This window comes from Streptomyces sp. R-74717, from assembly GCF_047305335.1.
Lineage (GTDB): Bacteria > Actinomycetota > Actinomycetes > Streptomycetales > Streptomycetaceae > Streptomyces > Streptomyces atratus.
This window is the reverse complement of sequence record NZ_CP102361.1, coordinates 8,067,672-8,183,014: the sequence shown is the minus strand read 5'-3', so window position 1 is coordinate 8,183,014 and position 115,343 is coordinate 8,067,672. Positions and strand designations below refer to the sequence as shown.

Sequence of the window (115,343 nt, the reverse complement as noted above, 5' to 3'; positions counted from 1 at the left end):
TCTTCAGGTCTTTGCTGTCGGCCGCGTCGCCGAAAGCGAGGGCCTGACGGAGGCAGGAGCGGGCTTCCTCGGTTTCTCCCAGTTCGATCAGGGCCTCTCCCAGATGCAGTAGCGTGCTGCCCTCTATGTGGGGAATGCCGATGCGGTTGGACTGGACCACAGCATTGCGATAGTGGTCGGCGGCCTCGCGCCACCGCCGCAGGACGGCGTGGCCGCGACCAAGTGCGCGGGTCGTGTTGGCACGGTAGATATCGGCGAGGTGCCCGCTCACCGGACAGTCGGGCGCATCCAGGAAGGCGATGATGCGCTTGTGCTGGATCAGGGCTTCCTCGGCACGGCCGAGCAGGCGCAGGGAGGATCCGTGGGTGAACATGGCACCCAGCCAGCCCTCGCGGTCGTCGGCCTCTTCGTACAGGTCTATGGAGGCGAGCGACTTGTCGGCGGCCTCCTGGACCTCGCCGAGCTCCGCTTGGGCCCATGCTGCTTGCGCCAGTGCCGAGGCTTGCTGGGAAGCGTCCTGGGCGCGGCGGGCGCAGTCCAGCGCTTCACCGGCCCGTTCGATGGCCTCCCGGTACCGGGACTCGCAGGAGAGGGCCCAGGAGTACATGTTGAGGTGGAAGGCCTGCATGTACGGGTCGTCAAGTGCGGTAGCGGCCTCGCTGGCCAAGCGGAAGACTTCGGGCCAGTGTCCCCAGTGGACCCACAGGTCGCAGAACCATTCCATGGCATAGGCGGTCTCCACGACCCGGGTGTGCTCACCCCTGTGGGCGGCGCTGCGCAGCGCGGCGAGCCAGGCGGGGGCTTCGCTCTGGAGCCAGGCACGGGCCTGCTCGGCACTCTCCAGCGGGACCAGGCCCTGCCAGGAGGACGACGGCGCCCCGTACTTGGGCTTGTACCAGCGGCCAGCGATCACAGCCGTCTCCAGCAGCCAGGTGCGCAGCCGGTCGTCGGCCGCTTCCTGCTCGCCGGGTTCCGCCTCGCGGGACAGCCGGGCGCGAGCGAAGAGCCGCAGCAGGTCGTGCAGCTGGTAGCGGCCGGTGAAGGTGGCTTGGAGCAGCCCGGCCTCGACCAGCTCCTCCATCACATCCTCGGCCTCGAAGACGCCGGTCGAGGTCAAAGCGGCTCCGTAGGCGGCGGTCATGTCCGGCCCCGGAACCAGGCTCAGCAGCCGCAGCATGCGTCCGGCCTGGCCGGTCAGCTGCCGGTAGGACAGTTCGAATGCCGCCTCCACCCGCACATCGCCGGCAGCGAGCGCGCCCAGTCTGCGTTCTTCGTCGGCCAGGCGGCGGACCAGGTGGTCAACGCTCCATCCAGAACGGACCGTCAGCCAGTTTCCCGCCACCCGCAAGGCCAACGGCAGTCGCCCGCAAAGCTCCGCCACCTGCGCCACAGCCTCAGCTTCCGCGCCCGCCCGCTCCTCGCCCAGGATCCGGCGCAGCAGCTCGACCGCCTCGTCCTGTGCCATCTCCGACAGCGCCAGGCGGTCGACATCCTCCAGCCCGGTCAACGGCCGCCGGCTGGTGACCAGCACCAGACTCCGCCCGCCCGCGGGCAGCAGCGCACGGACCTGCCCCTCGTCGCGGGCGTTGTCCAACACCACCAGGCACCGGCGCTCACCCAACAGCGCCCTCAGCAGCCCCGCGCGGCCCTGCGGATCCTCCTGCGCCAGCCGCCGGTCCGACACCCCAAGGGCCTTCAGCAGCTTCAGCAGCGCCTCGCCCGGGTCCACGGGGCCTTCCACCCCGTGCAGGTCCACCACGAAGCACCCGTCAGGGAACTCCTCCGCCAGATCCGCTGCCGCCTTCAGCACCAGCGTCGTCTTCCCGCACCCCGGAGGACCCGAGACGACCGACACCGACACCCCCACGCCGGCGCAGGCCCGTTCCGCCGCCTCCCTCAGCCGGGCCAACTCCGGGCCGCGCCCCGTGAAGTCCCCCACCGATCGCGGCGGCACAGCCGTCCCCGTCACCGCACGCGTCGGACGCGCCGCCCGCGCCGCCCGCGCCGCAGCCAACAACGCCTCCCGCTCCGCATCCGCAAGCCCCAGCCCCTCCGCCAGCGCCACCACCGTACGCCGCTGCGGAACCCGACTGCGCCCCCGCTCCATATCGCCGATCGCCCGGACACTCACACCCGACGCCTCAGCCAACTCCTCCATCGTCAAACGGCACTGCTGCCGCAGACCACGCAGAGCAACCCCGAACGGCTTCTCCCCGGCCACAAAATCCTCCCTTTCCTCCCCCGGCGGAAGAATACGGCGTGCTTCTCCGGGCCCAGCCTCAGGGCGGCGGCAACAGCCGCCCCGCCTGTGGACGCCGCGATGTCGACCAGTGCCGCGCCGGCGGTCGACTTCAGCACGGTGCGCACGGAGTCCGGAAGGCAACGGTGCCGGGGAATCACCATCACAGCGCAGCTCCGCGGGCAGCGGGGCCGGCGGCCCGTCCGGGACGCTGACGTGCACTGTCGCCATGCACGTGACCGAGGAAAGAGGCTGGATCATTTCATTCCCCAACAATGACTGCAGAAGCGAATTTCCTGCGAACAGCCCTAAAACCCCACAGCGCGTACATGTTGTCGCGGAATGCATGGAATATGGCATGAGAAAGAACCGAGCACCGGCTTCAGGTATCGGTGATCCCCGTGGGGGGACGGGGTGTACGGTGTCACGCCTTGGGAGTCGCGCCATTTACGGGGGGACATCCCGTAGGCGGCCCGGAACACCCGGCTGAAATGGGTGGCACTGGTGAAACCCCATCGGTGCGCCACCGCGGCGATCGTGGAGCCGTTGGCGCGGCGCGCCAGATCGCGCCCGCACTCCTCCAGACGACGCCTTTGGATCCACCTGCCGACAGTGGCGTCTTCGCTCTCGAACAGCTTGTGCAGGTAGCGCAGGGATATGTGGTGGGCTTGGGCGACGGCCTGCGGGGTCAGATCGGGGTCCGAGAGGTGACGGTCGATGAACTCCTGAATTCGCAACAGCAGTGCCCGGTTCCCGCTGGGCGTGTCCATGGTCGTCCGGCCGAGCCGCTCGTCGGCCAGCACGCCGAGCAGGTCCACGACGTTACGGGCCATCAGCTCGCCGATGCGTGGCGGGTAGGTTCCCGCGCCGTCCACGAGCCCGGCCAGGAAGGGCGAGAGCAGACCGCCGAGGGGCGTGTCGGGGCCGAGCGGGGCTGCCGTGACGTGAGCCACATCGGACTCGCTCGGGCCCAGAACGTCTCTCGGCAGGACGAGGGACTTCGTCCGGAAGGGCTGGGGAAAGTTCAGCCGTAGGGGACGCGCCATGTCGTAGACGAAAATGTCCCCTGGCCCAATGAGCGCTTCACGGCCGTCCTGCTCGATTCGGGCGACTCCTCTGTCCAGCAGTGTGATCACAACGTACCCGTCTTCGTGGTCCTGCGCGACGAGTTGGCGAGTTCGCAGGGCGGACAGGCAGTCGCCGTCCACGGTGACTGCCTGGAGCCGGCCGAGCGGTGTCATACGGATCGTGCCGGAACACACCTCATCGGGAGCGGTCATGTCCACGGCGCCGAACGTCCGGGACAAGGCTTCGCGCCAGTACGCCCGTCTGCGGTGGACGGGCGGCGAGTCGATGGTGTGGAGGCTGCCGGGGATGCTCACGTCGTCTTGGACAAGTGCGGCAGGCGTCATCAGATCCGTCCCTCCTCTTTGAGGCAGGGCTTCACGCGAATACGTCCGTCTTTGGTGGGCTGGTGCCGAATCCGTGGTGTGGAGGTGCCCGAGAGCTGCCCGGGCTCCGGTCTCGATGAATCCCACGACATGATCTCCGCCCTTCAGCCGGTGTGCTTTCTGAAACACCGTGCCAGCGGGCCTGGGGCAGCACATCGCGTGAATCCGCTAGATCCGGGATGCAGGACTGAGACAAAGAGGTCTGTTCTCGCGGCCAGGGGCGATGTCCAGCTCAGTCCCTCGACGGTGGGTTCAACAGCTGAAACCTGCGATGACCGTCCGCAGGTCGACTACGGACCGGACGGAGACGGGACCGCCCCTCACTACTTGATGGCTCCGCTGCTGGCACAGGCGGCAACGTAGCGCTGAGCGACGACGAGTAGTGCGGCGGCGGGGATGGACGCCATGACTGCGGTGGCCATGATGGCGTTCCACTGGTTCGTGTGAGCACCGATGTATTGGTAGATGCCCAGGGTGATCGGCCGTACGGTCTCCGTGGTGGTCAGCGTGAGAGCGAAGAGGAAGTCGCTCCAGGTGAAGAGGAAGGCGAAGACGGCCGCAGTGATCAATGCGTTCCTGCTCACCGGGAGCACCACGGAGCGGAAGGTACGCAGCTTCCCGGCGCCGTCCACTCGCGCGGCATCGATGATCTCCCTGGGAATGCTCTGCATGAACGAACGCATGATGATGATCGCGAAGGGGACCCCGGCGGTGGAGTCGGCGAGGATCAGCCCGAGGTAGGAGTTCAGGAGTCCCAGGTCGTTGTAGGCGCTGTAGAGCGCGTTGGCCACGACGATGCTCGGCACCATCTGTGTGATCAGGATGCCGAAGAGCACGAGGTTGGTTCCTCGGATGGGGAAGCGGGCCAGCGCGTAGGCCGCTGGGGCGGCTAGCCCGAGGCTGAGGGCGACGCTGCCGAGGGCTACGACAAGGCTGGTGACGAGGTTGCGTCCCTGATCGCGCAGTGCGGTGGCGTAACCACTGAAATCCGGATGGAAGGGGAACCAGCCTCCCTGCAGTGTGTTGCCGGCCGGCTGGAGGGAGGCATTCACCATCCAGTAGCAGGGAAACAGCATCAGCGCGAGCAGGACGATCCCGACGATGGTGGCCGGCCAGCCACGGTTGGATGCGCGCTTCACGGGATCGCCTCTCAGACGTTCCGGGCGCGACGGTTGGCGCGCAGGTAGACGACGGCGAAGGCGAGCGAGATGACGATAAGTACGTTGCTCATTGCGGCACCGCGCCCGAACTCGAAATGCTGAAAGGACAGTTCGTAGGATTGGGTGGCGATGGTCTCTGTGGCGTTGGCCGGTCCTCCGCCCGTCACTACGAGGATGATGTCCAGCACCTTGACCGTGTAGACCACGCCAAGCACCAGCACGACGCTCACCACGGGCCGCAGCAGTGGCCAGGTGACATAGCGGAACGACGTCACTGGGCCGGCGCCGTCCAGCCTCGCCGACTCGTACAGGTGCGTCGGGATGTCCTGCAGGCCGCCGTACAGGATCGCGGTGTTGAAAGGGATTCCGACCCAGATGTTGATGAGGATCACCGACACGAGCGCCTGTGAGGTGCCGGTGAGCCAGGGGATCCCGGACGACGAGAGATGGAGGTGGCGCAATGCGTCGTTGACGACTCCCGTGTCGGGGGCGAGCATCCACCTCCACGTGGTTCCGGAGACGACCAGCGGCAACAGCCACGGCAGCAACAGGAGCGATCGCAGAACGCGGCCGAGCGGGAAGCGCCGCTGGAAGAACAGGGCGAAGGCCAGACCGAGCACGAACTGCCCCAGTATCGAACCAGCGGTGAACAGGGCCGTGTTCAACAGGGCCTTGGAAAACAGGTCCGACGACAGGATCTTTGCGTAGTTCTGCGGCCCCACGAACGGCGCGGCACCGGTGTAGAAAGTCGTGGTCGTGTACTGCTGAAAGCTCATCGCGATGTTCTTGACGATCGGGTAGCCGAAGAACAGCAGCAGGTATGCAGCGGCGGGCACGATGAACATCCACTGGGTCAGCGGCTCCCAGAAGCGTGCCCGGGCCACGGCCCGGTCCCTGCTGTGCGCGTCCTCGACCTCCTCCGCCGCACCGGTGGCGGGCGCCCCCGCGGCGACGGCGCCGTCGTCCTGCCAGGTACTCATCCGGAGGGTCGGGGACGCGTCAGTCAGCGGTCGCGATCTGCTGCGCATGCCTGAGGGCTTCCTCCGGTGTCTGCTCGCCCGTCAGCGCGGACTGGATCGCGGTGTATATCCCGGTCGCTGCCTTGGGCCACTTGACGCCGAGCTCGCTGGTACGGGCCCGGGCCGCTTCAACACTCTTGATGAAGGCAGCCATCGAAGGGACCTGCTCTGCATACTGGGCGGCCACCGCGGAGCGGGAGGGCACGGTGAAGTGCTGCTTGGCCAGGGCGAGCATGTTCGGGGAGTTGTTCAGGCAGGCGAGGACCTGGGCGGCCTTCTCCTGCCGGGCCTTGGAAGCGCTCTGCGGGACCGTCCACACCTCACCGCCGAGCGGTGTGACAGGGGTCTGCCCCGTCCGGGGGACGGGGACGGGGGCCACCCCCCAGTGCAGGTTCTTGTCCTTGTTCAGGGCAGGGATCCGCCAGGGGCCGTTGATCATCATGGCTGTCTTGCCGGCGACGAACTGATCGTGGACGTCGGCCTGTGTCCAGTTCAATACCGACTTCGACATGGATCCGTTCTTCACCAGGTCGACCCACAGCTGAAGTGCCTGCGCGGCCTGCGGGGTGTCCAACTGCTTCTCGTCCCCGCCGTTGGACCACAGAAAGGGCAGGAACTGCCAGCTGCCCTCAAAAGTGGCGTTTGCGTCGACCGCCATGCCGTAGCGCCCCGGGCGGGTCAGCTTGGCCGCCGCTGCCTTCAGCTCGTCCCAGGTCCTCGGCACGGAGACACCGGCCTTGGAGAGCATGTCCTTGTTGTAGAAGAGAGCGACCGTGCTGACGTCAGGCGCCAGTCCGTACACCTTTCCCTTGTAGGTGCCCGCCGACAGGATGCCCTTGGCGAAGCCGCTGGAGTCGATGCCGTACTGGTCCAGCGGGGTCAGCGCGCCGGTCTGTGCGATCTGCTGCATGTCGGGGTTGTCCAGCATCAACAGGTCGGGGAGGGTCCGCGACGAAGCCTGCTGCAGGACCTTGGGGATGAGTGACGCCCCCGGAACGCTTGTGTGCTCGACCCTTACGCCGGCGGTCTTGCCGCAGGCGGTGAGCACCTCGCCCCATTGGGTGTGTTCGGGTTCGTCGGTGTAATAGTCGAGTGCCGTGATGGAGACGACCTTGCCGGTGGCGGACCCACCACCGGTTCCGGCACCGCACCCGGTGGCAGCCAGTACCAGGACGAGGGTTGCGGTCAAGAGGGCGGCGATCCGCCGCGCCGGCGGTCTGGCCGGTGAGATCATGCTGGCGCCTTTACCGAGTGATGTCTGTGGCCGGGGCCGATGTCGGGAGGGTGAGCGGACTCCGGGGTGCCGTCAAGACGGCCCATACCGGCATCTTCCGTTCGAACGCATGTTATAGGGTCCTGGGCGGCCGACTGCGTGGAGCATTCGGAAGATCGGCTTCCCTAGGACGTGGCGGCGGCCCCGGGGACACGAAGACGTGTGATCACCTCTTTCACCTGCTCAGAAGGCTTGTCGCAGCCCGTCGCCGTGACCATTGCCCTGTTCGGCGGCTTCCCGGATCATCGCCACGACGGCGGCGGGCTGCGACAGCACAACGGCGTGCGAACCGTCCAGCACGTATTCGATGGCCGCCATGCGTTGTGCCATGAAGCGCTGAGCGGTGGGGTTGAGCATCCGGTCGGCGGTCGCGATGGCGTACCAGGACGGCGTGGAGGCCCATGCCGGCGGGCCCGATCTACTGGTCAGCGCGTTGCAGGCGATCGGGCGTTGCGCCACGGACAGCACATCGTTGACGCTGGGCGGCAGGTCGGCGGCGTACACCTGCGGGAACCGTTCCTTACGGATGTAGAGCTCGCTTTCCGGGCCGCAGGGAATCTGCGTGGGGAGGGCCGCGGTGAAGGTCGCGTCGGCCACCAGCACGGGGGCAAAGCGGTTCGTGATGTCCAGGACGCACTCGCCCGCGTCGAGGCCGAACGCCGCGACGTAGCATAAGGCCACGACGTTGTCGGCGTCGGTAGCGGCGTGTGTGATGACCGCGCCACCGTAGTCGTGGCCGACCAGCACGACGGGAACGTCGATGTCGCGCACCACACTCCTGATGTAGGCGGCGTCCTGCGCCAGGCCGCGCAGCGGGTTCGCCGGAGCGCGCACGGTGAATCCGGCGGCGTGAAGAAGGCTGATGACCCCCGCCCAGGACGAGGCATCGGTGAACGCCCCATGCACAAGCACGATGGTCGGCGGTACGGGGGTGCGTTTGTGCATGCCGGTGACCTCCGACTGAGTGTGGGGTGCCCCCAGCCAAGCGCATTCAGGTGTGGCAGGACATAGCGTGAACGTACCAACCGGTCCGCTCAGCTGTCGGGCAAGGCCATGACCAGGTTCGCAAGTTGAACCCGGGAGTTGACCGACAACTTGCGGAAGACAGAGGTCAGATGAGTGTTGACCGTGTGCGGGGAGACGACGAGCAGGTCGGCGGCCGACCGGTTGGTGTGGCCCTCGGCGACAAGGCGCGCGATCTTCTTCTCCGAGGCTGTGAGGGCCCCCCATCCCCGGACGGGGCGCTGCGTGGTTGCTGCCCTGCGGCTGCCGCCCCCTGCGCCATCAAGGTCGCGCTGTGCGCGTGCCGCTGCGGCGTGGGCGCCCGACTCGGCGAACATGCCACGGGCCTGAGTCAGCGCGGCCGCTGCCTGAGGTTTCCGGCCTGCTGCCAGGAGTGCTTGTCCGAGATCGGCGTAGGCGGCGGCCCGGACCAGCGGGCGAGGGCTTGCCTTGAGCAGTGCTACGGAGCGTTCCAGCAGGGCGAGATCGTATTTCACGAGCCCGAGGGCCTGCGCCGCGATGCCCGTGGCGGTGGGTACGGTTGGGTTGCGTTCGGCGTGGGCTTCGGCCTGTGCGGCCAGGTCCCCGGCGAGCTCGTGGTCCGCGCCTCGCAGGGCCATGCGTATCGCGGAATCGACCCAGTTGCGCAACAGCCGCCAGCGCATGAAGGAACCTTCCTGCTGTACTTGCCGAATCTTGTCGATGGCAAGGCCGATGTCCCCGTCGGCCTCGGCATGGACCGCTTCCAGGAAGCGCACCGCGGCCGTGTTGCCCGGGTTCGGTTTGACCGCCAGTCTTTCCTGCGCTGCGGCCAGGTGCCCCCGCGCCGCTTCCCGATCGCCGCGCAGAAGGGCGATCCGGGAGCGGATCACGCGAGCGTTCACCTGCTGGACGGATACCTGTACGTCGTCTTCCAGGCGCTCCATTGTCACGAATTCGGCGTCGGCGTCGTCGAGCCGTCCGAGCCCCAGATCGTGCTGTCCCTGCGCCCACAGCATCATCGCCTGACGCATCGACCCGGCATTGTCCGCTGCTTGCAAGAGCAGTCGTTCGCTGGACTCGAAGTCGTCCATGTGCAGGTGCGCGACGATCTCTTCGGGCAGAAAAGCAGAATCGACGGCGCTGAGCGCGGCGAAGCGCTCCAGCGCGACGGCGCTCTCACCCGCATTCTGCGCAATCTCGCCGAGCCCGGACAGGGCCAGGACGTGCGCCTCCCGGTCACCGATCGCGGTGGCGGCACGCAGCGCGGTCTCGCCGGCCTCACGCGCCGCGGCGAGATCATGGTCCCGGGACAAGGCCAGTGCGCGCAGGGAGGCCAGCCTCGCCCCGATCTCCGGGGCGGCGCCCTCCATGGCGAGGGCAGTTTCGGCCCGGCGGCGCAATTCGCCGGCGAGATCCATGTTCCACAGCGTCCCGCCGAGGGCAGCCTGCAGCCGACTGAACACCTCCAGCGGTGGTCGGCCTGCCAGTAGCCGGTCGCCGGCCGACAGCGCCTCTCGGTTCCTGCCGGCCCGTGTCAAGCACAGGATCGTCTGCTCACCCACTACGAACCTCAACGGCCGTGCTGATGGCACCAGTTCCAGGGCGCGCGTCATCAGGTCGGCCGCGAGGCCCGGCGTGACCGGCAGTACGTCGTCAGCGGCTCGCCGCAACAGCGCTACGGCTTCCTCGTCTCCGCGCAGGGCTCCCCTGAGGATGTGCGGCACCGCGTCGATCGGCTGGTGGCCCGCGGAGACAAGGCGGTGGGCAGCCTCTCGGTGCAGAGCCTTCCTGGCTGACGGCGGGATGTCGACGTAGACCGCCTGGCGCAGCAGATCATGCCGGAAGGCCAGATGATCACCGTCGTCGTCCAGGAGCCCGGCGCGTACGGCTTCCTCGAGCGCCGCGATCAACGTGGTGGTCGGTTGGCCACAGAGCGCGGCGGCGTCGTGGAAGACGAACCTGCGTCCCAGCACCGCTCCCATCTGAAGGAAGCGCAGTGTGCTGGGCTGCAGGGATCTGATTCTGCCGCGCACACCCACCACGAGCCCTGGGGGCACCAGTTCACCCGAGGCCTCGGCGGTCCGCAGTCCCGCGAGCATCTCGACCGCCAGAAACGGGTTCCCGCCAGCCCCGTCGAGCAAGTCCCGTACCTGCTCGTCAACCGCTGCGCCCAGTGCGTCGCCGGCCAGTTGGCCGATGGCCGCGCCGGACAGTGGCCCCAACGGCACCGTGACCACCGGGAGGTTGCCGGCCGCGGCTGCAACGACCTCATCCGCTGGGCCGGCGGGCTCCTGCCGCCCGGTCAGCATCCACAGAACCGGCGATGTCCGCAAGCGTGTCGGAAGCTGCTTGAGGGCAAACCGGCTCAGCGGATCGGCCCACTGCACATCGTCCAGGGCGATCAGCACCGGCTCGCTGCCGGCTCTGGCTTCGATCGCCTCCGCCAGGCGCTCCACCAGCCAGATCCGCTGATCGTGATTGCGCGCGAGATCGACAAAGGCATCGCCGGACAGCAGCGGCTGATCGCCGTGCAGGATGCAGGCCGCCAACGAGGAGAGCGGCACGATGTGATGCAGCTCATCGGCCCTGCCGAGGCCGGCCGAGAATCCCGCTGCCCTGGCCCTGGCGACGGCCTCGGCGAGCAGCGTGGATTTGCCGATGCCCGGTTCCCCCTGGATCAGCGCCAACCCGCCGCTTCCGGCGCGGGCCACCGAGGCGATCAGTGCCTGAAGCTCTTCGAGCTCGACCTCCCGGCCGCGTAGACCGCTACGGGACAGCGAACCGCCTGACCCCGCCACTTATGCCCCTTCCTGTCCGCACTCGCCTGCCGAAGCCGGGTTCGGCCCATGCCGACCGGTGACTCCGCCCTTCGGTGTCGCCTGCCGGTGCCGGAAGGTCTCATCGTCGGAAGGGTCGGCGAACACGTCGGGCAGCAGATCGATCACGGACTCAGGCTCTCTGCCGGCATGCAATCGCACGAGGGCGGGCGGGAGGTCCAGGAGGTCGCGGCTCTCCGTGGACACGCCATGCGTGGCTGCCTCGCCGCAGGTCAGGCCCACCGTCTTCGAGTGCTTCGTCATCGACGGGTCTCCAATCGCGCTTCTCGTGACCAGTCGTAGCATGACGGAAATCGGGAAACGTCCGTCCACCACAACTGAGGGTTCGGACGGCGCAGCGCCGCCCCGAGTGTCGCGCCAACGACTCGGAGACATGTCGTAGGCAGTGCGGAAGAGTCGGCTGAAGCAGGCCGGATTGGTGAAGCCCCAACGCCGGGCCACGCCGGAGACCATCCTCTCACCGCAGTCGCCCCGGGCGAGATCCCTGGCACACTCCTGCAGCCGACGGCGCTGGATCAGGCGGCTGACGGTGATTCCTTCCGCTTCGAAGAGGTTGTGGAGGGACCGGACGGACATGTTGTGAGCAGCAGTGATGATATCCCGGTCCGAGCTCCGGACCCCCGGGGTGCCGGTCCACGTAGGCGCAGACTTCCCAGGCCTGGGTGTATCGGGAACCGACCGTGTCCGCCACATCACCGGCGGCCCGCTCGGCGATGAGGGTGGCCACCAAGTCAGTGAAGTTGCAGACCGGTCGACTGGCAACATGCTCGGCGAACTCCGGCGGAGGGTGGTGCCCTTCTTCACGAAGCCGGTGCCATCGACGATCAACACACCGTCGGCTTCGCCGAGTTGTTCGGCTGCGTATGCCTGCAGGTCGTCGCGGGGGCCGTCGGCGTCCCAGCGGCTCTTGGACAACAGGTGCTGCAGCCCGTCGGGGGTGGCGTGGCCGGCGTACTCGGCGAGCCACCAGCTGTTCTTGCGGTCTACCGGGCCGAGCAGTCCGCGCACGTGGTCCCGCATCCGGCGCCGAGCCTCCACCCGGGCGAAGCGGGATCCGGTCCGCAGGAAGAGTTCTTCAAGCGCAAAGTCCCATGAATCCCTCGGAATGTCGCTGATCACGCCTACGGACTGCTCGGGACGCTGAACGGGACGAGGTGACCTGTCGGAACGAACGTCGCGTGCACCGACTGCCGCACCCACCGCGCACAGCCGGCGTGACTGCCGCGGGACACACTGCGGTTCGTGTGTGCCTGCGGCAGTCAGCGCATGTCATGCCTGTCGATCGGTAAGTTTCGAATCCGTCTGCGGTTGGCGTTCGAAGGCCCAGTAGGCAAGAGCGGCCAGTGGGAGTACGGCGCCCAAGCCGGTCAGGCCGGCCCAGCCGGCAGCGTGGTAGACGATCGCCCCGAGCTGGGAGCCGATCGCACCGCCGACGAAGAACATGGCGATGAAGGCGCTGTTGAGGCGGGCGCGGGCGGTCGGGTCGAGCTGGTAAACGGTGTGCTGCCCCAGGATGAGTGTCGTCTGCACAGCCATGTCGATCAGGATCGCAGCCAGGGCGATCAGGACGATACTGCGCCCGCCCAGACCCGCGACAGCAAAAGCCAGCGCGGTCACAAGGAACGCAGCCCCGGTCATGGGACGTACCAGCCCTCGGTCGGCCCAGTGCCCGGCGAACGGAGCGATGGCTGCCCCGGCCGCGCCCACGAGGGCGAAGACGCCGACTCCGACCGGTGAGTAGTGGAAGCGGGGACCGGTCAGAACAAACGAGACAGTGGTCCAGAATGCGCTGAACGCGCTGAACATCGCCGCCTGGTACAGCCCTCGACGCAGCAGCGCGGGATGCGTGCGCACCAGCTGGACGGTGGAGCGCAGCACGTGGTGGTACGGGATGGATGTGGTGGGTGCGTGCTGTGGCAGGGCCGCACGCAGGGCCACCGTGAGCACGGCCATCAGAGCGGCGGAGCCGAGAAAGACGACGCGCCAGCCTGCGATGTCGGAGACCAGGCTGCTCAGGGTTCGGGAGAGCAGAATGCCGGTGAGCAGACCGCTCATGACCCGGCCGACGATGCGGCCCCTGGCATGGTCCGGGGCCAGGTTCGCCGCGAAGGGCACCAGGATCTGAGCCACGACGGAGGTGGCACCGCTGATCAGCGACGCGATCAGCAGCATGGGGAAGCTCGTGGCGAGGCCGGCTGCCACGAGGGCGAGGGTCGTGATCATCAGGAGGACGGTGACCAGATTGCGCTTCTCCAGCCGGTCGCCGAGCGGAACCAGGAAGATCATCCCGAAGACGTAGCCGACCTGGGTGAGCGTGATCAGTGTCCCGGCCGTGGCCGTGCTGATGTGGAAGACACCGCTCAGCGAGGACAGCAGAGGCTGGGCGTAGTAGAGATTGGCGACCGTCATCCCGGACGCGACGGCCAGGAGCGCGACCAGCCAGCCTGGCACGCCTTGCGAGGCCCCCATGGACCGGGGCGAAGTGCGGAGGTTACGTCGTGTGGGCATGTGCACCTTCTTTCGTCACGCAGGCACAACCACGGGAACGCCGCCTCCCCTTCCCCACCAGGAGCGATGATCCGGGATATCAGTCATCTCGCGCAGAGATGACCAGCGGCGGCCCGGTACCTGTCGGGCATGCAAGGGCGGAAACGATCAACGTGACAGCACGGCTGCCAGCCATTGCCGGATCTCGGGGGTCACGGGGTCGGTGATGTCGTCGAACTCGTCATGCCGTTTGAGGAACTTCGCGACGTAGGGGCAGACGGGCACGATGCGCTGCCCCGAGGCGCGGACGTCGGTCAGTGCCTGCTGCACGAGCTGTGAGGCCAGGCCCAGCCCGGCGTAGGAGTCGTCGATTTCGGTGTGGTAAAAGACTCGCTGGTCGGCGCTGTCACGGTAGGCGGTGAAGCCGGCGACCTTGCCGTCCACCAGGATCTCGTAACGGTGCTTGTCGGCCACTCGCTGAACGATCAGAGCGTCGGCAGGTCGTGTCATTGTGTGCCTCTCAGGGGCGTATCGGGATTGTGCGACCATGGCCTTGATGCGCTCACGCCCGGTCGGCGTACGGCCCGTGGCCGGGTCAGGGGTGGCATCACCGATGGTGAAGATGCCGAACTGTGTGGAAGTCGTTTCGCGCTTCTGGGTCACTCGGAATTCCTCTCGGATGGATACGAGCCGAGTGGACGGCTGTAGCGCAGTGCCCGTGCCTGGGCGTCCGTCAGGGTGCGACCGGGGCGGTCCGTCAGCCTCTTCTGCCTGTGAGCTCGCTGATGGCGCGGTCGAGGTCCATGTGGAGGCTTTCCGCTCCTTCGGGCACCAGTGCGAAGGTCTGCCGAAGGAACGCAGTAGCCTCCGAAACCGCCATTTCGACCAATGCTGTGCCGGCGAGGTTCCTCAAGACGACACGTAGGGAGTGCGGATGGCAGCGGTGCCGGGGAATGACCAGCACGTCACCGGAGCCGGTCGGCCGGCGCAGCCCCTCAGTCAGCAGCTCGCGAGCGAATACCCAGTCGACGGGTCTCTTCATCGGCGCGCCGAGGGAAAGGCGGATGGCGTAGGGGTCCGCCATGTCGTAGTGCAGCTCCGCGGACAACGGAGCGGGCATGCTCTTCGGGACGCTGACGTGCGCCGTCACTGTGCACGTGACCGTGCTGAGACGCTGATCCATGGTTGCCCCAAAGAATGATTGCAGAAGCGATTTTCTACGCCCGACCCTAAATTCCGGTGACCAGCACAGTTGTCGAGGAACGCACGGAGCATTGCCCGTAAAAGCACTACGGTCCGGCTCACGTCCCCATGAATGTCGCCGCCCCGACGGCAGCCGTTTTGGCAACGACGCAGTGCGTTGCCGGTGGACATCGGGCCGGGCCTCGCCGCACAGGCCGCCCGCGGACCGGGTGAGCCGTTGACCGGCGTCGCACCAAGCCCGATTCAACCGGCGGTTGCCCGGCGCCCCTGTGCCCGGAGCCGAGCGCGGCCGTGGTGCACTGCCGGGCCCCGCACGGTGCACGGAGGGACAACTGGTCCGCTCGGCGCCTCATTACCCTGGCCACCGCCCCGTGAGCGACCATCCCAGGAGCACCCATGCCCAAGCAGACCGTTGCCGAGCAGTACGTCGACCTCCTGGCCCGCGCCGGAGTGAGCCGCATGTACGGGGTGGTGGGCGATAGCCTGAACCCTGTTGTCGACGCGGTCAGACGGCACGACGCCCTGGAGTGGGTCCAGGTCCGACACGAGGAGGTCGCGGCCTTCGCCGCCGGCGCCGAAGCACAGCTCACAGGCAGACTGGCTGCGTGCGCGGGCTCCTGTGGGCCCGGAAACCTGCACTTGATCAACGGCCTGTTCGATGCCCACCGGTCGATGGCTCCCGTCCTCGCGCTGGCTGCGCAGATCCCCAGCGGTGAGATCGGAACCGGGTACTTCCAGGAGACGCATCCTGACCGGCTGTTCGAGGAGTGCAGTCACTACTCGGAACTGATTTCCTCGCCCCGGCAGATGCCCCGGGTGGTGCAGACGGCGATTCAGCACGCGGTCGGCCGGCGTGGAGTGTCCGTCGTAGCGCTGCCCGGAGACATCGCCGCCGAGGACTCTCCGGTCGGCGGGGCCGAACTCGCGATACCGCTGGACCGGCCCGCGGTCCGTCCGGCCGATCAGGAACTGACCCGGCTGACGGAGCTGGTGGACGCCGCCGAGACGGTGACGGTGTTCTGCGGCCGGGGTGTCGCCGGCGCCCACGCCGAGGTGATGGCGTTCGCCGAGAAGATCAAGGCCCCGGTAGGCCATGCGCTCCGCGGCAAGGAACACATCCAGTACGACAACCCGTACGACGTCGGCATGTCCGGACTGCTGGGATACGGCGCCGCGTACGAGGCCATGCACGAATGCGACCTGCTGCTGCTCCTCGGCACCGACTTCCCGTACACGGACTTCCTGCCCCGCAACGTCAGAACGGTCCAGATCGATGTTCAGCCCGAACGTCTGGGCCGACGCACCCAGTTGGACTTCGCCGTCTGGGGAGACGTCCGCGAGACGCTGCGGTGCCTGATCCCGGCCGTGCAGGAGAAGCCGTCCCGCCGGTTCCTCGACCGGATGCTGAACCGGCACGTCCACACTTTGGAGGGTGCCGTCGGCGCCTACACCCGAGACGTCGACAAGCACACTCCAATCCACCCCGAGTACGTGGCGGCGGTGCTCGACGAGGAGGCTGCCGACGACGCGGTGTTCACCGTGGACACCGGGATGTGCTGCGTGTGGGCCGCCCGCTACCTGACGCCGAACGGCCGCCGCCGCATCCTGGGCTCCTTTGTGCACGGTTCGATGGCCAACGCCCTGCCGCAGGCCATCGGTGCGCAGTTCCTCGACCGGACGCGTCAGGTGGTGTCACTCTCGGGCGACGGCGGCTTCTCCATGCTCATGGGCGACTTCCTGACGCTGGTCCAGTACGGGCTGCCTGTGAAGGTGGTCGTCTTCAACAACTCCTCGCTGGGCATGGTCGACTTGGAGATGATGGTGGACGGGCTGCCGCCCTACGGCACCGGGTACCCGCACACAGACTTCGCGGCCATCGCCACGGCCGCCGGTGCGCGGGGTATCCGGGTCGAGAAGCCCACGGAGGTGCGTGACGCCCTGCGTGCGGCCTTCGCCCACGACGGGCCGGCGCTGGTCGACGTGGTGACCGATCCCAACGCACTCGCGATCCCGCCGAAGATCACCTCCGAGCAGCTCACCGGCTTCGCCCTGTCGGCGAGCCGCACCGTCCTCACCGGAGGCGTCGGGCGCATGATCCAGCTCGCCCGGGCAAACATCCGAAACGTTCCGCGTCCATAAACAAGGCTCTGAGAGCCCAGGGCACCATCGACCACGTCCCCGAGGCTGCTCTATCGCGTCAAGCCGCTTGAGGAGGATCGTCGAGGTTCGTTCCGCTGGTGCGGTCGGAGCGTTCGAGGATCTTGAAGAACTCTCTGCAGACGGCTGCTCGAGGCAGCGTTGTGCGTCGCGTCGACGGCCGAACCGTCTTCCCGGCTGCGCCGAGGGCGACCTCGAAGCGCCTTCCTGGAGCACCACCTCGCCGCGTTGCGGCCCACCGAGTGAGAGGCCGGGCCCCGCCCGGCATACCCATCCCCCGACCCGAGCGGACACTCATGGCAGACCTGACAGGCATGACACATCACACCGCCGTACTCAACGGGATCAAGCAGCACTGGGTGAGCGCGGGACAGGGACCGCCGGTGTACCTGCTGCACGGTTTCCCCGAGACCTGGTACGGCTGGCGTAAGCAAATACCCGTGCTGGCCGAGCGGTTCACCGTGATCGCGCCGGATCTTCGCGGCTACGGAGACACGGAAAAGCCCGCCTCCGGTTACGACAAGCGGACCATGGCCAACGATGTGATCGCGTTGATGGACCATCTCGGCCATGAGCGGATCGCCCTGATCGGCCACGACCGCGGGGCACGCGTCGGCACCCGGTTCGCCAAGGACCACCCGGAACGCATCGACCGTTTCGTGGCCATGGACAACATTCCCACCAGGGTCATAGCCGAGACCTACGACGTGAACCTGGCCCGGCAGGGCTACTGGTTCTTCACCTTCCTCGGCGTACCCGACCTTCCCGAGGCGCTGATCGCCGGCCGCGAGGAGATCTGGCTCACCCACTTCTACCGCAGCTGGTCGTACAACCCCGACATGCTCACTCCCGAGGAGATCGCCGTCTATGTACGCGCCTACCAACAGCCGGGTGCGGTGCGGGGATCCTGCATGGACTACCGTGCGGCGCCCCAGGACGTCGCCCAGGACCAGGAGGACGCCGACCAGCTCATCGACTGCCCGGTGCTGACCATATGGGGCGAGGACTTCAGCGCCGTCGGACAGGCATACGACGTCCTGGACGTATGGAAGGGCATCGCCCGCGAAGTCCGCGGCGTGCCCATCGCCCAGTGCGGACACCTCTGCCAGGAGGAACGCCCCGACGTCGTCAACCGGGAACTCCTCGACTTCCTCGCGGACTGGAACGGCTGACCGGGGCGCCGCATCCCGCACTCGGGGAACAGCGCAGCGGAAGTGGGCCGGGGGCGATTGCGGCCCCGGCCCACTTCCGTGCCAGGGCAACGCCGCCCAGCCGGTGCCCGCGCGACGACGTGGGCACGCACAGGCCACAGCCAGGTCGCGGACAGACAAACACGCCGCCCGGAAGTCCCTAGAGTTACTCACGTGTCGGCGATCTCCCGCTCGGCAAGACTCCCACGCGGAGTCCGACGGGAACCCTCCGGCAGAGCCCATGGCCGCCCGGTCAGTGCACACCGCACACCAACCGATCCCGAGGCCGGCCCGCGCCATCTCACGGCAAAGGGGCCACCACGGCAGCCGACCACCCCATTGATGAGGGAGTTTCCCCATGCCCAGTTCCGACAAGCCGACCGTCGTCCTCGTGCACGGCGCCTTCGCCGACGCCTCCAGCTACGCCCAGGTCATCCCCCGGCTGATCGCCCGCGGCCTGGAGGTGGTCGCCCCGGCCGTGCCCAACCGCAGCCTGATAGGGGACGCCGCCTACGTCGCCTCCATCGTCCGGCAGATACCCGGTCCGGTCGTCCTGGTGGGCCACTCCTACGGTGGCGCGGTCATCACGGTCGCCGGCACCGAGGACAACGTCAAGGCACTGGTCTACCTGGCAGGTTACGCCTTGGAGAAGGGCGAGAGCCTCGGCGAACTGCAGGGCCGCTTCCCGGACAGCGACCTCGCCGCCGCACTCGTCTACACCCCCTTCCCGATCGAGGGTTCGGCCACGCCCGGCACCGACGTGTCGGTCCGGACCGACAAGTTCCCGGCCATCTTCGCCGCCGACGTCGACCCGCGGCTCGCCGCCGTCCTCGCCGTATCCCAGCGCCCGCTGGCCGCGCAGGCCTTCGCCGACGCGGCCCCGGCCGCGGCCTGGAAGACCAAGCCGTCCTGGGGCCTGGTCGCCTCGTCCGACCACACCATCAACCCCGACGTGGAGCGCTACGGCTACCAGCGGGCCGGCATGACCACCGTCGAGGTCGACTCCTCCCACCTGGTGATGCTCGCCCACCCCGAGCGCGTCGTCGACCTGATCGAGGAAGCCGTACGGGCCACCTCCGACTGACCCCACACGCACCCGCTCGCGCCCGTCCGACCGACCGGCCGTCACACCACGGCCGCCTCCACCCCTTCGCAGAGAGCGAACGATGAACCCACCGATCTCACGCCGTACCGTGACCGTGTCCCTCCTGGCCGGCGCAGCCGCCCTGGGGACCGCCGGTGTCGCGCATGCCACGCAGCCGGCGACGGCCGACCGTCCGGCCGAACGGCACGGGCGCCCGGCCGCGCCCACCATCGTCCTGATCCACGGCGCGTTCGCCGACGCCTCCAGCTGGAGCGCGGTCGTCGAACGCCTGCAGCGGCAGGGCCACCGTGTACTGGCACCGGCCCTGCCACTGCGCGGACTGGCAAGCGACTCCGCCTACATTCGCAGCGTTCTGGACAGCGTCACCGGACCGATTGTGCTGGTGGGGCACTCCTACGGCGGAGCGGTCATCAGCCAGGCCGCGGCCGACGCCCCGCAGGTCAAGGCACTGGTCTACATAGCCGCCTTCGTTCCCGACATCGGGGAGAACGCGCTCCAGCTCACCGACAAGTTCCCCGGCAGCACCCTGGGACAGGCCACCGCCACCCAGTACTACCCGTTGCCCGACGGCAGTCAGGGGGAGGAACTGGTCATCAAGAAGGACCTGTTCCGCAAGCAGTTCGCGGCCGGTGTCCCCCGACCGACCGCCCAGGTCATGGCCGCGGGACAGCGTCCGATCACCCTGGCAGCTCTCCAGGAGCCGGCCACCGCGGCCGCGTGGAAGAGGATCCCCAGCTGGTACCTCGTGGCCACCGAGGACCGCAACATCCCGCCGGCCGCCGAGCGCTGGATGGCCGAGCGCGCCCGCTCCCGCACGGTCACTGTCCGCGCCCCGCACGCAGCCGCCGTGAGCGACCCCGGTCCCGTCACCGGCCTGATCCTGCGGGCGGTCCGTTCCGTCCGCTCCGGCCACTGACCGGACGCATTCCTCGCCCACGCCCGCGACATTCCGCAAGAGGACATGGGGCCGCGACCTTGGCCGTCCGGCCGCGGTCCCCCTCCTCGATTCCTCGTGGCCGGGCTCACCTCGCGAAGTGCCGCACGCGTTGCCGACCGAACACCTTGCAATGGAACGGAGAGCCGTATGGCACTGCTCGATCCGGAACCGGGAAAGCTGCGCCCGCGGCAGACCCAGGGCCCAGCTACCGACCGGGTGCCCGACGAGCGGGCGTCGGGTACTCCCGATGCCCTGCGGGAGGACCTGGTCCGCCTGCTGGGCTCCCGAAAAGTGCTGCACACCCTGTCGGACCTGGTGAAGTACGCCTCGGACGCCAGCCCCTACCGCTTCGTGCCCCAAGTGGTCGTGATCGCCGAGAACGTCGAGGACGTGGCCGCGGTGCTGCGGTACGCCCATGAGCACCGGCGCGAGATCGTCTTCCGGGCGGCCGGGACCTCGCTGAACGGTCAGGCCCAGGGCAAGGACATCCTGGTCGACGTGCGCCGCCACTGGACCGGCGTCGAGGTGCTCGACGCCGGGAACGAGGCGAGGATCAGGCCCGGTACGACCGTGGGGCGCGCCAACATCACACTGTCCCGGTACGGCCGGCTGATGGGCCCCGACCCGGCGAGTTCCAGCGCCTGCACCGTCGGAGGCGTGGTCGCCAACAACGCCTCGGGCATGACCGCCGGAGTCACCCGCAACTCCTACCGTCTGCTTTCCTCCCTCACCCTTGTCCTCCCGTCCGGCACGGTGGTCGACACCGCGGCCCCGGACGCCGACAAGATGCTCCGGACCACCGAGCCCGAGCTGCACGCAGGGCTGCTGGCGCTGAAGGCCGATATCGAGAGCGACAGTGACCTCGTCGCCCGGATCCGCGCGAAGTACGAGCTGAAGAACACCAACGGCTACCGTCTCGACGCCTTCCTGGACGGTTCCACCGCGGTGGAGATCCTGCGCGGACTGATGGTCGCTTCCCAGGGCACCCTGGGGTTCGTCGCCGAGACGGTGTTCAGGACGGTCTCCCTGGACCGTCTCACCCACACGGCGCTGCTGTTCTTCCCCGACCTCACCGCCGCCGCGGCAGCGGTACCGCTGTTCAACGGCGCCGGGGCCCGCGCGGTCGAGCTGATGGACGGGAACACCCTCCGCGCCTGCGCGAGCGTCGACAAAGTTCCCTCGGACTGGGCCGGCCTGCCCCAGGAGACCGCCGCTCTGCTGGTGGAGTTCCGCGCCCCGGACGAATCGGCGCACCAGGCCAACCAGCAGGCCGCCGCCGCTGTCCTGGCGAAACTGGCACTGGTGGCCCCGGTGGCGTCCGTCACCAACCGCTTCGTCGAGGACCCGGCCACGATCAGAACGTACTGGCATGCCCGTGAGGCCTTCATGACGGCAGTGGGCAAGGCGCGGCCGGCCGGATCGACGTTGATCACCGAGGACTTCGCGGTGCCGCCGTCGCGGCTGGCGGAAGCTTGCGAGGCCCTGTCCGAACTGCAGCGTCGGCATGGTTTCGACGCCGCGGTCGCGGGTCACGCGGCGCACGGCAACCTGCACTTCCTGCTCGCTTTCGACGCCGCCCGCCCTGAGGAGGTCCAGCGCTACGCGGCCTTCATGGACGACTTCTGCGCCATGGTGGTGCGCCGTTTCGACGGCTCGCTCAAGGCGGAGCACGCCACCGGCCGGAACATGACACCGTTTCTCGAAGCCGAATGGGGCGCCCGCGCGACCGAGCTGATGTGGCGGGTCAAGCAGACCCTCGACCCCGCGGGGGTACTCGCCCCCGGGGTGGTCCTCAACCGTGATCCCGAAGCCCATCTGCAGGGGCTCAAGACCATACCCACCATCGAGGCGGTCGCCGATCCCTGCATCGAGTGCGGTTTCTGTGAGCCCGTCTGTCCGAGCCGCGACCTCACCACCACACCTCGTCAGCGGATCGTGTTGCGGCGCGAGATGATGCGCCAGCCCGTCGGTTCGGCTGTCATGGACAGCCTGCTGGAGTCCTACGGCTACGACGCGGTCGACACCTGTGCCGGCGACTCCACCTGCAAAATAGCCTGCCCGGTCGGCATCGACACCGGAGCCATGATGAAGCGCTTCCGCCACCAGCGGCACACCGAACGGGAGGAGCGGAACGCGGCCCGGGTCGCGGAGCGGTTCTCCCTCGTGGAGTCGTCGGTCCGGACCGCCCTCGGCATCGCAGACCATGTCAGCGACCGGGTCCTGGGGAGCGTCACCTCGGCAGCGCGGAAGGCTGTCTCGCCGGACCTGGTACCCGAATGGCTTCCCGCCATACCGTCCTCCGCGAGTCCGCGGCTGCCCGGAACGGACCGGCAGACCGCCGTCGCCGTCTACTACGTGGCCTGCGTCAACCGGATCTTCGCGGGACCCGACGGCGTGGACGGGCCGTCCCTGCCCGAGGCGATCGTCGAGGTCTCCCACCGGGCCGGGCGGCCGGTATGGATACCGCCGGACCTGTCCGGTTCCTGCTGCGCGACCATCTGGCACTCCAAGGGGTACGACGACGGCAACACGGTCATGGCGAACCGCTTCGTCGAGCGGGCCTGGGAGTGGACCGACGGCGGACGTCTGCCGCTCGTCGTCGACGCGTCGTCCTGCACGCTCGGCATCGGGCATGAGATCGCGCCGTATCTGACGCCCGAGAACGAGCGGAAGCACCGGGCTCTCACCGTCGTCGACTCGATCGTCTGGGCCGCCACCGAGCTGCTGCCCCACCTGAAGGTGACCGACCGGATCGACAGCGCGGTGATACACCCCACGTGTTCGATGCGGCACCTGGGCGATGCCGAACAGCTGCGTGCCGTAGCGCAGTTCGTCGCGCAGGACGTCCGCCTGCCCGTCTACGCGGAGTGCTGCGGCTTCGCCGGCGACCGGGGCCTGTTGCACAAGGAGCTGACCGAGGCGGCGACGGCGCACGAGGCCGCCGAGGTCACGTCGGGCACATTCGACGCGTACCTGTCGGCCAACCGCACGTGCGAGATCGGCATGGAACATGTCACGGGCCGTCCGTACCAATCGGCGCTGCTCGCACTCGAACGTGCCACTCGACCCACCAGCTGAGCACTGGCGCGGCCCGCCCGCTTCGGAGCGGAACCGCCGCCCGCAACTCTGCCCTCCAGCCTCCAGGGAGCCCGCCTTGCGCATCGCCAATCTCGCCGGCCGACTGGTCGTGATCACCCACGGCCGGGCGGCCGACGTCCACACAGCCAGTGGCGCACTGTTCTCCTCCGACCCGCAGGCGGTCTACTCCCGCTGGGACGAGTTCCGCGCCTGGGCCGCCCGGGCCGACCTCGGCGGCGGGGTCCCCTTCGACCCGGCGGACCTCGGTGCGCCCGCACCGGCCCCCCGCCAACTCTTCGCCATCGGCCTCAACTACCGGGAGCACGTCGTCGAGGCCGGATTCACCACGCCCGAGGGCATGCCGCCGGTCTTCACCAAGTACGCAACCGCCCTCACCGGCCCGGTGACCGAGGTGACGCTGCCACGGGGCGGCCACACCGACTGGGAGGTGGAGCTGGTGGTGGTTGTCGGCAGGGAGGCGCACCGGGTGTCCGAAACCGATGCCTGGAGCCACGTCGCGGGCCTGACGGTCGGCCAGGACATCTCCGAGCGCGTCCTGCAGATGGACGGTCCGGCCCCCCAGTTCAGCCTCGGCAAGTCCTACCCGGGCTTCGCCCCGACGGGCCCCTGGCTGGTGACCCCGGACGAGTTCGAGGACCCTGACGACCTGGAGCTGACCTGCACCGTCAACGGTGAGGAGATGCAGCGTGGCCGCACCCGGCAGCTCATCTTCTCCGTGCCGGCCCTCGTCGCCAAGCTGTCCGGGGTGCTCCCGCTGCTGCCGGGAGACGTCATCTTCACCGGCACTCCAGCCGGTGTCGGCCTCGGCCGCACACCTCAGCGCTGGCTGGCCGCCGGCGACGAGCTCGTCAGCTCCGTCCAGGGCATCGGCGAACTGCGACAACGGTTCGTCGGCTGACCCTCTACGAGGTCCGCGACGGGCGGCAGCTGACGTCTCAAGCGCCCGGCGCACCGGCCGCCCCAGCAGCGAGGCCCCGCCGACCCCCCACCCCCCTGCAATTCAGAGAGAAAGAGAAGAGATCCCACATGCCCAGATTCCTGACAGGGACGCGCACCGGCCTCCTGGCCTCGGCCGTGGCGGCGGCCCTCGCCATGACCGCGGCCGGCCCGACGACCGTGGCCACCGCCGCCCCGAAGCCGGACGTGAGCTTCGTGGCACACCTGGACATGGCCGCCGGGCAGCGGCCGGAGAACATCACCCTGGAGCCCGGCGGCAGCGCCGTCGTCACCTTCGCCTTCAGCCGCCAGGTGGCCCGCATCCACCCCGACGGCCGGGTGCACGTCCTCGCCACCCTGCCCCAGCCTCCGGCCGGCGCCGACACCCCTGCCCTCTCCTCGCCCTTCCTCGGCGGAATCGTCCGTGCCCACGACGGGACCCTGTACTTCCTGTACGCCACCGGCAGCAGCGACCTGACCGGCCTGTGGCGCCTGCGCCCCGGCGGCGCCCCGCAACGCATCGCCGCGCTCCCGGCCGACGGCCTGCCCAACGGCCTGGCCCTCGACCGGCACGAAGGCCGGCTGTACGTGGCCGACTCGGTCCTCGGCACGGTCTGGCGGGTGCCCGTCACCGGGGGCACGCCCACCCCGTGGGCCACCGCCCCCGAACTGGCCGCCGCCGGATTCCTCGGAGCCAACGGCATCAAAATCCACAACGGGGCGGTCTGGGTGTCCAACCTGGACAAGGGCGCCGTGCTGCGCATCCCGGTCACCCGGTACGGCACCGCCGGCCCCGTCGAGACCCGGGCCACCGGCCTGATCAACATCGACGACTTCGCGTTCACGGGCCGCGGCGACACCCTCCTGGCCGCGATCAACGCGGACAACGAGGTGGCCCTGGTCAGGCCGGACGGCAACCACACCGTCGTGCTGACCGGCGCCGACGGGCTGGAGAACCCGACCTCGCTCGCCGTACGCGGCAACACGGCCTACATCGCCAACGGCGCCTACTTCACCAACAACGACCCCAACCTCCTGGCCGCCCGGATCAACCCCGCCCAATAAGACCGACCGGCAAATGGGGGGTGGGAGAAGGAGCGGGGCTGGGTGCGTGCAGCTGCAAGGCGGAGGATTGAGCCAACGCGATGGGGTCTCCCCTGCTCGAGCGAAGCCGAGAGCTTGGGGAAGTTGGTGATTGACGACAACGCCGGAGGGGGTCCCCCCTGGCCCTTAAGGCCTTGGGGGAGTGCGTGCCCAGCCCCGCGACGCCGCCCCCCATTTGCCGGTCGGTCCAAGCCGGCCGCGCGCCCGTGCCGCCGCACCTGCCCGGTGCGGCGGCACGGGACCCCTAGGCCATCGGATCCGCCGCACGACGAGCGGGCGGCGCGGCCGCCGCACGCGGTAGCCCCCAACACCGGACGAGAGGACAGAGTTGATGGACCAGCAGGACACGCAGCAGGCGGCAGCCGCCGCACCGCCCGCGTTCGACCCCGATGCATTCCTGGTCGTCCCGCCCAGAACCTTCGAGGACCTACGCATCGGCGAAGTCTTCCGAGCCCCCAGCCGCACCCTGACAGACGCCCACGCCGCGGCCTTCCAGACAGTCTCCGCGGACAACCACCCGGTGCACTACGACGCCGAATGGGCACGCAGGCACGGCCACTCGGCACCGGTGGTACACGGCCTGCAGGTGCTCGCCTTCACCGCGCCGGGCGCCACCCTGTTCCCCCACTTCATCGGAGAGGTGTTCATCAGCTTCCTCGAACTGTCCTGCACCTTCCTGGCCGAAGTGCACTCCGGAGACACCCTGTACCCGGCGCTCACCATCACCGGCCTGGAGCCGCAGGGCGACAACGGTGTCGTAGTCACCGCGGCCACCATCCACAACCAACGCGGCGTACTTGTGCTGTCCGGCCAGCACAAGTACCTCCTGCGGCGTCAGTGAATCCTGAGGAAGCAACGTGACGCACCGTAGAACCCTCCTTGTCGCGCTCGCCTGTTGTGCCGCGCTGACCGGGTGCACGAGCCACACACCGGACGGGGGCCCGCCTGCGGTTGGCTCCACGTCCCCGACGTCGTCCGTAACCGGCCCGGGGTCCGTCGACAGCGGCACCTCCCGTCCCTCCAGCGAGCCGACACCGACCGCGTCCGGCGGCACGCGGACGGCGGCGCCATCGCCGATCGTACCGACGGTGAGACGCTGCCATACCTCTGAAGTGAGGGCGTCCCTCGGCCCCAACCGTCCCGGCGCCGGGCAGTCAGGCTTCGCTATCGTTTTGACCAACGGATCCCGCCGCACCTGCACGCTGTACGGCTTCCCGGGTGTGGCGTTCGTCAACGGCGCCGGTGAGGCCGTCACCCCGGACCCCGAGCGAGCCACCGATCAGCAGGAACAGGCTGTGACGCTCAGCCCGGGAGAAAGCGCTTGGTCGACGCTGGCCTACACCAATCCGGCGATTACTGGCGCCACCACTGTCACACCGGCCGCCCTGCTCGTCACCCCTCCCGACGAGACTGCTCCGATCTCGGTCCGCTGGACCGGGGGCAAGGTCTCCAACACGGGGAAGGCGTCGGTGCCCTGGGTGAGCCCCCTCATGCCAGGCAATGGCACCTGACTCCGCCGAGCGCGGGAGCGGGATGCGGCCAGTTGCCGCTGGCTGCCAGGGTTGACACACATACTCCAGGCCCTGGTTGCCGCGCCGGAGACTTCCGGCTGAATCTCTGACACCCGAGAGGCGGGATCGGTGCGCAGACGCTGTAGCTGTACCGGATGGCGTCTGCGGCTTCGGTCATGCAGGGCCGCCGAGTAACTCGACGACCACGCCGGGGCTGACGCAGGTGAAAGCCGGCGATTCTCTGCTGCCCCGCCGAGCGGCCGGCCGCATGGTCCACCGCGGATGCGCAGGCCCTGCATCGACGACTACTTCTGGGGCCACCACCGCGCAGGCCACCGCTAATACCAACCAACGGCCCCGGTGACCGACATCCCAGGCGCCGGTACCCGCCCTCTCCACACCCCAACGGCGCTTCCCCGTCAAACGAGCGGCGCTGTCCCGTAATCGGTGGTGCCGAAGCGTGACCAGGGGCGTCCACGCGAGAAGTCAACTCCCTTGTGGAGACCGTGTTTTCGGGGTTGTCAGCACTGGCCGTCGAGGATGTGGCAGACGAGGGCGAAGCGATCCGCTTATCGGCGCGAACCCGGGAGGAGTCGGCGCCGTGCCCGATGTGCGGGATGCCGACCGCGAGAGTGCACGGCTTCCGCTCTTCGACAATGGCGACCATCTGCACCCGAACGACAAGCGCATGCAGGCGAAGGCCGACGCGGTCGACCTTATGAGCGTCGACTGCGCATCCGCGCCGAACTGAACTGCGGCACCGGCCGTGGTCCGGTCACCGGCCGTGGCTTGAGCACATGAAACGGTCCTGTCCCCGGCAGCGCGTCCGACGGGGACAGGACCGGGACTGCCGGTGCCGGCGGTCCATGCCCATGCGGTACTCCCGCCTTGATGTCACCGATCCCGCTCCGCCTCCGACGCCGCCGGTCCGGACGTTCCGACGGCGGCGGGGCGCGATGCCCTCGGCCACAACCACCGGCTCCGTCTACGTCCGGGCCACCGGCAGGCAGCGCACCTGGCCGTCGGAGACGGCGCACTCGACGCCGAGGAGACGGCCGTGGTACCGGCCCGGCAGGGGCACTCACACGCCGAGTCAGTCCGGCCGCGAAACGTGGCCGAGGGCATCGCGCAGTTGGACGCGGCCCGTGATGCCGAGCTTGGGGAAGATCTTGTGCAGGTGGAAGCCGATGGTGCGGGGAGACAGGTAGAGCCGGGCACCGATGTCCCGGTTGGTCAGGCCCTCTGCGGCGAGTTGGGCGATCTGCAGTTCTTGCGGCGTCAGGTCGGCCACGGCTTCGGGCGCTGCCGAAGGCGCCACGACCACACCCGCCGCGCGGAGTTCGGCAGCGGTGCGCTCGATCCAGGGGCGTGCGTCCAGCCGCTCGAAGATCTCAAGGGCGGTGCCGAGCAGAGGGCGGGCCTCGGCGCTTCGCCGGCGGCGCCGCAGCCACTCGCCGAAGTCCAGGTGCGCGAGGGCGTGCTCGAAAGGCCATCGAGCACCGGCCGGGTCGGTCGCCGTCCGGAAATGGGTCTCCGCGTCGTCAGGATCGCTCAGCAGGGCCGCGGCACGGTGCACGATCGCCTCCAGGCGAGCGGAGCGGGACTCGCCAAGGGTCCCCTCGACGGCGCGGAGCACGGTGCGCGCGTCATCCGCCCGTCCGGCTCGGACGGCGGCGGCGGCAAGATCGGCGAGGCAGTAGGGGGAGGCATGGTAGTGCACGGGTGCAGGGTGGAAGTCCCGGGTGAAGGCCTGGCGGAACTGCTCGTACGCCGTCTTGTGGTCGCCCTCGGCGAGGGCTGCCATGCCGAGCGCGTGACGGTGACGCACGTACAGGCTCCGGGTCTTGCGCAGGTCGCGTCCGCGGACGGCCTCGTCCGCCTGCGCCCGCGCTCCTGCGTGGTCCCCGCGGGCGGCGCGCAGCGTGGCCTGGAGGAGCGGTGATCCCACGGTGACATTGTCCGCGCCTGCCTCTGTCGCCATCCAGAAGGCGTCCTCGGCGGCGGACTGCGACGCGGTCCAGTCCCCGCTCTCGAACAGCGCGAGGGCGAGGACTTGCGCGACGGTGCAGTTGGTACCGGCCGTCGCAGTCCGTCGCAGCTGGTCCATGGCCTGGCCGAGCAGACGCACGGCCTCGTCGGTTTCGTCCAGTATCCAGGCCGAGGCGCCGAGCGAGACGAGGGCGGTCAGAGAGCCGTCCGGCATGGCGTCCACTGCCTGGGGCAGGTTCTTCAGAACCCGCTCGCGGTCCGTGAACGGGCGGCTGACCGCATGGGGCCACACGCGGTCGGTCTCGTCCGGCTGCGGCGCTATGAGCTCGCTGATTCGGTGGATTTCGTTCCGGTAGCGGGCGTCGCCGGAGTTGTATGCCGGGGTCGCTGCCGTTCCCAGAGCGCTCAGCCCAAGGGCGGGGGCCTGTGTGGCCATGGACTCGGCCACGGGCAGCAGGAAGGCCAGGGAGTCGTCGTGCCGCAGGGTGACGGCCAGTGACCACCCGGCGCGGAGAGACGCCTCGGCGAGGAGCTGCGGATCGTCCGTCAGGGCATCGACCTGGGCCGCGATCTCACCGACCCACTGCGGGTGCCCTGCGAACATGGCCGACTTGGCTGCGGCGAGCAGGCGGCAGGCCCGCAGTTCCGGCTCCGGGGTGAGTTCGGCGGCGCGTTCCAGTGCGGCAGCCGCTGCCGCGTGCCCGCCGCGGTGCCGGGAGCGTTCCGCGCTCTCCGCCAGAGCGCCGGCGACCTGTTCGTCCGGGCCGGGTGCGGCTGCGGCGAGATGCCAGGCGCGGCGATCGGGTTCATGCGCGAGGGCGGCGGCGAGCGCCAGATGGGCCTCGCGGCGTTCGGCGAAGGAGGCGGCCTGGTAGACGGCGGAGCGGACCAGCGGGTGGCGCAGACGGACTTGCCCGCCCTCGACGCGCACGAGCCCGGCCTGTTCAGCAGGACGCCAGATCTGGGGCCCGTCCATGTCCGGGGCGGCGCGGAGAACGTCCGAGAGTTGCGTGGTGCCGGCGGCCGCTGCCAGGAGCAGGACCCGTTGTGTCGCGTGCGGCAGGGTGGGCAGGTCGGCGGCGAAGATCTGCTCCAGCCGGGCAGTGAGGGGCAGCGAGCCGCTCGAGCCGGTGTCGCGGCTGCCTGGATCCTTGGCAAACGCTCGCGTGAGCTCGATGAGAGCCAGCGGGTTCCCAGCGGCCTGCTGGAGGATCTGGGACCGGACCCGGCCCCGTGGCGGATGCGGCTGTGCGTCCAGCAGGAGCCCGGCCGCGGCTCGGCTCAGGGGGCCGGCCGTCAGATGCGGGAAGTCGCGGTCGAAGCGCACCGGTACCGCTTCGTCACGTGCGGCAAGCAGCATGGCGGCGGGTTCGTCTTCGAGGCGCCGGGCGACGAACGCGAGCACGTCCAGCGAGCCGACGTCCAGCCACTGGGCGTCGTCGACGATGATCAGCAACGGTTGTTCCGTCGCCGTGTCCGAGAGCAGCGTCAACACGCCGAGCCTGATCAGCAGCGGGTCCGGCACCTGCGATCCGTCGGCCTGATCCATGCCGAATACGCAGCGCAAGGCATCGCGCTGCCGTGAGGGGAGCCGCTCGACACCCGCGAGTACCGGGCGCAGCAGCTGGTGCACTCCCGCGAAACCAAGGTCCTTCTCGCCTTCGCAGCCTCGTACCCGGAGCACGCGTCGACCGTGAGCCACGGCCTGCGAAGCAGCCCAGTCCACCAGGGTGCTCTTGCCTGCCCCCGGCTCGCCGGTCAGCACGAGCACCTTCGGGCCACTCCCGTCCGCGGCGTCGACCAGCTGACTGATCCGGGACTTTTCGTGATCCCTGCCCAGGATCTCCAGCTCGGGTGCCGGCTCGGTGCCGAAGTCCATGCTCTCCACTTTCCTCCAACCGTCCGCCTGGCGGAGCGGGCGCACAGGCGACGAACGTGCTCATCGCTCTGGCTGCATCCTGCCAGGCCCACCGCATGGACCGGCCAGGAGTTCGTTCCCTCGGCAGGCGCACGTAACTGGTCACATGACAGAAGCGCGCATTCCCGCATCCCTGACAGCATCCGAATCGGCATGCCGACAGCGATCTCGTCCGTGGTTTCGGCTGATCGGAATGCGGCGGGGGATTCGAGGTGAGGAGGCGCAGTGGCCGCCGATGAGGGAGACGGCCCCGACCGCTCAGGGCTGAGTGACACGCTGCCGATCGGCCGAGAGACGGAGGTCGACCGGATTCTGCGGTCCATCGACGAGCCCTGTGACCCGCCACACGCTCTGCTCATGTTGGGGGAGGCCGGCACCGGCAAGACCCAGTTGCTCCGGGTTGCCGAGGAGAAGGCCAGAGGACGCCGAACCCGGGTCTTGTCGGCGCAGGGCTGGAGATCGGAGGGACCGCTGCCGTTCGCCTCCCTGCACCAGCTCCTCCTCCCGGTGCTCGGCGAGCTCGATGCACTGCCGGAGCACCAGCGGCTGGCGCTTCGCACCACCTTTGGGCCGGCTCCGGACGCCCGGCCGCCGGAGGGAAAGGTGCTGCGCGCCGCGGTCCTGACACTGCTGAGTCACCTGGCGCGGGCAAGGCCGGTCCTGCTGACCGTGGACGACATCCAGGACTGCGACCGTGACTCCATGGAGGTCCTCTTCTTCGTGACGCGACGCTTGACCGACCGGGCTGTGACCGTGCTGTTCACCGCACGCGGAGAGGCTCCCCCGGCCGGGGCTCCTGCGGATCTCGCCGTCTTGTGTCTCGGGCCGCTGTCGCGGCGGGCGGCGGCCCGGCTTCTGGATGCGCAGCCCGGTGCACCCACCGGAAGGGCCAGGCTGGACCTCCTCCGGCAAGCGGAGGGCCATCCGCTGTCGGTCATCGAGCTCAGCCGGGCCGCGCGCGGCGGCACCGGGCCGTCACTGGCAGGTGGGGAACCGCAGCAGACCTCGCGCATCCAGCAGATGTTCGCTGCACGGCTGGGCGCGCTGCCGGAAGGCACACAGCGCGCACTGCTCTACGCGGCGGCGGCCTCGCACCATGAGGAACTCACGACTGTCATGGCCGCTTTGGGCACGCAGGACCTGAAGGTGTGGGTCCCGGCGGAGGAATCCGGCCTGGTCACGATCGCGGACGGCCGTCTCGCCTTCCGCGACCCCCTGATCCGCACAGCGGCCTTCCACCGTCAGTACGCGAAACAGCGTCAGCAGGCCCATCGCGATCTTGCCGCCGTGCGCGGGCAGAACCCGTCACACCGAGCCTGGCATCTGGCCGCAGCGGCCATCGGTCCCGACGAGTCCGTGGCCGCGGCACTGGAGGGCGTCGCCACCGCCGCTGAGCAGGAGGGAGAGTACTTCACTGCGGCAAAGGCACTGGAACAGGCCGCGCGCCTCAGTCCCCTCGACCACGACCGGGCCCGCCGTCTCGCCGGAGCTCTGACCGCCGCGAGCGATTTCGGAGACCCGGCATGGGTGCGCGACCTGTACGCGCTACTCACCCGCGTGACCCGTGACCCGGACCTGATGTACGGCGCAGCCTGCGCGCTGAGTGGAGCGCTGTCGCTGCTCTCGTTCCAGCGGGAGGCCTTCGACCTCCTGCTCAGCGCGTCACAGCACACACCCCCGGGCAGCAGCACAACTGCATTCGCCCTGGCGGCACTCGCCACGGGAATCGCCTGCCAGTCCGGACTCCCCGAGCATCGGCAGCAGTTGCCACGACTGCTCGACCAGGCGGTACGGGCCGCAGGAACCGAGAAGGACCGGTGCGGACAGGAGGACCGGTTCTTTCCCGAGCTCGCCGGGCCTGACGTCCTCGCGGCCCTGGAGGCACTCGTGTCGACCGGAATCGAGCCGGCAGCCCCCGCCGACAGCGCGTTGCGAAGGTTGACGATCCCGCGTCTCAGCGCCCCCGGCGGTCGGGGCCGGCTGATCCGGCTGATGGCGACCGCCTCGGTCGCCTACTACGCCGACGTGCCGGACGTGTGCGCGGAGCAGTTCCGGCAGGCAGACGGGCTGCTTCGCCGGCAAGAAGCCCTGGGCACGCGCGCGTGGACCCTCGCGGCCCAGGTGGACACACTCTTGAGCATCGGGCGCTGGGCGGAGGCCGGGACACTGATCGAGGAGGGCCTCACTCACGCCGTCGTCCACCGGTGGACTCGCGTCGGGATGGACCTCGAAGCGCTACGAGCGACCCTGCGCGCACTTCTCGGCGAGAGCGTATCGGGCGTGCAGTTCATCGGCTCGAACTGGCGCTCCGTCAGCCTGGACGAGAACCGGGCCACACATGCCCGGATGCTGCGGGCATGCGGTCTGACCGCGATGGCCCTCGGGGACGGGGACAGTGCCTTCCGGCACTTGCGGGCTCTCTTCCGGGACGACGGCTCGCCTCTTGATCCCTTTCTTTCCCCCCGCTGCATCAGCGAGCTGGCCGCCGCCGCCCAGCGGGTCGGTCGGCAGCAGGAGGCGGCGCGCATCCTCAGGGAAGTGCGAGAACGCCAGGGCCCCCGGCCGACGACACGGATGACACTGCTCATGCACCATGCGGCGGCCCTCGTCGATGACGATGCCGACCCCGAGCACCACTTCCGGCTGGCCCTGGTCAACCCGGAGGCGGACAAGTGGCCCCTGGAACGGGCCCAGGCTCGTTTGCACTGTGCGATCTGGCTGCGCAGGCGCAGAAGGCCCCTGGAAGCGCGCGCACAGCTGACCGCGGTTCTGGAAGTCGCTACCCGGCTGGGCGCCCGGCATCTTGCCGCCTCCGCTCGCAGCGAGCTGCGTGCGAGCGGGGTCGCCCCCGCTCCCGCGTCGGCGGACCGGTTGGCCGAGTTGACCGCTCAGCAACAGCAGATCGCGCGGCTGGCGGCGAACGGCCTGTCGAATCGGGAGATCGGCGAACGGCTGTTCCTCTCGCCGCGTACCGTGGGCTCGCACCTCTACAACGTCTATCCCAAGCTCGGCATCAGCAGCCGCCACCAGCTTCGCGACATTCTGCTGCACGACGGGTGACGTGCGCGAAGCAGCAGACGTGGCGTCAGGGGCCGACGGGCAGGTGTACCAGCGTTCATCCTCCTTTGGCTGCTGGGCGACGAACCGGAGCCCAGAGGGCCGAGCGAAAGGTGTACCGGATGGAGTGGGACTCCGGTGAGGACAGGGGCGGGGAGTGTCCGTCCTCCGTGGTTCTCGATCCGCTGGTGCAACGGCTCGTCGACGCGTCCTCGGCCCCGCCGCTTCTGCACGAGCTGGGTCCGGTCGACGGCCGGCAGGCGCTGAGGGAGTCCCAGGTCCACCGGGTCGAGGACTTCGAGGTGGACGCCACCTTCCATGTGGCGCCCGTGGGACCGTCCGGGCTGGTGGGCTTCTGGGTCTTCAGACCAGCCCGCGTAAGAGGACCGCTCCCCACCATGTTCTACGTCCACGGGGGCCGGTGGATGCTGGGAGACGCGCAGACCCACGCACGGCTCATCAGCGAGCTCGTGCTCAGCGCGGGCGTGGCCGCTGTCGTCCCCGAGTACAGCCGCACTCCCGAGGCCCGCTGTCCCGTGGCCATCGAGGAGTGCTACGCCCTGATGACCTGGGTGGTCCGGCAGGCCGGCGAACTCGGTCTCGACGCGGACCGATTGGTGGCCGCCGGGGACTGCGCCGGCGCCACCATGGCCACGGCGCTCACCATGATGGCGAAGTCGCGCGGCGGCCCGAGGATTCGTGCCCAGCTGCTGTACTACCCGATCACCGACGCACAGTGCGACAGCCCCTCCCAGCGGCGGTTCGCCACTGGGTACCTGCTCACCCGGCAGGCCCTGCGCCAGTACTGGCAGCAGTACACCGCTGATCCCCGGCAGCAGGCCGAACCGACCGCGTCTCCGTTGCGCGCGAGCCTCGCGGGGCTTGCGGGGCTGTCGCCGACGCTGGTGATCACGGCGGAGGCGGACGTGACGCGGGACGAGGGGGAACAGTACGCGGATCGGCTTCGTCGTGCCGGCGTGGAGGTGACCGCGGCCCGTTTCCTGGGCACGGTCCACGACTTCGTGTCCCTGACGGCATTGCGCGACAGCCTGCCGACGCGGGCGGCCGTACGGCAGGGCGCTGCTTTCCTGCGCAGGCTGCTGAACTGAGAGGCGGCCAGGCCCGCCGGGCAAAGAGCGCAGACCAGTCGGCCGACTGATGCGTCTACCCTTGCACAAAGTCACGCTTGCAGGCATGTCAGCAATCTTTGGTTCCTTCACGGAGAACGGCGGCCCCGGCCTCGACTCCACCGCGAGGCGGCGCGGTGAGATGCTGTCCACGAGTTCTGCGCCGATGTCACACGCGGCGCAAAGGACGGCGCCGCGAAGGCCCGCGCCCAGTGGGGAAACCGGCCGCCGGAGTTCCGGACCGCACGGGCATCGTCGAAAAGTGACCGGCACGGACGGTCTCGGCTCTCTGCGGACCTCCGTCCTGCGTTCCGACGAGGAACGCGCCCCCGTCCTGCCATGGCTGTCGGACGCCGGCGATGAGGAAGTCCTGTACGTCGCCCTGCATGTCCACGGTCCGGTCGCGGTCCCCCACGACGGAAGCGAGGTCTTCCTGGAACCGGGCGACATCGTCTTCTGCGATGCGGGTGTGCGTGACTCCCCGCGCTTCGGCGATCCGTTCCGGATGACGGTCTTCCGTGTGCCGCGACGCCGCCTGGAGGTCGCCGAGTCCGACCTGCGCCGGGTCATGGGGGTGCCCCTGCGCTGCGGAGAGGGTGTGGGGGCACTGGTGTCGAACTTCCTGTCCGCGCTCGCCTCCGAGACGGCGTTCCACCGGTCGCACACCGGCTACCGGCTCGCCCGCAACGCCGTGGATCTCCTCGCCGCACTCGTCACGGGGTTCGTCGAGGGGGAGCAGGCCGACGCCTCAGGCGTCGGTGCGCAGACGCTTTCACGCATCCGGACCTTCATCGAACTGCATCTGACCGATCCGGATCTGTCGCCGGAGTCGATCGCGCTCGCCCACCACATCTCCGTCCGCTATCTGCACAAGCTCTTCCAGAGCGAGGGCACGACAGTGAGTCAGTTGATACGACTGCGCCGGCTCGAGGCCTGCCGGTACGAACTCGGCCGGGCACCGGATCGCAGGCTCGCCGTGGCCGCCGTAGCGCACCGTTGGGGTTTCGCCAGCGCGTCACACTTCAGCCGGGTCTTCCGGGCCGCCTATGGCATGTCGCCCAGTGAGTGGCAGGCTTCGGCGTGGGCTGACTCGGACGTGCCCGTTCCTGGCCGTTCTCCCGGTGGGCGTCGACGCCCCGGGGTTGTCATCGCGTCGCCCGTCTCGGGCACCACGGGTCCCGCGGCGGCGTCGAAGGCATGGGTCACCTCCGGTGCGGTGCCCTCGACGAGCAGTCGGCGGGCCCTCTCCTCGTGACGGCGGTCGGTGGCCGTGAGCCGGCTGTGGTGCTGGGCGAGATGCTCCGACCAGGACGCGACCAGGTAGTTCTCGACGAACCGGCCCGGATCGCTGCCGTCCTGGTAGAGGCCCCAGGTGAGGGCTCCCGTGCGCCGGCGTGAACGGGCCACATGGTCCATGCACTCGATGAAGGCGGCCCTGTTCGCGGCCGCGATCCGGTACACGACGGAGACCAGCACGGGGCCGTCGGCCGGTCCGGGTTCGAACACCAGGGGCGGAACGGGCCAGTGGTCGGACGGGGACGGATCGATGCCGTCCGTGCCGTGCAGCGGCCAGCGGCGCACACTCACCGCGCCGAGCAGCAGCAGACCACTGCCTGCCAGAAGGGAGACGGTCAGCCCCGGCCCGTCGGCCAGCGCACCCCACAGGGGTGCCGTCAGCGCCTGCCCGCCCTGGAAGACCAGGAGATAGACGGCGAGTCCCCGGGCCCTGACCCAGCCGGGCAGCCGTGCCTGGACGGCCGCGTTGAGGGTGGACAGCACGCCGATCCAGGCCAGACCGGCGGGCAGCAGCACGACCGCCGCGAGCCATGGGACCCGGACCGTGGCCAGTACCGCCAGGACTCCGGCGAAGACGAGGGCCCCTGCGGCCAGAGTGCCGTTGACGCCCAGAGCGCGGCGGATCGCGGGCAGCGCGAAGGCCCCGCTCACAGCACCGGCTCCGACCGCACCGAGCAGCACCCCGTACCCGCCCGAGCCCAGGCCGAGGGAGCGGCTCGCGACCAGTGGAAGCAGCGACCACAGCGCGGCCCCGCCGGGGATGAACAGCACCGTGCGCAGCAGGACTCGGCGGACGCCGGGCGCGTTCCACACGTAACGGCGGCCGGCGTGCAGAGCCGTCAGGAGCTTCTCGCCCTGCGCAGTCGGCGGTTTTGCCCCGGGCCGTCTCCACAGTGCGAGAACGGCCGCGGTGCCGAGGTAGGAGGCGGCGTTGAAGGCGAAGACCCAGCCCGCGCCCGCTGCCGCGACCACCGCTCCCCCGAGTGCCGGGCCGAGGGCGCGAGCGAGGTTCATGTTCACGGCGCCGAGCGCGGCCGCCTGCCCCAACTGGCGGCGTTCCACGAGTTCCGGCTGGATGGCCTGCCAGGCCGGGCCCATCAGAGCGGTGCCGCATCCCAGCAGGAAGGTGAGACCGAGCAGCAAAGCCGGAGTGAGCGCGTCCGCGAACGCCAGCACCGACAGCGTGGTGGAGGCGGCAAGCATGGCGAACTGAGCGACCAGCAGCACCGTACGACGGTCGAAACGGTCGGCCAGCACGCCGGAAGGCAGAGCCAGCAGCACGACGGGGAGACTGGACGCGGTCTGGACGAGCGTCACCAGGGCGGCGTCGTGGCCGATCAGCAGCCACTGGGCGCCCACGGTCTGCATCCAACTGCCGATGTTGGAAACCAGTTGTGCGATCCACAGCGCCCGGAAGACACGGGCCGCGAGCGGGGCCCAGGCTGAATCGGACTCCGGGAAGTCTTTCGGTGACAGTGCGGTGTTCACGTCGGTCCCTACCGGTACGGGGCACGGACACCTTGCTTCCGGCGGTGTCCCGGGTGCCGTGCGGGCATGGCCGAGGGTGGCCGCGAGGACGGTCGCGGGTGCCCGTCGGCTGAGAGTGCAGCGTCTGTGGTCCCGCAGCTCACTGCCCGAGGGTGCCGGCCCCTCCCTGCGGGGCCGGCACCGAGTTCACGCCTGCGGCTTGACCCAGGGGGCGTCGGAGGCCGAGAGGCGGTGGGCAGCCGCGGACGTCACCACGAGCAGCACCAACGTCAGGACCAGGACCAGGACGAGTCCGGTGTGTTCCAGAAGCACGGCGCCGGCGAGGGCTCCGAGGAATATGGCCAGTACGGACAGGATCCGCCGGCCGGGCCGGGGTGCGGCCCCGCCCGCCGAGGTGGAGTCCGCAGCCAGTCCCGTCAGGGTCAGGGTCAGCACGGTCGTGGTCAGGTCCGGGACCCCGAGGCGTCTGGCGACCGCGTTCTGCAGCCCCATGGCGAGCCCGAGGAGCACGATCAGGGCGTAACGGACCTCGGTGGTCACGCTGCCGTGCGAGACCACGGCCGTGATGACCGCCCCGGCGACGAGCAACGCCTGAAGCGCCGTGGCAAAGGCCAGCAGCCGCCCGCGGTGCTCCGCGAACCGGGTGCCGAACCGGCCTCCCGCCAGCGCGCCGACGAGGAACGCGGCCATCGACACGACGGAGGCGAGCACGGACAGGCCGTCGGCACCTGCCAGGGCGAACCCGAGGAATACCACGTTGCCGGTCATGTTGGCGACGAAGACGTGCCCGAGCCCCAGATAGCTGACGGCGTCGACCAGGCCGGTCGCCACCGTCAGTATCAGCATGAGCGGCGGCAACGGGCCGTGCCTGTCCCCCTTGGGCGGAGCCAGCGTGCGGGCCGCGTCAGTCAGCAGCTTGCGCATACTGAGTTGTTCCTTCCTTGACTGAGGGACGATGCAGCAGCACACGGGTGAGCAGTCCGCTCACCGGGCCGACCACGATGGCCACGACCGAGACCCACAGGGGCCAGGGGGTCAGCCCGAGTGCGTGGTCGGCCGACCAGCGGCCGGGTCCGGTGAGGGCCAGGACCGCGGAGGCCACGACGAGGACCATGGGGTACTCGTAGCCGTCGTTCTGGACCCAGAGCCCGTTGTGCCATTTGACGGTGCCGGCCACCGTCATCACCCCCATGGCGGCCATCGCCGCCGCGGGAGTGAGCAGACCGGCCGCCAGGAACAGGCCGGCGCCGATCTGGCTGCCGCCCGCGGCAAGCGCGGTGAGCCTGCCGCCGCGGAAGCCGTCGTGACGGAACTCCTCGGTTCCGCCCGCCAAGCCGTTGCCGCCGAGGCGGAAACTGATTTTCTGCACCCCGTGCCCGGCGATGAGGAGCCCCGCCACCAGTCGGAGGACCAACAGTCCGGTGTCCATTCGTTCCTGCCTGTTCCTGACGTTCCGTCGATGCTCAGGTGAAGGGGTCAGCCGGCCGCGTGGGCGCCGATGACAGCCTGCGCGTAGACCAGGCCCAGGCCGTAGGCCCCGCCGTGCTCCTTCACCACCTCCGTGACGGGGACGTACGACTCCGTCCGCGCCCAGTCGCGCTGGAGCTCAAGGAGCACCTGCACCCAGGTCACCGGAATCGCGCCGCCCTGGACCATGCGCTGGACGGCGTGCTCGTGCGCCTGCGGGCTGACGCCGCCGGACGCGTCCGTGACGACGTAGACCTCGTAGCCCTGGGAGATGGCGGACAGGGTGGGCAGTACGACGCAGACCTCGGTCCACAGCCCGGCGATGACGAGCTTCTTGCGGCCCGTCGCCTTGACGGCTTCGACGAAGTTGATGTCCTCCCAGGCGTTCATCGTGGTGCGGTCGATGATCTTCTGGCCGGGGAAGACATCGGCCAGCTGCGGCATGATCGGACCCGAGAAGGACTCGGCGGCCACGGTGCTCAGGACCACCGGAACGTCGAACACCTTGGCCGCCTTGGCCAGGCCCACGGTCGAGTTGATGATGGCGGTGCGGTCGCCGCTGCCGGTGCCGAAGAACATCTGCGGCTGGTGGTCCACGAACAGCACGGCGCAGTTGTCGGGGGTCAGCAGGTCGGGACCGGGGGCGGCGGTGACTTCGGAGATGTTGACCACGAGAGGGCCTTTCCATGAGTGATGTGATCGCGGACGGGTGTCCGCTGCTGAGCGAAGCCGTCCGTTCGACGGCGAGAGGTGGGGGGTGGTGTCCCGGGAGGGGCGGTTCATGACCGGGCCTCTCCCGGAAGATCAGAGCGAGAAGCAGGGGTCGAAGACCGTGCTCTCGGTATCCGGGGCCAGACCTCGTCGGGCGCGCCACTGTCGGTGCTGCTGCGACTCCGCGACGGCCTGACCGAGCAACTCGGCCTGGCGGGCGCCCGACGACCCGGTACCGGGCGTGGACTGGTAGCCGCCGAAGTGCGCGACCGGGCTCCACCCGGGGCTGACCGGCGGCAGTTCCTCGTCGAGTCCCTCGTACTCGGCGGCGGCGTAGACGATCCGGCCGCCGACGACCGTCAGCAGGGACTCGATGTGCCCGATGTCCGGCTCGGGCACGGCGAAGTAGTCCTCGGACAGGACCGCGAGGTCGCCGAGGAAGCCCGGGCGCAGGACGCCCTTGGCGTCCTCCTCGCCGGTCAGCCGGGCCCCCGCTTCGGTGAACATCGACAGCGCCGTCTGCCGGTCGACGCGGTTGTGCGGTGGGCGCATGACCAGGTCGCCGACGGTGCGGCCGGTGATCAGCCAGTGCAGGGCGACCCACGGGTTGTAGGTCGAGACCCGGGTGGCATCGGTGCCGGCGCCGACGGTCAGACCGCGCTCCAGCATGGCCCGGATCGGAGGGGCGTCCGCTGCGGCGCCGGGGCCGTAGCGGCGTACGAACGCCTCGCCCTGGAAGGACAGGCGGTTCTGCACGGACATGGCGCCGCCGAGGGCGGCGATGCGGTCGAGGCTGTCCGCGGAGACGGTTTCCGCATGGTCGAACAGCCACCGGTTTCCGGCCGGGAAGAGTCCTTCCGCGGCCAGCTTTTCGAATACCGCGAGATCGCGTCGGATGGTGTCGTCGTAAGTGGCGTGCAGCCGGAATCCCCAGCCGTTCTCCATGAGCAGACGTACGGCCTTCTCGAATTCTGTCTCATAGCCGGGAGCGAGTTCCGGGCGCGGCTGGGCAAAGTTCTCGAAATCTGCTGCCGCCCAGGTGAGATTCTCTCCCGCACCGTTGAGGCGGAGCCATTCGTCCCCGTCCTCGGGGCGGGCCATTTCGATCCAGCGGGCAAGGTCGTCGATTTCCTGACCGGCGGTCTGCGGGAAAAGATGGTAGGCGATGCGCAGCGACAGTTGACCGGCCTCGGCCAGTTCGACGACCGTGCTGTAGTTGTCGGGGAAATTCTGGAATCCCCCCGCTGCGTCGATCGCCGACGTGAGCCCGAACCTGTTCAGTTCCCGCAGGAAGTGACGGGTGGAGGTCTTCTTGTCCTCACCCTCCAGCACCGGGGCTTTGGCCAGAGTCGAGTAGAGGATCAGAGCACTCGGGGCGGCCAGCAGCATGCCCGTGGGCTCACCGTCCCGGCCCCGTACGATCTGACCGCCCTTCGGATCGGGGGTGTCCCTGGTGTATCCGGCGGCCTTGAGCGCCGCCCGGTTGAGCACCGCCGACTGGTACAGGTGAAGAACGAACACCGGTGTGTCCGGCGCGGCGGCATTCAACTCGGCGACGGTCGGCAGCCGCCGTTCGGCGAACTGCTCGGCCGACCATCCCCCCACCACCCGGACCCACTGGCCCTTCGGCGTGCGGGCCGCCTGTTCACGCAGCATCGCCAGGCCCTGACGCAGCGTGCGTACGCCGTCCCAGCGCAGCTCCAGCACGTAGTTGAGCCCACCCCGGATGACGTGCAGGTGGGAGTCGTTGAGGCCGGGGATCATCCGGCGGCCGAGAGCGTCGACCACCTTCGTGGCCGAGCCGACATGGGGTGCCACGTCCTTGTCGTCGCCGACGACCGTGATGACGCCGTCCCGTATGGCGATCGCCTCGGCCTGCGGGCGACCCGGGTCTCCTGTGTGGATCTTCGCGTTGCGGACGATGAGGTCCGCGGGGTTGTCGGTGGCGCTGGGAACCAGCCCACCGACCGGCATCGTGGACACCTTTCGACAACCTCCTGCGGCATGAACAGCGTCGATTTCCATCTACATCGACTTCCAACTCCGGTGACAGCGGCGGGCAGAGAGAGTCGGGAGAACACGCAATCAATGCGCCTACGCTCAACCGAAATGAATTCCGGGTGGGCCTTCTGTGCGACGCACAGCCCCAACTCCGGCAGCCCGCAACTGCTTCGCCACCAGGCTATTTCGAGCCGAATCATCCATGTGTCCCGGCAGTGCACAGCATTCGTTCCGACAGTGCACTGCATCCCGTTTCCATGCGCTGTGGGGTCAACTCCGGTGCACTGACCGTCAACCTCCGCCGCCTTCAGGGTCCTAGCGTGGTGATCGACGGCCCCGCAGATCTCCATGTCTGGCCCGGAGTCGCCCCGCCGGAGGGACCGGCACATCACATGAAACTCAGGAGACTCACATGTCCGACGTTGTAGACCCGGTCCAGCCGGTGCTGGAGCCTGCGGCGGCCGCGTTCGCCGAAGCGACCGCCAATCCGCCCTATCTGTTCGACCTGCCGCCCGCCGAGGGCCGTAAGGCGGTCGACGAGGTGCAGTCCGGCGAGATCGACAAGCCGCAGATCGACGAGGAATGGATCACCGTCTCGGGCGGTCCGACGGGCAGTGTCCGCGCACGCATCGTGCGCCCCGCCGGCGTGGAAGGGACCCTGCCGGTGATCCTCTACATCCACGGCGCGGGCTGGGTGTTCGGCAACGCCCACACCCACGACCGCCTGGTACGCGAACTCGCCACCGGCGCGAACGCCGCCGTGGTCTTCCCCGAGTACGACCTCTCCCCCGAGGCCCGCTACCCGGTCGCCATCGAGCAGAACTACACGGTCGCGAAGTGGGTCGTCCAGCAGGGCGCGTCCAAGAACCTGGACGGCTCGCGGCTGGCCGTCGCCGGCGACTCCGTCGGCGGCAACATGACCGCCGCACTGACCCTGATGGCCAAGGAACGCGGCGACATCCCGCTCGTGCAGCAGGTGCTGTTCTACCCGGTCACCGACGCGAACTTCGACACCGGCTCCTACCGCCAGTTCGCGGAGGGCTACTTCCTGCGCCGCGACGGCATGCAGTGGTTCTGGGACCAGTACACGACCGACGAGGCCGACCGCGCCCAGATCACCGCCTCCCCGCTACGGGCCACCACCGACCAGCTCACCGGGCTGCCGCCGGCCCTGGTCATCACCGGCGAGGCCGACGTCCTGCGCGACGAAGGCGAGGCCTACGCCAACAAACTCCGCGCAGCCGGCGTCCCCGTCACCGCCGTCCGCTTCCAGGGCATCATCCACGACTTCGTCATGCTCAACGCACTCCGCGAAACCCACGCCGCCCAGGCCGCCATCACGCTGGCCGCCGACACCCTGCTCACCGCGCTCCACACCGGCTGACACCGCGCTCCACGCCGAACCCCGAAAGCCCCCGACAACAGGGAGAACAACCCGAACATGACCACGAACACCACCCCCACAGCTGTTCTCGTGCACGGAGCCTTCGCGGACGCCGCCAGTTGGACCGGGGTCATCGCGGAACTGCAGAACCACGACATCCCCGTGGTCGCGCCACCGAACCCGCTGCGCGGCCTGGCGTCCGACGCCGCATACATCGCGTCCGTGGCTGCTCAGATCGACGGTCCGGTGGTGCTCGTCGGCCACTCCTACGGCGGTGCGATCATCTCCGTGGCAGGCGCCGCGGAGAACGTCGTCGGGCTGGTCTACGTAGCGGCCTACGTCACCGAAGAGGGCGAGAGCCTGGGCGAGTTGCAGGGCCGCTTCCCCCTCTCGCCGCTCGTCAGCAACCTGAAGGAGGCGACGTACCCCGCGGAGGGATCGGAGCCTGCCGTCGAAGTCACCATCAAGGCCGAGGCATTCCCGGACATTTTCGCCGCCGACGTCCCGGCCGCCGCCACCAAGGTCCTTGCGGTGGCGCAACGTCCACTGGCCGCCTCGGCATTCACGGAGACGGCCTCGGCCGCCGCGTGGAAGACCAAGCCTTCCTGGGCGCTCGTGGCCGGCGCGGACCAGGCGATCAACCCAGAGGTCGAACGCTTCGGAGCCAAGCGGGCCGGGGCGACGATCGTCGAGATCGAGGGCGCCTCGCACGCCGTGGCCGTGTCCCGGCCCAAGGAGGTCGCCGAACTGATCCGCGACGCGGTACGCGCGACGAGCTGATGAGGCGACGGGCAGTAGGGCGGCCGCGCGGCGGCACTCACCACACGGTGGGTGCCGCCGCGCGGCCCTTCGGTCCCGGCACAGGGTGCGATCTCGCCGCAGGCTTCTTCACCGGCGCTCCACCGTGACCACCACGACCAGGGCCGCCAGCAGCGCACCGGCGGCGAGGGCAGGTGCCGGGAAGAAGGCGGCCAGCAGGACGCCGGCCGCGGCGACGGGATACGGAATCCACTCGGCCACGGTTCTTTGGTGGGGCCGGAGATGTACGGCCCAGACGGTGATCAGGAAGACGGCCGCGGGGACGGTGACCGCCGCGCCCGCGGCCAACGGCGAAGCGTCCGTGCGACGCGTGACGTGATCGGCGTACGCGGCCAGACCGGCTCCCTCGGCGGTCGCCGAAGCAAAGATCAGATAGTGGCCGTAGGCCCAGGTGAACCTCCTGTGGTGGGCCCGGTGCGTCGTGGCGAGCAGGGTGTGCGCGGATCTGGCGAAGTACAGCCACCACATGGCGTAGACCATGAACAGGCCGCCGGCAGCCACCGCGTACAGCGAGCCGATGCCGTGGTGCCGGTCGAAGGCGCCCCGGACGGCGACGGTGGCCGCCGCGACGGACTCTCCGAGGACGATGAGGGTGAAGAGTTCGTAGCGCTCGGCAATGTGGCGCGGATGCCATGGGGTCATCCCGGCGGACTGCGCCCACACCGGGACGGAGACCTCGGCGATGATCAGCACCACGATGCCCGGCAGCCGCGCCGATGCCGGGAGACCGAGCAGCCCGACCCACCCGACCTGGCACACCGTCACCCCAACGGCGAAGCGCAGGGTGGCCGGCCGCCGAGCGGGGTCGGACCATGCGGCACGCAGCCACAGGGCAGCCAGCGCCGTGCGCAGCACGACGTATCCGACGGTGATGACCCGCAGATCACCCTCCTCGAACGCGCGGGGAACGCCGGCTGCGAGCACGAGCGCCCCCGTGATCTGGACCAACACCGTCAGCCGGTACAGGACGTCGTCCGGGTCGTAGGCGGATGCGAACCAGGTGAAGTTCATCCACGCCCACCAGATGGTGAAGAAGACCAGCGCGAAGCGCAGGACACCGGTGGCGTACTCCCCGTCGGTCAGCGCCTCGTGCAGACTCCCGGACACCTGCGCCACCGCGATCACGAAACACAGGTCGAAGAGAAGCTCCAGCGAGGTGGCGGCCCTGTGCGGCTCGCCGGGGTCGCGGCCCAGCATGCTCCGCCATCGCCTGGGCGCCGGGGCCGCGTGGGCGATCGGGGGGCGGCTCAGCGGAGGGCTCCGAGCGCGGCCTCGACCGTCCGGTGGAAGGTGGGATACGTGTAGATCATGTGCTGGAGCCGGTCGACGGGTATTTCGGCGTGGACGGCCACGTTCAGCCCGTAGAGCACCTCGCCGCCCGCCGGCCCCGCCGACGTCGCGCCGACCAGTACGCCCCGGTCGGTGTCCTCGACGAGCTTGATGAACCCCTCATTGCCCGGCCCGTGAATCCACCCTCGTGTGGAGGAGGAAATGGGCAGCACGCTGGTACGCACCCGCAGTCCCTGCTCCCGCGCCTGACGCTCCGTCATCCCCACCGCACCGATCTCCGGATCGGTGAAGGTGACGCGGGGCAGCGCCCGGTAGTCCGCGTCGGGGCCAGGCTGTCCGAGTATGTCCCGAACGGCGATCTCCGCCTGGTACATCGAGACGTGGGTGAAGGCGCCCCGGCCGGTGATGTCGCCAATCGCCCACAGCCCGTCCCCTGCCCGCATCTGCCCATCCGTGCGTACGACTCCTGCTGCCGGATCGAGTCCCACCGAGTCGACCGCCAGTGGGGCCAGATCGGCGTGTCGCCCGGCGGCGACCAGTAGCCTCTCGGCGCGCAGCGGCTGCCCGCCCGCTTCCAACCGTACGGTGAACGCGGTGCCGTCATGGCCGATCTGCCGCGCCCGGGCACCCGTCAGTACGGTGACACCGTCCGCCCGCAGAGCCTCCGCCGCCAGCTCCCCCGCCTCCGGCTCCTCCTGTGACAGCAGCCGGTCCTGCCCCTCGATCACCGTGACCGCGCACTTGAAGCGGGCGAAGACCTGGGCGAGTTCGACACCGATGGCGCCCCCGCCGAGCACGACCATCGACTCCGGCAGCTCCTTGGCCGCCATGGCATCCCTGTTGGTCCAGTACGGCGTTCCCTCGAGGCCCGGCACCGGGGGGATCCGGGGCCGCGTGCCGGTGGCCAGCACTACACCGCGCCGGGCTTCGAAGGTGCGGTCGCCGACCACCACCCGGCGTGGCCCTGCGAGTCGGCCTGTCCCGCGGACGAGTCGGCCGCCCTTGGCCGCCAGCCGGTCGACGGCCACCCGGTCGTTCCAGTCGTCGGTCGCCTCGCCGCGAATGCGCCCGGCGACCCGGCCCCAGTCCGGAGTCACGACCGCCTCACCGGCGAGGGCGGGGATCCGGCCCGCCTCGGCAAGCAGATTCCCGGCCCGGATCATCATCTTGCTGGGCACGCACGCCCAGTACGGACACTCGCCTCCGACGAGTTCCGCCTCGACCCCCACCACGTCAAGTCCGGCCTCGGCCAGCGTGCCCGCGACGTACTCGCCGCCCGGCCCCAGCCCGAGGACCACCACATCCACCTGCTCGTTCGTACTCATGCCTCTCCTCGCTCCCCGGCTCGCCGGGCGTGGGTTGTCCCGCCGAGGCTAGAGCGGCAGGACCACCACCCATGCCTGCCAGCGCACGGGGGCTTGTCCGAGAGCGAACGCCTCGCACATGCAACGGGCACAGTGCGCCGACAGGCATCACCACATGCGCTGTCGGTCAATGCGCCCTGCGTCGGGGCACCTAGCGTCGCCCGGGCAAGCACAGCACGGCATCGCAGGAGGCGGTCCATGACCAGCAGTTCCAAGCCCTTGAGCAGCAGCCAGCCCTGGCTGCACCAGAAGGGCGGGGTGATCCAGGAATTCGGCACCGTCAAGCAGTTCCCGATCGGTCTGTCCTACGAGGCGCGGATGTACTCCTGCCAGCGCCTGAACAGGGTCCTGGCGGACACCCAGATCCTCTACGGCCTCTACAAGAAGCATCACTGGCTGATGCGCGGCGCGACCTTCTACCAACTGCACCTGGTCCTGGACAAGCACGCGGGAGAGCAGCTCGAACTCGTCGACACCATCGCCGAACGCGTCCAGTCCCTGGGCGGCGTCGCGGTAGGGGATCCTCGGCACGTCGCCGAGATCACCTCGATTCCGCGGCCTCCGGACGGGGTGGAGGAAGTGCCGGCGATGCTGTCACGACTGCTGGAGGCCCACGAGACAATCCTCGTCGAGGCCCACGACGCCGCCGCCCGGACCGCCGAGCTGGGGGACGACGGCACCAACGACCTGCTTGTCTCCCAGGTGATCAGGACCGGCGAACTGCAGGCGTGGTTCCTGGCCGAGCATCTGGTCGACACACCGCTGGTGCGTGCCTGACGGAGCCTCAGCCCGTGTCCTTCCGGACACGGGCCGACGCCCGTATGGCACCCCCGTCCACCTACGATGCAGTGAGGATCGAAGATCGCGGACTCTGCATCAGACGGAGCGCTGCTTGACCGGGAGCGGATGATGGATCTGCGTCAGATGGAGGTCGTCGTCTCTGTGGCGGAGACGGGCGGTTTCACGGCGGCGGCAAGACGCCTGCACGTGGTCCAGTCCGCGGTGTCCAGCACGGTGCGGGCCCTCGAACGCGAATTCGGCACCCCCCTGTTCGACCGCACCACGCACCGTGTTTCGCTGACCCCCGCAGGTGAAGCATTCCTCCCCGCCGCGCGTGCGACCCTCCGAGCCGCCGAACTGGCACGGGAGGCGGTCGATGCGGTGCAGGGGCAGCTGCGCGGACGCATCACCGTCGGGACGATGCAGGGGGTCTGGGCCGGGCTCCACCACGCCCTGGCCGCGCTGCGGGCGGAGCATCCAGGCGTAGTGGTCCAGCTGCGGCAGGCGGCGGTCGCCGACATCCGCCAGGCGCTGCGCGAGGGCACGGTGGACCTGGCCGTGGTCGCGTTCGACCGGCAGCAGCAGCGCGGGCTGACGACGCGGCTGCTGTCGCGCGAGGAGATGGTGCTGCTGGCGTCGTCCCGGCGGCTTCTCGGTACGACGCCGAACGGTGAAGTCGAACTCGCCGAGGCCGCCCGGTCGCCCCTGGTGGACTTCTCACCGGGCTGGGCCATCCGCTACGCGGTCGATCGGGCCTTCCGCGCCGCCGGCGTCGACCGCAGCACAACCTTCGAAGTGAACGACATCGTCGCGGCAGCCGAACTGGTCCGCAACGACCTGGGAGTCTGCATCATGCCCAAGTCGATCGCCGACCGCTTCCCCGATCTCCCCCAGTACCGGTTCCACCGGCACGCGCCGCACTGGAAGATCATGGTGGTACGCCCGCCCGGCGAGGCACCACCGGCAGTCGCCGCACTGCTGCGCCACATCACTTGACAGGACCGAGACACTCATCGTGGCCCCCCTGACACCACCACCGGTAGCGTGCAGGCCGTGTCAGATGCCGACGAGGTGCGTGAGCGGATCCGGGTGATGGCCCAGGGTGACCCCGAGTGCCGGAACTTCAGTGCGCGCAGGCACCGGTGGGTGCTGGCTCCACCGGTCCCGGAGGCCGCCGTGGCCCGCTTCGAGCGGCGGCACCGCTTCGTTTTCCCTGCTTCCTACCGCTCATTCATCACCACGGTGAGCAGGGAGCGTGCCGGGCAGCCCTACGGCCTCTACGAGTTCGGGTGCTGAGATGGCGAGCGAGGGCCCGCAGCTGCGCGGCGTGGTCGACGAGCGCCGCGGCCGGCGCGTACAGCTCGGCCGACGCCAGTGTCCGGGCGAACCCGAACAGTTCGACGTGGACACCCACGCGCCGGCGGGCGCACCAGTCGTACGGGTACTGCACCAGCTCCGCGAAGCGGAGCCGCTCGCCGCCGTGGGTCATGACGCCCTCGGCGCCGGCGTGGGCGAGGACGACCCGGCACTCGACCGGGTGCTCGGTGTGGCCGGTGCACCAAGCCGGGCAGGCGGGGTGACCGGGCCGTGGTCGAGGGACGGCACCATGACGGTGCGCGGCGCGCTCATCGGCCTGCCTGCCTCCTTCCCCGCAGCACCCCAGCGGCAGTACCCAAAGGAGGGGTGCTCGGCACGACGGGCCCGCAGGTAGTCCGCAGACCAACCAAAGTCGTCGCCCTGCTGGACCCCCTCCAGGGCGACCCGGGCATGCACGACGCGGTCGGGATGTGGACGAATGTCTTCTTGTGGCCGGCGCGGGCATGGCGAGTTCTTCGAGGACAGCCGCAAGGAGGCCGCCCAGCCCGGCGCTCAGGCTACGGTCTTGCATGGGTTCGGCTCCATTGATCAGAAGGGTTTCCTCTCAGGGCCCCGGCGGTACTGGAATCACCGGCCCGGGGCCGTTTCGTCTCACGCGTGTCTCACACGCTGCGTGTGAGACGGTGACCCAGGAGCCTCAGACCTGGACCTTATGGACTTTGTGGACACTCACGAACCACTGAGGACGACAGGTAAACTCTGGACACGTGACTGCTGTGTCTGCGAAGCCTCGCATCCCCAATGTCCTGGCCGGCCGCTACGCCTCCACGGAGCTGGCCGTCCTCTGGTCCCCCGAGCAGAAGGTGAAGCTGGAACGCCAGCTGTGGCTGGCGGTGCTGCGCGCTCAGAAGGACCTCGGGATCGAGGTGCCGGACGCCGCCCTCACCGATTACGAACGTGTCGTCGACCAGGTCGACCTGGCCTCGATCGCCGAGCGCGAGAAGGTCACCCGTCACGACGTCAAGGCCCGCATCGAGGAGTTCAACGCCCTCGCCGGCCATGAGCAGGTCCACAAGGGCATGACCTCCCGTGACCTCACCGAGAACGTCGAACAGCTTCAGATCCGGCTCTCCCTGGAGCTGATGCGCGACCGCACGGTGGCGGTCCTGGCCCGGCTCGGCAAGCTGGCGGGCGAGTACCGCGAGCTGGTCATGGCCGGCCGTTCGCACAATGTCGCCGCGCAGGCGACCACGCTCGGCAAGCGCTTCGCGACTGCGGCGGACGAGCTGCTGGTGGCCTACGGGCGGCTCGAGGACCTGCTGGGCCGCTACCCGCTGCGGGGCATCAAGGGCCCCGTGGGCACGGCCCAGGACATGCTCGACCTGCTGGGCGGCGACGCCGGAAAGCTCGCCGAGCTGGAGCAGCGCATCGCCGGGCACCTCGGTTTCGCTCAGGCCTTCACATCGGTCGGCCAGGTCTACCCGCGCTCGCTCGACTACGACGTGGTGACGGCACTGGTGCAGCTGGCTGCGGCGCCCTCGTCGGTCGCGAAGACGATCCGTCTGATGGCCGGGCACGAGCTGGTGACCGAGGGCTTCAAGCCGGGTCAGGTCGGCTCCTCCGCGATGCCGCACAAGATGAACACCCGCTCCTGCGAGCGCGTCAACGGCCTGATGGTCATCCTGCGCGGCTACGCGTCGATGACCGGCGAGCTGGCCGGCGACCAGTGGAACGAGGGCGATGTGTCCTGCTCCGTGGTCCGCCGCGTGGCGCTCCCCGACGCGTTCTTCGCATTCGACGGTCTCCTGGAGACCTTCCTGACGGTGCTCGACGAGTTCGGGGCGTTCCCGGCCGTCGTCGCCCGCGAGCTGGACCGCTACCTCCCGTTCCTCGCCACGACCAAGGTCCTGATGGGTGCGGTGCGTGCCGGTGTCGGCCGTGAGGTCGCCCACGAGGCGATCAAGGAGAACGCGGTCGCCTCGGCCCTGGCCATGCGTGAGCAGGGCGCCGAGCGCAACGAGCTGCTCGACAAGCTGGCCGCCGACGAGCGCATCCCGCTGGACCGCGCACAGCTGGACGCGCTGATGGCCGACAAGCTCTCCTTCACGGGAGCGGCGGGCGACCAGGTCACCGCGCTGATCTCGCGCATCGAGGAGATCAGCAAGCAGCACCCCGAGGCCGCCGCATACACGCCGGGCTCCATCCTCTGACGGCCGCCACCGCAGCCGGATGACACCCGAAGAGCTCCAGGCCGCCCGCGACAGCACCGTTCCCGATGTGGTCGCGGGCGGCCTGCGTGTGCTGTTCTGCGGGATCAACCCGAGCCTGATGACAGGGGCAACGGGCCACCACTTCGCCCACCCCGGCAACCGCTTCTGGCCGGTACTCCACCGGTCCGGCTTCACCCCCCGGCAGCTGAAGCCGGCAGAACAGACCCAACTGCTGCGATACGGCCTGGGCATCACCAATGTGGTCGCCCGGGCCACGGCACGGGCGGACGAGCTGTCCACCGAGGAGTTCCGCGAGGGCGGACAGATCCTGGCAGCCAAGGTCGAGCAGCTGCGACCGCGGTGGCTGGCAGTCGTGGGGGTCACTGCGTACCGCACCGCCTTCGGTAAACGAACCGCCCGGATCGGTCCGCAGGACCACACGATCGGCGGCGCCCGCGTCTGGGCCCTGCCCAACCCCAGCGGCCTCAACGCCCATTGGACCGCTCACACGATGGCGGAGGAGTACGGACGCCTCCGCACCTCTGTCGAATGTGACGGCATCAGCACCACCGAAGGAGCCTGACTCCCCGGCGCCTGTACGGCGGCTCGACGCCGATGGCCGTGTCGTGGTTGCGGTTGGCAGTTGTGTCCGTGGCAGGAGGCTGGTGGCCGGCCCATCACGGCGAGCGGTGGCGGGGCCGTCGCGGAGGGTCGCTGACAGGGCCCGTCCGCAGGAGGCGGGTACCCGGACCGGACACAGCGGACGGCTGTCGCGTTCCGTCTCAGCGGGCAGCAATCTGCTCACTCACGGCGGATCAATCTCCGTCACTACAACGCTCAGCTCGCAACCGGGGCCTTCCTCCTCCAGGTAGAGCCCCATGGCAACCCATCGGCCCTCGATCCGCCAGAGCTGGAGGTACTCGCAGCCCGCAACCGTCTCGGCCCACGCCTCCGGAATCTCCTCACCGGCCATCATCCGCTCCTGCGCACTCCACAGACTGATCATCTGCGGCTCGCCCCAGCGACCGGTGAACAGCGTCAGCAGCGCGTCATGCTCTGCGAGGCACTGGGCCCGGTGGTCCAGTCGCCCTGCCTCGTCGTCGTCCCAGTGATCGATGTCCGCGTGCAAGGACGCTGTGTGATAGCCGGGCCCGCTGACTCCCGAGCCTGACCGGATGCGCTCCGCGGGAAAATCCCGGGTGCGCATCCCGTCGATGAGGCGGAGATGATGTGCGGTGGTCATGCCGCTAGTAAACCGCCCAGCACTGACAAGCTGCTCCGCATCAGGGGCTTTGAGGGGCTTTCAGCCGTCTTGCTCCATCTTTGAGGACGTGGCAGCGGGCTATGCGTCCCATCGCCGGATCGCGTGAGGTCGCCGCGGCCGCGAATTCCATGGCGTCGGAGGTGAGGTCGAGGCAGGCCTGCTCCAACGTGGCCTGTTCATCGACGAGTTCAAGGACGGGAATGCCATCAGTGGCGGCCATCGCACCGATCTTCCCGGCCTTCGCGCCCTCGACGGTCCAACGACCGTCATCACCCTGCGCAGACTCATATCCCTTACGGATCAGGACATCACGCAGCCGAGTGGATTCGGTCGTGCGCACCCGCACCCGGGGCCGGCCGCGGGAGCCAAGGAAATTCTGCATCGCCAGGTCGGCGAGGAGCCGGCCCCTGCCGAGCACCACCAGGTGGTCGGCGAACGATGATGTCTCGTTTCATCAGATGGCTGGAGACCAGGACTGTGCAGCCCTCTCGGGCGAGCCGCTTGATGGCGAAGTCCCGGCACAAGAAGGCGGAGAACGTGCGGAAGTTCTTCCACCCCTCGGCGGAGGCGATCGCCGAGGTCACGAGTTTGCTCGCGCCGAGCGACAGCAGGCGTTGAGTTCGGCGGCGCCCGGCCTGTCGGCGCTGTCGCGAGGGCGAGCGGGGCACATCCCTCGGTGCGTGGGGTCGGCAGTGTGCTGGTGCCCCGCCAGGAGGCTGCCGACCGCTGGCTCACAGGCGGCGCGAACGCTCATCCCTGGCCGTGGCTCAGCCAATGGGCGATGTCGGCGATGACGGCGGGGTCGACATGCTGCGGGGTTCCGTATTCGGCGGGGGTGGATGGTCCTGCGCCGGGGAAGAACAGGTGGTTGTCGGCTTCGTAGACACGGATATCGGCTTCCGGGCGGCCGGCCAGGCCCGTCCGCCATCGCACGAGGTCGTTGGCGACGGTGACCTGGTAGTCGCGTCCTCCTTGGAGGATGAGCATCGGCTTGCCGAGTCCGGCCGCGATTGCGACCGGGTCGTAGTCACGCAGTTCGAGCCAGTACGGCGCGGACAGGCCGAACGGCAGATCCGCTGCGGGGGTCGAGGGCGTGAGCTCCGCACTGTCGACCAGGGCGGCCTGCCGCTGGAAGGTCTCTATGGCCGCGGGTGGGACCTGGTCGGGAAGCACGGCGGCGAGGTAGCTGACGACGCGGACAGCGGCGTGGTGCATCGGCTGCGTGTCACCGGCCATGATCACCAGACCCGCCACCGTGGGTGCGGCGGCGGCGACGGCAGGGGCGACCTTGCCGCCCATGCTGTGGCCGAGGACGAAGACCCGCTCGGGGGCCACAGATCGGTGGCGACGGAGCAGGCCGACCGCGTCGACGGCATGCGGCACGTATTCCTGCGTCATCGTCAGGTCCGATGCTGCGGCCACATCGCGGTGGGCGTAGGTCGCCTTGTCGAAGCGCAGCACTGTCGTCCCGCGGCTGGCGAGCCCCCAGGCCAGGTCCTTGAGCGGTTTGTTCGGCCCGCTGGTCTCGTCGCGGTCGAACGACCCACCACCGGCGAGCAGCACCACGCCGGGGCCGGGCGTTTGCCCCCGGGGGACGCTCACCGTGCCTGACACGGCGAGTGGGCCGGTGCCGACGGTGACCTCGTGCTCGCTGAAGCGGCCGGGCTCGGCATAGGGCGGTGGCATCCAAGCGAGTTCTGAGCCGGTCATGGACTCTGTCGCGGCGCCGTCAGGCATCCCATCACAACCTTTCTCGATGAATGCGAACGGTAGCATGGCGTGCGATCATTGCGGGATGGATGCTTTCGAACTCTTGGCCCACCCGGTGCGGTTGCGAGTGGTTCATGCGATGTGCGGCGGCAGGGAGCTGACCACCGCCGAGCTGTGCGACCGCATTCGGGACGTCTCGAAGGCCACGGTCTACCGGCACGTCGACCTGCTCGCAGCCGGCGGGGTCCTGGAAGTCGCCCTGGAGCGGCGCGTGCGCGGCGCGGTCGAGCGCCGCTACCGGCTGCGCCGCGACCGCGTGGGGATCGATACGGAGACGGTCAATTCACTCTCGCTCGAGGACCATCGCAGCGCATTCGCCACCGCTCTGGCGGTCCTGGCTGCCGAATTCACCGCGTATCTCGACCGCGACACGGCCGGCCCGGTAGCCGACCTTGTCGGCTACCGGCAGCATGCCGTCTGGCTCAGCCCTGGGGAACTGCATGGGATGATCGACGGGATGCGGGAGGCGATCGCCCCCCACCTGGCCAACGAGCCATCACCCGACCGCACGCAGTACCTGATCAGCCCGATCCTCTTCCCCGTCGAAGCACCGCCGACCGAGACCGGCACCGATAACACCGCCGCGGGCGGCCCGAGCCCGGGACCCGGCAGCTGAGCCAAGTCCACCACTGTCCCCGCGCCCGGTTTGCCCCGAGGCCCAAGCCGCACGACCAATTCCGCCACCGAGGATGCTGATGCACCTTCCTACGCATCATCAGTGGTCTCGGGGGCCCGCAGCGGGCGCAGGCCGCCAGGCAGGTCGGGCAGCTGGAACGAGTACCGGCCGAGCATGTTGACGTGGTGCCGTACGAACGGGGAGAGGCGGGCCACGTCCTCGTCGCGGACGTCGAACCCGTCCTCGCGCAGCTGAGTGACGGCGGCATCCATGTACCTCGTATTGAAGAGCACCAGGGCGTTGAGGACCAGCCCGAGGGCGCCGATCTGGCCCTCCATGCCGTCCTGGTAGCGCTGGTAGAGCTGTCCGGCCCGGCTGTGGGAGATCTTCCGGGCGAGCGCGTGGCGGCCTTCCTGGAGGTTGGCCTGAACGTCATGGAGTCCGCCAACGGCGCCAACCCCGTGATCGCCTACGGCAAGGGCGGCGAGATCGCCTCGAACCGGTGCGACGAGCAGGAGATGTTGCCCTGTGCCCGCGCCATCCCGAACGCGATCTCGGCGTACACCCTTTCCGGAAGGTGAGCAGGAGGAAGCCGAGGAGGAAGACAGCGCCGGGCTGGTAGCTGCGTACGCTTCCTGGCATGGGCGATCGACTTCGCCCGGGACCCCCAGGTCGCCGGCGACCACGCCGGGCAGGAGTACCACATTGGGCGTGTGCGCATCGCACACGATCCGTCCGCCCCACCGCTGGTGGTCGACTGGCGCGCGCCAGTAACGCGCGCCTTCTACCAGGCAAGCGCCCGCAACCCTCAAGGCGTCGCCGTCCGGCGCCGCTTCGGCTGGTCACCTGCCAGCCGCGGTGACTCGACCGACCTCACCGGCCTGGAGGACGAGCACCTCGGCGAGGGCGAGGCACGGGAAAGCAGCATCGTCGCCAGCGAGATCGAGCGCCCCCGTATCGGTCCCATGCGCGACATCGCCGCTACCATCCAGCCCGAGCAGCCTGAAGGCCGGCTTCGCCATGGGGGATGACGCGAAGCCGGAGATGGAGCAGACCAAGAAGCAGACCCAGGCGTAGATCTGGTTCACCAACCAGAGCAAGCGCACCTGCACCCTGTCCGGCTTCGCCGGTGTCGACATGATCGGCGCTCAGAAGACCGACGGCACCTGGTCGCTGGCGCGCTCCTCCGAGAAGCCCGAAAAGGTGATCCTGAAGCAGGGGGACACGGTGGACTTCAGCATCAACCTGCTCCCGGTGGCCAAGTCCATGCCGCAGAAGGAGAAGTTCGTTCCGGCGAAGTTCCTGGTCACCCCGCCGAACGAGACGGAGTACTTCACCCTGAAGTGGCCGTTTGGCGGCCAGATCCTCAAGCAGGACGGCGCCACCCGCCCGGCCACCTACCTCAACCCGATCGGGCTGTAACCAACTGCACAGCCTCTGAGCTTCCCTTCAGCGTCGCTGGTGGCCACCGCAGGACTCCCGGAACGAGTTGAAGCCTCCGGGTGGTGCGGTGGCCACGTCTGACACGCGGCACGCCCGGGCTGCTGGGCTTCGACCTGATGCCCAGGATCCGGAACTGGAAGGACCTGGCTTTCTACCGCCCGAGCAAGCAGACGGAGGAAACCGCCGGGCTCGTGCGGGCTGACACGATGGCAGCCTGTTCCGCCTTCTCCGCCCGCTCGCCGCACCTGTCACCTACACCCGGTGGCTGCATCTCCTCATCCCGGGTGCGGTCTACAGCGTGTGGCTGTACATCTCCCCGGACACTCCGTGGGTGCCCTTGGTCGTCGCTGTGCCCGTCCGGGTGCGGATCAGCGTCACGAACGGCCGGCTGAAGATGGAGATGACCATTCCGTTCACTGATTCGATGGGTACGCCGGGCGGTGCGAGCGGGCTGCGGGGCATCCGCGAGCGGGCCGCGCTACTCGGCGGAAAGGCCAAGACAGGTCTGTACGACGGCGAATGGAGGGTGCACGCAAGTCTTCCGTTGAACGGCCTAGGCTGACCTGATGCCGGTTACCGTTCTTCTGGTCGATGACGAACCCCTCGTCCGCGCGGGGCTGCGTGCGGTTCTTGAGGCTCAGCCCGATATCGAGGTGGTGGGCGAGGCGGGTGACGGCGCCGCAGTGATCCCGTTGCTGCATCAGCTGCGTCCCGATGTGGTGGCCATGGACGTCAGAATGCCGCTGATGGATGGCATCGAGGCGACGCGGGTGGTGCTGCGGACCGTGCCGGAACCACCGAAGATCCTGGTGGTCACCACATTCGAGAACGACGAGTACGTGTACGAGGCGCTGCGCGCCGGCGCGGACGGTTTTCTCCTCAAGCGTGCCCGGCCCGCCGAGATCGTGCATGCGGTGCGCCTGGTCGCAGAGGGCGAGTCGTTGCTGTTCCCGGCGGCGGTCCGGCAACTGGCCGCCGAATACGGCACGAGCGAGGCGCGGGCGGCCATGCACCGGGCATCGCTGACCGAGCGTGAGGCTGCGGTCCTCCGGCTGATGGCCCGTGGCCTGTCGAACGCGGAGATCGCCGCCAGGCTCGTGGTCGGTGCCGAGACGGTGAAGACCCATGTCAGCGCCGTACTGGCCAAGTTGGGTGCGAGGGACCGTACCCAAGCGGTGATCGCAGCGTACGAGTCCGGGTTCGTCGCTCCGAGCTGAGGGCCGCCGGCTCCGGATACCCGTTCCGGCCCGCAATCGCCCTGCACCCGGGCAGCGAGTACCATCCGCCTGACATGCCACGAGCTGGGAGGACACACCGTGGGCCGGCTGACCGGTGGGGATCCGTCACTGCTGCGACGGATCAATTCCGCGGTGGTGCTGCATGCCCTCCGGGGCGCCGGCTCCCCCACCCTCACGGACCTGACCCGGATCACAGGTCTGTCCCGGCCGACGGTCGAGGGCGTCATGGAGGGGCTCTTCGAGGCCGGACTGGTCGTGGAGTCGTTGCCCGACAGGGGTGAGGCCCGACGTCAGGGGCGGCCGGCCCGCCGGTTCCGGTTCCGCGCCGAGGCCGGGCATCTGCTCGGTATCGAGATCGGCCCGCATCGGATCTCCGCACTGTTGTCGGGGCTGGACGGCCGGATCATCGGGGCGGGCTCACGCGAGGTGTCGGAAACGGCCTGCGCCGACGACCGGCTCGACAAGGTCAGGGTCGTGGTCGCCGATGTCCTGCGGCGGACGGGCGTGGCCCGGAGCAGTCTGCGTGCGGTCGGGGTCGGCAGCCCGGGCATCGTTGAGGCCGACGGGACCGTACGGCTGGGCACCGCACTGCCGGACTGGACTGGTCTGGCGCTGGGTGAGCGGCTGAGGCGCTCCTTCCGCTGCCCCGTCCTCGTGGAGAACGATGCCAATGCCGCGGCGGTCGCGGAGCACTGGAAGGGTGCAGCCACCGAGTCCGACGACATCGTGTTCGTTCTGGCAGGGCTGAGTCCGGGCGCCGGTTCGCTGATCGGCGGGCGGCTGCACCGCGGTTTCGGCGGTGCGGCGGGTGAGATCGGCGCCCTGCATCTCCTCGGCCGCGAGGCGACGCCGGAGAAGCTTCTGTCGACGACGGACACGCCATTGGACCCGTTGGACGAGCCTGCGGTCGCCGCCGTGTTCGCAAAGGCACGGCATGGCGATGTCCGGGCGCAGGCGGCGGTCGAGCGGTTCATTCAGCGCCTGGTGCATGATGTCGCGGCGCTGGTGCTGGCGCTGGACCCTGAGCTTGTGGTGATCGGCGGCTGGGCCGCGGGGCTGGACGGTGTGCTGGATCCGCTCCGCCGTGAGCTGGCCCGCTACTGCCTTCGGCCGCCGCGGGTCACGCTGTCGCTGCTCGGCGAGGCGGCGGTGGCCACGGGCGCTCTGCGGTTGGCTCTCGACCATGTCGAGGAGCAGCTCTTCGCGGTGGAGGGAACGGTGACAGCCCGCCGCTGAGTGCGGCGGGCCGTACGCAGACATGGGAGACCGGCGGAGCCGGTCGTGCTCAGGAGGCCTGGCGCTCCTGGCCGTGATGGCTGATCTCCAGGTCGCCCGAGTCACCGAAGGTGAGCCGGCAGGTGTCGGCCCGGTAGGTGGCGACGGAAAGCGCCGCGATGCCGCCCGCCACGAGATAGCGGGTGGTGACGACGAGAACAGGGGCGCCGGGAAGCCGGTCGAGCTCCTTGGCGTCGTCCACGCGCGCCGAACCGAGCTCCACCGAACGGTCCTGGCCGTCGAGGCCGAGGCGGTGCAGTTCGCGCAGGACGCTGCGGGCCCGGGCGGGGCCGGAAGGGGCGTCGATCGCGGAGAGTTCGGGCACGGACGACGACGGGACGTACAGCAGTTCCGCCGCGACCGTCTGACCGTGGGTGACCCTGATCCGGCGCACGATGTGCACCGGCTCGTCGCCGTCCACGTCGAGCATGGCCACCACAGATGCCGGTGCGACCGCCGTCGTGCAGTCCACGGGCTGCCACGCCTCGCCGGCACCGCCGTCGGACCAGTCCCGCTGTGCCGTGGAGACGGCGACCCCGACGCGCGGCGGGGCGACGGTGGTTCCGACGCCACGGCGGCGCTGCAGCCTGCCTTCGAGTTCGAGCTGTTCCAGAGCCTGCCGGAGCGTGGCTCGGGCGACTCCGAACCGGGCGGCGAGCTCGCGCTCGTTGGGCAGGATCTCGCCCACCGCAAAGTCCGAGTCGAGTGCCTCACTGAGCACGGTCTTGAGGTGCCAGTACTTCGGCTCCTGCACCGTTTCCAGCTGCGTGGTCCCCACCCTGTCCTCCGCAATCGCCCAGCGGCTTTTCCGCGACGTTATTTATTAAAGGTTCCTGTCTTAACGTTGAGACCATAGGACGCGACACACCCTTGGTCAAGACCAATCCTCCTTCGGTCACGCAGCGAAACGGTCCTCTGCCGCAGAGCGTTCACAGGACGTTCGTGGTGCCGTGAGCCGCCCGCAGCACAAGGCCCCACGACCGGGCAGGCCGTGGGGCTTCGGACAAGGACGGCAGAGGGATACCTGGGCAAACCGGAGGAGCTCGTGACGGTTGGGAGCGCACCCGGCGGCGGGAGGTCCCGCTACTCTCCGGCCAGGCCGGACAGCTTGTCAGGATTGCGCACGATATATACGCACTGAATGAGCCCGTCCCTGACGTCCACCTGGAAGACGGAGTCGGGCTTTCCGCCCGAGAGCACCAGCAGGCCCGGCGCACCGTTGAGCTCCAGGAACCGCATGTCGAGATCCTGGGCCTGGTTGTGGGCCACGGCGATGAGGAAGCGGCCAACCTTGTCGGCGCTCTCGATGACCCGCAGCGGCGCCTTGGACTTTCCGCCGCTGTCGCCGACGAGGCGCACATCGGGCGCGAGCAGGGCCAGAAGCTCCTCGATGTCACCGCCCGCCGCCGCGGCGAGGAACCGTTCCGTGAGGTCACGGCGCTGGGCCGGGTCGACGTCGTAGCGTGGTTTGCGCTCCTCGACATGGTGCCGCGCACGTCCCGCGAGCTGCCGTACCGCGGCCTCGGTCCGGTCCAGCGTGGCGGCGATCTCGGCGTACGGGAAGCCGAACGCCTCGCGCAGGACGAAGACGGCCCGCTCCAGCGGCGACAGCGATTCGAGGACGACAAGCACGGCGACCGATACGGAGTCGGCGAGAACTGCCTGTTCCGCGGTATCGGGCACGGCCGGCCCGAAATCGGTGACGAGGGGCTCCGGCAGCCACGGTCCGACGTACGCCTCGTGCCGCGACTGCACCTGCCGCAGCCGGTCGATGGCGAGACGGGTAGTGATCCTTACGAGAAAGGCGCGCGGCTCCCGTACCTGCTCACGTGATGCGGACGACCAGCGCAGCCATGCCTCCTGCACCACATCCTCGGCGTCGGCGATCCTGCCCAGCATGCGGTAGGCAACCCCGGTGAGCACGGGGCGGTGGTCCTCGAAGACGTCGGTCGCGGTGTCGGCTTTCACCCCTCCATCCCAGCCGAGAGTCCGCAGAGTGTCCAGCACGAACCGCCCGGCCTCTTGAACTGCAAGCTACTGAGCGGTAATTGTTGTTGACGAGACGTCTAAGTCACCTTCAGGCATGGCCCGTTCATGCCGGAACACCTCGGGAGCACCAGCATGGCCACCACGGTCTCGTTCAACGTCGACTCACCTCAAGGGTCTCGGGCCGTGTCCGTGGCGTATGAACGGACCGGCTCCGGGGAGCCGTTGCTCCTGCTCCACGGCATCGGCCACCACCGTCAGGCCTGGGATCCGGTGCTGCCCGTCCTGGCCGTGGAACGGGATGTGATAGCCGTGGATCTTCCCGGTTTCGGTGCCTCCTCGGCGCTGCCCGACGGTGTTCCGTACGACCTGGCGAGCGTGGTCCCGGTGCTCGGTGCGTTCTGCGAGGAGCTCGGCCTGGACCGGCCGCATGTGGCAGGCAATTCGCTGGGCGGTCTGCTGGCGCTGGAGCTGGGTCGCGAGAAGCTCGTGCGGTCGGTGACGGCGCTGTCGCCCGCCGGTTTCTGGACGGAGAGCGAGCGGCGCTACGCCTTTGGGACGCTGCGGGCGATGCGTCGGGGCGCGCTGTCGATGCCCGTGCCGCTGATCGAACGGTTCTCGCGCAGCGCGGCCGGACGTGCGGCGCTGACCAGCACCATCTACGCCCGGCCCGGCCGCCGTTCACCCGGTGCCGTTGTCGCGGAGACCATCGCCCTGCGCGAGGCGACCGGTTTCCACCAGACGCTTGCCGTCGGGCGGAGTGTCACGTTCACCGACGACGTGCCGGGGCTGCCCGTGACCGTCGCCTGGGGCAGCCGCGACCGGCTGCTGCTGCGTCGCCAGGGAATCAGGGCCAAGCACACCATTCCCGGTGCCCGGCTGGTGCGGCTGCCCGGTTGCGGACATGTTCCGATGAACGATGATCCGGCGCTCGTGGCGCGCGTCATTCTCGACACCAGCCGCTGAGCCGGCGCCCCGCGCCACGCCACTCCGAGGCAGGGCGCCCGAGCCGGGCATCACGCCCAACCCGACCAGAAGGCTGCCGCCGGCCTGCGGGATCCCGTACGAACCGGTGCCGACGAGTGGTGCGGTGAGCGCGGCGGAGACCGGGATCAGGCCGGAGAAGAGTGTGGCGCGTCCGGCACCGATGCGCTGCATGCCCATGTACCAGGGGCCCTGCGGTCACTGGGCGACTTCGGCACCGCGCCCTCCACGGACCGAACGGTGAGCCTGGTTCTCGGCTACGCACATCTGGCTCCCCAGGACATCGCGCAGGGCGTGCGGTTGCTGGCAGCGGCTCAGCGGTACGAGAACGGACCGGACATCGGTGAGGGCCGGGGCCGGGTGTTCATCTGAGGTTGGTGTGCGCGCCGCCGACGGGCACAAGGGTGGGGTCGGTCGACCAGCCACCCGTTCGTCCGCTGTCCACTGCCCCGGAGGCGCCTCGATGTCGTACCGTCCGCGTATTCCGTCCCTCGACCGCCGCGGTGTGCTGCGCGGTTCGCTCGTCGCTTCGGCGGCGCTCGCGCTCCCCGTGGTGGGCGCCGCGGCCCCCGCCTTCGCTCTGTCCGGCAGGCCGCGCGCGGCATGGGGCGTACAGGTGGGCGATGTCACCGCGTCGTCCGCGCTGGTCTGGGTCCGGTCGGACCGTCCGGCCAGGATGGTCGTGGAGACATCGGCGACGGAGTCCTTCCGGCGGGCCCGCACATGGCACGGTCCGCTGGTCGGTTCCGACACGGACTTCACCGGGACGACACCGCTGTACGGGCTGCCACCGGGTGAGCAGGTGCACTACCGGGTGACGCTCTCCGACCCCGAAGACCCCCGCCGCACCGGCGAACCGGTGTACGGAACCTTCCGGACCGCGCCCGCCCGGCGCCGGGACGGGGTGCGCTTCCTGTGGTCCGGCGACATCGCGGGCCAGGGCTGGGGCATCAACCCGGACATCGGCGGCTACGTGGTGTACGACGAGATGCGCCGCCTCGACCCGGACTTCTTTCTCTGCAGCGGCGACAACATCTACGCGGACGGGGTGATCGAGCCGAGCGTGCCCCTGCCCGACGGGCGTGTCTGGCGCAATGTCACCACGGCGGAGAAGGGGAAGGTCGCCGAGACCCTTGCCGAGTACCGCGGAAACTTCCGCTACAACCTGCTCGATCGCAACCTCCGCGACTTCAACGCGCAGGTGCCTTCGATCGTTCAGTGGGACGACCACGAGGTACGCAACAACTGGTATCCCGGGCAGATCCTCGACGACTCCCGCTACACCGAGAAGAACGTCAATGTGCTGGCGGATCGCTCGATGCGGGCATTCCGCGAGTACTTCCCGGTGTCCACTCTGCATGCCTCGTCGGGCGAGGGCCGGATGCACCGCGTGGTGCGGCACGGTCCGCTGCTCGATGTGTTCGTCCTCGACATGCGGTCCTTCCGCAACGCCAACTCCCCCGGCCGGCAGCCCGACGACACCACCGGCATCCTCGGCGCCGAGCAGCTCAGCTGGCTCAAGCACGAGCTGTCGCGGTCCCGCGCGGTGTGGAAGGTGATTGCCGCGGACATGCCGCTGGGACTGGTGGTCACCGACGGTGCGACGGACTTCGAAGCGGTCGCACAGGGTGATCCCGGAGCCCCGCTCGGCCGTGAGCTCCAGATCGCGGAACTGCTCCGGTACATCAAGCACCGGCGGATCACCGGCACGGTCTGGCTGACGGCCGATGTGCACTACACGTCGGCGCAGCACTACGAGCCCGAGCGCGCAGCGTTCAAGGACTTCGCACCGTTCTGGGAGTTCGTGTCCGGACCGCTGGCGGCCGGTCAGTTCCCGGCCAATGCACTCGACGCAACGTTCGGTCCCGACCGGGTCTTCGTGCGGGCGCCCGACCGCGCGAACGTGTCGCCGATGGAGTCTCCGCAGTTCTTCGGCGAGGTCGACATCGACGGCGGCAGCGGCGAGTTGACCGTGCGGCTGCGGGCGCAGGGCGGTTCTGTGCTGTTCAGCAAGGTGTTGCAGCCGGGGCGCGTCGGGCAGTGAACCGGCACGCCGGCAGTCGGCCCCGGGAAGTGGTCAGGGGCCGACTGTCAGTGGTGGGTTCTACGGTTCTTGCATGACCCGATCCGTTCAGGCATTGGCCTACGCACGCCCGTCCGCTCTGGAGTCCTCGCAGGCCGGACAGCTCCTAGGCCTGGAGACCGCCGGTGGTCTCACGCCGCGGGGCGCCGAGCGCCACCCCCGGTTCTTCTCCGGGTTTCTCACATCGCCGAGGATCGCTGCCCGCGGCCTGCTGGCCGTGGCGGACGTGGCATCCGCGCGCTACTACCAGCGCACCCTGCCCTCGTCGCTCGACCCGGTGGTGACGGGCAACGGCGACCGGTTGCGCTTCGAGTCGTTCTCCGGCTGCTGCGGGGTGTATGCGCGCCTCGATGTACTGCGGGACGGTCTGGACGGTGCGCAGACGGGTCACGGTACGACGAATGTGGATGTGAACAATCCGCTGCGGGAGGCGCTTTCGCGGATAGCGGGGGACGATCCGCTGCACATGCGGGTGGGCCCGGACGAGTTGGCCGTCACCACCGTGGACGGTCCCGTCGTGGAGAAGAAGGTGCCCCTGCCCGACCGGTGGTTGCGCGGCTTCGCCGAGGCGCAGGTGGTGTCCGCCGGTTTCGATCTGCGGGCCGAGCTGTCGGCCGCGGAGGCTGTGCGGTTCCTGCGCTCGCTCCCTCGTTCATCGGGAAATGCCTCGCGGGGCGCGCAGTGGGTGGTTCCCGCCGGGAAGACGTTGCGGCCGACGACACGGCCGGTGGCGGGGGCGGTGTGCCTGCCGGGCCCCGAGCGGCTGGCCGCACTGCAGCGGGTGTTGCGTCATGCGACATCACTGCGAGTGTACGGGCCGGTGGCCGACGGGGCGGCGACCGCGAGCGCCTGGGAGGCGGTGCTGCCGGGCATGCGGCTCACCCTGACGCTGTCACCCGATGCCTCGCGCGGGTTCTCCGGCGAGGGCGGGGTGCTCGATGCGCTGGCCACCGACGGTGCCGCGGCCGACGCCGAGCTGGTCTCCGTGCTCCTGGCCTGGGAGCCGCGGATCGAACCCGCCGACCTCGCGGAGCAGTCGGGTCTGACGGTGGAGCGGGTACGGGCCGCGCTCACCCGGCTGGGGACAGCGGGCCGGGTCGGCTACGACCTCGCCGACGCGGCCTACTTCCACCGCGAGCTGCCGTACGACGCCGACCGGGCCGAGCGGCACAATCCGCGACTGGTGGCGGCCCGGCAGCTGGCCGGCTCGGGCGCGGTCGTGCTAGACGGGGACGTGGCGGCCGTGGCCTCGGGAGAGCGCCGCTACCAGGTGAGGGAGAAGGACGGGATGCTGAGCTGTACGTGCCAGTGGTGGGCGGACTACCGCGGGCGGCGGGGCCCGTGCAAGCACGCGCTGGCCGTCCGGATGGTCCGTCGCGGTGCACCGGTCGTCGGAGGCGTGCGATGAAGGAGCTGCTGACCGCGGTACGGGAAGGTCGCAAGCAAGACGTGCCGGCGCTGCTGGCCCGGCTGGACAAGGCCGAACGCCGTTCGGCGCTGGCGGAGTTGAAGGAGCTCCGCAAGGAGGCGCGGAGCTGGCAATGGCGCGAACAGGACAAGATCAGGAAGGCGCTGCTGGTGGCCGGGGCGGGCTGTCACACCGGCGCCGCGGGCTGCGCCACCTGGATCGGCGGCCGGGATCTGCTGGGCTGGACACGGTCCCCGTACCCGCTGGTTCTCGAAGTCCTGGCGGACCGTGACCCCGCCTGGCTCGGTGACGTCGCGCATCGGCTGGCGGGGCGGGCCGCGACGGCGGAGACCGCATACGAGCTCATCTCCGGGCTGGTGAAGATCGCTCAATGCCCGGTACCCACCACTGACGGCTTCGTGCAGGGCTGGGCCGAGACAGTGTCGGCCGCACCCTGGCGCCGAAAGAGGACGCAACCGCTGCGCGACATCCTCCGTACCGACCCGCATCTGACCGTTCTGGTGCCGCGGCTCTTCGAGGTGGCGGAACTGCCGCCACAGGTGACCTGGATCGACGAAACCGACAACCCGTGCCACTGGCCCGAGGCGCTGGCCGCCCTCGCGGACGAGGGCCTGTTGGAGCGGTCGGTGCTCATCAACAGTTGTGTGACCCGGCTGCTGCGCGGCGGAAAGCCCGGCGATCTCCGGTTCTCCCTGGCCGTGTTGCGCCGGCTCGCGCTGACCGAGCAGGAGGAGGCCGAGCGGGCCGCCGACTGGATGGGAATGTCCGCGGACGGAATCTCCACCGTGGCCGGCCATGCCCAGGAGGTGCTCGGCCGTCTGGACGAGCGCGGAGAACTGCCCGTGCGGGCACTGGCGGATGTGTCGGGTTCGATGCTGTTCCGCACCGAGAAGAAGCTGGTCCGGGCGCAGCTCACGCTGCTCGGCAAGACACTGCGCCGTGATCCGTCGACTGCGGACGAGCTGCTGCCCGCTGTCGCCGACGCCTTCGGGCACGAGGACATCGACATCCAGGAGCGGGCCCTCAAACTCGTGGCGCGGTACTTGCCCGCCGTCGGTGACCCGGTTCGGGAAGAACTTGCCCTGTCCGCCTCGCTGCTGGGACCGGCGCACCGCACGGCTGCGGCCGAGGTGTTCGGCGACCTGCTGGACGACCGGTCGGCGGCGGAGCCGTACGAGGAGTTGCTGCCACCCGATCCACCCCTGCAACGTCTCGAGCCAACACCGGCGACACTGCCCGAGCTCGTCGAGGAGGTGGTGGTCCTGGCGAGATCCGCAGCGCGGGATGTCACCGCCTTCGAGCGGACGCTGGACGGGCTGGTCCGCCATGCCCACACCGATCGGTCGGCGCTGGCCGACGCGCTGCGTGATGCGCTGGCGGGTCAGTGGTGGCTCGACGACGAACCGTTGCCGGAGGTCGAGCGGCGGCTTCGCTCGGAGGCGGGTATCGAGCTCGTCGTGGCCGTACTGCTCGGACGGGTGCCGGTGCAGGCCGTGCAGGACGGACGCGCCGCCTGGACCGGCACCGGGACCTGTGTCCATGCCGCGCTCAAGGGGGTGATGAAGGCCCGGCTGTGGGAGGCCGCCGACGCCGTGCTGAGCGGCAGCGCACCGTTCCTGCTGGCTTTTCCGACGTGGCACACCGGCTCGCTCGACCCTGCTGTGCTGGTCGAGCGGCTGCGTACGTATCAGCAGCTCGGGATCCGGCCCGGAGGCGCGGATTTCGCCCAGGCCCTGCTGCGCGTGCGGCGCAACGGCCAGCACGAGGCCGCGACGGCGGCCGCCCTGCTCGGCACCCCGGAGGGTGACCGGCTGGCCTCCTGGCTGCAGTCCGACGAGCCGCTCGCGCCCGTGTTCCGGTTCGATCTGGAGAAGGAGCAGTCCTTGGCCCATGGTTGGGAGATGCGGCAGCCGACCGATTGGACGCGGCGCGTCCTGATGGCCAGCCGGGAACGCCCGGTCATCCAGCGGGAGTTCCCTCGTTCCTTCCACTGGCTGGGCCATCCGCATGCCCCGCGTCATCGCATCTGCTACCACTGGGGCGACCACCCGGGGTCCTGGCTCGCCACACTGCCCGAGGACGGCGAGACACTGGCCGCATGGCTGCTGCCGAGCGTCGCAACTTGTGCGACCGATGAACTGAGGGGCGCGGCCCAGCCGCTCACCGCACTCGTCGAACTCGGCGGGCCGGCCGCCGAGGCCATCCATCTGACCGTGGCGTACGCGATGGGAGCCCGGCATCCGGAGGACCGGCTGTCGGCGGTGGACGCCCTGCTGATACTCGCGGCCCAGCAGCGGCTGGACGCGGAGTTGCTCGGCAAGGAGCTGGCGATCCTCCTCGACCACAGCCTGGTGAAGCCCAGTCGTCTCGCGGATTCCGCTCGCACCGCGGCCGCCACCGGGGCATACCGGACAGTGCTCTCCGTGCTGGCCGTCGTGCTGCCGGGGCTGCTGGCGCACAAGAAGGGACCTCGCGGGCTGAGCGACCTGCTCTCCGTGGCCGCCGAGTGCGTGGAGCACTGTGGTGCGACAGGTGCCGAGCCGATACCCGGGCTCGCCGAAACTGCCGCGCGCGGCGGATCCTCACAGCTGGTACGTCAAGCAGCGCGCCTGAAGGCGGCCTGGGAGCAAGGTTCGGTACTGACATGACCGCCCGGGACATCCTGCCGTAACCCGCGGCAATCTGTCCGGGCCGAATGGGTTCTGCCCGGGCCAGGCAGGTCCCGTCCGGCGGGCCCCTGTCCGGCCCCGGCGCTCGGGGATCCGGGCCCGGACGGGAGCTGCCGTGCCGCCGCCTCATGGCCCGGGCCCGGAGGAGGCTGCAGTACTACTGCGAACCACAATCGATCAAGACGTTAATCCGCCAAAACGGATGATAGGGGACTAGATCCACACTTAACCCATCAGTCACAGAGCGTTCGTGATCAGGCAACACCGCTCAGTCACAGTGAAGGCATGACTGACGTGACATCCGCCAAGACTGCCCGCCGCTCCCACCACTGGCGGCGGGACGTGACCGAACTGGCCGCACTGTTCACCGCGGTCGCGGTGGCCGACGCGATCGCCAACCTGATCGGACACCAGCCGGACGGTCCGTATCTCCTGATCGCCTCGGCCGTGGCCCTGGCCGTCACAGCCGCGTTCCACACCTGGTGGGCACGTCGCCACAGCCACGCCCCGCCACCGACCCGCAACGACATCATCTTTGACAGCGACAGCGTGTCGCACCGCACCGACGCCGCCGCGACCGCGCTCGTGACCACGCCCATCGCCGCCGGCCCGGCCCTGTCCCCCGAGGACACGGTGCTGTGGCGGATGCGTACCACCGTTCGGGACATCCCGGGCAGTCTGGCCGCGCTGTGCATCGCGCTCGCCCGGCACCAGGTCGACATCCTCACCCTGCAGACGCACCCGCTGGCAGAGGGCACGGTCGACGAGTTCCTGCTGCGCGCCCCCGCCCCGCTCCAGGCCCAGCAGCTGAGTCGGGCGATCTCCGCCGCGGGAGGCGGCTCCACCTGGATCGAGCGGGCGGACGCGCACGACCTGGTGGATGCCCCGACGCGCATCCTGGGCCTCGCCACACGCACAGCCCTGGACGCCGCCGAACTCCCCCTCGCCCTGCGTCAGCTGCTCGGCCGCTGCACCATCCACTCGCTGCCCGCCGTCTCGATCACCGGCCGCGCAACCGGTGAGGCCGCGCCCGTCGAGGGCGTACTGGCGGAGACGGTGATGCGGCTGCGCGACCCGTCCGGCGGTGCCCTCACCATCGAACGGCCCTACCTTCCGTTCACCCCGACCGAGTTCGCCAGGGCCCGCGCCCTGGTAGAGCTCGACGCCCGGCTCGGCCCCCGTATGCCGCGCAGCGAGCAGGTGCTCACTCTTCCCGAGGGCAACGAGATCACCGTGCGCCGCGCGGACCGCAGCGACATCGAAGCGGCCCGCTCCATGCACGACCGCTGTTCCGAGCACACGCTGCGGCTGCGGTACCACGGCCCGGTCCGTGACGCCGACCGCTACCTGGACCACCTGCTGAGCCCTCGCTTCGGCCGCACCCTGGCCGTGCAGACGGCCTCGGGCCGGCTGGTCGCCCTCGGCCACCTCCTCTGGGACGGCGACGAGACCGAGGTCGCCCTCCTGGTCGAGGACGAATGGCAGCGCCGCGGAATCGGCTCCGAGCTCCTCGGACGCCTGGTGACGCTCGCCATCGAGGCAGGCTGCGAGAGCGTCTACGCCGTCACCCAGGCGTCCAACACCGGGATGGTCGCGGCCATGCGTTCGCTGTCCCTGCCGCTCGACTACCAGATCGAGGAGGGCACGCTGGTCATCACCGCACGGCTGGACGCGACTCCGGTTCGCTCGCTGCCGCCGTACGAACAGGCCGGCCGGTGACACCCTGACGACCGGAGCCGTGAGGACCGATCTCCATACGGCCGCCCGCCTCCTGTGAGCTCAGCGCCTGGCACAGATCGGCCCACAGATCCTCGACATCCTCCAGACCCACCGACATCCGCAGCAGCCGGTCCCCGACGCCGGACGCGTGCCGGTCTCCCTCATCCACAATGCGGTGGCTGATGGAGGCCGGATGCTGGATCAGGGTGTCCACACTGCCGAGACTGACCGCGGGTGTGATGAGACGTACGGCCGAAATCACCCGGTGCGGATCCCCGTACACCTCGAACGAGACCATCGCCCCGCCAAGCTTCGGGTAGTGGACCCGGGCGATACGCGGATCGGCTGTCAGCCTGCGGGACAGTTCGGCGGCGCTCGCGGCAGCGGCCCGCACCCGGACCGGCAGCGTGGCGAGGCCGCGGAGCAGCAGATACCCGGCCATCGGGTGCAGCACCCCGCCGGTGGCGAAGCGCACCTGCCGCAGGCGGGCCGCGAACTCCTCGTCGCAGGCGACGACCCCGCCCATCACATCGCCGTGCCCACCGAGGTACTTGGTGGCGCTGTGCAGCACGATCCGTGCGCCGTGCTCGACGGGTCGCTGGAGTACGGGCGTGGCGAAGGTGTTGTCGACGAGCAGTGGCACAGAACCGCAGGAGTGCGCGATCGCGCGGATGTCGACCTCGGCTAGCGTCGGGTTGGCGGGCGTCTCCACCATCACCAGCCCGGTGTCCGCACGGATGGCCTCCGCAATGCCCGCAGGGTCGGTCCAGGTCACTTCGGTGCCCAGCAGACCGGCGCCGAGAAGGTGATCGCTGCAGCCGTAGAGCGGTCGGACGGCGACCACATGGCGCAGTCCCATGCTTGCCCGGACCAGCAGGACGGCGGTGAGCGCCGCCATTCCGCTGGCGAACGACACGGCACTCTCCGTTCCTTCGAGCCGGGCGAGGGCGGTCTCGAAGCGGCCCGTCGTCGGGTTGTCCAGCCGTGCGTAGACGGGCGGTCCTTCGAGCCTGGCTCCGGTGGCGGCGAAGGTGTCGATCCGCTCGGCCTCGCCCCTGGAGTCGTACGAGGGGTAGGTGGTGGACAGATCGATCGGCGGGGCATGCAGGCCCAGGGCCGCGAGATCGTCGCGGCCTGCGTGCACGGCTTCGGTGGCCAGCGCCCTGGAGCGGGTTGTCGTCGAGGGCGCCATCGAGGATTCGGTGTCCATGACATAACCCTGAACAAACACCGGGCCTTCATCCAAAGGCTCCGTGCTACGTTCGGCAGATGGCCGATTCAGTCGTTCTGGACCCGGTGGACCTGCACATTCTGCGACTGCTGCAGAACGATGCCCGGACCACCTACCGCGAGCTGGCCGCCGAGGTCGGGGTCGCACCGTCGACCTGCCTGGACCGGGTGACCAGGCTGCGCCGCTCCGGCGTCATTCTCGGCCATCAGCTGCGTCTGGACCCGGCGAAGCTGGGCCGCGGCCTGGAGGCGCTGCTCTCCGTACAGGTCCGTCCGCACCGCAGAGAGCTCATCGGCCCGTTCGTCGAACGCATCAGGACGCTGCCCGAGTCCCGCGCACTCTTCCATCTGACCGGGCCCGACGACTACCTGGTCCATGTCGCGGTCACCGACACCGCGGATCTGCAACGCCTCGTGCTGGACGAATTCACCTCACGCCGCGAAGTGGCCAGGGTCGAGACCCGGCTGATATTCCAGCAGTGGGAGTGCGGACCGCTGCTGCCACCGTCCTCAGGATCGGCCGGAACAGACCACTGAGGCCGAATGATGATGACGCGGAGGACCCCGCCGTACGAAGATGTCCGCATGTCAGTCATTCCCAGCAGCGCGCTGCCCCGTCAGGTCGCCGACGCCTACGTCGACGCATTCATCGAACTCGACCCGATCGCCGGCACCTATCTGGGTGTTGCGGAGAGTTCGCGCCGCCTTCCCGACTTCTCCCCCGCGGGGCAGGAAGCCCTTGCCGAGCTCGCCCGCACCACCCTGGCGAAGCTCGATGCCGCCGAACAGCTGCCCGGCGCGGACAGCGATGCCGAGCGCCGCTGCGGCCGCCTGCTGCGTGAGCGCCTCACAGCGGAACTCGCCGTCCATGAGGCCGATGAGGGGCTGCGCACGGTCTCCAACCTCGCCTCCCCGGCGCACAGCATCCGTGAGGTGTTCACGGTGACGCCGACCGAGACCGACGAGGACTGGGCGGCGGTCGTGGACAGGCTGCGTGCGGTTCCCGCCGCACTGGAGGGCTACCGCGAGTCGCTCGCGCTCGGCCTGGAGCGCAAGCTGTTCGGCGGCCCGCGCGCCACGGCCACCTTCATCGACCAGCTCGACGAGTGGTCCGGCAACGGCGGGACGGGATTCTTCCAGGAATTCGCTGCCGCCGGTCCGGCGTCTCTGCGTACCGATCTGGACGACGGCGCCCGCCGTGCCACTGAGTCGGTCGCGGCGCTGCGCGACTGGATGCGCGATGTGTACGCCCCCGCGGTCGAGGGTGCGCCGGACACGGTGGGCCGTGAGCGGTACGCGCGCTGGTCGCGCTACTTCAACGGCACCGACCTGGACCTCGACGAGGCGTACGCCTACGGCTGGTCCGAGTACCACCGGCTGCTCGCCGAGATGAGGACCGAGGCCGAGAAGGTCCTGCCCGGCGCGGGTCCCTGGGAGGCGCTCGCCCATCTCGATGTGCACGGCAAGCACATCGAAGGGGTCGATGAGGTCCAGGCCTGGCTGCAGAGTCTGATGGACGAGGCGATCGAGGCCCTCGACGGCACGCACTTCGAACTCGCCGAACGGGTACGGAAGGTGGAGTCCCGCATCGCGCCGCCCGGCGGCGCCGCGGCCCCGTATTACACGGGCCCGTCCGAGGACTTCTCGCGCCCCGGCCGCACCTGGCTGCCCACCATGGGCGAGACCCGCTTCCCGGTGTACGACCTGGTCTCCACCTGGTACCACGAGGGTGTGCCGGGCCACCACCTGCAGATCGCCCAGTGGACGCATGTCGCCGACAGCCTCTCCCGCTACCAGGCGTCGATCGGCGATGTCAGCGCCAATGCCGAGGGCTGGGCGCTGTACGCGGAGCGGCTCATGGACGAACTCGGCTTCCTGCCGGACGCCGAGCGCCGCCTCGGCTATCTGGACGCGCAGATGATGCGGGCCTGCCGGGTGATCGTGGACATCGGTATGCACGCGGAGATGGAGATCCCCGCGGACTCCCCGTTCCACCCCGGCGAGCGGTGGACCCCTGAGCTGGCCCAGGAGTTCTTCGGCAACCACAGCGGCCGTCCGGCCGACTTCGTGGAGAGCGAACTCACGCGCTATCTCTCGATGCCGGGGCAGGCCATCGGCTACAAGCTGGGCGAACGCGCCTGGCTGCTCGGCCGGGAGAACGCCCGCAAGGCACACGGTGATGCGTTCGACGCCAAGGCCTGGCACATGGCCGCCCTGTCGCAAGGGCCGCTCGGACTCGACGATCTCGTGGACGAGCTGTCCAAACTCTGACCCGCCTCTCGCCCCCTCCCCTCCTGATTTCGGCACTCCTGGTGGAACGTCCCGGCGGGAGCGGCCGGGAGGGGGCATTCGTCCGGCCCGACCGGTCAGCAGCCGCAGTCGTCGGAGTCGACCGGTGCGGTGAGCGGGTCGGCGTCGCGCCGCTCGCGTCACTGCCAGGTCTCGAACTCGAAACCCTCGCGCACCCAGTACTCGAAGCCGCCGAGCATCTCCTTGAGTGTTCTCGCCGCCCTGTCAGAGCAAGAACGCATCCGCCAGCCTATTGGCAATCCGACGAATTCCACGCGGGCCCGGCTGGAAGCATTCATCGAACGGCGTCGCGGAGAAGGGCGAGGCATGCCCGCCCGACCTGCGGACATCAACCTGCCCCCGACCACCGCACCGACAGCGACGGTGGGGTGAACCGCAAGCTCGTCGCCCAGCTCGCCCGGATCAGTTACGCCTCCGTGGACCGTCCAGAGAACGTCGAGCTTCTGCATCAGGCCGCCGCCGAGCTCGGTCTGGAGGAAGGCGGCATGGACACCGAGATCAGCATCGACGAGGAGACAGGCCGCCCCCGGCGGCCTCGGTTCCACTCGAAGTCCCTGCTGAACGAGGTCCGCACACTGCTGGCCGCCTGCTACGTGGTCACCGCCCACCTTTCCGGAATGCGCGCTTCCGAAGCTCAGTCCCTCAAGCCCGGCTGCCACTTCATCACGCCGTCCGCGGACGGCGTGATCGAGCGCCGCAAGGTTCGGGGCACAGTCTTCAAGGGCCGACAGCCCACAGGCGACGAGGACAGCTGGGTGGTCATCGAGCCGGTCGCCCAGGCCGTCACCGTGCTGGAGAACCTGACCGCCCCTGGCTCGCCGGTGAAGGTCTCACCCTGGGCGCTTGCACACAAGCCGACCTGGAACGCTGGATGACCGATCCCACCTTCGTCCGCTGGTCCGTACAGCATCGCCATGCCCACGGCCTCACCTGCGGCGCCGTCCGCTGGACCGGCCCACAGGGCGCCATCGACAGCGAGAAACGCTGGGCCGACGCACGCCGCCTCCTCAACGACGACACGCTGCCCACCGCGGACCGAGTCGCTGGACTGCTGCTGATCCTCTACGCGCAGAAGATCTCCGCCATCAGTCAACTCACCGTCGAGGACGTCGACATCACCGGCGAGACCGTCGCGATCACCTTCGGAACCTCGCCCGTCGTCCTTCCGATGCCACTTGGTGCCCTGGTCCGCGAGCTCGTCGCGACCCGACGCGGCAAGGCCGAGATCGGGACTCCGGACGACGACCCTTGACTCTTCCCCGGAGGACAACCAGGGCGTCCACTCAGCGACAGCCAGGTCGGCCTGCGGCTGCACAAGATCGGCAGCCGGCCCCAACAGGACCGCTCCACAGCCCTGTTCACCCTCGCCGCCGAACTGCCCGCCGCCATCCTCGCCCGGATGCTCGGCGTCCACATCCAAGTCGCCGTCCATTGGCAGAAGGCATCCGCTGGGGACTGGGCCGCCTACGCCGCCGATGTCAGCCGCCGCACTTCACCGCAACATCCGATCCACGAAGCAGGAGCGACGACATGAGATTCGACAACCACCGCGTGGTCATCACGGCCGCCGGCCGTGATTTCGGCCGCACCCTGGCCATCCGTCTCGCAGACCTCGGCGCCGAGGTCTTCCTCTCCGCCCGGAACCTCGCCGCCGCTGAGCGTGTCCGCGACGAGATTCGCGACCGAGGACAGCAACAAGTCCACGCATTCTCCTGCAACTTGACGGACCCCGCCTCGATCCGAGACTTCGCTGCCGACGTCGCCCGGCACACCGATCGCCTCGACGTGCTGATCAACAACGGTTCCCGCTACCTCGAAGGCCCGGACCTCCAATCCGCCTCAGATGCCGACGTCGTCGACACCATTGCTTCCGGCGCCACCGGAACCGTCTTGACCGTGAAGAACTTCCTCCCTCTCCTGCTCAACTCGGATAGGCCGGACGTGGTGACCATGGTTTCCGCTTGCGGCACAGCTGGTCATCACCGGTCGGACGCGCACGACGCCTTCTACGCAGCCAAATCCGCCCAGGCAGGGTTCGCCGAGATTCTCTCCAAACGCCTGCGCCCCCCGGGGGGTCCGCGTCATAACCCTCTACCCACCCGACTTCAATAACCCTGACCCGCTCTCCGAGGAGTGGGAGACCACGCCTCGCGAGGCAAAGGACGCCCTCACCGCGCAGTCGCTCGTGGACTGCATCCTCTTCGCCATCACGCAGCCCCGCGACTGCTTCATCAAGGCGTTCCACTTCGAACAGGTCTAACCAATTCCTGCCACATCCCGCACACCGCACCGCGAGTCCGGGGCAGTACTTGGGCCCCGGACGGCAGGCATTCGGGCAGTTCCAATACCCGACTCCACCATTAGGCAGCACGGTCTCCGGCTTCCGCAACCAGGTCGAAAGCGAACAGCAGCCGGCCCGACTGGAGCATTTCCTCGACCAGTACGAGGACTTCAAAGACGGAGTCCGGATGCCGCCCAGGCTGACCGCGGAGTTCACCCGCATTCGCGATGAGCTCGGCGACTTCCCCGGCCGCACCGTCGATGCCGCCCGACTACGGGCCATGCTCGCCAACCCGGCCCGCACCTACTACCCGGGCGTCCTCAACGACTGCTGCTTCGAGGCTTTCACGGCGCTCTGTCTCTCGCGTCGTCCGTCCGCCGAGCCGGAGGCGGCACCGGTGATGAATCACTGCCAGCCGGCGAAGTGCCCGAACTCATGCATGCTTCCCCGACATCGCCCGGCGATCGACAACGTCATCGGCGACGCCCGGCAGCTGCTGACCATCCGCCCCCTGACCAGCCTCCAGAAGACCGCGCTGCATCAAGCAGATCGAGCAGATGCGGCGTATGCGCGACCAGGCCGAGGAGCCCGCCCGATGGGCGTCACGCCCGCGGTTCACGCTGCCCTGATCGAGGCCATGGACCGCCTCTTGGCCGACGATCCGCAGCACAGCGACGGCAGCCTCACCGTCGCCGCCCTGCCCGAGAGGCGGGCATCTCGCGGGCGACCGCCTACCGGGCCAACGACGTCCTGGAACTCTTCCGGCAGCGCATTGACGAACGCTCCAGCGGCCCCGGCGTCCCGGCGACCCTGCGCGAGCACATCCAGGAACTCACGGGCCGGCTCCGCGAGGCACGTCGCGCCCGCCACGAGGAGATCACCGACCTTCGTCAGTCCGTCGACACACTCGCCCAACGCGTCCAGGCCCTCACCCTCGACAACGAGCGACTGCGGGCCGAGCCACGCGGCAGGGCGTCCTCTCCGTCCTGCCGCCAACCGGCTCCCCGCAATCGAGCTCGTGACCGAAGCCGCCTTGACAACCTGTTTCCGAACCCGGGCTTGGGGTGAGAGGCAAAAACAGAGCCTGAGGCGTTAACGATTCCACCAGCGTTCGGTTGATCTGGACGCTGCGAGGCGCGTCAATGCGTGCCGTAGCTTGGTCAGCCGCCGCCGACGCGAAGAACGACTGGGCGGTTCTGTGAACTCTGGAGGTGCGGCGACGACGAGGGTCTCGCCAGCGACGGTCAGCAGCATGCGATGCGGGGGCCGTTGGGGCTGGGATGCGAAGTGTCCTGGCATGGGTTCAGCGTTGTCGGGGCTCGTCGAAGGGTCCAACACCTGTCCGGTCGGCATCCAGGCAATTGTGTTGTGAATCCCGGCTGGTGGGTGAGAATGGTGTGTGCGTGACGACACGAATCCACGGTTGCTGCGGGCCTTCGTGGCTGTCGCGGAGGAACTTCATTTCACCCGCGCCGCTGCCCGTCTGTTCATCGCCCAGCAGGCACTCAGTCGTGACATCCGACGACTGGAGCGCGAGTGGGGCCGAACGTTGTTCCACCGGGATACAAGGCATGTCACCCTCACCACTGAGGGCCATCGACTGCTTCCGATCGTTCGCCGGGCACTGGCCGCCCATGCAGAGCTGAAGGAAGAGCTGAGCGACGCGCCGACTTCCGGAAGGGACAGGCCGCTGATAGTCGACGTTGCCGTCCACGCATCCACCGGCCCACGAGTACTGGAAGCGGCCCGGGGAATCGCGCCTGCCGTGGAATTTGTCGCCCGGTTCCACAGCGGACTCGTACGGGCGGCCACCGAGATCGCGGACGGTCGGATTGACGTCTCCTTCGGTCGCGTCGCTGGCCTGCCGCCCGCCGTCGAGGCCGGCCTCGACCACCAGCTGATCCGCTGCGACCAACTGGCCGTACTTCTGCCGCCCGAGCACCGGCTGGCCGCTCTGTCCGAGGTGCCCCTGGCTAGGCTCGCTGGTGAGACGATCTACGCCGCAGCGGGCAACGAGGACACCACCGAGTGGACGGACTACGCGCGCACACTTTTCGCTGAGTACGGGATCCAACTGGCCCCACCCTTCCCCAAGATTGAGGGCAAGAGGGAGTTCAGGCGGATCATTCACAAGCAGGGCTGGTCAGTGCTGGCCAATGTCGAGTTCTCGGACGTACCGGATATGGCCCTGCGCCCTTTGATTGATCCGGTGCCTCTTGCTCCGGTCTCAATGGTCTGGCGCCGAGGCCTGCGCCACCCCGGGCTGGGGGCTTTGATCAACGCGGCCCAGGAGCTGGGCGCCGCAGAGGGTTGGCTTGCTCGCCCGCAGAACTCCTGGATCCCCGGCCGCGATCTGCAAGTGATGGCCGGTCACCGCCGCGCGAGCGCTTCACCAGCGAGTAAGGACTGATCCCGCAGGTCAGGCGGCTCGTGTGGCTGGCGGCGTCAGGCTCTTCTTGCCCCGGGTGAGACGGCGGGTCATGAGCGTGATCGCAGCCCAAGCGATCAGGGTCTCCGAGTGCTGGACACCGCCGAGGCCGAGCAGGTCTTGCGCCGTTTCACCCGCGGCGGCCCCAAACACCCCACCTACCAGGCGATCGAGGAACTCGGGCGGGCCGTGCGGACGGCGTTCATCTGCGACCGGCCCATCGACTCCTCGACCCTCGAACCGGTGACCCTTGCCGGCTACCACTACGGGCAGCGGGTCAGCGGCGCCCAGTTCGTCACCGCTCTCACGATCCGGAACCGGGTCGCCCGGAGCCTGGCACGGTACTTCGACGCTCACGACATACTGCTCACCCCGACCTTGCCGGAGCTTCCCATGCCCCTGGGCACCTCTGCCGAGGGCGCAGAGGCGCTGGACGGCCTCGGCTGGATCGACCGCCTCAACGACCGCTCGCCGTTCACCATGCCGTTCAATGTGGCGGGCACGCCCGCCATGTCTGTGCCGGTGACGGCCGACGCCGAGACGGGGCTGCCGATCGGTATGCAGTTCGCTGCCGGATACGGCCTCGAAAGCCGCCTCTTCCGCCTCGCCGGCCAACTCGAACAGGCAAGCCCGTGGTCAGGCCGAACCCCCACGGTGTGGTCAGGGAACCACACGGGCCACTAAGGAGCGCTCCTGGAGAGCCGGGAGTCCACTGGCGAGGACCACGCACTGAGCGAGCGCGAGAATCACCTCGTGCTTGTCCTCCCGGCACTCCCGGCGTCCCCGGACCCCCGACAGCCACTTCGCGGCACTTCGCCCCGCATGCGCGAGTAGGAACGGAACAGAAAACCGGCGTAGCCGTCAAATCTTTTGACGGACCGCGAGGCGGGCTTCCGCTTCGCCTTTGAGGCCCTCGGCTCCGTGACTACGAGCGTCGTCTACTCCTCGCCGCTCCCCCGGCGCGCCATCAGCCGCTGACCTCGCCCGTGGTGCGGTGCCGTACCGCCGATCCGTGCCGCTCCTTCACCACTTCGAGCTGTGCGGGGATACGGCGGCGCAGATCGGCGACATGGCTGACGATGCCGACGCTGCGGTCCCGCTCGCGCAGCGAGTCCAGCACGTCGAGCACCTCGTCGAGGGTCTGGTCGTCGAGGCTGCCGAAGCCCTCGTCGATGAAGAGGGTGTCCAGCCGTACGCCGCCCGCCTCGTCGGTGACGACATCGGCGAGGCCGAGCGCGAGGGCCAGCGAGGCGAAGAACGTCTCGCCGCCCGAGAGCGTCGCCGTATCGCGCTCGCGGCCGGTCCACGCGTCGACGACATGCAGGCCGAGGCCCGACCTGCGGCCTCCGGTGCGGGCATCGGAGTGGACCAGCGTGTAGCGGCCGGACGACATGCGCTGCAGCCGTGCGGTGGCGGCTGCTGCGACCTGTTCGAGCCGGGCCGCGAGCACGTACGACTCCAGCCGCATCTTGCGTTCGTTGTCGGCGGAGGTACCAGCGGTGAGCCCGGCCAGCCGTGCCACCCGGTCGTACTCCTCGCGCAGCGGACCGAGCCTGCGCACCTCGTCCGCGGCGCTGCGCGACAGCCGGTCGAGCTCGGCACAGCGCTCGCGTGCGGCGGCCAGTGCCGCGGAGGCGTCCCGCAGCTGCCGCTCGGCCATGTCGTATGCGGTCCGCGCGACATCGACCTCGGCTCGCGGGCCGCCGGCTGCTGCTCGGGTCGCGGTCTCGGCGAGACGGTCGGCGACGGCGGCCGCCTCGGACTGCCAGGCGTCGATGAAACGCTGGAGTTCGCGCTGTCCGGCATCGGTGAGGAGGGTCGCGGCCGCGGCCTGCGGGGTGTCGAACCCGGCGCGGAACGCGGCGTCCGCGAGCCGGCCGTCGGCCTCCTTGCGGCGCTGTGCGGCCGTCTCCTCCTCCCGTACCGCCTCGGCGGCCGCGGCGAGCAGACCGACCCGGCGCTCCAGCAGCTCGGCGTGCTCGGCGACGCTGCCGGACTTTCCGCGAGCCGTCGCCAACTCGGCCTCCAGTGCGATCTGTTCACGGTCCAGACCTTCCCGCAGGGAAGTGCGGGCCGCGGCCCGGCGCTCGGCCAGCTGCCGGCTCTCAAGGCGCTCGGCCTGTTCCCGCTCGGCGGCTGCGAGGGCCTCGCGCGCCGCGTGCATACCGGCAGCGGACCGGTGCGCCTGTGCATGCGTGCGCGTCAACCGGTCGACGAGTGCGCCGAGTTCGGCGACGGTGGGGTCGGCGAGGGACTCGGTGGCGGCACCGGGAAGGGGTTGCTTGGAGTCGGCCACATCGGTGGCAACCACCTCAGCCCCTGCCACCGGCTGCCGCGCAGCCGACTCAGCGGGGACAAACCCCGCTGCCGTCCCGGGCGGAGCCGACCCGGCAGCAACAACCCCGGCCATCCGCCCGGACACAGCCGGCTCGGCGGCATCGGCGCCGTCCCTCGGCTGCGGCACGGCCGACCGTGCGGCAACCCGGGCCGCCATGTGCTTCTCGTGTACGACCCCGAGCTCCCGGTCCGCCTCCGTGCGCGCCTCCTCGGCCCGCCGGTACGCGTCGAGAGCCCTCTCCTCGGTGGCCCGGTCGACATGCCCGTCGGCCGCGCGGGCGGGCTTGGGGTGGTCGGCCGAGCCGCACACCTTGCACTCCTCGCCGTCCACCAGCTCCGCAGCCAGCTCCGCGGCGATGTCACGCAGTCTCCGTTCGCGAAGCTCCAGCCACGACTCGTGGGCGCCCGAGGCCTGCTCACGGGCCGCGGCCAGCCGCTCGGCGGCGGCCGACGCCCGGATGGCCAGCGCGTCGCGGCGGCGGGCCGCTTCCAGCCGTGCGCGGGCCGGCTCCAGCCGCCCGGCGAGCTGTTCGGCTCGGGTGGCGGCTTCCTGGGCCTCCTCGATGCGTGCCCGCAGGTCGTGGCGTGTCGGCTCCCAGCCGGCCAGCCAGCCTCTCGCCTCGTGGATCAGCTCGTCGTCGGCCCGGGCCTGGCGCTCCAGTCCGGCCCGCTCGGCGTCGATCTCCGCGCTGCGCCGCTCGGCGCGCTTCGCGGCGTCGAGCCCGCCGAGCTCCTGCCGCAGCCTTCGCTCCAGTTCCGCCAGTTGCTCGGCACCGGCGTCGGCCAGAGTGTCGGGCAGCAGTGCACGGGCGCGGTCACGGGCATCGCGGGCCGTGCGGTAAGCGCGTTCGGCATCGTCGCGCAGCTCCAGTGCGGGGGCGACGAGGTCCGCCTTGCGGGCCCGCGCCAGCCGTTCGTGGTGTCGGTCGTGGTCGGGGCGGCCGGCTTCGACTGCGGTGGCGCGTCGCTGCGTCTCCTCGTAACGCTGCTGGAGCCGGGCGAGTTCGCGCTCGCTGTCGAGGGCCAGGCGTGCGGCCGACTGCCGCCCTTCGGCCATGGCCAGTACGGACTCGGCGATGTCGAGCCGTTCCCGGGCGCTGCTGCGGGCCGTCGCGGCCCACTCCAGCACGCCGTCGGCGAGCCCCGGTTCGCCGGGCTGGATGTCGGGCAGCGGCGATTCGTGGGAGGCCGGTCCGGCGGCCTGGGCGATCCGCTGGGCAACCGCGAGGATACGTTCGTCCCCGGCCCTGACCTGTGCTTCGGCGGTACGGCGCAGTTCGGCCAGGCGCTCCTCGACCGCGGCGAACCGGCGGGTGTCGAAGAGTCTGCCGAGCAGTTTGCCGCGCGCCTCGGCATCGGCGCGCAGGAAGCGCGCGAAGTCGCCCTGCGGCAGGAGCACCACCTGGCAGAACTGGTCCCGGCTCATCCCGATGAGCTGGGTGATCTCCTCACCGATCTCCTGGTGCGAGCGGCTCAGCGGCTGCCAGCCGTCGTCGGGGCCGTACTCCCGCAGCCAGCCCTGGGCCTTCTCCGTCGTGAAGCCGTTGCCCTTCTTCTTGGGGCGCGGCTGTGCGGGGCGCCGGGTGACTTCGAGGTGCCGGCCGCCGACGGTCAGTTCCAGCTTGACCTCGGTGGGGAGGTCCGCCGGGGCGTGGTCGCTGCGCAGCGAGGTACCGGGGCTCTGGCGGGCGCCGGGCACCGCGCCGTACAGGCCGTAACAGACGGCGTCGAGGACCGAGGTCTTTCCGGCGCCGGTCGGCCCGTGCAGCAGAAAGAGCCCGGCCGAGGAGAGTGCGTCGAAGTCGATGTCCTGGGTGGCGCCGAACGGCCCGAAGGCGGTGAGGCTGAGCCTGTGGAGTCTCAACGGTTCACCTCGCGCACGCTGTCGTCCACCCGCACGTGGTCGAAGGCGCCGCGCAGCACCGTTCGCTCCCGCTCGTCCGCTGCGGACCCGCCCCGCACATGTGCCACGAAGTCCTCCGCGATCTGCTGGTCGTCGCGCCCCTTGAGGCGCTGTGCGTACGAGGCGAGCGGGTCGTCGGGGGCCCGGTCGGGTTCGAATACGAGACTGAGTGTGTGCGGGAACCGCTCGACGAGGCGGGCCATGGGCTCGACCGGGCGCACCGGGTCGGTGAGCGTGGCCTCCACCCAGGATTCCCGGTGCTGCTCCAGCGCGGGGTCGTCGATGAGGGTGTCGAGGCGGCCGCGGATTCTGGCGAGCGGACGGGGCACCGGGCAGTCGATGCGCTCGGCGCCGACCGTTCCCGTGGCGTCGAGGTCGATCAGCCACATCGTCTTGCGGTGGGCGACCTCGGAGAAGGAGTACGCGAGCGGCGAGCCCGAGTAACGGACCCGGTCGGTGACGGTCTGGCAGCCGTGCAGATGCCCGAGCGCCACGTAGTCGACTCCGTCGAAGACTCCGGCGGGTACGGCGGCCACCCCGCCGACGGTGATGTCGCGCTCGCTGTCGCTGGGCTCGCCGCCCGCGACGAAGGCGTGGGCAAGCACCACGGACCGGGTGGTGTCCGGGCGGCTCGCGAGGTCGGCGCGTACCCGGTCCATGGCTGCGGTCAGCACCGCCTCGTGCCCGGCTCGCTCCGCTTTGAAGACGTCCTTCACCAGGGCCGGTTCCAGGTAGGGCAGCCCGTAGAACGCCACGTCGCCGTGTGCGTCGGGCAGGACGACGGGGGTGGCGCAGTGGGCGGGCTCGGTACGCAGATGGATTCCGGCCCGCCCGATCAGGCCTGCGCCGACGCCCAGCCTGCGTGCGGAGTCATGGTTCCCGGAGATCATCACGGTGGGCACGCCGGCGGCGGCGAGCCGGTGCAGCGCATCGTCGAAGAGCTCGACCGCGGACAGCGGCGGGACGGCCCTGTCGTACACATCACCCGCGACGAGGACCGCGTCCACCTCGTGCTCGCGCACCGTCGCCACCAGGTGGTCCAGGTACGCGGCCTGGGCTTCGAGCAGGGAGACCCGATGGAACGACCGCCCCAGGTGCCAGTCCGATGTGTGCAGAATTCTCAAGAGCCGGCTCCGACCTGCATTGTTCTCTTCCTCCGCCCCCGGGGCCCGTGTCTGTCTCGCACCGTGACCACACCGGGCCGGCACGGGCCCTCGTCGTCCGCACCGACCACGTCGACACCGGTGAGCCGCTGTTTCCTCACCGACCACAGTCTCCCACCACCGCCGACTGCCGCCGGGGCCTTCAGCCGAGAAGATCGATCCGGGTTCCGACCAAGAGCCGTTCCGCCTGCCGGTACGCGTCCCAGGCGACGGCCAGGTCCTGCCAGGGGAGCCCGACGGGTGCGTAGACGGAGCGGGTCGTGCCGCAGGTGCGGCCGGGATGCGCGCCGCCGAGCAGTTCACCGAGGGTGGCGTCCGCAGCGGTGGCCGGCAGTCCCGCTGCGGCGAGGGCGCCCATCGCCGCAGCCTGCTCACGGTCGTCGACGACGAGGAGGGCAGCGGCGAGCAGGTCGGCGGCGAGTTCCTGCTTGCCGGGTTCATCGGTGCCGAGCGTGGTGAAGTGCTGTCCGGGGCGGCTGTCGGCAAGGCTCAGCACGGGTGTGCGCGACCAGGTGGAGAGCAGGACGACATCCGTGGCCGCAGCGATTTCGGTCGCGGAGCCGAGGACCCGGCCGTGGTGTCGGGCGGCGAATTCCGCTGCGCGTCCCGGATCGGTGTCGTACACCACAAGATCGCGGAAGCTCCGCAGGCTCCGCAGTCCGCGGACCATGATCTCGGCCTGTGCGCCCGCGCCGACGACGCCCAGCACCGCTTCGCCCGCAGGGTCGGGAGCGGCGATGACATGAGTGCCGAGGGCAGCGGCCAGTCCGGTCCGCCATGCCGTGACGGTGGCGGAGTCGAGAAGGGCGAGAAGTTCGCCGTCCCGGCCGCTGTGCAGACAGATCACACCACGCAGCGCCGGCCGGGCGCCCGGGAACTTGGCGTTGACCTTGACGGTGTACGCGTCAATGCCCGGCAGCAGCCCGGGTATCAGAACCGTCGCCGTGCCCGGGAAGGGAAGATCCGTGCGCACCCGCTGCCCTGTGACCGTCGAGGAATCGGCTTGGCGGAACCCCTCTCGCAGGGCCTTCAGTGAGGCTTCCGGATCGAGGACGGCCAAGAGATCACTGCTGGTCAGGAGTCGGGTCATGTGCCCATTGTCCCGCGGGGCGGATCAGGCCCCGGCAGCACCGGGGGTCCCGGGGACAGCTGTGGGGACGTGGAGACCCGGTCAGGCGTCCCCGTACGCCTCGCCGCCCAGTTCCAGCTCGGCCTCGCCCGCTGTCGCGTCCGCCAGCCAGCCGCGGAACCCCTCGACATCGGCGTCCGGCAGCCCGATCTCGATGACGACAGCCTCCGCGTAGCGGACCTCTCGGACACTCCGCCCGGTGGCTCGCAGGTCGTTCTCCAGCTTGCCCGCGCGCTCATGGCCGACGGTGATCGTGGCAAGGCGGAACCGCTGCCGGATGATGGTGCCGAGTTCGTCGAGGGCCTCCCCGACCACTCCCCCGTATGCCCGGATCAGTCCGCCCGCACCGAGCTTCACACCGCCGTAGTAGCGGGTGACGACAGCGACGACGTACCGCATCTCACGGCGTGTCAGCATCTGCAGCATGGGTACGCCCGCGGTGCCACCGGGTTCTCCGTCGTCGCTCGCCTTCTGTACGGAGGCGTCGGCGCCGATCACGTAGGCGAAGCAGTTGTGGGTGGCGGTCGGGTGTTCCCTGCGGATGCGTGCGACGAAGTCCTGCGCCTCCTGCTCGGTGGCGGCGGGGGCGAGCGCGCAGATGAAGCGCGACCTGTTGATCTCGGTCTCGTGCACGCCCGCTCGGGCGACTGTCCGGTACTGCTCCTGCATCCGGCCACCCTATGCCCCGGCCGGGAATGGTCCGGGGCCGCTGTCCGTTGTGCCGATCATGTACGCAGACGCAGAGACGATCCGCAGGATTCTCCGGGACACGGGCGAGACGTGGGCGGTGGTGGGCCTGTCCAACAACCGGTCGCGCGCGGCCTACGGCGTCGCCGAGGTGCTTCAGCGCTTCGGCAAGCGGGTGGTCCCGGTGCACCCGAAGGCGGAGCGGGTCCATGGCGAGGACGGCTACGCCTCGCTGGCCGACATACCGTTCCCGGTCGATGTGGTGGACGTCTTCGTCAACAGTGAACTTGCCGGCGGCGTGGCCGACGATGCGGTGACGGCGGGCGCGAAGGCGGTCTGGTTCCAGCTCGGCGTGGTCGACACCGAGGCGTACGACCGCACGCGGGCGGCCGGGCTCGACATGGTCATGGACCGCTGCCCGGCCATCGAGATTCCCGCGCTGAGCCGGTAGCCGCCACACCCCCGTGTCTCGTCCGAATGTGCGTGGTGTCACACTCGGCGCCCGGCTGGGAGAATGACCCGCTGTGAGTACTACGACTGCGCCGACCGTCCGCCACAGCCGAACCGCGCTGGCCCGGCAACTGTCCGAGCTCGGCGTGGAGCGGAACGGCGTCCTCCTGGTGCATGCGTCGATGCGTGCGGTGGGGTCGGTGAGCGGCGGGGTCCGGGCGGTGATCGCTGCGTTACGGGAAGCCCTCGGCGGGCACGGCACCCTCGTCGTCCCGGCCTTCACCCCGGAGAACTCCGACACCTCCCCGCACTACCTCGACCGGGTGCGCGGTCTCACCGACCGGGCCCGGGACGCCGTACGGGCGAGCATGCCGCCCTTCGACCCGGCGACGTCGGCCGCACCGTCGATGGGCCGCCTCGCGGAGGCCGTGCGGCTCACCGAGGGGGCGGCGCGCAGCGTCCACCCGCAGACATCCTTCGCCGCGCTCGGCCCCTCGGCCCGGAAACTGGTGGCGCACCACCGCCCCGACTGCCATCTCGGCGAGGACTCCCCGTTGGCCCGGCTCTACGACCTGCGGGCCCAAGTGCTCCTGCTGGGCACCGGGTTCGACACCTGCACCGCATTCCATCTCGGCGAGTACCGGATGCCCGCCCCGCCCCGCCGCACCTATCGTTGCGTGGTGACGTCCGGGGGCCGGCGCCAGTGGTGGGAGTACGAGGACATCGCGCTGGACGACAGCGACTTCGCGGCCCTGGGAGCGGACTTCGCCCGCTCGGACGACGGTGCGACTGTCCGCATCGGCCCGGTGGGGTCAACGACGAGTCGGCTCTTCCGCTTCACCGATGCCGTCGACTTCGCGTCGTGCTGGCTGCCGTCACATCGGGGCGGAGCGCCTGTTCAGGTCCTCTGCCGAGCGCACGGCCAGACCCTCAGACCCTGACGCCCAGACCCTCGACGACCACCGCGCCCGGCAGCGCCGCCAGCGCCTTGCCCGGGACGATCAGCTTGCCCCTCCGGCTGCCGCTGCCGATCAGCACCCATTCCTCGTCGACGACGGCGGGATCGATCAACAGTGGCCAAGCGGCCGGGAGTCCGATCGGTGTGATTCCGCCGTACTCCATGCCGGTCTCACCGACCGCCGTGTCCATCGGGGCGAAAGACGCCTTGCGTGCGCCCAGGTGCTTGCGGACCGCGCCGTTCACGTCGACACGCGAGTGGGAGAGGACGAGGCAGGCCGCCAGTGTCACTTCGCCGCCGCGCTTGCTCGCCACCACGACGCAGTTGGCCGACCGGTCGAGCAGTTCCGCGCCGTGGTGCTCGACGAAGACCGCCGTGTCGGCGATGGCCGGATCCGTGTCGACGTGGATGATCTGCGCGGCGGGGACACCGCTCCAGCCTTCGCTCACGGCTGCGGCGACGGGCTCGGTGAGCAGGTCGAGACGGTCGACCGCTGGGCAGGCATTCTCGAAGGATCCGATGGGTGCGCGCATGCACGCAACGCTAACAGCGTCTTGAAGGCGGCCGGTTGGCCGTCTCACCGTACGGGCGGGATGGAGACCGCCATGGTGACCTCGGTCGGCTCGGAACAGTCGTTGCGGTACGCGTGCGGGTGATGCGCCTCGAACGTGGCGGACCCACCGGCGGGTACGGAGTACGAGGTTCCGTCGACGACCAGGGTGAGCTCTCCCGCGGTGACGTGGAGCAGTTCGACCGTGCCCTCGGGGTGCGGGTCGGAGTCGCTGCTGTCGCCCGGCATCAGGCGCCACGACCAGAGTTCGAGCGGCCCTCTGGCCTCCGTGCCGACGAGCAGCGTGGTGGAACTGCCCGCGTCCGTGGACCACATGCGCACCGCCTGGCTCTCGGGCACCAGCCGGACCGGTGAGCCCTGCTCGTAGTCGAGCAGCGTGGTGATGCTGACCCCCAGCGCGTCGGCGAGCTTGACCGTGGTGCCGACGCTCGGGTTGGTGCGGGCCTGTTCGATCTGGATGATCATGCCGCGGCTGACCCCGGCACGGGCGGCGAGTGCGTCCAGAGTGAAGCCGCGTTCCCCCCGCCAGCGCTTGAGATTGCGCGCGAGCGACTGGGTGAGCTGATCGAGGTCAGACACATTCCGTCCAATATTTTGGATGACAGGGTCGAAAATACTGCACTACGGTGTGGTGTACCCAACCGTTCATCGCACTGTACTGCGAGGCATGCAATGACAGCACTGTTCGCCCTGGCCACCAGCCTGCTCTGGGGGCTGGCCGACTTCGGCGGCGGGCTGCTCACGCGACGTACGCCCGCACTCACCGTGGTCGTCGCCTCGCAGACCGCCGCGGCGGTGGTGCTCGGCGTCATCGTGATCGCGACCGGCGGCTGGAGCGAGGCGGGCCCGCAGCTCTGGTTCGCCGTCGCGGCGGGCGCCGTCGGGCCGGTTGCGATGCTGAGCTTCTACAAGGCCCTGGCGCTCGGCCCGATGGGTGTCATCTCCCCGCTCGGATCGCTGGGTGTCGCCGTGCCGGTCAGCGTCGGCCTCATCGTCGGGGAGCGGCCGGGGCTGCTCCAGTTCGCGGGGGTCGGCGTCGCCGTGGTGGGCGTCGTGCTGGCCGGTGGTCCGCAGTTGCGCGGGGCTCCGGTGCAGCGCCGGGCGGTGCTGCTGACCCTGGTGGCCGCGTTCGGCTTCGGGTCGGTGATGTCCCTGATCGCGGAGGCGTCCACGACGGTGACCGGGCTGTTCCTGGCGCTCTTCGTCCAGCGCCTCACCAATATCGCGGTGGGCGGCAGCGCCCTGTACGTATCGGTGCGCCGCGGGGCACGCGCGTTGCCGGAGGACGGCGGGGCCGCCGTGGTGCTGGCCGCACTGCCCGCCCTGGCATTCGTCGGGCTCGCGGATGTCGCGGCCAACGGCACGTACTCGATAGCCGCACAGCACGGCCCGGTCACCGTGGCCGCCGTACTCGCCTCGCTCTATCCGGTGGTCACGGCCCTGGCCGCGCGCGGAGTGCTGGGGGAACGGCTGCGCGGCGTGCAGGCGGCCGGGGCCGGTCTCGCCCTGGTGGGCACGGTGCTGCTGGCGACCGGCTGAGGATCCGGCACCCCACAGCCCCTCAGCCCCTCAGCCCCTCAGTCGCCGGACGGGCCCGATGTCTCGCCCGGTTCCGCCAGGGCCAGCAACTGCTCGGGCGTGACGCCCGAGGGGATCGGCACGGGAGCAGGGGTGCGCAGCGGCGGCTGCCAGCCCTTCTCCGGATCCCAACTGCGTACGACACGGGCGGGAGCACCGGCCACCACCGCATGGTCGGGCACCTCACCCCGCACCACCGCGCCCGCGGCGACCACCACGTTGCGCCCGAGCGTGGCCCCGGGCAGGATCACCGCTCCGGTGCCGATCCAGCAGCCCGGACCGATGGCGACCGGCTCCATTCGGGGCCACTGTCTGCCGACCGGCTCGTGCGGATCGTCGTAACTGTGGTTCGTGGACGTGATGTAGACATACGGCCCGCAGTACGTGTCTGAGCCGATGGTCACCGTGGTGTCGGCGACGACATGGCTGCCGCGGCCGAGCACCACTCCGTCCCCCAGGGTCAGGATCGGCTCGGATCCGAGGTCCAGGTCGGGCATGAGTCCGGCCGTCAGCGTGACCTGTTCACCGATCACACAGTGGGCACCGAGCTCAATCCATGGCTCCCCGAAGACCGTGCCCTGCGGGAAGGCCAGCCGGGTGCCTGCGCCGATCCGGCCGAACCGCAGCCGGCCGGGGTGTTCCGCGGTGACCGCGCCCGACTCCTGTACCCAGCGCCAGCCGCGGTGGACGGCCCGGGACAGGGCGCGCCTCCGCCAGGCGGCAAGGGAAGAGAACGTGTTCCTGTTCTTGGGCACTCGCACACGGTAGTCGGCGCCGCCCGGCGTGATCACCGCGGCGGCCTGTGATGTTCACCCCACTCGGCGGCGCTCCACCGCCCGTCGCATACCGTTCCTCTGGCGCGATCCAACAGCGGCGACCGAGCTGCTGCGATCGGACGACCGCGACCGCACGGCACTGGGGCACGGAGGAACGGGCGATGGCAGAGCAGGCGTTGATCACGGGAATGGGCGGCAAGGAGCCGGACATCGATGCGGAGGCCTTCACCGCGCCGACATCGGTCGTGATCGGTGAGATCACGATGGCCGCGGGTTCCAGCGTCTGGTACCACGCAGTACTGCGTGCCGACTGCGGTCCCATCGTCATCGGCGCCGACAGCAACATCCAGGACAACTGCAGCGTCCACGTCGACCCCGGGTTCCCCGTCACGGTCGGCGAGCGCGTCTCGGTCGGGCACAACGCCGTACTCCACGGCTGCACCATCGAGGACGACGTGCTGGTCGGCATGGGGTCCACCGTGCTCAACGGCGCCCGCATCGGCGCCGGTTCACTGATCGCGGCACAGGCGCTGGTCCCGCAGGGGATGCAGGTGCCGCCGGGGTCGCTCGTCGCGGGCGTCCCCGCCAAGGTCAAGCGGCAGCTGACCGAGGAGGAGCTCGAAGGCATCAAGTTCAACGCGGTGGGTTACGTGGAGCTGGCCAAGGCCCACCGACAGGTGCACGAAAACTGAACGGACCGGAGCCAAGGGGCTCGGTGGGCGGTTGACCGGGCCGGCACCGCCGCCCTGCCGGTCTGTCGCTGCCGGGTCAGTCCGCGGCCGGTACGGTCCCCGCTTCGGGCGCGGAGACGTCCGGCGTCCGCGCCGTCGCCTTCTTGGCCCGGTTCTTCAGCACCAGCATCGAGGTCACACCGATCAGCACCGCGACCACCAGGCCGAGGTAGGAGAACCGCTTGAGCCAGGCCTCGGCGACGACTCCCACCGAGTAGACGACGGCTGTGGTGCCACCGGCCCAGACGATGCCGCCGAGCAGATTGGCGATCAGGAACTTCCAGTACGGCATGTGCAGTACGCCGGCCAGCGGCCCCGCGAAGATCCGCAGCAGTGCGACGAAGCGGCCGAAGAACACCGTCCACATGCCCCACTTCTGGAACGACCGTTCCGCCATGCCGATCTGGCTCTCCCCGAAGTGTTTGGGGAACTTCCCGCCGAGCCGGGCGAGGAGCGGCCGTCCGCCCTTGCGGCCGATGGCGTATCCGGCCGAGTCACCTATGACCGCGCCGGCCGAGGCGCAGGCACCGAGGATCCAGGGGTTGATTCCGTCGTGCCCGGCGGCCAGCAGCGCCGCACTGACCAGGACAATCTCGCCAGGCAGTGGAATTCCGAGGCTCTCCAGCCCGATGACAACGCCCACCAGGACGTAAACGCTGACCGCGGGGACGGTCTCCAGCCATTCCTGGATGTGCAACGCCGGTTCCTCCCGTACTGATGTCCCGTTGCCCGCCGGCCAACTCCTCGGCGCACGGCGGGAATGCTACCTGCCCCGCCAACTGCCCGAACAGCACGAAAAGCCGCCACGCCCCCTCATGGGGTGCGCGGCGGCCCGTCGCGGAGCCGTCCCGGATCAGGCGTTCGGACGCAGCGTCCAGACGACCGTCATCTCACCGGTCACCGCACCGTCCGCGCGCTGGATCTCGATGACCACGGGGAACTCGGGCCGCTTGCCCTCGTCGAGTTCGGCGACGACATCGGCCACCGGGCGGCCGAGGGTCGCCGTCGCGGTGACGACACCCATGGCCAGCTTCTTGTAACCGATCTCCGCTTTCACCGCCAGCGGCACGGCACGCGACATCTGGTCGCCGAAGGCGGCGATGACGATCGCACCGCTCGCCGACTCCGCGAGCGTGAACATCGCACCGGCGTGGGGTCCGCCGATGTGGTTGTGGTAGTCGGCCTGGTCCGGCAGACGGACCACCGCACGCTCGGCGGTCGTCTCCAGGAACTCGAGATTGAGGGTCCGGGCCATCGGAACCGTCGCGGCGAGCATCTCGCCGACGGTCATCTGTTCAGCACTCATGACCAGATGTTACTCATGAGTAGATCTCTTTGGCCATCCCGGAGCACCCATGCCCCGTCCCCTGGTCGCATCCTTCACCGTCCGCTCACGGGGGCGGGCGTAGCAGACCGGCCACCGCCCCTCTATCGTTACTCGCCATGTGGCCAGGACAGCAGCCGCCCGGGGGCGAGCAAAACCCGCAGGACCAGAATCAGAACCCGTATCAGCAGCCGGGGTACCAGCAGCCGAATCCCTATCAGCAGCCGGGATATCAGCAGCAGGGACAGCCTGGGCAACAGCCGGGCCATCCGCAGCAGGGGCAGCAGCCCGGCTACCCGCAGCCGAACCCGTACCAACAGCCGACTGTGCCGCAGTACGCGGTCCCCGGTCCGCCTGGTGGTCCGCAGCCCGGCGACAACAACAAGAAGACCACCGCCATCGCGATCGTCGCGGCCACCGCTGTCGTCGTGGCTGCCGTGGTCACCGGCGTCGTCGTGATGAACAAGGACGAGAACAAGGGCAAGGACGTCGCCGACGACAAGAACTCGTCGGCGCCCGCCAAGCCGTCCGATTCCGCGTCCTCGCCCGAGGCGAACCCGCGCGGCACCGACGAGGACGCCAAGCCCCTGATCGCGGGCTGGAAGGTCGTCACCAACCCCAAGTGGGGGACGCAGTTCGACGTGCCCGGGGACTGGGAGGTCGGCTCTCCCGGCACGTTCTCGTTCTTCGAGGACGACAAGAAGGGTGACGGCTCGCCCCTCATCGGTTTCTCCGCGCCGTCGTACTACCAGAGCAAGTGGTGCGTGGACGATTCGGACAAGGACGGCACCAAGGAGGACATGAGCCTGGCCAGTGCCGGCACCAGGGGCGCCCAGGGCGCCACCGACGCCGCCAAGAACGCTCACAGCGAGGCAGGCACCTGGGCGTGGGCCGCGTACGCGCAGCACATGCCGGAGAGCACCATCAAGTTCACGCCGGCCAAGCAGTACACCACCAAGTCGGGTCTGACCGGCCAGGTTGTCACGGCCACCGCTCCCAATGTCACGAAGCGGAAGAAGTGTGACAGCGACGGCAAGACCATCGCCTTCACCTTCAAGAACAAGAAGGGCGAGTTCGCGTCGTGGGTCCTGTACGGAGCCGACAACGTCAAGGACGAGCTCCCGGACACTACGATCCAGCAGATCCTGAGCACCGTGCGGCTGGTGGACGTCGCCCCGTCACCCTGACCGTCTCCACCGCCTCCGGGAAAGCATTTGGCAGGGTGGGGTCGCAGCGGCGATAGTCCCTCGGTGACTGCCGCTACCGCCCCCGCCCCCCTCATGAGCCGCCCCGGCCGCAATTACCGTCTGCTGACCGCCGCCGCGATCATCACGGGCCTGGGTACCCATGGCGCGCTGATCGCGGCGGCGTTCGCGGTTCTGGAGTCGGGCGGTGACGGCGGCGACGTCGGTCTGGTGGCCGCCGCCAGGACCGCACCGCTGGTGCTGTTCCTGCTGATCGGCGGGGCGATCGCGGACCGGCTGCCGCGCCACCGGGTGATGGTCGCGGCGAACGCCCTCAACTGCGTCTCGCAGGCCGCCTTCGCCTGGCTGGTCCTGGCCGGCGATCCGAAGCTGTGGCAGATGATGCTGCTCACCGCGTTGTGCGGCACCGGGCAGGCGTTCTTCAACCCGGCGGCCGAGGGCATGCTGATGTCGAGCGTCAGCCGTGAGCAGGCGAGCCGCGCCTTCGCCCTCTTCCGGATGTCCATGCAGGGCGCGGCGATCGGCGGTGCGGCGCTCGGCGGCGCCATGATCGCGGCGATGGACCCGGGCTGGGTGCTGGCCATCGATGCCGCGTCCTTCGCGGTGGCGGGGGCGCTGCGCGCCTTCCTGGACGTCAGCCACATTCCGTCGCGCGCACCGGGCGGCGGCCTGCTCGCCGATCTGCGCGACGGCTGGCAGGAGTTCATCGGCCGCCCCTGGCTGTGGAGCATCGTGGCGCAGTTCTCGGTGGTGGTCGCCGCAGTGGGTGCCGCCGAGTCCGTGTACGGGCCGTTGGTCGCCCGGGACGAGCTCGGTGGCGCCCGCCCCTGGGGTTTCGCGCTCGCCGCGTTCGGGGTCGGCACGCTGGGCGGGGCGCTCTTGATGATGCGCTGGAAGCCCCGGCGGCTGCTGCTGGCCGGAACCCTCGGTGTCTTCCCGCTGGCCCTGCCGTCGGCGGGACTGGCGGTGCCGTTGCCGGTGGCCGGGCTCTGCATGGTGATGTTCGTCAGCGGAGTCGCCATAGAGGTGTTCGGGGTCTCGTGGATGACGGCCATGCATCAGGAGATCCCGGAGGAGAAGCTGTCACGTGTCTCGGCGTACGACTGGTTCGGCTCGGTGGCGATGATGCCGGTCGCCACCGCCCTCGCCGGTCCGGTGGAGGCCGTGGTCGGGCGCAGTGAGGCCCTGTGGGGTTGCGCGGGGCTGATCGTACTGGTCACCGGCGCCGTGCTGTTCGTACCCGAGGTACGCAATCTGACCCGCGCCGCCGTCACCACCGAGGTGGTGACGGCCAAGGCGCAAGGAACGGCCTCAGCCGATGCCGAAGGCTCCGTCGGGCGGCTCGGGTGAGGCGACCGCCTCGCCGTCCCTGACCGGCCGGGCGGCTTTGACGAGCCGGTCCAGCGAGGTCCCGTGCTCGACCCTGGCGGGGAAGGCGTCGGCGGCGCAGCTACGGGTCAGCGTCGCCGTGTCGATGGGGCTTCGGGACGCGACGAGGACGACGTTGCCGAAGCGCCGGCCGCGCAGCACCGCCGGTTCGGCGATCAGTGCGAGCTCCTCGAAGACGGCCGCGAAGGTGGCCAGTTGGGAGCGGAGGAAGCCGAAGGGTGCGCCGTCCGCGAGGTTGGCAGCGTAGATTCCGCCGTCGCGCAGCGCCCGGCGGGCAGCCTGTGCGTACTCGACGGTGGTGAGGTGGGCGGGCACTCGCGAGCCACCGAAGACATCCGCGATCAGAACATCGACCGAGCCGGGCGAAGTCTGTTCCAGCCTTCTGCGTGCGTCCGTGCCGTGCACGGTGATCCCGCTGCCGTCGGGGACCGGCAGATGCTCGGCGACCAGGGCGAGGAGCCCGAGGTCGGCCTCGGCGACGTCCTGGCGGGAGCCCGGCCTGGCCCCGGCGACATAGCGGGGCAGGGTGAGCGCACCACCGCCGAGATGAAGTACGTCCAGCGGTGCGCCCGGTGCCGCGGCGCAGTCCACGACATGGGCGAGCCGTTGCGCGTACTCGAATTCGAGGTGGTCCGGCGCGTCGAGATCGACGTACGACTGGGGTGCACCGTCGACGGTGAGCAGCCAGGCCCTGTCCCGGTCCACGTCGGGCAGGAGTCTGGCGGTGCCCTGGTCCACGTCCCGGATGACAGGTATTGACTCGTTCACTCCCCCATTGTGGGGTGCCCGATCAGTTGCTCACGACCGCGGCGACAGCTTCGGTGTGCGCCGCCGACTGGGCGAGCCCGGCACGGGCCGCCGCGGCCCGTCGGCTGGGGTCGAGGGAGTTGCGGCCGAATGCCTTCTTCGCCGCCGCGTCCGGGGTGATGACCTCCACACGGGCGCCCTTCGCGGCCAGCTCGGCCGCCTGCGAGCGCGGCGAGACGATGACCTTGTTGCCACTGGCTGTCGGAGCGATGACGACGACGCGCCCGTAACCTGCGGCGAGATGAGCGTTGGCCGGGGAGTGCACCCCGCCGTCGATCCAGGACCGTTCCCCGAAGGTGGCGACGGGCCATACGGCCGGGACGGCGGAGCTCGCGGTGACGGCGTCCACGAGGGGAACTCCGCTGTCCTTGTCGAACGTGTGGAGCTCACCGGTGGCCGCGTCGACCGCGGTGATGCGCAGGGGACGCCCGGGCCAGTCGGGTGACAGGAGACGGCCGGCGATCGCCGCACGCCGTTCCTCCGCCGTGATGCCGAGGTGGGCGTCCTTCGCGATCCGGGCCAGCTTCCGCCCGTACGCCTCGGGGGTACGGGCGGACAGCACGGCCCCCGCATAGCGCAGGAACGTCAGCGCGCCGAGCTTGCCGCCGGTCATGCCCTGCGGATCGGCGAGCTGGAGTTCGTACAGTTCCGGAAGGCCGAGCAGTCCGGAGGCCAGCTGCGCGCCGACCACCGCGCCCGCCGAACTGCCGATGATCAGATCGGCGGTGGACAGGTCAACGCCCGCCTTCGCGAGCCCGTACAGAATTCCGGTCTCCCAGGCGCCGCCCGTGACGCCGCCGGCACCGAGCACCAGTGCTGTGTCTGTCATACCGTCAGTCTTGCTTACGGCACCGGGCCCGCCTCCCATGGGGTACGGAAGGCGGGCCCCTGGTGCGACACGGCTCAGAGCAGTCCGGTGACGGTGCCCGCGCCGACGGTGCGGCCGCCCTCGCGGATCGCGAAGCCGAGTCCGGTCTCCAGCGGGACGTCGCGGCCCAGCTCGACGGTCAGGTCGACCGTGTCCCCGGGTCGCGCCACCGCCACCGCACCGAGGTCGACGTCGCCCACGACGTCCGCGGTGCGGATGTAGAACTGCGGCCGGTATCCGGTGGTCACCGGGGTGGTCCGGCCGCCCTCCCGCGCCGACAGGACATACACCTGCGCGGAGAAACGGCGGCTCGGCGTCACGCTGCCGGGCGCCGCGACCACATGGCCGCGACGCACCCGGTCGCGCTCCACCCCGCGCAGCAGCAGGGCCACGTTGTCTCCGGCCTCCGCGGACTCCATCGGCTTCCCGAAGGTCTCCAGACCGATGACGACCGTCTCGATGTCCGGGCCCAGCACCGACACCCGGTCACCGACCCGCACAGTGCCGCGCTCGACGGCTCCGGTGACGACGGTGCCCCGGCCGGTGATGGTCAGGACGTTCTCCACCGACAGCAGGAACGGCGCGTCGGTGTAGCGGACCGGCATCGGCACATACGTGTCGACGGCGTCCAGCAGCGCCTCGACGGCCGCGGTCCATCGCGGGTCGCCCTCCAGGGCCTTCAGGCCCGACACCCGTACGACGGGGACACCGTCGCCGCCGTAGCCGTGCGCGGAGAGCAGCTCGCGGACCTCCAGCTCGACCAGGTCGGTCAGCTCGGGGTCACCCGCGTCCGCCTTGTTCAGGGCGACCACGATGTGGTCGACACCCACCTGACGGGCCAGCAGGACATGCTCGGCGGTCTGCGGCATGATCCCGTCGAGCGCGGAGACGACGAGGATCGCCCCGTCGAGCTGGGCGGCGCCGGTGACCATGTTCTTGATGTAGTCGGCGTGCCCCGGCATGTCGACATGCGCGTAGTGACGGGTGTCGGTCTCGTACTCGACGTGCGCGATGTTGATGGTGATGCCGCGCCGGGTCTCCTCCGGCGCCCGGTCGATCCGGTCGAACGGGACGAACGTGCCGGTTCCGCGGTCGCTGAGGACCTTGGTGATGGCGGCGGTCAGGGTGGTCTTTCCGTGGTCGACGTGGCCCATGGTGCCGATGTTGAGGTGCGGCTTGGTGCGCACGTATGCCGTCTTGGGCATGACTCATTCCTTGGAATTCGAAGCTGAGAGAGAAGACCCCAGGGACTCGCCGACCCTCCCCTTACGGGGTCCGCCGGACTGTCGGGGGAGGGTCAGCTTCGTGCGCCGCCGATGGGCGCTGCGGCAGCGGAGAACGCTGCCGCTGCGACAAGTGCCGCTGCGGTGACGGGGTTCACGGCAGCCTTCGGCGCGTCCGCGACTGCGGACTGCGCTGCGAGGAAGGCGTACCGGAACATGGGTCCGATCATGGCCGACCGGCGCGGCCACGTCGAATGGTTTTCCGGCGGACACCGCAAGCCGGACATGGGAGTTCGGGTTCCGCCCCGCCGTCGCAGATGCCTGGTCCGCGGGACGTCGGCAGCGCGCGGGAGCGATATCGGCCGCCTGGCTCGCACCGTGCACATTGCGGCGATCACCCCCGGGCGTCGGTTAGTCTCCCCGCATGCTCGACCCCGTCCCCGCCGCCCGGCCCACAGGCGGCCTCGCCGTGCGCTGCACGAGGGCGCTGCTCTCGCCCTGGTCCCGGTTCTCGTTGCTCGTGGCGGTGCTGCTGGCCGCCGCGGCGACGATGCTGTTCCTCGAACCCCAACGGTTGCTCGCCACCGGCTGGCCTGCCCAGCTGAGCGGTGGCGCCGCCGCGGTCGTGCTGTTCGGTGTCGCGTACGGCGTGTGCACGGTGGCCTTCGTACCGCGGCCACTGCTCAATCTCGCCGCCGGTGCGCTGTTCGGTTCGCAGGCGGGGCTGGTCGCCGCGCTGGCGGGTACGGTGCTCGGCGCGGGCATCTCGTTCGGGCTGGGCAGGGTGCTCGGGCAGGACGCGCTCCGTACGCTGCTGCGCGGACGCTGGCTCAAGGCGGCGGACGGTCAGCTGAGCCGGCACGGCTTCCGCTCGATGCTGGCGCTGCGGCTGTTCCCCGGTGTGCCGTTCGCGGCGGCCAACTACTGCGCGGCCGTCTCGCGCATGGGGTATCCGCCGTTCCTGATGGCCACCGGGCTCGGCTCGGTCCCGAACACCGCCGCCTATGTCGTCGCGGGCAGCGAGGCCTCGTCACCGACGTCGCCCGCGTTCCTGGCCGCGATGGGCTTCATCGTGCTGACGGGGCTCGGCGCGGCCGTCGTCGCCTGGCGCAAGCGTCACCGCCTCGCCGCCGAGTGATCCGGTACCCGTGGGAGCAGAGACCGGGGCGGTGGTCGGGCGCGGGGGTACGCGTATCGCTGTTCATCTGAGGGCGATACCCTGCCCGCGACCGACCGACGATCTCCGGGCCCGGCACGGCCCTGCCCTCATTTGACCGCAATGCGCACGTTGCCGACGCCCCCTGTTGCCGTCGGCCGATGCACGATCACCTCCGGGATGGCCAAAGCCCCATGAGCTGGTTCGAATCGTTCGTCCTGGGCCTCGTTCAGGGACTGACCGAGTTCCTGCCGATCTCCTCCAGCGCACATCTGCGGCTCACCGCAGCGTTCGCCGGCTGGCACGACCCGGGTGCGGCGTTCACCGCCATCACCCAGATCGGCACGGAGGCAGCGGTCCTCATCTACTTCCGCAAGGACATCGTCCGGATCGTCTCGGCCTGGTTCCGCTCGCTGACCAACCGGTCGATGCGCAGCGACCACGACGCCCAGATGGGCTGGCTGGTCATCGTCGGCTCCATCCCCATCGGTGTGCTCGGCGTGACGTTCAAGGACCAGATCGAGGGGCCCTTCCGCGATCTGCGGCTGATCGCCACCACCCTGATCGTCATGGGCATCGTCCTCGGCATCGCCGACCGTCTCGCCGCCCGCGACGAGGCAGGCGGCAGGCACCGGGCCGCCAGGGAACGCAAGACGCTGAAGGAACTCGGCGTCAAGGACGGCCTGATCTTCGGCTTCTGCCAGGCGATGGCCCTGATCCCGGGTGTCTCCCGCTCCGGCGCCACCATCAGCGGCGGTCTGCTGATGGGGTACACCCGCGAGGCGGCGGCCCGCTACTCCTTCCTGCTCGCGATCCCGGCGGTGCTCGCCTCGGGTGTCTTCGAGCTCAAGGACGCGGGCGAGGGGCATGTGTCGTGGGGTCCGACGATCTTCGCGACGTTCATCGCATTCGGCGTGGGCTATGCCGTTATCGCCTGGTTCATGAAGTTCATCACGACCAAGAGCTTCATGCCGTTCGTCATCTACCGCGTGCTTCTCGGGCTGCTCCTGTTCGCGCTGGTGACGGCAGGTGTGCTGAGCCCGCACGCGGGCGAGTCGGCGGGATAGCGCTGCGTACGCGCGCCCGCACCCCGTCCGTCCGGCTCAGCGCTGGGCCCTGCGGCGGGCCAGCAGCGCACCTGTCACCAGTCCGACCAGCAGGGTCACGGTCAGTACCGCCCAGAGCGGCAGGGTGACGGTGGGTACCCACAGCCGGATGCCGACCGATTCGGTGTTCGCGGCGATGAACCAGATCGCAAGACCGATCAGTACCAAGATCCCGATGGTGCGTATCCGCACGTCCCGGCCCTTGACGGAGAGGGTCGGCGGGGTGTGCGGTCGAGACGTCTTCTGTGCCATGGTTCCAGTATCGAGCGATTCAGGTGATTAGTCCTGGCAGGTCTCATCCATCGTGCTCTGCGCCGGCCGCCGCCACACCACCTCTACGAAGTGGCGTGGCGGTGAGGGTCAGGGTATGTCGCCCTGCCAGTCCCACCGGTCGAAGTCGCCGTCCCTGGGTCCGTACTCTGCTCGGCCGCCCGGGCCGAACCGCCCGATCTCCGTGTTCAGCGCCGCCCCCTCGCGCAGTGCCGTCTCCGTCCAGCCGGTCACATCGAGGAGCAGCCCGTCGAGCGGGCCGCCCACCAACTCCCGGTAGGAGTGACCCGGCTGGGGCCCCGGGTCGGGATCGTCATGGTCGGCGCCGTACACGCGCCGCTGCCGCATCAGCTCGTCCATGGGTGCAGGATCGCATCCGGCACTGACAATCACGGTGGGCCGGAAGCCTCACGGCCCGCGGTCGGCCATGAATGCCTCGGTCCGGGCCGGTCCCGGAACGAGGTCCGCCGCGACCCGTGCACGTACCTCGTGCTCGGTGACCGCCCCGATGCTCCCCGCAACCCAGACGTCACCCCAGCCGCTGACGCAGGCAACCGGGGGGCGAGCCAAGAAGCGGGTGGCGCACCCCCATCGGTCAGTACGCGACGACCGCCCACACCAGCGCCCCGACGACGAGCGCCGCGCAGCACACCGCGGCAGCCCGTACGACGGAGCGGCGGGTTCACGCGCTCCGGGAAGTGCGGGCGAGGAGGCGGGCCGGCGCGGGAAGCACCAGGATCGCGTGGAGGCTCACGCCGTGCAGTGGCTTGAGCGATGCCGTGGAGCGGTAGCCGGTCAACTGGTGTCCGGTGCGGGTGAGATAACGCCGCGGGCGATCACGGCCACGCCCGACAGCAGCCCGACAAGAAGAATCGCCCAGCCCGACCGCAGAGCGAGAGCCATCCCGGCGGGCCCCTGTGGACGCCGGGTGCACGAGGCGACCGCGAAGGTGGCGAGAATGCCGACCATCAGTCCCCCGCCCGACAGCCAGTGACAGGGAGACCGCCGTGTCGAAAGGGGTCTCCATGTTGAAGTGGGACGGTACGCCGCGCCATACCTGAAGCGTGATCCCACCGGTCTCCAGTACGCAGTCGGCGGCGAACAGCCCGAGCAGCACGGCCCGGGTCCGGTCCCCGATCCGTACGTACGAGGTCACCCGGGTGACCGCGACGAGTGTCAGGCCGAAGGAGAGTCCGAAGGTGACCGGCTTGCGCCAGGACACCGGACCGTCCCAGGGACCGCCGCCTACTGCGAGGACAACAAGGTGAAGCAGCCCCGAGACGACAAGCGCCGCTCCTGTCGCGTAACAAAGCGCTTCGACCGGAGGCAGCTTCCGCCACCTCGTGACGAGGGGCAGCGGGCCGGCGCCCAGCGGCTCCGGCGCGGTCGTCGGAACTGCGGACCGGTTCTCCATGGCCCGAAGCATCCTCGGTGTGCGCCCGGCGGCTTCGTACCGGCGGAGGCGGTTGCCCTACGCCCCCCGGAGTACAGAATTCTTGCCCTCTCCCGTACGCCGCCGCCGACGGGGCCTCACACGTTCTCGCCGAGAAGTGACGCCTCGGTCTCTCACACTTCCTTCAGCAGCGTCGCCGTCGGGCCGTACGCGGTCAGCCGGCCGCCCTCCAGCAGGTGCACGGCCTCGGTGTAGGAGGCGATCAGGTGGAGTTCGTGGCTGACCACTGCGATGGCCATGTTGCGGGCGGTACGCAGGTGTTGCAGGAGCTCCATGATGCTGACGGCCGTCTCCGGGTCCAGGGCCGAGGTGATCTCGTCGCAGAGCAAGAAGTCGGGTTCGGTGGCCAACGCCCGGGCGATGGCGACACGCTGGCGCTGTCCGCCGGACAGTTCGGCGGGATAGCGGTCGGCGAAGTCGGCGGGAAGTCCGACCTGTGCCAGGAGGTCCGCCACCCAGGCCGGCACGTGGCCCTTGGCCACGGTGCGGTGGAGCCGTAGCGGGCGGGCGAGTGCGGCGCCCACGGTGCGTGAGGGGTTGAGTGTGCCCAGGGGGTTCTGAGGCACGAGCTGGATGCGCCGGTGGTGTTCGCGCCGGCGACTGCGAGCCGTGGCTCCGAGGGCTTGGCCGTGAAGGGCGAGGGCGCCGGCGTCGGGCCTGTGCAGGCCTGCCAGAACGCGCAGCAGGGTCGTCTTGCCGGACCCGGACGGCCCGACGATGCCGGTGGCGGACCCGGGCGGTGCGGTGAAGTCCACGTCCTCAAGCGCATGTTGGCTACTGCCCCGGTGGCGGAAGGCGACGCTGACACCTCGCGCGGTGATCCCTTCCCCGGCGGGGCCCAGGTCGGACCGGGCCGGCCGCGGCGCGGGGACGCGGGCCTTCGTAGGGGTTCGCCCAGGTGCGGCAAGGTGGACGACCTGGTCGGCGCAGGCTTCGACAAGTCCGGGATCGTGGCAGGCCATGACGACGGCCAGGTTGCGGCTGGTGGCGAGGGAGCGCAAGAGGGCGGCGATCTCGTCGCGCAGTGTCTTGTCGAGTCCGGCGGTGGGCTCGTCGAGAAGGAGGATCTCGGGGGCCCGGGCCAGCGCGCGGGCGAGGGCGACGCGGCGTTGCTGACCGCCCGAGATGTCGGTGGGTCGGCGGTCGGGCAGTCCGCCGTCGGTGGGCAGCCGGCATTCGCGCAGCAGGGCGAGGACGGCCTGCTCGCTGCTGTCGATGGCGGTCTCGGCAACGACGCGGCGGATCCTCATGCGGGGGTTGAGCGCGGATCCGGGATCCTGTCCCACGTAAGCGATCCGGGTGCGTCGCAGCTCGCGCAGGTCTGCTGCGGACAGGCCGGGGACGTGGTGGCCGAGGACGTTCAGGGTTCCGGCGGTGATGGCGGCACCGGCCGGAAGGTGGCCGAGGAGCGCACGTAGCAGCGTCGTCTTGCCCGACCCCGAGGCCCCTGTCAGGGCTGTGATCTGCCCGGCGCGGATGTTCAGGCTGGCGGGCCGGAGCAGGACGGGGCCGTCGGGGATGCGTATTTCGAGGTCGGTGACGCTCGCCAGGGGCACGTCGGCTCCGGGCTGCGTCCGCTTCGGCTGCCCACCCGGGGCGTCCCGGGGGGCGGCCGCGTGAGGGGCCTGGCTCATGGGCTGGTCACCGCCTTGGGTGCGGAGCGAGGGATGAGGGAAGCCGAGGCGAGGTTGGCGCTGATGGCGAGAGCGGCGATGGCCAGGCTCGGGGCGACCACCGCCCATGGATTCAGGAGGATGCCCGGTGCGTTCTCGCGGATCATCAGGGCCCAGTCAGCGGCCGGGGGCTGCGGACCGATCTGGAGGAAGCCGGCCATGGAGATGACGTAGACGGCTTCGACGAAGCGCAGGCCGAACAGGGCGAGGACGGTGGCTCGGAGGTTGGGCAGCAGCTCCCGTGCGGCGACGTACCAAAGCTTCTCTCCGCGGGCCGTTGCCGCTTCGACATACCCGGAGTCGGCGAGGGGTGCGGCAGCGCTGGCGACGATGCGCACGGCGTAGGGGGTGCCGAGGACGACGGCGGCGCTGATGACGGCCCATCGTCCGCCGCCGGGCCAGGCGAGGGCGATCAGCATGATGCCCAGCACGGGTGGGAGCAGGATGAATACGTCGGCCGTGCGCTCGACGGCGCGGCCCAGGGCGGGGCGAAGCGCGGCACAGCAGCCCAGCAGGGAGGCCAGCACGGTGACGACGACGGCGACCAGGAGGGCGCTGCCGATGAGGGCTGTACCGCCGTGGAGGAGACGGCTCAGGACATCACGTCCGAGTTGGTCCCCACCCAGGACCGCGTCGGCACCGGCTGGGGCGTAGGGGGCCGTTACGGGCTTGTCGATGGGGTGGGCGGCCAGGAAAGGTCCGGCCAGGGCCAGGATGACGAGCAGCAGGCCGGGTGCGACGCGTGGCAGGGCGCGTCGGCGTGCGCGGCCCGGACTTGAGGTCGCTGTGGTGACGTCGCTCATGGGCGTGCTCCGAGGATACGGGCGCGGATCAGGTCGGCGGCAAGCAGGACGACGGTGATGGCGGTACCGGCGCAGACCACGACGCCGGCGATGAGCGGGGTGTCGCGGGCGGCCACGGCGTTGGCCAGCACGGTGCCGATCCCCGGGTAGTTGAAGAGCGTTTCCACGACAACGGTGCCGCCCAGGAGCATGCCGGTGGAGGTGGCGATGCCCGTGGCAATGACCGGTATGGCGCCGGGCAGCGCGTGGCGCAGCACGACCTGGCGCATCGGAAGGCCGTCGAAGTGGGCGGCCTCGACGTGCGGGGTGGCTGCCTGGTCGGCGAGCGCACCGCGCACGATGCGGGTGTTCCAACCCGTCTGCGGGATGACGAGGGCCAGGACCGGCATGATCAGCATGGTCCAGGTGGCGGGGTCGCCATCGGCGCCGGTGAGCGTGACGGCGGGCAGCCAGCCCGTCCACAGGGACAGGACGAGCAGCAGGCCCACGGAGATGACGAACTCGGGCACCGCGAACGCGGAGGTGGCCGCGTGTCCGATGATCCGGTCGGCCGGGCGGCCCGGCCGGGCGGCCGCCCAGCAGCCCAGGGCGAGAGACGCCGCCACGGTGAGGACGAACGCGCTCGCCGCCAGCAGCAGGGTGTTGGGAAACGGGTCGGCGAGCAGGCTGGTGACCTTCTCGCCGCGGGCGGAGGTTCCCAGGTCCCCGGTCGGCAGTGCCGTCATCCAGTCCCAGAAGCGTTCCCACACCGGCCGGTCCAGGCCCAGCAGATGGCGCCGCGACTCGACGTCGGCTGCGCTGTCGCCGCGTTCGGAGGTCGCGGTGGCGGCGTCGCCGGGCAGCAGCTCCACGGCGGCGAACACCGCGGCGAGGAGCACGGCGAGCATGAGCATCCGCCGCCCCACGACCGCTGCGATGCGGCCGAGGATCAGGAGGGCGCGGCGTGGCGTGGTGGCCGGCCCCGTGCCGGGGGTGCCGGCCACCACGCCGTGTTCGGCCGTCCGGCTCAACTCAGCCACACGTTCTCGAGCTGGACGCGTCCGTAACCGGCGAGTTCGGGCAGGGACCGCACCTTGGCGGCGGCGAGGTCGATGCCGTCGGCCATGCCCCACAGCAGGTAGCCGGACCGGTCGAACTCGATCTGCTGCAGCTCGTGCAGAGCGGTTGCCCGCGCCTTCTCGTCCGCTGTGGCAATGACCTTGCGGTAGGAGGCGTCGAACTCCTTGTCGGCCCAGGCCGCTTCGTTCTGCCCGGCCTCGCTGACCAGGGTCTTGGAGGCGAAGAACACCACGGAGTCGTTGGTGCCCCAGTACGTGGTGTACAGGTCGCCCTTGAGCCAGGTCTTCTCGTAGAACGCTCCGGACTCCTGCTTGACGACCTTGATCTTGATGCCCGCCTCCCTGGCCTGGGAGGCGAACAGCGTCGCGGACTCGGCGAGGCCGGAGATGTCCTCGGTGGTCACCAGGTCGTACGTCTTCGAGAAGTCGAACTTCGCCTCGGTCAGCAGCTGCTTGGCCTTGGCCAGGTCCCGCTTGCGCTGCGGAATGTCCTTGGCGTAGTTCGGGTCGCCGGTACCCATGATGTCGTTGGCGACGGTGCCGTAACCGGAGAGGACCTGCTTGACCATGGCCTCGCGGTCGACGACCAGCCGCAGCGCTTCGCGGACGCGTACGTCGGAGAACGGCCCGCTCTTGGCACGCATCACGATGGGCATCGACATGTCGTCGGGGCGGCGAACGACTTGGATGTCCTTGCGGGACTCCGCGGTCCGGGCGGCGACGGCGCCGACGTTGGAGGCCACGTCGATCTGCCCGGCGAGTAGGGCGTTGGCCATCGCCTGCGGCGTCTCGAACATCGTGACCTCGATGGCGTCGAGGTACACCGTGCCGCCGTACCACTTTTCGTTGCGCACGAGACGCGCGTTGCCGCCGCGATACCAGTCGAGCTTGAACGGGCCGGTGCCCGGCGCCTTGTCCACCGCCTTGTCGGGAGTGTTCTTCTTCATGACGAATGTCGCAAGACGCGTCAGGAGCGGCAGTTCGGCGTTGGCGTAGTCGGAGACGAGTACGACGGTGTCGCTACCGTCGGCCGTGATGTTCTCCGCCTTGATGCCGGGCAGGCGAGCCGCACCGGACGGGGTGTTGCGCAGACGGCGCAGGGACCAGACGACGTCATCGGCGGTGACCGGGGTGCCGTCGTGGAACATGGCCCCCTCGGCCAGCTTGAAGCGCCAGGTCTTCAGGTCCTTCGACGGCTCCCACGAGGCGGCGAGCCGCGGCACGGTGTTGGTCCTGGCGCCCGGCATGGCGAGCGTGTCGTAGACCAGAGCGATGACCAGGTAGTCACTCTCGTTGCCCTGGGTGCCGTGAGGGTCGCGGGTGATCGCACCGGCCCGGCCGAGCGCGCCGATACGAAGTGTGCCGCCCTTCTTGGGCTTGCCTCCGGCTGCCGCCGGCTTGGACGAGGTGGAGTCGCCGCCCCCCGAACACGCGGCCAACAGTGCCGCCGTGCCTATCGCCCCGCCGGCCCAGAGCACTTGGCGCCTGTTGAAGTTCACGTACGTCCTCGATCCATGCGAAACAACGAAAGAGCGTCTTAGGGTTGCCTACCCTAATAGCATTCCTTTTCGCGCCACGACCACCCCCGCACAGGAGCACCGACCCGCATGACCGTGTCCGGCCGGGGTGCGGCTAGGGTCGCCCTCGTCGACGACGGAGGTACGCACCCGGCGGGCACATTCGACGTCGAGCCGACTCAAGCCCACGACCTCCGCTCCCCCGGAGCCGGGCGGGACCTCGACGAGACCTTCACCGAACTCCGCAGGAACCGATGACCTCCATGCCGACCACACTCCTCCGCGACAGCCGGGCCCTGGCCACCCTCGCCGTCCCGCTGATCCTCACTCAGCTCGCACAGGTCGCCCTGACCACCACCGACACGGTGATGATGGGCCTGCTCGGCACACGGGAACTGGCGGCCGGCGGTCTGGCCGTCGTCATCTTCAATCAACTGCGCACCATGGGCGTCGGCCTGGTCACCTCCGTCGGCAACCTGGTTGCCGCCGCTGCAGCCCGTACCGAGAAGGCCGCAGCTACCGCGGGCAATGACCGTGAAGTCGCGTCGCGGGAAGCTCGGGAGGAGGTCCGCGGAATCGTCCGCGCGAGCATGGCGGTGGCCACGCTCGCGGGCCTGGTCGGGGCCGTGCTGATGGTCCTCATCGGTCAGGCCCTGACCTGGCTCGGGCAGGACGCCGCGGTCGTCGACCGGGCCCGGACGATGTTGACGGCGCTCGCCCCCGGACTGCTGCCCTGCTTGTGGTTCCAGGCCATTCGGCAATTCACCGTCGGCATGCGGCGGCCGCAGGCGCTGCTGCGGATCACCGTCGCCTCCATCGCCGTCAACGCGGGCCTGAACTGGGGCCTGATCCACGGGAGCTTCGGGCTGCCCCGCCTCGGCCTGACCGGCATCGGCGTCGCCACCTCCAGCGTCTACTTCCTGTCCTTTCTCGCCCTGTACGCAGCGGCAAGGAGGGACAGCGAGCTGGGGTCACTGCTCACCCTGAACTTCACCAAGTCCGATCCTGCCACCGTCAAGCGGCTCATCGGGCTCGGGATTCCGATCGCGGCCACCTACGGCTCAGAAGCCGGTTTCTTCTCCATCACCGCGCTGATGGCCGGGTCGTTCGGACCTGCCGCGCTCGCCGCGCACACCGCGGTCAACCAGCTCGTCTACATCGTCTTCCAGGTCGCCGTCGGCCTCTCCCACGCAGCCTCGATCAACGTCAGCCGCGAACTCGCCCTGGGCCGCCACGAGGACGCCCGCCGCATCAAGAACACCGCGCTCTCGTGCGCCGCAGCCGTGATGTCCGTCGTCGGCGCCGTCTACCTCACTCTGCCGCAGCTGGTCCTGGAGCCGTTCCTGGACTCCGGCTCCGCCGACTCCGACCGGGCTCTCACCATCGCCACGCAGCTGCTCGTGGTCACTGCTTTCCTGCAGTTCTTCGACTGCGCCCAGAACATCGGCGTCGGACTCCTGCGGGGGCTCGACGACACCAGGAGCGGATTCCGCATCACGCTCATCGGCTACTGGGCCGTCGGCCTCCCCGCTTCCTGGCTCCTCGCCTACCCGCTCGGCCTCGACACCCCGGGAATCTGGCTCGGCCTGCTCACCGGTCTGGCGACCACAGCCGTACTTCTGCTCCGCCGCTACTCGGACTCCCTCTCCACCCACGCCAGGCATGGCCGGGCCGTGGCGGAGGCCTGAGTCCGTCCGGGCGGTCCGGGACCTCGGCCGCCGCCGGCCCGCTCACCGCGGTGCGAGCGATCGACGCCCGTGTCGAAGTGCGTCAGGGCGCGGCATGGTACGCGTGGTGGCATCTGCCCGGATCTTCCCGGGCAGATGAGGCCGAAAGGCCCTGCCAGAAGACGTGTGCGCGTACCAGCCTGGGACATGTACAGCCGGAACCCGGAGGGAAATCATGACCATCACCGAGCTTCCCGTGATCGCAGCCGTCGACGGCTCGTCGCACAGCCGTGAAGCACTCGACTGGGCCGCCCGCGAGGCCGTCCGCCGGGGGCTCCCGCTGGTGATCGTGCACGCCCGGACGCCGAACCGGCGCACCGGTCAGGAGACACAGCAGCGCGAGGCCGAGGAACTGCTCGCCCAGTCCGTACGAAGGGTGTCCGAGATCGTTCCGGACCTGCACCCGTCGACGCTCGCACCGCTGGACTTCCCCTCGGCGGCGCTCACCTCGCTGAGCCGTGATGCGTCGCTGGTGGTCGTCGGCTCGCGAGGTCTGGGCGGCTTCCGGTCCCTGATGCTCGGCTCCAACAGTCTGGCGACCGCCTCGATGGCCCAGTGCCCCGTCGTCGTCATCCACAGCGGACCGTCGGACGAGGACGAAGGGGAGGCGGCCGAAGCCTTTCCCGACATTGTGGCGGGCGTGGCCGCTGACGAGAGCAGTGAAGCGGTGCTGGAATTCGCCTTCGCGACGGCCGCTTCCCGGCCCGGTGCGCGACTGCGGATCGTGCACGGCTGGACGATGTTCTCCTCGATGCTGTCCGGCGGCCCCGTCTTCGACCGGGACGCGGCGGCAGGTGCGGCCGAGCGGACCCTCGCCGAACTCACCGCCGGCTGGCGGGAGAAGTACCCGCAGGTCGAGGCCGTCAGGGAACCGGTCGGCGGCTCCGCCGCACGCACCCTGGTCACGGCCTCGGCGACTGCGGCACTGACCGTGATCGGGCGGCGCAAGGGCGGTGAGTCCCTCGGGCTCGGACTCTCCCCCGTCGCACAGACCACGCTCACGCATGCCCTCGGCCCGGTGGCCGTGGTGCCCTGCTGACGGTTGTGCCGGCCCGTCGTGCGTGCATGCCTCTTGGCCTCGGACGCCGGCGGGCAGACACTGACCCGATGACGCAGCGCGTGGATCTCTCGACCGTGATGGACCAGCTTTCCATCGATGCAGTGATCACCGGCTATGCGATGGCGGTGGACGACGGCGAATGGGTGGACTACCGGGCCCTGTTCACCGCGGACGGCCGCGCCGACTACCGCAGCGCGGGCGGTATCGAAGGGCCTGCCGCCGAGGTCGCCCAGTGGCTCGCGGAGACCATGCGGCTCTTCCCCGTACGCCAGCATCTGATCGTCAACCGCCGGCTCGACATCCAGGACCTGGGCGGCTACCCGGGCGACCGGGCCGAAGTGCGGGCCGACTACCTCAACCCGATGCGGCTGGACAGCACGGCGGGCGGCGAAGGCGGCTCCGGGGCGGGGCCGACCGCGCCGAACTTCGTCTCCGGCGGGCGGTACGCCTTCACACTGTCGCGTACGGGGAACGGCTGGCGGATCCGGACCGTGACCGTGCACGAGAAGTGGCGCGGCACAGCCGACGCGCTCACCCCCTCCTGAACCCGCCCGCCCACCGGTGCTTCCGTCCTCCCGCGCCGGGAAAGAACTGCGGAACGGGTGACCAGGGGGGACACTGCTGATCAGCAGGACGAGGAGGCGCGGCATGCGGATTCCGGCCGGTCGGCGCGAGCAGTGGGAGCGGATGCTGCGGTCCGGCCGGTGGCGCGGCTGCCTCGCACTGCTCGCCGGCGCGCTGCCCGCGCTCGCGTTCCCGGCGCCTTCCCTGTGGTGGCTCGCCTATGTCGGTCTGGTGCCGTGGCTGCTGCTGATCCGGTCCGCCGGTACGGGGCGCCGGGCGGCGCTCGACGGCTGGCTCGGCGGGATCGGCTACCTGCTCGCCGTGCATCACTGGCTGATGCCGAGTCTCCACGTGTTCATCGTGGTCCTGGCGGCCCTGCTCGGTCTGCTGTGGGCGCCGTGGGGTCTGCTGGTCTTCCGGGTACTGCGCGCGCCGGTTTCCGTCGCAGCAGCCATGGCCGCGGTCGTCGTCGTGCCGTGCGGCTGGCTGATGATCGAGCTGGCGCGCTCCTGGGAGGGCCTCGGCGGTCCGTGGGGGCTGCTCGGCGCGAGCCAGTGGGAGGTGGCTCCGGCACTCCGCGTGGCGTCCGTCGGCGGGGTGTGGCTGGTGAGCCTTCTGGTGGTAGCGGTGAACACCGCCGTCGCCCTGCTGTTCGTGGCCGCCGCCGCCCGTACGGTCGCCGTCGTCGGCATCATGGTGTGCGCCCTGGCTGTGGGGGCGATGGCGCAGTGGGCACCGCAGCCCGAGCGGTCGGGCGTGGCCAGGATCGCCGTCGTGCAGCCGGGTGTGATCGCGGGTCCCCACAGCGTGGAGCGTCGGCTCGCCGCCAGCGAGCGGCTGACCGGCGAGCTGGCGGGACGCGATCTCGATCTGGTGGTGTGGGGCGAGAGCAGTGTCGGTGTGGATCTCTCCCGGCACCCGGAAGTCACCGCCCGGATCGCGGCCCTCTCGCGTCGGGTGGGCGCGGATGTGCTGGTCAACATGGACGCCCGGCAGACGGGTGGTCCGGGCCGGACGGGGATCTACAAGTCCGCCGTGCTGGTGGGTCCGGACGGACTGACCGGTGACCGGTACGACAAGATGCGTCTGGTGCCGTTCGGCGAGTACATTCCGGCGCGCTCGGTGCTCGGGTGGGCCACGTCCCTGGGCAAGGCGGCGGGCGAGGACCGGCTGCGGGGCACCCACCCGGTGACGATGTGGCTTCCCGGGGCCGCCGGAGGGAGGGGCCTGCGCATCGGGCCGCTGATCTGCTTCGAGTCCGCGTTCCCCGACATGAGCCGGCGGCTGACCCGGGACGGAGCGCAACTGCTGATCGACCAGTCGTCGACCGCGACGTTCCAGCACAGCTGGGCTCCCGAACAGCACGCCTCGCTCGGGGCGCTGCGGGCCGCGGAGAACGGCCGCCCGATGGTCCATGCGACGCTCACCGGCGTCAGTGCGGTGTACGGCCCGCAGGGCGAGCGGATCGGTGCCCCGCTCGGTACGGATACGAGCGGCGCGGCCGTGTTCGATGTACCGCTGGCGTCCGGTACGACGCTCTACGTACGGCTGGGCGACTGGCCGGCGCAGGGGGCGGCGGCTGTGCTGGCCGTGTTCTGCGTCTTCGAAGGAGTGCGGTGGTTCAGGAAGCGCGACCGGGTCGGGCCGGCCGGTGCGCGTGGTGCGGGGGCTTCGGTGGTTGCCGGACCCACCGAAGCCTCCGGCCGCTCCAGGCCATGAGCCCGGTGACCGGGCCGACTATCCGGGGCCGTTCACGGTGACGATGCGGCCCTGGGCGTCGACGGTGAGCGCGACCCGCTCAACCTTGCCGGTCACGGCCAGCACCAGCCACACGGCACCCCAGAGAAAGCAGGTGAACACCGTCAGAACAGCGTGCAGTACATGGTTCACCGGTCGGCCCCGGACCATGACGACCTGTGTCTCGGAGCGTGACTCCACGCGCCAGCCGCTCGCGATCCGCTGATTGACCGCCCAGTCGAGGATCAGCCCTCGCTGCATCGCGTCGGGCGGCTGCCCGTCGGCCGAGTAGTAGCCGGGCGGCGGCTGGAGTGCTCCCCAGCCCTTTGGCTCGTCATGGCGCCTCACGAAGTCACCTCCACGGGCCGACGGTCCATCGTCCCCAGCCTGCATCGGGGAACGGCCCGACGCATCCCGGGCCGAGGGCGCTGGGACGGACACGGCTCCACTTCAGTACACCTGGGGCTCTCCCGGAACGGGTGGGACTCGTGACCTGCCGCAACGGACACCGCTTGGTCGCCGGTTCGAGGCCGACGGTTCATGACTCGCACCACGGTCGGAAACTTCTGTTACCAATCCCGTCATCGTTAACTATAGTTGTCACATGTCCTCACCTGAGATCACACCCCAAGAACAGGCAGAACTCGACAAGGCGCTCTACGACGCCCTCAATCCACTCGCATCGGCCCTCCGCTCACGAGCATCCGGGCTTCCCGAGGACCGGATGTGGGACGCGGACCCGGTCGACGTGACACTGTCCGTACTTGCCGCCTGGAAGGTGGTGGACACAGAGGTCAAGCGGTTGACGGCGCTCGCAGCAGGAACCGCTGGGTCCTACGGCGCGAGCTACGAGCAGATGGGCGCTGCCTGGGGCATCACCCGGCAAGGCGCCCGCAAGAAATGGCCCGAGGCCGTCAGCCGCCCGGCAACCGCAGTAGCACAGACGAACACCGCTCTTGAACTGTGCGGTGGAACGGCCGAACTGACGCAAGAACCTTCCTCCGGCGGCTGGAGGTGGGCAGGCAAGGGCGCCGACGGTACACACGGCGCGGCCGACGGCGACATTCGGTATGCGACGAAGGAAGAGGCCGCAGCCCATGCGGGCGCCTTCCTGAAAGAGCATGCCGTCGACCGGTCTCAGGCCGGCGTCGAGCCCGGATGAGGATCGCGGCGAGGCGGAGTGCCGCCCGGTAGGCGACGGGCCTGTCGCATCGCATGGCCAGGCCGTGCCGCTGCTTCAGACGGCTGATGCAGCGGTACGGCCGTGCGCTGCTCGTACATCTCGGCATCGAAGCCCGGTGGGCGGCCACCGCGGCGGCCGCGTCATAGGCAGCGGCCGAGCCGGCCGGTCCTTCAATGAGACACGCTCTGGGCGCAGTCCAGGTCGCGCAGGATTCGCTCGCACAGCTCATGCGTCTGCAGGGCGTCGCCGGCGCTCAGCACCTTTCCGGCACGCACGGCGTCCAGGAAGGACAGCACGCTCTGCTCGATGCCGCGCTGGCGGGCCACCGGCACCCAGTCGCCGCGCCGACGTACGCTCGGCTGCCCCTTGTGATCGATCACCTCGGCGAGGTTGACGACCTCGCGCTTGGAGTCCTGGCCGGAGACCTCCAGCCGTTCCTCGTTCGAGCCGCTGAGCCGGTTCATCGCGCCGATGGCGGTGAATCCGTCACCGGCCAGTTGCAGCACCACATGGTGCATCAGACCGTCCCGGATCCTGGCCTGCACGACGGTGTGCTCGATCGGCCCCGGTGCCAGGAAGCGCAGTGTGTCGACGACATGGATGAAGTCGTCGAGCACCATGGTGCGTGGATCCTCGGGCAGGGCCACCCGGTTCTTCTGCATGAGGATCAGCTCGCGCGGGTGCTCGGCGCACTGCGCGTAGCCGGGCGCGACCCTGCGGTTGAAACCGACGGCGAGGCTCACCCCTCGCTCTTCGGCAAGGCGCACCAGCCTTTCGGAATCGGTGAGTTCATAGGCCAGTGGCTTGTCGACGTACGTGGCGACGCCCGCGTCCAGCAGCCGGCCCACGATCTCCGGGTGCACGGCCGTCGGGGCGTGGACGAACGCGGCGTCCAGGCCTTCGGCGAGCAGCGATTCGAGGTCGGTGTGGCGCTGCCCGGACGGGATCCGGTGGCTCTCGGCGACCGCGGCCAGGGTGGCGGGGGTACGGGTCTGCAGATGCATTTCGACCCCGGGCAGGGTCGTCAGAACCGGCAGATACGCCTTCTGCGCGATGTCGCCGAGCCCGATGCAGCCGACCTTCACAGGGGTCTCCCTCTCACTGTTCAGCGCCGACCGGCGCGGTGTTCACCGACCGGGGGAGCCCGGTCGGGCTCTTCGAGCCGATGTCTGCCGCGGTGACCTGTGCGCATCCTTCGTCGGGGCAGCATACGTGTGCTGCGGCGGCTGCCAGTCAGCGATGCCTCGAAGGTGCGCAGGACGAGCGTGGGCCCGAGCCTCGAGACGGTGGACATCAGGGCGTCGCGCAGCGCCACGGCCGGGGCACTGGTCAGGCACATCAGCCTGGAGGCGTGTACGGCCTTGCGGACGATGGCCGATGTGCGGGGCAGCCGGTCGGCGGTGTACGCCGCCAGACCCGCGCCGAGGTGCCTGCCCGGTGTCACATGGTGGGCGAGCACGATCGCGTCCTCGACGGCCTGGTTGCCGCCCTGGCCGAGGCTGGGTGCCACGGCGTGGGCAAAGTCGCCGACGAGGACGGTGCGGCCCCGGTGGAAGGACGGCAGGGGGTCGGTCAGCTGCGGGAGTTCTTCGACGCGACGGGCCGGCAGTTCCGCGAACCCCTGATGGCGCTGATGACGGCGGCCGGGTCGGCCGAGCCCGAGCGGCACACCCTGTCCCTGGTGGCCTGGTGCGAGGGGCTGATGTTCTCGTGCGCCGCGGGGTCGTACCACCGCTCCGTACCGACCGAGGAGGAGCTGCGTACCGGCTTCACCGAACTGCTGCGCGGGATGCTCGGATCGCAGGCGGCATTGCGCTGACCGGCGTCACTCGTGCGGGCCAATCACGGCTTCTGGGCTCACTCAAAACCGGGTTCGCACAGCAGAGTTGGTCAGGTGCAACGAACCCGAATCACCGTGAAGCTCCTGGTTGGCGTGGCGGTCACGACACTGTCCGGCTGTGTGTCCGTGGCGCCGCAGCCGGACGTTCCGTCCCGGCCCGGGACCAGCAGGCCCGCCCAGGACCTGGCGCCACAGATCGTGCGACCGCCGGTCCACGACAGCCTGGGAGCCGTACCGGCCCCCGAGCCGTCCGTCTCCGCATCCGCCCCGGCGCAGGGCGCACCGCCGGACACCCGCCGCGCCGCGCCCCGCGCACCACAGCAACGGAAGCACCCAGGGGCGGCACGGCCTCGGCCGCGTCAGGTCCCGCCCCCCGTGACCACGCCCGTCCCGGATCTGCCGGCCCCCGTCGCCGAAAAGGACATCTGCGCGCTGGGACGGGGATACGGGCACTGGCCCGCGGGCAGTACGCAATCCCGGATCTGCGAGAACACCTACGGTCGCTGAGCCCGGCAGGAGAGAGCCGAGCGGGTGGCCCGTCCGCCGCGGACGGGCCACCCCTCACAGCTCCCGCAGCCTCAGCTCCAGCCGCGCGATCGCTGCGCGGACCCCTCCCCCGTACCCGTCGTCCGCCCCGTCGTCCGCGAGCACACCGGACGCGGCACGCGCCCGGTCCAGATGGATCCGGGCCGCCTCGGGACGGTGGAGCTTCACATAGTCCGCCGCGAGATTGAGATGGAGCGAGGGATAGAACGCCCGCACCGCGAGCGCATCGGAGTGCTGTGCCGCGCGCTCGTCGGTCAGGCTGCCGGCCGCGGTCAAGGCCCTCAGGTCCCAGGCGAGCTCATCACCGGGGTCGTCCTGCGTGTCGGCCATGTAGTGGGCGAGGGTGCACCGGTGCAGGGCGTCCCCGTCCTCGCCGATCTCCGACCAGAGCTCACCGAAGCGATTGCGGGCCTCTTCCCGGTCGCCGCCGTGCAGCAGCATGATCGCCTGGCCGATCCTGGTCATGACGGCATCCTTCGACGCCTCCCGCTGCTCCGTCACTGCGACCTCCCTGTCCACGTCCCGTTTCCGTTCGACGCTAGCCGCAGCCGCGGTCAATCCCGCTCAGGCTCGGGCGGGCGTCCCGAACCTGTCCACCGGGCGCCCACCCCCGGCCCGGACCTGTCCACCGGGCGCCCGCCCGCGGCCCGGGCCGAAACCGCAGCGTCAGCCCAGGTCGGGAATGCGCCAGTCGATGGCCTCGTGTCCCTGCGCCGCCACCGCCTCGTTGATCTGCGTGAACGGACGGGAGCCGAAGAACTTCTTGGCGGACAGCGGTGACGGGTGCGCACCCTTCACCACCGCATGGCGCTCCTCGTCGATCAGCGGAAGCTTCTTCTGCGCGTAGTTGCCCCAGAGCACGAAGACCGCCGGATCGGGCCTTGAGGCGACCGCGCGGATCACCGCGTCGGTGAAC

General features: G+C 69.8%; 103 protein-coding genes and 11 pseudogenes (2 of these 114 cut by a window edge). 58 read left to right on the top strand and 56 right to left on the bottom strand.

The genetic code is table 11. The features are described 5' to 3' along the window. From NRF20_RS37590 to NRF20_RS37540, 11 genes are all read right to left on the bottom strand, one after another. Positions 1-2,221: the 5' portion of a helix-turn-helix domain-containing protein gene (locus NRF20_RS37590; RefSeq protein ID WP_413754014.1), read on the bottom strand. The gene continues 38 nt to the left of window position 1, outside the view; the window shows 2,221 of its 2,259 coding nt (coding positions 1-2,221); the start codon lies at positions 2,219-2,221; its stop codon lies off the left edge, out of view. A 326-nt stretch (positions 2,222-2,547) separates the two neighbouring features. Beyond that, entirely contained in the window at positions 2,548-3,651 is a 1,104-nt protein-coding gene (locus NRF20_RS37585; protein ID WP_413754013.1) for a helix-turn-helix domain-containing protein, read from the bottom strand. Between the two features lie 362 nt (positions 3,652-4,013). Beyond that, a complete protein-coding gene (locus NRF20_RS37580; protein ID WP_398630766.1) occupies positions 4,014-4,829 on the bottom strand; it encodes a carbohydrate ABC transporter permease in 816 nt (271 codons plus the stop codon). Between the two features lie 11 nt (positions 4,830-4,840). Further along, positions 4,841-5,830, bottom strand: coding sequence for a carbohydrate ABC transporter permease (locus NRF20_RS37575; RefSeq protein ID WP_398630765.1), 990 nt, complete (start codon positions 5,828-5,830; stop codon positions 4,841-4,843). 19 nt (positions 5,831-5,849) lie between these two features. Continuing rightward, a complete protein-coding gene (locus tag NRF20_RS37570) occupies positions 5,850-7,058 on the bottom strand; it encodes an extracellular solute-binding protein (protein ID WP_398630764.1) in 1,209 nt (402 codons plus the stop codon). Between the two features lie 267 nt (positions 7,059-7,325). Next, on the bottom strand, positions 7,326-8,087 hold the full coding sequence (locus NRF20_RS37565; protein ID WP_398630763.1) for an alpha/beta fold hydrolase: 762 nt from the start codon (positions 8,085-8,087) through the stop codon (positions 7,326-7,328). An 89-nt stretch (positions 8,088-8,176) separates the two neighbouring features. Then, complete coding sequence (locus NRF20_RS37560) at positions 8,177-10,924, bottom strand: helix-turn-helix transcriptional regulator (protein ID WP_413754012.1); 2,748 nt, start codon at positions 10,922-10,924, stop codon at positions 8,177-8,179. Then, complete coding sequence (locus NRF20_RS37555; protein WP_398630761.1) at positions 10,925-12,082, bottom strand: helix-turn-helix domain-containing protein; 1,158 nt, start codon at positions 12,080-12,082, stop codon at positions 10,925-10,927. Between the two features lie 150 nt (positions 12,083-12,232). Beyond that, positions 12,233-13,471 carry an MFS transporter gene (locus NRF20_RS37550; protein ID WP_398630760.1) on the bottom strand — a complete coding sequence of 413 codons (1,239 nt, stop codon included), beginning with the start codon at positions 13,469-13,471 and terminating at the stop codon, positions 12,233-12,235. Between the two features lie 147 nt (positions 13,472-13,618). Further along, a complete protein-coding gene (locus tag NRF20_RS37545; protein WP_398630896.1) occupies positions 13,619-13,960 on the bottom strand; it encodes a GNAT family N-acetyltransferase in 342 nt (113 codons plus the stop codon). Between the two features lie 247 nt (positions 13,961-14,207). Further along, the gene (locus NRF20_RS37540; protein WP_398630759.1) at positions 14,208-14,600 is read right to left on the bottom strand and encodes an SsgA family sporulation/cell division regulator; all 393 of its coding nucleotides are present in this window, start codon (positions 14,598-14,600) and stop codon (positions 14,208-14,210) included. Positions 14,601-15,049: 449 nt separating this feature from the next. Here NRF20_RS37540 and NRF20_RS37535 point away from each other — a divergent pair, with 449 nt between their 5' ends. The 10 genes from NRF20_RS37535 (at position 15,050) to NRF20_RS37490 (ending at position 27,443) form a co-directional block, all read left to right on the top strand. Next, positions 15,050-16,792 carry a pyruvate dehydrogenase gene (locus tag NRF20_RS37535; protein WP_413754011.1) on the top strand — a complete coding sequence of 581 codons (1,743 nt, stop codon included), beginning with the start codon at positions 15,050-15,052 and terminating at the stop codon, positions 16,790-16,792. Positions 16,793-17,124: 332 nt separating this feature from the next. Further along, complete coding sequence (locus NRF20_RS37530) at positions 17,125-17,982, top strand: alpha/beta fold hydrolase (RefSeq protein WP_413754010.1); 858 nt, start codon at positions 17,125-17,127, stop codon at positions 17,980-17,982. Positions 17,983-18,358: 376 nt separating this feature from the next. Further along, positions 18,359-19,084: an alpha/beta fold hydrolase gene (locus NRF20_RS37525; RefSeq protein WP_398630756.1), complete on the top strand. Its 726-nt coding sequence runs from the start codon at positions 18,359-18,361 to the stop codon at positions 19,082-19,084. 82 nt (positions 19,085-19,166) lie between these two features. After that, complete coding sequence (locus tag NRF20_RS37520; RefSeq protein WP_413754009.1) at positions 19,167-20,021, top strand: alpha/beta fold hydrolase; 855 nt, start codon at positions 19,167-19,169, stop codon at positions 20,019-20,021. Positions 20,022-20,189: 168 nt separating this feature from the next. Further along, on the top strand, positions 20,190-23,120 hold the full coding sequence (locus tag NRF20_RS37515; protein WP_398630754.1) for an FAD-binding and (Fe-S)-binding domain-containing protein: 2,931 nt from the start codon (positions 20,190-20,192) through the stop codon (positions 23,118-23,120). Positions 23,121-23,196: 76 nt separating this feature from the next. Continuing rightward, complete coding sequence (locus NRF20_RS37510) at positions 23,197-24,039, top strand: fumarylacetoacetate hydrolase family protein (RefSeq protein WP_398630753.1); 843 nt, start codon at positions 23,197-23,199, stop codon at positions 24,037-24,039. A gap of 128 nt (positions 24,040-24,167) precedes the next feature. Then, positions 24,168-25,142, top strand: coding sequence for a hypothetical protein (locus NRF20_RS37505; RefSeq protein ID WP_398630752.1), 975 nt, complete (start codon positions 24,168-24,170; stop codon positions 25,140-25,142). A gap of 370 nt (positions 25,143-25,512) precedes the next feature. Continuing rightward, a complete protein-coding gene (locus tag NRF20_RS37500; RefSeq protein ID WP_398632543.1) occupies positions 25,513-26,022 on the top strand; it encodes a MaoC family dehydratase in 510 nt (169 codons plus the stop codon). A gap of 16 nt (positions 26,023-26,038) precedes the next feature. Continuing rightward, complete coding sequence (locus tag NRF20_RS37495) at positions 26,039-26,692, top strand: DUF4232 domain-containing protein (RefSeq protein WP_398632542.1); 654 nt, start codon at positions 26,039-26,041, stop codon at positions 26,690-26,692. A gap of 601 nt (positions 26,693-27,293) precedes the next feature. Next, positions 27,294-27,443, top strand: coding sequence for a hypothetical protein (locus NRF20_RS37490; protein ID WP_398632541.1), 150 nt, complete (start codon positions 27,294-27,296; stop codon positions 27,441-27,443). 342 nt (positions 27,444-27,785) lie between these two features. On the opposite strand, the gene NRF20_RS37485 is transcribed toward NRF20_RS37490, so the two are convergent. Next, positions 27,786-30,560 carry an AAA family ATPase gene (locus NRF20_RS37485; protein WP_398632540.1) on the bottom strand — a complete coding sequence of 925 codons (2,775 nt, stop codon included), beginning with the start codon at positions 30,558-30,560 and terminating at the stop codon, positions 27,786-27,788. 264 nt (positions 30,561-30,824) lie between these two features. Here NRF20_RS37485 and NRF20_RS37480 point away from each other — a divergent pair, with 264 nt between their 5' ends. From NRF20_RS37480 to NRF20_RS37470, 3 genes and pseudogenes are all read left to right on the top strand, one after another. Further along, positions 30,825-33,659 (top strand): AAA family ATPase, encoded by a 2,835-nt coding sequence (locus tag NRF20_RS37480; protein ID WP_398632539.1) that lies wholly within the window; start codon positions 30,825-30,827, stop codon positions 33,657-33,659. A 119-nt stretch (positions 33,660-33,778) separates the two neighbouring features. Continuing rightward, entirely contained in the window at positions 33,779-34,765 is a 987-nt protein-coding gene (locus NRF20_RS37475) for an alpha/beta hydrolase (protein ID WP_398632538.1), read from the top strand. A gap of 49 nt (positions 34,766-34,814) precedes the next feature. Further along, a pseudogene (locus NRF20_RS37470) lies at positions 34,815-35,807 on the top strand (helix-turn-helix domain-containing protein); the annotation flags it as partial. A gap of 20 nt (positions 35,808-35,827) precedes the next feature. Here the strand turns inward: NRF20_RS37470 and NRF20_RS37465 are convergent. The 5 genes from NRF20_RS37465 to NRF20_RS37445 form a co-directional block, all read right to left on the bottom strand. Next, a complete protein-coding gene (locus NRF20_RS37465) occupies positions 35,828-37,567 on the bottom strand; it encodes an MFS transporter (protein WP_413754008.1) in 1,740 nt (579 codons plus the stop codon). 186 nt (positions 37,568-37,753) lie between these two features. Then, entirely contained in the window at positions 37,754-38,491 is a 738-nt protein-coding gene (locus tag NRF20_RS37460) for a YoaK family protein (protein ID WP_398632536.1), read from the bottom strand. Continuing rightward, entirely contained in the window at positions 38,472-38,996 is a 525-nt protein-coding gene (locus NRF20_RS37455; protein ID WP_413754007.1) for a DoxX family protein, read from the bottom strand. Before NRF20_RS37455 ends, NRF20_RS37460 begins: the two co-directional genes overlap by 20 nt. A gap of 47 nt (positions 38,997-39,043) precedes the next feature. Next, positions 39,044-39,706, bottom strand: coding sequence for a hydrolase (locus tag NRF20_RS37450; protein WP_398632534.1), 663 nt, complete (start codon positions 39,704-39,706; stop codon positions 39,044-39,046). Positions 39,707-39,838: 132 nt separating this feature from the next. After that, the gene (locus NRF20_RS37445) at positions 39,839-41,728 is read right to left on the bottom strand and encodes an amidohydrolase (protein ID WP_398632533.1); all 1,890 of its coding nucleotides are present in this window, start codon (positions 41,726-41,728) and stop codon (positions 39,839-39,841) included. Positions 41,729-42,158: 430 nt separating this feature from the next. Between NRF20_RS37445 and NRF20_RS37440 the strand changes: the two genes are divergently transcribed. Beyond that, positions 42,159-43,130, top strand: coding sequence for an alpha/beta hydrolase (locus tag NRF20_RS37440; RefSeq protein ID WP_266363557.1), 972 nt, complete (start codon positions 42,159-42,161; stop codon positions 43,128-43,130). A gap of 57 nt (positions 43,131-43,187) precedes the next feature. Then, complete coding sequence (locus NRF20_RS37435; protein WP_413754006.1) at positions 43,188-43,910, top strand: alpha/beta fold hydrolase; 723 nt, start codon at positions 43,188-43,190, stop codon at positions 43,908-43,910. A gap of 108 nt (positions 43,911-44,018) precedes the next feature. Here the strand turns inward: NRF20_RS37435 and NRF20_RS37430 are convergent, their stop codons facing one another. Together NRF20_RS37430 and NRF20_RS37425 are read right to left on the bottom strand one after the other, a co-directional pair. Further along, on the bottom strand, positions 44,019-45,146 hold the full coding sequence (locus NRF20_RS37430; protein WP_398632531.1) for a low temperature requirement protein A: 1,128 nt from the start codon (positions 45,144-45,146) through the stop codon (positions 44,019-44,021). Positions 45,147-45,196: 50 nt separating this feature from the next. Beyond that, the gene (locus NRF20_RS37425; protein WP_398632530.1) at positions 45,197-46,564 is read right to left on the bottom strand and encodes a dihydrolipoyl dehydrogenase family protein; all 1,368 of its coding nucleotides are present in this window, start codon (positions 46,562-46,564) and stop codon (positions 45,197-45,199) included. 237 nt (positions 46,565-46,801) lie between these two features. Between NRF20_RS37425 and NRF20_RS37420 the strand changes: the two genes are divergently transcribed. The 3 genes from NRF20_RS37420 to NRF20_RS37410 all read left to right on the top strand — a co-directional run bounded on the left by NRF20_RS37420 (position 46,802) and on the right by NRF20_RS37410 (position 48,679). Continuing rightward, positions 46,802-47,380: a Dps family protein gene (locus tag NRF20_RS37420; protein ID WP_398632529.1), complete on the top strand. Its 579-nt coding sequence runs from the start codon at positions 46,802-46,804 to the stop codon at positions 47,378-47,380. Positions 47,381-47,512: 132 nt separating this feature from the next. After that, the gene (locus tag NRF20_RS37415; protein WP_398632528.1) at positions 47,513-48,379 is read left to right on the top strand and encodes a LysR family transcriptional regulator; all 867 of its coding nucleotides are present in this window, start codon (positions 47,513-47,515) and stop codon (positions 48,377-48,379) included. A gap of 57 nt (positions 48,380-48,436) precedes the next feature. Further along, the gene (locus NRF20_RS37410; RefSeq protein ID WP_398632549.1) at positions 48,437-48,679 is read left to right on the top strand and encodes a hypothetical protein; all 243 of its coding nucleotides are present in this window, start codon (positions 48,437-48,439) and stop codon (positions 48,677-48,679) included. Here NRF20_RS37410 and NRF20_RS37405 read toward each other — a convergent pair. Further along, positions 48,618-49,205, bottom strand: a complete 588-nt coding sequence (locus NRF20_RS37405) for a DUF6907 domain-containing protein (RefSeq protein ID WP_413754646.1) — start codon at positions 49,203-49,205, stop codon at positions 48,618-48,620. The genes NRF20_RS37410 and NRF20_RS37405 overlap by 62 nt on opposite strands. A 262-nt stretch (positions 49,206-49,467) precedes the next feature. On the opposite strand from NRF20_RS37405, the gene purB reads away from it, so the two are divergent. Continuing rightward, positions 49,468-50,910 (top strand): adenylosuccinate lyase, encoded by a 1,443-nt coding sequence (gene purB / locus NRF20_RS37400; RefSeq protein ID WP_398632526.1) that lies wholly within the window; start codon positions 49,468-49,470, stop codon positions 50,908-50,910. Positions 50,911-50,929: 19 nt separating this feature from the next. Further along, complete coding sequence (gene mug, locus NRF20_RS37395) at positions 50,930-51,493, top strand: G/U mismatch-specific DNA glycosylase (protein WP_398632525.1); 564 nt, start codon at positions 50,930-50,932, stop codon at positions 51,491-51,493. 222 nt (positions 51,494-51,715) lie between these two features. Here mug and NRF20_RS37390 read toward each other — a convergent pair whose 3' ends face one another. From NRF20_RS37390 to NRF20_RS37380, 3 genes and pseudogenes are all read right to left on the bottom strand, one after another. Beyond that, complete coding sequence (locus NRF20_RS37390; protein ID WP_413754005.1) at positions 51,716-52,153, bottom strand: hypothetical protein; 438 nt, start codon at positions 52,151-52,153, stop codon at positions 51,716-51,718. A gap of 40 nt (positions 52,154-52,193) precedes the next feature. Further along, positions 52,194-52,680, bottom strand: a pseudogene (locus NRF20_RS37385) (hypothetical protein); the annotation flags it as partial. A gap of 244 nt (positions 52,681-52,924) precedes the next feature. Beyond that, entirely contained in the window at positions 52,925-53,860 is a 936-nt protein-coding gene (locus tag NRF20_RS37380; RefSeq protein WP_413754004.1) for an alpha/beta hydrolase family protein, read from the bottom strand. Between the two features lie 70 nt (positions 53,861-53,930). Here NRF20_RS37380 and NRF20_RS37375 point away from each other — a divergent pair, with 70 nt between their 5' ends. Continuing rightward, a complete protein-coding gene (locus NRF20_RS37375; protein ID WP_413754003.1) occupies positions 53,931-54,560 on the top strand; it encodes a helix-turn-helix domain-containing protein in 630 nt (209 codons plus the stop codon). A gap of 89 nt (positions 54,561-54,649) precedes the next feature. Here the strand turns inward: NRF20_RS37375 and NRF20_RS37370 are convergent. Then, positions 54,650-54,991: pseudogene (locus tag NRF20_RS37370) on the bottom strand (Tn3 family transposase); the annotation flags it as partial. Here NRF20_RS37370 and NRF20_RS37365 point away from each other — a divergent pair. The 7 genes and pseudogenes from NRF20_RS37365 to NRF20_RS37335 all read left to right on the top strand — a co-directional run bounded on the left by NRF20_RS37365 (position 54,938) and on the right by NRF20_RS37335 (position 58,477). Beyond that, positions 54,938-55,141, top strand: a complete 204-nt coding sequence (locus NRF20_RS37365) for a hypothetical protein (protein ID WP_398632548.1) — start codon at positions 54,938-54,940, stop codon at positions 55,139-55,141. The pseudogene NRF20_RS37370 and the gene NRF20_RS37365 overlap by 54 nt on opposite strands. Positions 55,142-55,195: 54 nt before the next feature. After that, positions 55,196-55,567, top strand: a pseudogene (locus NRF20_RS37360) (AAA family ATPase); the annotation flags it as partial. Next, a pseudogene (locus NRF20_RS37355) lies at positions 55,560-55,982 on the top strand (DUF4232 domain-containing protein); the annotation flags it as partial. The pseudogenes NRF20_RS37360 and NRF20_RS37355, both read left to right, overlap by 8 nt. Positions 55,983-56,062: 80 nt before the next feature. Next, positions 56,063-56,395 (top strand): Tn3 family transposase, encoded by a 333-nt coding sequence (locus NRF20_RS37350; RefSeq protein WP_398632521.1) that lies wholly within the window; start codon positions 56,063-56,065, stop codon positions 56,393-56,395. Further along, on the top strand, positions 56,335-56,565 hold the full coding sequence (locus NRF20_RS37345; RefSeq protein ID WP_398632547.1) for a hypothetical protein: 231 nt from the start codon (positions 56,335-56,337) through the stop codon (positions 56,563-56,565). The genes NRF20_RS37350 and NRF20_RS37345 overlap by 61 nt, the downstream gene beginning before the upstream one ends. Before the next feature lie 4 nt (positions 56,566-56,569). Continuing rightward, on the top strand, positions 56,570-57,220 hold the full coding sequence (locus NRF20_RS37340; RefSeq protein ID WP_266363525.1) for a response regulator: 651 nt from the start codon (positions 56,570-56,572) through the stop codon (positions 57,218-57,220). A 99-nt stretch (positions 57,221-57,319) separates the two neighbouring features. After that, positions 57,320-58,477, top strand: a complete 1,158-nt coding sequence (locus tag NRF20_RS37335; protein WP_398632520.1) for an ROK family protein — start codon at positions 57,320-57,322, stop codon at positions 58,475-58,477. Between the two features lie 49 nt (positions 58,478-58,526). Here NRF20_RS37335 and NRF20_RS37330 read toward each other — a convergent pair whose 3' ends face one another. Together NRF20_RS37330 and NRF20_RS37325 are read right to left on the bottom strand one after the other, a co-directional pair. Further along, positions 58,527-59,294, bottom strand: a complete 768-nt coding sequence (locus NRF20_RS37330) for a GntR family transcriptional regulator (protein WP_398632519.1) — start codon at positions 59,292-59,294, stop codon at positions 58,527-58,529. A 305-nt stretch (positions 59,295-59,599) separates the two neighbouring features. Then, positions 59,600-60,484 carry an RNA polymerase sigma-70 factor gene (locus tag NRF20_RS37325; protein WP_398632518.1) on the bottom strand — a complete coding sequence of 295 codons (885 nt, stop codon included), beginning with the start codon at positions 60,482-60,484 and terminating at the stop codon, positions 59,600-59,602. A 153-nt stretch (positions 60,485-60,637) separates the two neighbouring features. On the opposite strand from NRF20_RS37325, the gene NRF20_RS37320 reads away from it, so the two are divergent. The 6 genes from NRF20_RS37320 (at position 60,638) to NRF20_RS37295 (ending at position 69,386) form a co-directional block, all read left to right on the top strand. Further along, positions 60,638-61,468 (top strand): alpha/beta fold hydrolase, encoded by an 831-nt coding sequence (locus NRF20_RS37320; protein ID WP_398632517.1) that lies wholly within the window; start codon positions 60,638-60,640, stop codon positions 61,466-61,468. 258 nt (positions 61,469-61,726) lie between these two features. Then, entirely contained in the window at positions 61,727-61,858 is a 132-nt protein-coding gene (locus NRF20_RS37315) for a hypothetical protein (RefSeq protein ID WP_398632516.1), read from the top strand. Positions 61,859-61,949: 91 nt separating this feature from the next. Beyond that, positions 61,950-63,530, top strand: a complete 1,581-nt coding sequence (locus NRF20_RS37310) for an alkaline phosphatase D family protein (RefSeq protein ID WP_413754002.1) — start codon at positions 61,950-61,952, stop codon at positions 63,528-63,530. Positions 63,531-63,603: 73 nt separating this feature from the next. Continuing rightward, positions 63,604-64,977 carry an SWIM zinc finger family protein gene (locus NRF20_RS37305; protein WP_413754001.1) on the top strand — a complete coding sequence of 458 codons (1,374 nt, stop codon included), beginning with the start codon at positions 63,604-63,606 and terminating at the stop codon, positions 64,975-64,977. Next, entirely contained in the window at positions 64,974-67,646 is a 2,673-nt protein-coding gene (locus tag NRF20_RS37300; RefSeq protein WP_413754000.1) for a DUF6493 family protein, read from the top strand. Before NRF20_RS37305 ends, NRF20_RS37300 begins: the two co-directional genes overlap by 4 nt. Positions 67,647-67,952: 306 nt before the next feature. Further along, a complete protein-coding gene (locus NRF20_RS37295) occupies positions 67,953-69,386 on the top strand; it encodes a GNAT family N-acetyltransferase (protein WP_413753999.1) in 1,434 nt (477 codons plus the stop codon). Here the strand turns inward: NRF20_RS37295 and NRF20_RS37290 are convergent. After that, a complete protein-coding gene (locus NRF20_RS37290; RefSeq protein WP_413753998.1) occupies positions 69,322-70,596 on the bottom strand; it encodes a trans-sulfuration enzyme family protein in 1,275 nt (424 codons plus the stop codon). The two genes, NRF20_RS37295 and NRF20_RS37290, sit on opposite strands and share 65 nt — an antisense overlap. 59 nt (positions 70,597-70,655) lie before the next feature. Between NRF20_RS37290 and NRF20_RS37285 the strand changes: the two genes are divergently transcribed. Both NRF20_RS37285 and NRF20_RS37280 read left to right on the top strand, forming a co-directional pair. Then, entirely contained in the window at positions 70,656-71,153 is a 498-nt protein-coding gene (locus NRF20_RS37285) for an Lrp/AsnC family transcriptional regulator (protein WP_266363503.1), read from the top strand. 48 nt (positions 71,154-71,201) lie between these two features. Then, positions 71,202-72,887, top strand: coding sequence for a DUF885 domain-containing protein (locus tag NRF20_RS37280; protein ID WP_413753997.1), 1,686 nt, complete (start codon positions 71,202-71,204; stop codon positions 72,885-72,887). Between the two features lie 95 nt (positions 72,888-72,982). Here the strand turns inward: NRF20_RS37280 and NRF20_RS37275 are convergent. Further along, a pseudogene (locus tag NRF20_RS37275) lies at positions 72,983-73,114 on the bottom strand (rhodanese-like domain-containing protein); the annotation flags it as partial. Between the two features lie 180 nt (positions 73,115-73,294). On the opposite strand from NRF20_RS37275, the gene NRF20_RS37270 reads away from it, so the two are divergent. From NRF20_RS37270 to NRF20_RS37260, 3 genes and pseudogenes are all read left to right on the top strand, one after another. Then, positions 73,295-73,801 carry a hypothetical protein gene (locus tag NRF20_RS37270; RefSeq protein ID WP_398632509.1) on the top strand — a complete coding sequence of 169 codons (507 nt, stop codon included), beginning with the start codon at positions 73,295-73,297 and terminating at the stop codon, positions 73,799-73,801. Then, the gene (locus NRF20_RS37265) at positions 73,798-74,178 is read left to right on the top strand and encodes a hypothetical protein (protein ID WP_413753996.1); all 381 of its coding nucleotides are present in this window, start codon (positions 73,798-73,800) and stop codon (positions 74,176-74,178) included. Before NRF20_RS37270 ends, NRF20_RS37265 begins: the two co-directional genes overlap by 4 nt. A gap of 278 nt (positions 74,179-74,456) precedes the next feature. Further along, positions 74,457-75,186: pseudogene (locus NRF20_RS37260) on the top strand (SDR family oxidoreductase). Between the two features lie 454 nt (positions 75,187-75,640). Here NRF20_RS37260 and NRF20_RS37255 read toward each other — a convergent pair. Then, on the bottom strand, positions 75,641-75,877 hold the full coding sequence (locus NRF20_RS37255; protein WP_398632506.1) for a hypothetical protein: 237 nt from the start codon (positions 75,875-75,877) through the stop codon (positions 75,641-75,643). Between the two features lie 729 nt (positions 75,878-76,606). Between NRF20_RS37255 and NRF20_RS37250 the strand changes: the two genes are divergently transcribed. From NRF20_RS37250 to NRF20_RS37240, 3 genes and pseudogenes are all read left to right on the top strand, one after another. Beyond that, complete coding sequence (locus NRF20_RS37250; protein WP_398632505.1) at positions 76,607-77,617, top strand: LysR family transcriptional regulator; 1,011 nt, start codon at positions 76,607-76,609, stop codon at positions 77,615-77,617. A gap of 108 nt (positions 77,618-77,725) precedes the next feature. After that, positions 77,726-78,319 (top strand): amidase family protein, encoded by a 594-nt coding sequence (locus NRF20_RS37245; protein WP_413753995.1) that lies wholly within the window; start codon positions 77,726-77,728, stop codon positions 78,317-78,319. 225 nt (positions 78,320-78,544) lie between these two features. Beyond that, positions 78,545-78,613, top strand: a pseudogene (locus tag NRF20_RS37240) (Lrp/AsnC family transcriptional regulator); the annotation flags it as partial. Here the strand turns inward: NRF20_RS37240 and NRF20_RS37235 are convergent. From NRF20_RS37235 to NRF20_RS37220, 4 genes are all read right to left on the bottom strand, one after another. Beyond that, positions 78,603-81,836, bottom strand: coding sequence for an AAA family ATPase (locus NRF20_RS37235; protein ID WP_413753994.1), 3,234 nt, complete (start codon positions 81,834-81,836; stop codon positions 78,603-78,605). The pseudogene NRF20_RS37240 and the gene NRF20_RS37235 sit on opposite strands and share 11 nt — an antisense overlap. Next, positions 81,833-82,999 (bottom strand): exonuclease SbcCD subunit D, encoded by a 1,167-nt coding sequence (locus NRF20_RS37230; RefSeq protein ID WP_398632502.1) that lies wholly within the window; start codon positions 82,997-82,999, stop codon positions 81,833-81,835. The genes NRF20_RS37235 and NRF20_RS37230 overlap by 4 nt, the downstream gene beginning before the upstream one ends. A gap of 181 nt (positions 83,000-83,180) precedes the next feature. Continuing rightward, positions 83,181-84,128 carry an ornithine cyclodeaminase family protein gene (locus NRF20_RS37225; protein WP_413753993.1) on the bottom strand — a complete coding sequence of 316 codons (948 nt, stop codon included), beginning with the start codon at positions 84,126-84,128 and terminating at the stop codon, positions 83,181-83,183. An 81-nt stretch (positions 84,129-84,209) separates the two neighbouring features. Beyond that, on the bottom strand, positions 84,210-84,836 hold the full coding sequence (locus NRF20_RS37220; protein ID WP_114243342.1) for a YigZ family protein: 627 nt from the start codon (positions 84,834-84,836) through the stop codon (positions 84,210-84,212). A 58-nt stretch (positions 84,837-84,894) separates the two neighbouring features. On the opposite strand from NRF20_RS37220, the gene NRF20_RS37215 reads away from it, so the two are divergent. Beyond that, positions 84,895-85,305, top strand: coding sequence for a CoA-binding protein (locus tag NRF20_RS37215; RefSeq protein WP_398632500.1), 411 nt, complete (start codon positions 84,895-84,897; stop codon positions 85,303-85,305). 73 nt (positions 85,306-85,378) lie between these two features. After that, positions 85,379-86,245: an aminoglycoside N(3)-acetyltransferase gene (locus tag NRF20_RS37210; RefSeq protein WP_413753992.1), complete on the top strand. Its 867-nt coding sequence runs from the start codon at positions 85,379-85,381 to the stop codon at positions 86,243-86,245. Here NRF20_RS37210 and NRF20_RS37205 read toward each other — a convergent pair. Together NRF20_RS37205 and NRF20_RS37200 are read right to left on the bottom strand one after the other, a co-directional pair. After that, positions 86,235-86,795, bottom strand: coding sequence for a YbaK/EbsC family protein (locus NRF20_RS37205; RefSeq protein WP_413753991.1), 561 nt, complete (start codon positions 86,793-86,795; stop codon positions 86,235-86,237). The two genes, NRF20_RS37210 and NRF20_RS37205, sit on opposite strands and share 11 nt — an antisense overlap. A gap of 44 nt (positions 86,796-86,839) precedes the next feature. Continuing rightward, complete coding sequence (locus NRF20_RS37200; protein ID WP_413753990.1) at positions 86,840-87,412, bottom strand: helix-turn-helix domain-containing protein; 573 nt, start codon at positions 87,410-87,412, stop codon at positions 86,840-86,842. 93 nt (positions 87,413-87,505) lie between these two features. On the opposite strand from NRF20_RS37200, the gene NRF20_RS37195 reads away from it, so the two are divergent. Then, the gene (locus tag NRF20_RS37195; protein ID WP_398632498.1) at positions 87,506-88,372 is read left to right on the top strand and encodes an EamA family transporter; all 867 of its coding nucleotides are present in this window, start codon (positions 87,506-87,508) and stop codon (positions 88,370-88,372) included. Between the two features lie 38 nt (positions 88,373-88,410). On the opposite strand, the gene NRF20_RS37190 is transcribed toward NRF20_RS37195, so the two are convergent. Further along, complete coding sequence (locus tag NRF20_RS37190) at positions 88,411-89,166, bottom strand: acyltransferase (protein ID WP_413753989.1); 756 nt, start codon at positions 89,164-89,166, stop codon at positions 88,411-88,413. 182 nt (positions 89,167-89,348) lie between these two features. Between NRF20_RS37190 and NRF20_RS37185 the strand changes: the two genes are divergently transcribed. Then, complete coding sequence (locus NRF20_RS37185) at positions 89,349-89,879, top strand: gamma carbonic anhydrase family protein (RefSeq protein WP_114243346.1); 531 nt, start codon at positions 89,349-89,351, stop codon at positions 89,877-89,879. Between the two features lie 76 nt (positions 89,880-89,955). Here the strand turns inward: NRF20_RS37185 and NRF20_RS37180 are convergent, their stop codons facing one another. The 3 genes from NRF20_RS37180 to NRF20_RS37170 form a co-directional block, all read right to left on the bottom strand. Then, the gene (locus tag NRF20_RS37180) at positions 89,956-90,615 is read right to left on the bottom strand and encodes a DedA family protein (protein WP_398632496.1); all 660 of its coding nucleotides are present in this window, start codon (positions 90,613-90,615) and stop codon (positions 89,956-89,958) included. A 156-nt stretch (positions 90,616-90,771) separates the two neighbouring features. Further along, positions 90,772-91,209 carry a DUF4442 domain-containing protein gene (locus NRF20_RS37175; protein ID WP_114243348.1) on the bottom strand — a complete coding sequence of 146 codons (438 nt, stop codon included), beginning with the start codon at positions 91,207-91,209 and terminating at the stop codon, positions 90,772-90,774. A 143-nt stretch (positions 91,210-91,352) separates the two neighbouring features. Then, a complete protein-coding gene (locus tag NRF20_RS37170; protein ID WP_413753988.1) occupies positions 91,353-91,559 on the bottom strand; it encodes a hypothetical protein in 207 nt (68 codons plus the stop codon). A gap of 9 nt (positions 91,560-91,568) precedes the next feature. On the opposite strand from NRF20_RS37170, the gene NRF20_RS37165 reads away from it, so the two are divergent. Then, positions 91,569-92,429, top strand: coding sequence for a hypothetical protein (locus tag NRF20_RS37165; protein WP_413753987.1), 861 nt, complete (start codon positions 91,569-91,571; stop codon positions 92,427-92,429). Between the two features lie 63 nt (positions 92,430-92,492). After that, positions 92,493-93,797, top strand: a complete 1,305-nt coding sequence (locus tag NRF20_RS37160) for an MFS transporter (protein ID WP_398632494.1) — start codon at positions 92,493-92,495, stop codon at positions 93,795-93,797. Here NRF20_RS37160 and NRF20_RS37155 read toward each other — a convergent pair. From NRF20_RS37155 to NRF20_RS37140, 4 genes are all read right to left on the bottom strand, one after another. Then, positions 93,759-94,604, bottom strand: coding sequence for a spermidine synthase (locus NRF20_RS37155; RefSeq protein WP_413753986.1), 846 nt, complete (start codon positions 94,602-94,604; stop codon positions 93,759-93,761). The two genes, NRF20_RS37160 and NRF20_RS37155, sit on opposite strands and share 39 nt — an antisense overlap. 22 nt (positions 94,605-94,626) lie before the next feature. Then, a complete protein-coding gene (locus tag NRF20_RS37150) occupies positions 94,627-95,472 on the bottom strand; it encodes a patatin-like phospholipase family protein (protein WP_398632492.1) in 846 nt (281 codons plus the stop codon). Between the two features lie 74 nt (positions 95,473-95,546). Beyond that, positions 95,547-96,716, bottom strand: a complete 1,170-nt coding sequence (gene tuf / locus NRF20_RS37145; RefSeq protein WP_398632491.1) for an elongation factor Tu — start codon at positions 96,714-96,716, stop codon at positions 95,547-95,549. Positions 96,717-96,808: 92 nt separating this feature from the next. Beyond that, positions 96,809-96,952 carry a hypothetical protein gene (locus tag NRF20_RS37140; protein ID WP_189280386.1) on the bottom strand — a complete coding sequence of 48 codons (144 nt, stop codon included), beginning with the start codon at positions 96,950-96,952 and terminating at the stop codon, positions 96,809-96,811. Positions 96,953-97,158: 206 nt separating this feature from the next. On the opposite strand from NRF20_RS37140, the gene NRF20_RS37135 reads away from it, so the two are divergent. Continuing rightward, positions 97,159-97,872, top strand: a complete 714-nt coding sequence (locus NRF20_RS37135; RefSeq protein ID WP_266363459.1) for a TVP38/TMEM64 family protein — start codon at positions 97,159-97,161, stop codon at positions 97,870-97,872. Positions 97,873-98,084: 212 nt separating this feature from the next. Next, positions 98,085-98,957 carry an undecaprenyl-diphosphate phosphatase gene (locus NRF20_RS37130; protein WP_266363457.1) on the top strand — a complete coding sequence of 291 codons (873 nt, stop codon included), beginning with the start codon at positions 98,085-98,087 and terminating at the stop codon, positions 98,955-98,957. Between the two features lie 36 nt (positions 98,958-98,993). Here NRF20_RS37130 and NRF20_RS37125 read toward each other — a convergent pair whose 3' ends face one another. From NRF20_RS37125 to NRF20_RS37095, 7 genes and pseudogenes are all read right to left on the bottom strand, one after another. Further along, on the bottom strand, positions 98,994-99,248 hold the full coding sequence (locus tag NRF20_RS37125) for a DUF1049 domain-containing protein (RefSeq protein ID WP_398632490.1): 255 nt from the start codon (positions 99,246-99,248) through the stop codon (positions 98,994-98,996). A gap of 108 nt (positions 99,249-99,356) precedes the next feature. Further along, positions 99,357-99,626 (bottom strand): hypothetical protein, encoded by a 270-nt coding sequence (locus NRF20_RS37120; RefSeq protein WP_114248874.1) that lies wholly within the window; start codon positions 99,624-99,626, stop codon positions 99,357-99,359. 235 nt (positions 99,627-99,861) lie between these two features. Then, positions 99,862-100,692, bottom strand: a pseudogene (locus NRF20_RS37115) (hypothetical protein). Between the two features lie 140 nt (positions 100,693-100,832). After that, the gene (locus tag NRF20_RS37110) at positions 100,833-102,353 is read right to left on the bottom strand and encodes an ABC transporter ATP-binding protein (RefSeq protein WP_413753985.1); all 1,521 of its coding nucleotides are present in this window, start codon (positions 102,351-102,353) and stop codon (positions 100,833-100,835) included. Continuing rightward, positions 102,350-103,195 carry an ABC transporter permease gene (locus NRF20_RS37105; protein WP_398632488.1) on the bottom strand — a complete coding sequence of 282 codons (846 nt, stop codon included), beginning with the start codon at positions 103,193-103,195 and terminating at the stop codon, positions 102,350-102,352. The genes NRF20_RS37110 and NRF20_RS37105 overlap by 4 nt, the downstream gene beginning before the upstream one ends. Next, the gene (locus NRF20_RS37100) at positions 103,192-104,082 is read right to left on the bottom strand and encodes an ABC transporter permease (protein WP_398632546.1); all 891 of its coding nucleotides are present in this window, start codon (positions 104,080-104,082) and stop codon (positions 103,192-103,194) included. The genes NRF20_RS37105 and NRF20_RS37100 overlap by 4 nt, the downstream gene beginning before the upstream one ends. Before the next feature lie 119 nt (positions 104,083-104,201). Then, positions 104,202-105,752, bottom strand: coding sequence for an ABC transporter substrate-binding protein (locus tag NRF20_RS37095; protein WP_413753984.1), 1,551 nt, complete (start codon positions 105,750-105,752; stop codon positions 104,202-104,204). 108 nt (positions 105,753-105,860) lie between these two features. On the opposite strand from NRF20_RS37095, the gene NRF20_RS37090 reads away from it, so the two are divergent. The 5 genes from NRF20_RS37090 to lnt all read left to right on the top strand — a co-directional run bounded on the left by NRF20_RS37090 (position 105,861) and on the right by lnt (position 110,840). After that, complete coding sequence (locus NRF20_RS37090; RefSeq protein WP_398632486.1) at positions 105,861-106,028, top strand: hypothetical protein; 168 nt, start codon at positions 105,861-105,863, stop codon at positions 106,026-106,028. A gap of 5 nt (positions 106,029-106,033) precedes the next feature. Further along, positions 106,034-107,458, top strand: coding sequence for an MATE family efflux transporter (locus NRF20_RS37085; protein ID WP_413753983.1), 1,425 nt, complete (start codon positions 106,034-106,036; stop codon positions 107,456-107,458). 214 nt (positions 107,459-107,672) lie between these two features. Continuing rightward, complete coding sequence (locus NRF20_RS37080; protein WP_398632484.1) at positions 107,673-108,536, top strand: universal stress protein; 864 nt, start codon at positions 107,673-107,675, stop codon at positions 108,534-108,536. Between the two features lie 68 nt (positions 108,537-108,604). Next, on the top strand, positions 108,605-109,102 hold the full coding sequence (locus NRF20_RS37075) for a nuclear transport factor 2 family protein (RefSeq protein WP_398632483.1): 498 nt from the start codon (positions 108,605-108,607) through the stop codon (positions 109,100-109,102). 103 nt (positions 109,103-109,205) lie between these two features. After that, on the top strand, positions 109,206-110,840 hold the full coding sequence (gene lnt / locus NRF20_RS37070; RefSeq protein WP_398632482.1) for an apolipoprotein N-acyltransferase: 1,635 nt from the start codon (positions 109,206-109,208) through the stop codon (positions 110,838-110,840). 18 nt (positions 110,841-110,858) lie between these two features. Here lnt and NRF20_RS37065 read toward each other — a convergent pair whose 3' ends face one another. Next, on the bottom strand, positions 110,859-111,206 hold the full coding sequence (locus tag NRF20_RS37065) for a hypothetical protein (protein ID WP_398632481.1): 348 nt from the start codon (positions 111,204-111,206) through the stop codon (positions 110,859-110,861). Positions 111,207-111,462: 256 nt separating this feature from the next. Here NRF20_RS37065 and NRF20_RS37060 point away from each other — a divergent pair, with 256 nt between their 5' ends. Next, positions 111,463-112,020: a hypothetical protein gene (locus tag NRF20_RS37060; RefSeq protein WP_398632480.1), complete on the top strand. Its 558-nt coding sequence runs from the start codon at positions 111,463-111,465 to the stop codon at positions 112,018-112,020. On the opposite strand, the pseudogene NRF20_RS37055 reads toward NRF20_RS37060, so the two are convergent. The 3 genes and pseudogenes from NRF20_RS37055 to NRF20_RS37045 form a co-directional block, all read right to left on the bottom strand. Beyond that, positions 112,001-112,181: pseudogene (locus NRF20_RS37055) on the bottom strand (IS5/IS1182 family transposase); the annotation flags it as partial. The gene NRF20_RS37060 and the pseudogene NRF20_RS37055 sit on opposite strands and share 20 nt — an antisense overlap. Before the next feature lie 30 nt (positions 112,182-112,211). Continuing rightward, on the bottom strand, positions 112,212-113,126 hold the full coding sequence (locus tag NRF20_RS37050) for a Gfo/Idh/MocA family protein (protein ID WP_266363434.1): 915 nt from the start codon (positions 113,124-113,126) through the stop codon (positions 112,212-112,214). A gap of 20 nt (positions 113,127-113,146) precedes the next feature. Then, positions 113,147-113,551, bottom strand: a complete 405-nt coding sequence (locus tag NRF20_RS37045; protein ID WP_398632479.1) for an FAD-dependent oxidoreductase — start codon at positions 113,549-113,551, stop codon at positions 113,147-113,149. Positions 113,552-113,614: 63 nt separating this feature from the next. On the opposite strand from NRF20_RS37045, the pseudogene NRF20_RS37040 reads away from it, so the two are divergent. Together NRF20_RS37040 and NRF20_RS37035 are read left to right on the top strand one after the other, a co-directional pair. Then, a pseudogene (locus NRF20_RS37040) lies at positions 113,615-113,860 on the top strand (TetR/AcrR family transcriptional regulator); the annotation flags it as partial. Between the two features lie 75 nt (positions 113,861-113,935). After that, a complete protein-coding gene (locus NRF20_RS37035) occupies positions 113,936-114,388 on the top strand; it encodes a hypothetical protein (protein ID WP_413753982.1) in 453 nt (150 codons plus the stop codon). 54 nt (positions 114,389-114,442) lie between these two features. On the opposite strand, the gene NRF20_RS37030 is transcribed toward NRF20_RS37035, so the two are convergent. Continuing rightward, positions 114,443-114,928 carry a hypothetical protein gene (locus NRF20_RS37030; protein ID WP_114243367.1) on the bottom strand — a complete coding sequence of 162 codons (486 nt, stop codon included), beginning with the start codon at positions 114,926-114,928 and terminating at the stop codon, positions 114,443-114,445. Positions 114,929-115,093: 165 nt separating this feature from the next. Then, on the bottom strand, positions 115,094-115,343 hold the 3' portion of the coding sequence (locus tag NRF20_RS37025; protein WP_114243368.1) for a uracil-DNA glycosylase. It continues 434 nt past the right edge of the window; the window shows 250 of its 684 coding nt (coding positions 435-684); its start codon lies off the right edge, out of view — the gene reads right to left on this strand; its stop codon occupies positions 115,094-115,096.

Coding starts and splice junctions, on each gene's coding strand:
- NRF20_RS37585 (WP_413754013.1), bottom strand. CDS start 3,651: ATGACGCCTGCCGCACTTGTCCAAGACGACGTGAGCATCCCCGGCAGC.
- NRF20_RS37575 (WP_398630765.1), bottom strand. CDS start 5,830: ATGAGTACCTGGCAGGACGACGGCGCCGTCGCCGCGGGGGCGCCCGCC.
- NRF20_RS37565 (WP_398630763.1), bottom strand. CDS start 8,087: ATGCACAAACGCACCCCCGTACCGCCGACCATCGTGCTTGTGCATGGG.
- NRF20_RS37550 (WP_398630760.1), bottom strand. CDS start 13,471: ATGCCCACACGACGTAACCTCCGCACTTCGCCCCGGTCCATGGGGGCC.
- NRF20_RS37545 (WP_398630896.1), bottom strand. CDS start 13,960: ATGACACGACCTGCCGACGCTCTGATCGTTCAGCGAGTGGCCGACAAG.
- NRF20_RS37535 (WP_413754011.1), top strand. CDS start 15,050: ATGCCCAAGCAGACCGTTGCCGAGCAGTACGTCGACCTCCTGGCCCGC.
- NRF20_RS37530 (WP_413754010.1), top strand. CDS start 17,125: ATGACACATCACACCGCCGTACTCAACGGGATCAAGCAGCACTGGGTG.
- NRF20_RS37525 (WP_398630756.1), top strand. CDS start 18,359: ATGCCCAGTTCCGACAAGCCGACCGTCGTCCTCGTGCACGGCGCCTTC.
- NRF20_RS37520 (WP_413754009.1), top strand. CDS start 19,167: ATGAACCCACCGATCTCACGCCGTACCGTGACCGTGTCCCTCCTGGCC.
- NRF20_RS37515 (WP_398630754.1), top strand. CDS start 20,190: ATGGCACTGCTCGATCCGGAACCGGGAAAGCTGCGCCCGCGGCAGACC.
- NRF20_RS37505 (WP_398630752.1), top strand. CDS start 24,168: ATGCCCAGATTCCTGACAGGGACGCGCACCGGCCTCCTGGCCTCGGCC.
- NRF20_RS37500 (WP_398632543.1), top strand. CDS start 25,513: ATGGACCAGCAGGACACGCAGCAGGCGGCAGCCGCCGCACCGCCCGCG.
- NRF20_RS37485 (WP_398632540.1), bottom strand. CDS start 30,560: ATGGACTTCGGCACCGAGCCGGCACCCGAGCTGGAGATCCTGGGCAGG.
- NRF20_RS37475 (WP_398632538.1), top strand. CDS start 33,779: ATGGAGTGGGACTCCGGTGAGGACAGGGGCGGGGAGTGTCCGTCCTCC.
- NRF20_RS37460 (WP_398632536.1), bottom strand. CDS start 38,491: ATGCGCAAGCTGCTGACTGACGCGGCCCGCACGCTGGCTCCGCCCAAG.
- NRF20_RS37455 (WP_413754007.1), bottom strand. CDS start 38,996: ATGGACACCGGACTGTTGGTCCTCCGACTGGTGGCGGGGCTCCTCATC.
- NRF20_RS37440 (WP_266363557.1), top strand. CDS start 42,159: ATGTCCGACGTTGTAGACCCGGTCCAGCCGGTGCTGGAGCCTGCGGCG.
- NRF20_RS37435 (WP_413754006.1), top strand. CDS start 43,188: ATGACCACGAACACCACCCCCACAGCTGTTCTCGTGCACGGAGCCTTC.
- NRF20_RS37430 (WP_398632531.1), bottom strand. CDS start 45,146: ATGCTGGGCCGCGACCCCGGCGAGCCGCACAGGGCCGCCACCTCGCTG.
- NRF20_RS37425 (WP_398632530.1), bottom strand. CDS start 46,564: ATGAGTACGAACGAGCAGGTGGATGTGGTGGTCCTCGGGCTGGGGCCG.
- NRF20_RS37420 (WP_398632529.1), top strand. CDS start 46,802: ATGACCAGCAGTTCCAAGCCCTTGAGCAGCAGCCAGCCCTGGCTGCAC.
- NRF20_RS37415 (WP_398632528.1), top strand. CDS start 47,513: ATGGATCTGCGTCAGATGGAGGTCGTCGTCTCTGTGGCGGAGACGGGC.
- NRF20_RS37405 (WP_413754646.1), bottom strand. CDS start 49,205: ATGCCCGCGCCGGCCACAAGAAGACATTCGTCCACATCCCGACCGCGT.
- mug (WP_398632525.1), top strand. CDS start 50,930: ATGACACCCGAAGAGCTCCAGGCCGCCCGCGACAGCACCGTTCCCGAT.
- NRF20_RS37390 (WP_413754005.1), bottom strand. CDS start 52,153: ATGACCACCGCACATCATCTCCGCCTCATCGACGGGATGCGCACCCGG.
- NRF20_RS37380 (WP_413754004.1), bottom strand. CDS start 53,860: ATGCCACCGCCCTATGCCGAGCCCGGCCGCTTCAGCGAGCACGAGGTC.
- NRF20_RS37375 (WP_413754003.1), top strand. CDS start 53,931: ATGAATGCGAACGGTAGCATGGCGTGCGATCATTGCGGGATGGATGCT.
- NRF20_RS37340 (WP_266363525.1), top strand. CDS start 56,570: ATGCCGGTTACCGTTCTTCTGGTCGATGACGAACCCCTCGTCCGCGCG.
- NRF20_RS37320 (WP_398632517.1), top strand. CDS start 60,638: ATGGCCACCACGGTCTCGTTCAACGTCGACTCACCTCAAGGGTCTCGG.
- NRF20_RS37310 (WP_413754002.1), top strand. CDS start 61,950: ATGTCGTACCGTCCGCGTATTCCGTCCCTCGACCGCCGCGGTGTGCTG.
- NRF20_RS37305 (WP_413754001.1), top strand. CDS start 63,604: ATGACCCGATCCGTTCAGGCATTGGCCTACGCACGCCCGTCCGCTCTG.
- NRF20_RS37300 (WP_413754000.1), top strand. CDS start 64,974: ATGAAGGAGCTGCTGACCGCGGTACGGGAAGGTCGCAAGCAAGACGTG.
- NRF20_RS37295 (WP_413753999.1), top strand. CDS start 67,953: ATGACTGACGTGACATCCGCCAAGACTGCCCGCCGCTCCCACCACTGG.
- NRF20_RS37290 (WP_413753998.1), bottom strand. CDS start 70,596: ATGGACACCGAATCCTCGATGGCGCCCTCGACGACAACCCGCTCCAGG.
- NRF20_RS37285 (WP_266363503.1), top strand. CDS start 70,656: ATGGCCGATTCAGTCGTTCTGGACCCGGTGGACCTGCACATTCTGCGA.
- NRF20_RS37280 (WP_413753997.1), top strand. CDS start 71,202: ATGTCAGTCATTCCCAGCAGCGCGCTGCCCCGTCAGGTCGCCGACGCC.
- NRF20_RS37265 (WP_413753996.1), top strand. CDS start 73,798: ATGACCGATCCCACCTTCGTCCGCTGGTCCGTACAGCATCGCCATGCC.
- NRF20_RS37225 (WP_413753993.1), bottom strand. CDS start 84,128: ATGACCCGACTCCTGACCAGCAGTGATCTCTTGGCCGTCCTCGATCCG.
- NRF20_RS37220 (WP_114243342.1), bottom strand. CDS start 84,836: ATGCAGGAGCAGTACCGGACAGTCGCCCGAGCGGGCGTGCACGAGACC.
- NRF20_RS37215 (WP_398632500.1), top strand. CDS start 84,895: ATGTACGCAGACGCAGAGACGATCCGCAGGATTCTCCGGGACACGGGC.
- NRF20_RS37205 (WP_413753991.1), bottom strand. CDS start 86,795: ATGCGCGCACCCATCGGATCCTTCGAGAATGCCTGCCCAGCGGTCGAC.
- NRF20_RS37195 (WP_398632498.1), top strand. CDS start 87,506: ATGACAGCACTGTTCGCCCTGGCCACCAGCCTGCTCTGGGGGCTGGCC.
- NRF20_RS37185 (WP_114243346.1), top strand. CDS start 89,349: ATGGCAGAGCAGGCGTTGATCACGGGAATGGGCGGCAAGGAGCCGGAC.
- NRF20_RS37175 (WP_114243348.1), bottom strand. CDS start 91,209: ATGACCGTCGGCGAGATGCTCGCCGCGACGGTTCCGATGGCCCGGACC.
- NRF20_RS37150 (WP_398632492.1), bottom strand. CDS start 95,472: ATGACAGACACAGCACTGGTGCTCGGTGCCGGCGGCGTCACGGGCGGC.
- tuf (WP_398632491.1), bottom strand. CDS start 96,716: ATGCCCAAGACGGCATACGTGCGCACCAAGCCGCACCTCAACATCGGC.
- NRF20_RS37140 (WP_189280386.1), bottom strand. CDS start 96,952: ATGTTCCGGTACGCCTTCCTCGCAGCGCAGTCCGCAGTCGCGGACGCG.
- NRF20_RS37135 (WP_266363459.1), top strand. CDS start 97,159: ATGCTCGACCCCGTCCCCGCCGCCCGGCCCACAGGCGGCCTCGCCGTG.
- NRF20_RS37130 (WP_266363457.1), top strand. CDS start 98,085: ATGAGCTGGTTCGAATCGTTCGTCCTGGGCCTCGTTCAGGGACTGACC.
- NRF20_RS37125 (WP_398632490.1), bottom strand. CDS start 99,248: ATGGCACAGAAGACGTCTCGACCGCACACCCCGCCGACCCTCTCCGTC.
- NRF20_RS37120 (WP_114248874.1), bottom strand. CDS start 99,626: ATGGACGAGCTGATGCGGCAGCGGCGCGTGTACGGCGCCGACCATGAC.
- NRF20_RS37110 (WP_413753985.1), bottom strand. CDS start 102,353: ATGAGCCAGGCCCCTCACGCGGCCGCCCCCCGGGACGCCCCGGGTGGG.
- NRF20_RS37105 (WP_398632488.1), bottom strand. CDS start 103,195: ATGAGCGACGTCACCACAGCGACCTCAAGTCCGGGCCGCGCACGCCGA.
- NRF20_RS37100 (WP_398632546.1), bottom strand. CDS start 104,082: ATGCTCGCCGTGCTCCTCGCCGCGGTGTTCGCCGCCGTGGAGCTGCTG.
- NRF20_RS37090 (WP_398632486.1), top strand. CDS start 105,861: ATGACCGTGTCCGGCCGGGGTGCGGCTAGGGTCGCCCTCGTCGACGAC.
- NRF20_RS37085 (WP_413753983.1), top strand. CDS start 106,034: ATGCCGACCACACTCCTCCGCGACAGCCGGGCCCTGGCCACCCTCGCC.
- NRF20_RS37080 (WP_398632484.1), top strand. CDS start 107,673: ATGACCATCACCGAGCTTCCCGTGATCGCAGCCGTCGACGGCTCGTCG.
- NRF20_RS37075 (WP_398632483.1), top strand. CDS start 108,605: ATGACGCAGCGCGTGGATCTCTCGACCGTGATGGACCAGCTTTCCATC.
- lnt (WP_398632482.1), top strand. CDS start 109,206: ATGCGGATTCCGGCCGGTCGGCGCGAGCAGTGGGAGCGGATGCTGCGG.
- NRF20_RS37060 (WP_398632480.1), top strand. CDS start 111,463: ATGTCCTCACCTGAGATCACACCCCAAGAACAGGCAGAACTCGACAAG.